This window comes from Arthrobacter sp. 9V, assembly GCF_902506065.1.
Taxonomy (GTDB): domain Bacteria; phylum Actinomycetota; class Actinomycetes; order Actinomycetales; family Micrococcaceae; genus Arthrobacter.
The window spans coordinates 848,058-963,400 of sequence record NZ_LR732912.1 but is presented as its reverse complement, the minus strand read 5'-3'; the positions used below and the strand labels follow the sequence as shown (position 1 = coordinate 963,400).

The 115,343-nt window shown below is 60.2% G+C and carries 104 protein-coding genes and 2 pseudogenes (1 of these 106 only partly in view); 52 read left to right on the top strand and 54 right to left on the bottom strand.

Annotated features, from left to right (window positions below):
- The 8 genes from BACI9J_RS04525 to BACI9J_RS04490 form a co-directional block, all read left to right on the top strand.
- Nucleotides 1-320 carry the 3' portion of a GDP-L-fucose synthase family protein gene (locus tag BACI9J_RS04525; RefSeq protein WP_159733360.1) on the top strand. The gene continues 655 nt to the left of window position 1, outside the view, so 320 of the gene's 975 nt are visible here — the last part of the coding sequence; its start codon lies off the left edge, out of view; its stop codon occupies nt 318-320.
- A gap of 47 nt (nt 321-367) precedes the next feature.
- Nucleotides 368-1,804 (top strand): sugar transferase, encoded by a 1,437-nt coding sequence (locus tag BACI9J_RS04520; protein ID WP_159733359.1) that lies wholly within the window; start codon nt 368-370, stop codon nt 1,802-1,804.
- Between the two features lie 39 nt (nt 1,805-1,843).
- Nucleotides 1,844-3,157 carry a UDP-glucose dehydrogenase family protein gene (locus BACI9J_RS04515; protein WP_159733358.1) on the top strand — a complete coding sequence of 438 codons (1,314 nt, stop codon included), beginning with the start codon at nt 1,844-1,846 and terminating at the stop codon, nt 3,155-3,157.
- Between the two features lie 3 nt (nt 3,158-3,160).
- On the top strand, nt 3,161-5,026 hold the full coding sequence (locus tag BACI9J_RS04510; protein WP_159733357.1) for a DUF4012 domain-containing protein: 1,866 nt from the start codon (nt 3,161-3,163) through the stop codon (nt 5,024-5,026).
- 173 nt (nt 5,027-5,199) lie between these two features.
- Nucleotides 5,200-5,817, top strand: a complete 618-nt coding sequence (locus BACI9J_RS04505) for an LPXTG cell wall anchor domain-containing protein (RefSeq protein WP_159733356.1) — start codon at nt 5,200-5,202, stop codon at nt 5,815-5,817.
- 361 nt (nt 5,818-6,178) lie between these two features.
- Entirely contained in the window at nt 6,179-6,532 is a 354-nt protein-coding gene (locus tag BACI9J_RS04500; protein ID WP_236558430.1) for a VanZ family protein, read from the top strand.
- Nucleotides 6,533-7,365: 833 nt separating this feature from the next.
- Nucleotides 7,366-8,796 carry a hypothetical protein gene (locus tag BACI9J_RS04495; protein ID WP_159733354.1) on the top strand — a complete coding sequence of 477 codons (1,431 nt, stop codon included), beginning with the start codon at nt 7,366-7,368 and terminating at the stop codon, nt 8,794-8,796.
- A gap of 268 nt (nt 8,797-9,064) precedes the next feature.
- Entirely contained in the window at nt 9,065-9,910 is an 846-nt protein-coding gene (locus BACI9J_RS04490) for an SGNH/GDSL hydrolase family protein (RefSeq protein WP_159733353.1), read from the top strand.
- A gap of 949 nt (nt 9,911-10,859) precedes the next feature.
- On the opposite strand, the gene BACI9J_RS24270 is transcribed toward BACI9J_RS04490, so the two are convergent.
- The 5 genes from BACI9J_RS24270 to BACI9J_RS04470 form a co-directional block, all read right to left on the bottom strand.
- Nucleotides 10,860-11,042: an alpha/beta fold hydrolase gene (locus BACI9J_RS24270; RefSeq protein WP_236558428.1), complete on the bottom strand. Its 183-nt coding sequence runs from the start codon at nt 11,040-11,042 to the stop codon at nt 10,860-10,862.
- 12 nt (nt 11,043-11,054) lie between these two features.
- Entirely contained in the window at nt 11,055-11,681 is a 627-nt protein-coding gene (locus BACI9J_RS04485; protein ID WP_236558426.1) for an alpha/beta fold hydrolase, read from the bottom strand.
- A 44-nt stretch (nt 11,682-11,725) separates the two neighbouring features.
- Nucleotides 11,726-12,649, bottom strand: a complete 924-nt coding sequence (locus BACI9J_RS04480) for an alpha/beta hydrolase (protein WP_236558418.1) — start codon at nt 12,647-12,649, stop codon at nt 11,726-11,728.
- A 159-nt stretch (nt 12,650-12,808) separates the two neighbouring features.
- Nucleotides 12,809-15,022, bottom strand: coding sequence for a putative Ig domain-containing protein (locus BACI9J_RS04475; protein WP_442858632.1), 2,214 nt, complete (start codon nt 15,020-15,022; stop codon nt 12,809-12,811).
- 263 nt (nt 15,023-15,285) lie between these two features.
- Nucleotides 15,286-15,942: a TetR/AcrR family transcriptional regulator gene (locus BACI9J_RS04470; protein WP_159733350.1), complete on the bottom strand. Its 657-nt coding sequence runs from the start codon at nt 15,940-15,942 to the stop codon at nt 15,286-15,288.
- A 66-nt stretch (nt 15,943-16,008) separates the two neighbouring features.
- Between BACI9J_RS04470 and BACI9J_RS04465 the strand changes: the two genes are divergently transcribed.
- Nucleotides 16,009-16,509 carry a cupin domain-containing protein gene (locus tag BACI9J_RS04465; protein WP_159733349.1) on the top strand — a complete coding sequence of 167 codons (501 nt, stop codon included), beginning with the start codon at nt 16,009-16,011 and terminating at the stop codon, nt 16,507-16,509.
- 57 nt (nt 16,510-16,566) lie between these two features.
- On the opposite strand, the gene BACI9J_RS04460 is transcribed toward BACI9J_RS04465, so the two are convergent.
- Both BACI9J_RS04460 and BACI9J_RS04455 read right to left on the bottom strand, forming a co-directional pair.
- Nucleotides 16,567-18,186 (bottom strand): ABC transporter permease, encoded by a 1,620-nt coding sequence (locus BACI9J_RS04460; RefSeq protein ID WP_159733348.1) that lies wholly within the window; start codon nt 18,184-18,186, stop codon nt 16,567-16,569.
- Entirely contained in the window at nt 18,186-19,103 is a 918-nt protein-coding gene (locus BACI9J_RS04455; protein WP_159733347.1) for an ABC transporter ATP-binding protein, read from the bottom strand. The genes BACI9J_RS04460 and BACI9J_RS04455 overlap by 1 nt, the downstream gene beginning before the upstream one ends.
- Before the next feature lie 227 nt (nt 19,104-19,330).
- Between BACI9J_RS04455 and BACI9J_RS04450 the strand changes: the two genes are divergently transcribed.
- Nucleotides 19,331-19,693 (top strand): YciI family protein, encoded by a 363-nt coding sequence (locus tag BACI9J_RS04450; RefSeq protein ID WP_159733346.1) that lies wholly within the window; start codon nt 19,331-19,333, stop codon nt 19,691-19,693.
- A 271-nt stretch (nt 19,694-19,964) separates the two neighbouring features.
- On the opposite strand, the gene BACI9J_RS04445 is transcribed toward BACI9J_RS04450, so the two are convergent.
- Both BACI9J_RS04445 and BACI9J_RS04440 read right to left on the bottom strand, forming a co-directional pair.
- On the bottom strand, nt 19,965-21,389 hold the full coding sequence (locus tag BACI9J_RS04445; protein ID WP_159733345.1) for a TrkH family potassium uptake protein: 1,425 nt from the start codon (nt 21,387-21,389) through the stop codon (nt 19,965-19,967).
- A 169-nt stretch (nt 21,390-21,558) separates the two neighbouring features.
- Complete coding sequence (locus tag BACI9J_RS04440) at nt 21,559-22,017, bottom strand: SRPBCC domain-containing protein (RefSeq protein WP_159733344.1); 459 nt, start codon at nt 22,015-22,017, stop codon at nt 21,559-21,561.
- Between the two features lie 206 nt (nt 22,018-22,223).
- Between BACI9J_RS04440 and BACI9J_RS04435 the strand changes: the two genes are divergently transcribed.
- On the top strand, nt 22,224-23,282 hold the full coding sequence (locus BACI9J_RS04435; RefSeq protein WP_236558416.1) for a glycoside hydrolase family 26 protein: 1,059 nt from the start codon (nt 22,224-22,226) through the stop codon (nt 23,280-23,282).
- 30 nt (nt 23,283-23,312) lie between these two features.
- Here the strand turns inward: BACI9J_RS04435 and BACI9J_RS04430 are convergent, their stop codons facing one another.
- From BACI9J_RS04430 to BACI9J_RS04390, 9 genes and pseudogenes are all read right to left on the bottom strand, one after another.
- Nucleotides 23,313-24,479 (bottom strand): ABC transporter ATP-binding protein, encoded by a 1,167-nt coding sequence (locus BACI9J_RS04430; RefSeq protein WP_236558414.1) that lies wholly within the window; start codon nt 24,477-24,479, stop codon nt 23,313-23,315.
- Nucleotides 24,476-26,074: an ABC transporter permease gene (locus BACI9J_RS04425; RefSeq protein ID WP_201296506.1), complete on the bottom strand. Its 1,599-nt coding sequence runs from the start codon at nt 26,072-26,074 to the stop codon at nt 24,476-24,478. The genes BACI9J_RS04430 and BACI9J_RS04425 overlap by 4 nt, the downstream gene beginning before the upstream one ends.
- A 4-nt stretch (nt 26,075-26,078) precedes the next feature.
- Complete coding sequence (locus BACI9J_RS04420; protein WP_159733343.1) at nt 26,079-27,128, bottom strand: iron ABC transporter substrate-binding protein; 1,050 nt, start codon at nt 27,126-27,128, stop codon at nt 26,079-26,081.
- 120 nt (nt 27,129-27,248) lie between these two features.
- Nucleotides 27,249-28,085, bottom strand: a complete 837-nt coding sequence (locus BACI9J_RS04415) for a cation diffusion facilitator family transporter (protein WP_159733342.1) — start codon at nt 28,083-28,085, stop codon at nt 27,249-27,251.
- A pseudogene (locus BACI9J_RS04410) lies at nt 28,082-28,180 on the bottom strand (transcriptional regulator); the annotation flags it as partial. The gene BACI9J_RS04415 and the pseudogene BACI9J_RS04410, both read right to left, overlap by 4 nt.
- 34 nt (nt 28,181-28,214) lie before the next feature.
- Nucleotides 28,215-28,712 (bottom strand): hypothetical protein, encoded by a 498-nt coding sequence (locus tag BACI9J_RS04405; RefSeq protein WP_159733341.1) that lies wholly within the window; start codon nt 28,710-28,712, stop codon nt 28,215-28,217.
- A gap of 100 nt (nt 28,713-28,812) precedes the next feature.
- A complete protein-coding gene (locus BACI9J_RS04400) occupies nt 28,813-29,226 on the bottom strand; it encodes an ester cyclase (RefSeq protein WP_159733340.1) in 414 nt (137 codons plus the stop codon).
- A gap of 29 nt (nt 29,227-29,255) precedes the next feature.
- Nucleotides 29,256-29,606: a MarR family transcriptional regulator gene (locus BACI9J_RS04395; protein WP_201296505.1), complete on the bottom strand. Its 351-nt coding sequence runs from the start codon at nt 29,604-29,606 to the stop codon at nt 29,256-29,258.
- A gap of 177 nt (nt 29,607-29,783) precedes the next feature.
- On the bottom strand, nt 29,784-30,116 hold the full coding sequence (locus tag BACI9J_RS04390) for a hypothetical protein (RefSeq protein ID WP_159733338.1): 333 nt from the start codon (nt 30,114-30,116) through the stop codon (nt 29,784-29,786).
- 300 nt (nt 30,117-30,416) lie between these two features.
- On the opposite strand from BACI9J_RS04390, the gene BACI9J_RS04385 reads away from it, so the two are divergent.
- Complete coding sequence (locus tag BACI9J_RS04385) at nt 30,417-31,289, top strand: VanW family protein (protein WP_159733337.1); 873 nt, start codon at nt 30,417-30,419, stop codon at nt 31,287-31,289.
- A gap of 472 nt (nt 31,290-31,761) precedes the next feature.
- On the opposite strand, the gene BACI9J_RS04380 is transcribed toward BACI9J_RS04385, so the two are convergent.
- Together BACI9J_RS04380 and BACI9J_RS04375 are read right to left on the bottom strand one after the other, a co-directional pair.
- A complete protein-coding gene (locus BACI9J_RS04380) occupies nt 31,762-32,187 on the bottom strand; it encodes a hypothetical protein (protein ID WP_159733336.1) in 426 nt (141 codons plus the stop codon).
- 516 nt (nt 32,188-32,703) lie between these two features.
- Entirely contained in the window at nt 32,704-33,309 is a 606-nt protein-coding gene (locus BACI9J_RS04375) for a hypothetical protein (RefSeq protein ID WP_159733335.1), read from the bottom strand.
- 551 nt (nt 33,310-33,860) lie between these two features.
- Here BACI9J_RS04375 and BACI9J_RS04370 point away from each other — a divergent pair.
- On the top strand, nt 33,861-34,850 hold the full coding sequence (locus tag BACI9J_RS04370; RefSeq protein WP_201296504.1) for a hypothetical protein: 990 nt from the start codon (nt 33,861-33,863) through the stop codon (nt 34,848-34,850).
- 96 nt (nt 34,851-34,946) lie between these two features.
- Nucleotides 34,947-35,162 carry a hypothetical protein gene (locus BACI9J_RS04365; protein WP_159733334.1) on the top strand — a complete coding sequence of 72 codons (216 nt, stop codon included), beginning with the start codon at nt 34,947-34,949 and terminating at the stop codon, nt 35,160-35,162.
- Here BACI9J_RS04365 and BACI9J_RS04360 read toward each other — a convergent pair.
- A complete protein-coding gene (locus tag BACI9J_RS04360) occupies nt 35,159-36,388 on the bottom strand; it encodes a beta-ketoacyl-[acyl-carrier-protein] synthase family protein (protein ID WP_159733333.1) in 1,230 nt (409 codons plus the stop codon). The genes BACI9J_RS04365 and BACI9J_RS04360 overlap by 4 nt on opposite strands.
- 71 nt (nt 36,389-36,459) lie before the next feature.
- Between BACI9J_RS04360 and BACI9J_RS04355 the strand changes: the two genes are divergently transcribed.
- Nucleotides 36,460-37,077, top strand: coding sequence for a TetR/AcrR family transcriptional regulator C-terminal domain-containing protein (locus BACI9J_RS04355; protein ID WP_159733332.1), 618 nt, complete (start codon nt 36,460-36,462; stop codon nt 37,075-37,077).
- A gap of 24 nt (nt 37,078-37,101) precedes the next feature.
- Here BACI9J_RS04355 and BACI9J_RS04350 read toward each other — a convergent pair whose 3' ends face one another.
- From BACI9J_RS04350 to BACI9J_RS04340, 3 genes are all read right to left on the bottom strand, one after another.
- On the bottom strand, nt 37,102-37,812 hold the full coding sequence (locus tag BACI9J_RS04350) for a GAF and ANTAR domain-containing protein (RefSeq protein WP_236558412.1): 711 nt from the start codon (nt 37,810-37,812) through the stop codon (nt 37,102-37,104).
- A 186-nt stretch (nt 37,813-37,998) separates the two neighbouring features.
- Nucleotides 37,999-38,385 (bottom strand): DUF7793 family protein, encoded by a 387-nt coding sequence (locus BACI9J_RS04345; protein ID WP_159733330.1) that lies wholly within the window; start codon nt 38,383-38,385, stop codon nt 37,999-38,001.
- A gap of 95 nt (nt 38,386-38,480) precedes the next feature.
- Complete coding sequence (locus BACI9J_RS04340; RefSeq protein ID WP_159733329.1) at nt 38,481-39,368, bottom strand: hypothetical protein; 888 nt, start codon at nt 39,366-39,368, stop codon at nt 38,481-38,483.
- A gap of 224 nt (nt 39,369-39,592) precedes the next feature.
- Between BACI9J_RS04340 and BACI9J_RS04335 the strand changes: the two genes are divergently transcribed.
- The 5 genes from BACI9J_RS04335 to BACI9J_RS04315 all read left to right on the top strand — a co-directional run bounded on the left by BACI9J_RS04335 (nt 39,593) and on the right by BACI9J_RS04315 (nt 43,511).
- Nucleotides 39,593-40,093 (top strand): hypothetical protein, encoded by a 501-nt coding sequence (locus tag BACI9J_RS04335; protein ID WP_159733328.1) that lies wholly within the window; start codon nt 39,593-39,595, stop codon nt 40,091-40,093.
- Between the two features lie 78 nt (nt 40,094-40,171).
- Nucleotides 40,172-40,882, top strand: a complete 711-nt coding sequence (locus tag BACI9J_RS04330; protein WP_268891915.1) for an alpha/beta hydrolase — start codon at nt 40,172-40,174, stop codon at nt 40,880-40,882.
- A gap of 39 nt (nt 40,883-40,921) precedes the next feature.
- On the top strand, nt 40,922-42,295 hold the full coding sequence (locus BACI9J_RS04325) for an APC family permease (protein WP_159733326.1): 1,374 nt from the start codon (nt 40,922-40,924) through the stop codon (nt 42,293-42,295).
- Complete coding sequence (locus tag BACI9J_RS04320) at nt 42,292-42,873, top strand: DUF1349 domain-containing protein (protein WP_159733325.1); 582 nt, start codon at nt 42,292-42,294, stop codon at nt 42,871-42,873. The genes BACI9J_RS04325 and BACI9J_RS04320 overlap by 4 nt, the downstream gene beginning before the upstream one ends.
- A 230-nt stretch (nt 42,874-43,103) precedes the next feature.
- On the top strand, nt 43,104-43,511 hold the full coding sequence (locus BACI9J_RS04315) for a hypothetical protein (protein WP_236558403.1): 408 nt from the start codon (nt 43,104-43,106) through the stop codon (nt 43,509-43,511).
- Nucleotides 43,512-43,523: 12 nt separating this feature from the next.
- Here BACI9J_RS04315 and BACI9J_RS04310 read toward each other — a convergent pair whose 3' ends face one another.
- On the bottom strand, nt 43,524-44,429 hold the full coding sequence (locus tag BACI9J_RS04310; RefSeq protein WP_159733323.1) for a hypothetical protein: 906 nt from the start codon (nt 44,427-44,429) through the stop codon (nt 43,524-43,526).
- Between the two features lie 192 nt (nt 44,430-44,621).
- Between BACI9J_RS04310 and BACI9J_RS04305 the strand changes: the two genes are divergently transcribed.
- The 4 genes from BACI9J_RS04305 (at nt 44,622) to BACI9J_RS04290 (ending at nt 47,121) form a co-directional block, all read left to right on the top strand.
- Complete coding sequence (locus tag BACI9J_RS04305; protein WP_159733322.1) at nt 44,622-45,839, top strand: FG-GAP repeat domain-containing protein; 1,218 nt, start codon at nt 44,622-44,624, stop codon at nt 45,837-45,839.
- 88 nt (nt 45,840-45,927) lie between these two features.
- Nucleotides 45,928-46,227 carry a DUF4193 domain-containing protein gene (locus BACI9J_RS04300; RefSeq protein ID WP_159733321.1) on the top strand — a complete coding sequence of 100 codons (300 nt, stop codon included), beginning with the start codon at nt 45,928-45,930 and terminating at the stop codon, nt 46,225-46,227.
- Between the two features lie 147 nt (nt 46,228-46,374).
- Nucleotides 46,375-46,782, top strand: a complete 408-nt coding sequence (locus tag BACI9J_RS04295) for a MarR family winged helix-turn-helix transcriptional regulator (protein WP_236558401.1) — start codon at nt 46,375-46,377, stop codon at nt 46,780-46,782.
- Between the two features lie 159 nt (nt 46,783-46,941).
- Nucleotides 46,942-47,121, top strand: a complete 180-nt coding sequence (locus tag BACI9J_RS04290) for a hypothetical protein (RefSeq protein WP_159733319.1) — start codon at nt 46,942-46,944, stop codon at nt 47,119-47,121.
- A gap of 61 nt (nt 47,122-47,182) precedes the next feature.
- Here BACI9J_RS04290 and BACI9J_RS04285 read toward each other — a convergent pair whose 3' ends face one another.
- Nucleotides 47,183-48,646: a protein adenylyltransferase SelO gene (locus BACI9J_RS04285; RefSeq protein WP_159733318.1), complete on the bottom strand. Its 1,464-nt coding sequence runs from the start codon at nt 48,644-48,646 to the stop codon at nt 47,183-47,185.
- Nucleotides 48,647-49,077: 431 nt separating this feature from the next.
- On the opposite strand from BACI9J_RS04285, the gene istA reads away from it, so the two are divergent.
- From istA to BACI9J_RS04260, 5 genes and pseudogenes are all read left to right on the top strand, one after another.
- On the top strand, nt 49,078-50,754 hold the full coding sequence (istA, locus tag BACI9J_RS04280) for an IS21 family transposase (RefSeq protein WP_159733317.1): 1,677 nt from the start codon (nt 49,078-49,080) through the stop codon (nt 50,752-50,754).
- A pseudogene (istB, locus tag BACI9J_RS04275) lies at nt 50,751-51,542 on the top strand (IS21-like element helper ATPase IstB); the annotation flags it as partial. The gene istA and the pseudogene istB, both read left to right, overlap by 4 nt.
- Nucleotides 51,543-51,716: 174 nt before the next feature.
- Nucleotides 51,717-52,124, top strand: coding sequence for a large conductance mechanosensitive channel protein MscL (gene mscL / locus BACI9J_RS04270; protein ID WP_090584173.1), 408 nt, complete (start codon nt 51,717-51,719; stop codon nt 52,122-52,124).
- A gap of 195 nt (nt 52,125-52,319) precedes the next feature.
- The gene (locus tag BACI9J_RS04265; RefSeq protein WP_043480981.1) at nt 52,320-52,541 is read left to right on the top strand and encodes a hypothetical protein; all 222 of its coding nucleotides are present in this window, start codon (nt 52,320-52,322) and stop codon (nt 52,539-52,541) included.
- A 337-nt stretch (nt 52,542-52,878) separates the two neighbouring features.
- Entirely contained in the window at nt 52,879-53,859 is a 981-nt protein-coding gene (locus tag BACI9J_RS04260; RefSeq protein WP_236558399.1) for a hypothetical protein, read from the top strand.
- Nucleotides 53,860-53,870: 11 nt separating this feature from the next.
- Here BACI9J_RS04260 and BACI9J_RS04255 read toward each other — a convergent pair whose 3' ends face one another.
- A complete protein-coding gene (locus BACI9J_RS04255) occupies nt 53,871-54,158 on the bottom strand; it encodes a hypothetical protein (protein ID WP_236558397.1) in 288 nt (95 codons plus the stop codon).
- Complete coding sequence (locus BACI9J_RS04250; protein WP_201296503.1) at nt 54,145-54,876, bottom strand: GAF and ANTAR domain-containing protein; 732 nt, start codon at nt 54,874-54,876, stop codon at nt 54,145-54,147. The genes BACI9J_RS04255 and BACI9J_RS04250 overlap by 14 nt, the downstream gene beginning before the upstream one ends.
- Nucleotides 54,877-55,169: 293 nt before the next feature.
- Here BACI9J_RS04250 and BACI9J_RS04245 point away from each other — a divergent pair, with 293 nt between their 5' ends.
- Nucleotides 55,170-56,696: a GmrSD restriction endonuclease domain-containing protein gene (locus tag BACI9J_RS04245; RefSeq protein WP_159733316.1), complete on the top strand. Its 1,527-nt coding sequence runs from the start codon at nt 55,170-55,172 to the stop codon at nt 56,694-56,696.
- Between the two features lie 149 nt (nt 56,697-56,845).
- On the opposite strand, the gene BACI9J_RS04240 is transcribed toward BACI9J_RS04245, so the two are convergent.
- Nucleotides 56,846-57,853, bottom strand: a complete 1,008-nt coding sequence (locus BACI9J_RS04240; RefSeq protein ID WP_236558395.1) for an S-layer homology domain-containing protein — start codon at nt 57,851-57,853, stop codon at nt 56,846-56,848.
- A 462-nt stretch (nt 57,854-58,315) separates the two neighbouring features.
- Between BACI9J_RS04240 and BACI9J_RS04235 the strand changes: the two genes are divergently transcribed.
- A complete protein-coding gene (locus BACI9J_RS04235) occupies nt 58,316-59,701 on the top strand; it encodes an outer membrane protein assembly factor BamB family protein (RefSeq protein WP_236558393.1) in 1,386 nt (461 codons plus the stop codon).
- Between the two features lie 365 nt (nt 59,702-60,066).
- On the top strand, nt 60,067-62,535 hold the full coding sequence (locus BACI9J_RS04230) for a choice-of-anchor L domain-containing protein (protein ID WP_236558392.1): 2,469 nt from the start codon (nt 60,067-60,069) through the stop codon (nt 62,533-62,535).
- 76 nt (nt 62,536-62,611) lie between these two features.
- On the opposite strand, the gene BACI9J_RS04225 is transcribed toward BACI9J_RS04230, so the two are convergent.
- Nucleotides 62,612-64,981 carry a glycosyltransferase family 2 protein gene (locus BACI9J_RS04225; RefSeq protein ID WP_236558391.1) on the bottom strand — a complete coding sequence of 790 codons (2,370 nt, stop codon included), beginning with the start codon at nt 64,979-64,981 and terminating at the stop codon, nt 62,612-62,614.
- A 216-nt stretch (nt 64,982-65,197) separates the two neighbouring features.
- Between BACI9J_RS04225 and BACI9J_RS04220 the strand changes: the two genes are divergently transcribed.
- The 3 genes from BACI9J_RS04220 to BACI9J_RS04210 all read left to right on the top strand — a co-directional run bounded on the left by BACI9J_RS04220 (nt 65,198) and on the right by BACI9J_RS04210 (nt 68,873).
- On the top strand, nt 65,198-66,763 hold the full coding sequence (locus BACI9J_RS04220) for a chitinase (RefSeq protein WP_159733312.1): 1,566 nt from the start codon (nt 65,198-65,200) through the stop codon (nt 66,761-66,763).
- A 12-nt stretch (nt 66,764-66,775) separates the two neighbouring features.
- Complete coding sequence (locus BACI9J_RS04215; protein ID WP_159733311.1) at nt 66,776-67,225, top strand: hypothetical protein; 450 nt, start codon at nt 66,776-66,778, stop codon at nt 67,223-67,225.
- A gap of 97 nt (nt 67,226-67,322) precedes the next feature.
- On the top strand, nt 67,323-68,873 hold the full coding sequence (locus tag BACI9J_RS04210; protein ID WP_159733310.1) for an outer membrane protein assembly factor BamB family protein: 1,551 nt from the start codon (nt 67,323-67,325) through the stop codon (nt 68,871-68,873).
- 107 nt (nt 68,874-68,980) lie between these two features.
- Here the strand turns inward: BACI9J_RS04210 and BACI9J_RS04205 are convergent, their stop codons facing one another.
- Genes BACI9J_RS04205 through paaA form a run of 6 tightly spaced genes read right to left on the bottom strand, consistent with a single transcriptional unit; the run spans nt 68,981 to nt 73,913 of the window.
- The gene (locus BACI9J_RS04205; protein WP_159733309.1) at nt 68,981-69,760 is read right to left on the bottom strand and encodes an enoyl-CoA hydratase/isomerase family protein; all 780 of its coding nucleotides are present in this window, start codon (nt 69,758-69,760) and stop codon (nt 68,981-68,983) included.
- Between the two features lie 11 nt (nt 69,761-69,771).
- A complete protein-coding gene (gene paaE, locus BACI9J_RS04200) occupies nt 69,772-70,977 on the bottom strand; it encodes a 1,2-phenylacetyl-CoA epoxidase subunit PaaE (protein ID WP_159733308.1) in 1,206 nt (401 codons plus the stop codon).
- Nucleotides 70,978-70,985: 8 nt separating this feature from the next.
- The gene (gene paaD, locus BACI9J_RS04195; protein WP_201296502.1) at nt 70,986-71,555 is read right to left on the bottom strand and encodes a 1,2-phenylacetyl-CoA epoxidase subunit PaaD; all 570 of its coding nucleotides are present in this window, start codon (nt 71,553-71,555) and stop codon (nt 70,986-70,988) included.
- Nucleotides 71,556-71,560: 5 nt separating this feature from the next.
- Nucleotides 71,561-72,478, bottom strand: coding sequence for a 1,2-phenylacetyl-CoA epoxidase subunit PaaC (gene paaC, locus BACI9J_RS04190; protein ID WP_159733306.1), 918 nt, complete (start codon nt 72,476-72,478; stop codon nt 71,561-71,563).
- A gap of 11 nt (nt 72,479-72,489) precedes the next feature.
- Nucleotides 72,490-72,918 (bottom strand): 1,2-phenylacetyl-CoA epoxidase subunit PaaB, encoded by a 429-nt coding sequence (paaB, locus tag BACI9J_RS04185; RefSeq protein WP_159733305.1) that lies wholly within the window; start codon nt 72,916-72,918, stop codon nt 72,490-72,492.
- Nucleotides 72,918-73,913 (bottom strand): 1,2-phenylacetyl-CoA epoxidase subunit PaaA, encoded by a 996-nt coding sequence (gene paaA / locus BACI9J_RS04180; RefSeq protein ID WP_159733304.1) that lies wholly within the window; start codon nt 73,911-73,913, stop codon nt 72,918-72,920. Before paaA ends, paaB begins: the two co-directional genes overlap by 1 nt.
- Nucleotides 73,914-74,113: 200 nt before the next feature.
- On the opposite strand from paaA, the gene BACI9J_RS04175 reads away from it, so the two are divergent.
- Nucleotides 74,114-74,719 carry an arsenate reductase/protein-tyrosine-phosphatase family protein gene (locus BACI9J_RS04175; RefSeq protein ID WP_159733303.1) on the top strand — a complete coding sequence of 202 codons (606 nt, stop codon included), beginning with the start codon at nt 74,114-74,116 and terminating at the stop codon, nt 74,717-74,719.
- A gap of 3 nt (nt 74,720-74,722) precedes the next feature.
- Here BACI9J_RS04175 and BACI9J_RS04170 read toward each other — a convergent pair whose 3' ends face one another.
- Nucleotides 74,723-75,736, bottom strand: a complete 1,014-nt coding sequence (locus tag BACI9J_RS04170; protein ID WP_159733302.1) for a LysM peptidoglycan-binding domain-containing protein — start codon at nt 75,734-75,736, stop codon at nt 74,723-74,725.
- Nucleotides 75,737-76,149: 413 nt separating this feature from the next.
- Here BACI9J_RS04170 and BACI9J_RS04165 point away from each other — a divergent pair, with 413 nt between their 5' ends.
- Nucleotides 76,150-77,214, top strand: a complete 1,065-nt coding sequence (locus BACI9J_RS04165) for an LCP family protein (protein ID WP_159733301.1) — start codon at nt 76,150-76,152, stop codon at nt 77,212-77,214.
- 3 nt (nt 77,215-77,217) lie between these two features.
- On the opposite strand, the gene lepB is transcribed toward BACI9J_RS04165, so the two are convergent.
- Both lepB and BACI9J_RS04155 read right to left on the bottom strand, forming a co-directional pair.
- The gene (gene lepB, locus BACI9J_RS04160) at nt 77,218-77,937 is read right to left on the bottom strand and encodes a signal peptidase I (protein WP_159733300.1); all 720 of its coding nucleotides are present in this window, start codon (nt 77,935-77,937) and stop codon (nt 77,218-77,220) included.
- Nucleotides 77,930-78,367, bottom strand: coding sequence for a VanZ family protein (locus BACI9J_RS04155; protein ID WP_159733299.1), 438 nt, complete (start codon nt 78,365-78,367; stop codon nt 77,930-77,932). Before BACI9J_RS04155 ends, lepB begins: the two co-directional genes overlap by 8 nt.
- A gap of 290 nt (nt 78,368-78,657) precedes the next feature.
- On the opposite strand from BACI9J_RS04155, the gene BACI9J_RS04150 reads away from it, so the two are divergent.
- The 3 genes from BACI9J_RS04150 (at nt 78,658) to BACI9J_RS04140 (ending at nt 85,366) form a co-directional block, all read left to right on the top strand.
- Nucleotides 78,658-82,173 carry a hybrid sensor histidine kinase/response regulator gene (locus BACI9J_RS04150; protein ID WP_159733298.1) on the top strand — a complete coding sequence of 1,172 codons (3,516 nt, stop codon included), beginning with the start codon at nt 78,658-78,660 and terminating at the stop codon, nt 82,171-82,173.
- A complete protein-coding gene (locus tag BACI9J_RS04145; RefSeq protein WP_159733297.1) occupies nt 82,170-83,072 on the top strand; it encodes a GGDEF domain-containing response regulator in 903 nt (300 codons plus the stop codon). The genes BACI9J_RS04150 and BACI9J_RS04145 overlap by 4 nt, the downstream gene beginning before the upstream one ends.
- A 74-nt stretch (nt 83,073-83,146) precedes the next feature.
- Nucleotides 83,147-85,366, top strand: a complete 2,220-nt coding sequence (locus BACI9J_RS04140) for a S9 family peptidase (protein ID WP_159733296.1) — start codon at nt 83,147-83,149, stop codon at nt 85,364-85,366.
- Between the two features lie 68 nt (nt 85,367-85,434).
- On the opposite strand, the gene BACI9J_RS04135 is transcribed toward BACI9J_RS04140, so the two are convergent.
- The gene (locus BACI9J_RS04135) at nt 85,435-86,247 is read right to left on the bottom strand and encodes a class I SAM-dependent methyltransferase (RefSeq protein WP_159733295.1); all 813 of its coding nucleotides are present in this window, start codon (nt 86,245-86,247) and stop codon (nt 85,435-85,437) included.
- 19 nt (nt 86,248-86,266) lie between these two features.
- Nucleotides 86,267-86,650 (bottom strand): DUF7793 family protein, encoded by a 384-nt coding sequence (locus BACI9J_RS04130; RefSeq protein ID WP_159733294.1) that lies wholly within the window; start codon nt 86,648-86,650, stop codon nt 86,267-86,269.
- 219 nt (nt 86,651-86,869) lie between these two features.
- On the opposite strand from BACI9J_RS04130, the gene BACI9J_RS04125 reads away from it, so the two are divergent.
- Nucleotides 86,870-88,513, top strand: coding sequence for an ATP-binding protein (locus tag BACI9J_RS04125; RefSeq protein WP_159733293.1), 1,644 nt, complete (start codon nt 86,870-86,872; stop codon nt 88,511-88,513).
- A 148-nt stretch (nt 88,514-88,661) separates the two neighbouring features.
- Here the strand turns inward: BACI9J_RS04125 and BACI9J_RS04120 are convergent, their stop codons facing one another.
- On the bottom strand, nt 88,662-88,832 hold the full coding sequence (locus BACI9J_RS04120) for a hypothetical protein (protein ID WP_017199100.1): 171 nt from the start codon (nt 88,830-88,832) through the stop codon (nt 88,662-88,664).
- A gap of 107 nt (nt 88,833-88,939) precedes the next feature.
- On the opposite strand from BACI9J_RS04120, the gene BACI9J_RS04115 reads away from it, so the two are divergent.
- Nucleotides 88,940-89,992 carry a hypothetical protein gene (locus BACI9J_RS04115; RefSeq protein ID WP_159733292.1) on the top strand — a complete coding sequence of 351 codons (1,053 nt, stop codon included), beginning with the start codon at nt 88,940-88,942 and terminating at the stop codon, nt 89,990-89,992.
- A gap of 2 nt (nt 89,993-89,994) precedes the next feature.
- Complete coding sequence (locus BACI9J_RS04110; protein ID WP_159733291.1) at nt 89,995-91,548, top strand: putative bifunctional diguanylate cyclase/phosphodiesterase; 1,554 nt, start codon at nt 89,995-89,997, stop codon at nt 91,546-91,548.
- On the opposite strand, the gene BACI9J_RS04105 is transcribed toward BACI9J_RS04110, so the two are convergent.
- Nucleotides 91,541-92,119, bottom strand: a complete 579-nt coding sequence (locus tag BACI9J_RS04105) for a GNAT family N-acetyltransferase (RefSeq protein WP_159733290.1) — start codon at nt 92,117-92,119, stop codon at nt 91,541-91,543. The two genes, BACI9J_RS04110 and BACI9J_RS04105, sit on opposite strands and share 8 nt — an antisense overlap.
- Before the next feature lie 108 nt (nt 92,120-92,227).
- Here BACI9J_RS04105 and BACI9J_RS04100 point away from each other — a divergent pair, with 108 nt between their 5' ends.
- From BACI9J_RS04100 to BACI9J_RS04090, 3 genes are read left to right on the top strand one after another with little or no spacing between them, the layout of a single operon-like run.
- Entirely contained in the window at nt 92,228-92,710 is a 483-nt protein-coding gene (locus tag BACI9J_RS04100) for a hotdog fold thioesterase (protein WP_159733289.1), read from the top strand.
- A 7-nt stretch (nt 92,711-92,717) separates the two neighbouring features.
- Nucleotides 92,718-94,067 carry a phenylacetate--CoA ligase PaaK gene (gene paaK, locus BACI9J_RS04095; RefSeq protein WP_159733288.1) on the top strand — a complete coding sequence of 450 codons (1,350 nt, stop codon included), beginning with the start codon at nt 92,718-92,720 and terminating at the stop codon, nt 94,065-94,067.
- A 30-nt stretch (nt 94,068-94,097) separates the two neighbouring features.
- Nucleotides 94,098-94,700, top strand: coding sequence for a TetR/AcrR family transcriptional regulator (locus BACI9J_RS04090; RefSeq protein ID WP_014922600.1), 603 nt, complete (start codon nt 94,098-94,100; stop codon nt 94,698-94,700).
- 144 nt (nt 94,701-94,844) lie between these two features.
- Here the strand turns inward: BACI9J_RS04090 and paaZ are convergent, their stop codons facing one another.
- The 5 genes from paaZ to BACI9J_RS04065 all read right to left on the bottom strand — a co-directional run bounded on the left by paaZ (nt 94,845) and on the right by BACI9J_RS04065 (nt 103,306).
- Nucleotides 94,845-96,944 (bottom strand): phenylacetic acid degradation bifunctional protein PaaZ, encoded by a 2,100-nt coding sequence (paaZ, locus tag BACI9J_RS04085; protein WP_159733287.1) that lies wholly within the window; start codon nt 96,942-96,944, stop codon nt 94,845-94,847.
- A 216-nt stretch (nt 96,945-97,160) separates the two neighbouring features.
- The gene (locus tag BACI9J_RS04080; protein ID WP_159733286.1) at nt 97,161-99,074 is read right to left on the bottom strand and encodes a carboxypeptidase regulatory-like domain-containing protein; all 1,914 of its coding nucleotides are present in this window, start codon (nt 99,072-99,074) and stop codon (nt 97,161-97,163) included.
- Nucleotides 99,075-99,241: 167 nt separating this feature from the next.
- On the bottom strand, nt 99,242-101,428 hold the full coding sequence (locus BACI9J_RS04075) for an S-layer homology domain-containing protein (RefSeq protein ID WP_236558827.1): 2,187 nt from the start codon (nt 101,426-101,428) through the stop codon (nt 99,242-99,244).
- Between the two features lie 133 nt (nt 101,429-101,561).
- A complete protein-coding gene (locus tag BACI9J_RS04070) occupies nt 101,562-102,545 on the bottom strand; it encodes a glycosyltransferase family 2 protein (RefSeq protein WP_159733284.1) in 984 nt (327 codons plus the stop codon).
- 26 nt (nt 102,546-102,571) lie between these two features.
- Nucleotides 102,572-103,306 (bottom strand): tyrosine-protein phosphatase, encoded by a 735-nt coding sequence (locus BACI9J_RS04065; protein WP_159733283.1) that lies wholly within the window; start codon nt 103,304-103,306, stop codon nt 102,572-102,574.
- A 255-nt stretch (nt 103,307-103,561) separates the two neighbouring features.
- On the opposite strand from BACI9J_RS04065, the gene BACI9J_RS04060 reads away from it, so the two are divergent.
- The 6 genes from BACI9J_RS04060 to BACI9J_RS04035 all read left to right on the top strand — a co-directional run bounded on the left by BACI9J_RS04060 (nt 103,562) and on the right by BACI9J_RS04035 (nt 109,719).
- Complete coding sequence (locus BACI9J_RS04060; RefSeq protein WP_159733282.1) at nt 103,562-104,584, top strand: LacI family DNA-binding transcriptional regulator; 1,023 nt, start codon at nt 103,562-103,564, stop codon at nt 104,582-104,584.
- A 100-nt stretch (nt 104,585-104,684) separates the two neighbouring features.
- Nucleotides 104,685-105,920 (top strand): sugar ABC transporter substrate-binding protein, encoded by a 1,236-nt coding sequence (locus BACI9J_RS04055; protein ID WP_159733281.1) that lies wholly within the window; start codon nt 104,685-104,687, stop codon nt 105,918-105,920.
- Between the two features lie 11 nt (nt 105,921-105,931).
- A complete protein-coding gene (locus BACI9J_RS04050; protein ID WP_159733280.1) occupies nt 105,932-106,921 on the top strand; it encodes a carbohydrate ABC transporter permease in 990 nt (329 codons plus the stop codon).
- A gap of 7 nt (nt 106,922-106,928) precedes the next feature.
- Complete coding sequence (locus tag BACI9J_RS04045) at nt 106,929-107,786, top strand: carbohydrate ABC transporter permease (protein ID WP_159733279.1); 858 nt, start codon at nt 106,929-106,931, stop codon at nt 107,784-107,786.
- A 29-nt stretch (nt 107,787-107,815) separates the two neighbouring features.
- On the top strand, nt 107,816-108,589 hold the full coding sequence (locus tag BACI9J_RS04040; protein ID WP_159733278.1) for a ThuA domain-containing protein: 774 nt from the start codon (nt 107,816-107,818) through the stop codon (nt 108,587-108,589).
- Entirely contained in the window at nt 108,586-109,719 is a 1,134-nt protein-coding gene (locus tag BACI9J_RS04035; protein ID WP_159733277.1) for a Gfo/Idh/MocA family protein, read from the top strand. The genes BACI9J_RS04040 and BACI9J_RS04035 overlap by 4 nt, the downstream gene beginning before the upstream one ends.
- Nucleotides 109,720-109,845: 126 nt before the next feature.
- Here the strand turns inward: BACI9J_RS04035 and BACI9J_RS04030 are convergent, their stop codons facing one another.
- The 6 genes from BACI9J_RS04030 to BACI9J_RS04005 all read right to left on the bottom strand — a co-directional run bounded on the left by BACI9J_RS04030 (nt 109,846) and on the right by BACI9J_RS04005 (nt 115,306).
- Nucleotides 109,846-110,748, bottom strand: coding sequence for an SGNH/GDSL hydrolase family protein (locus BACI9J_RS04030; RefSeq protein ID WP_159733276.1), 903 nt, complete (start codon nt 110,746-110,748; stop codon nt 109,846-109,848).
- A gap of 227 nt (nt 110,749-110,975) precedes the next feature.
- Nucleotides 110,976-111,572 (bottom strand): GNAT family N-acetyltransferase, encoded by a 597-nt coding sequence (locus BACI9J_RS04025; RefSeq protein ID WP_159733275.1) that lies wholly within the window; start codon nt 111,570-111,572, stop codon nt 110,976-110,978.
- A gap of 26 nt (nt 111,573-111,598) precedes the next feature.
- The gene (locus tag BACI9J_RS04020) at nt 111,599-112,462 is read right to left on the bottom strand and encodes a 3-hydroxyacyl-CoA dehydrogenase family protein (RefSeq protein WP_159733274.1); all 864 of its coding nucleotides are present in this window, start codon (nt 112,460-112,462) and stop codon (nt 111,599-111,601) included.
- The gene (locus BACI9J_RS04015; RefSeq protein WP_159733273.1) at nt 112,459-113,280 is read right to left on the bottom strand and encodes an enoyl-CoA hydratase/isomerase family protein; all 822 of its coding nucleotides are present in this window, start codon (nt 113,278-113,280) and stop codon (nt 112,459-112,461) included. The genes BACI9J_RS04020 and BACI9J_RS04015 overlap by 4 nt, the downstream gene beginning before the upstream one ends.
- Entirely contained in the window at nt 113,281-114,507 is a 1,227-nt protein-coding gene (locus BACI9J_RS04010) for a thiolase family protein (protein WP_159733272.1), read from the bottom strand.
- Between the two features lie 142 nt (nt 114,508-114,649).
- A complete protein-coding gene (locus BACI9J_RS04005; protein ID WP_159733271.1) occupies nt 114,650-115,306 on the bottom strand; it encodes a pentapeptide repeat-containing protein in 657 nt (218 codons plus the stop codon).
- Nucleotides 115,307-115,343 lie beyond the last annotated feature (37 nt).

Genomic DNA, 115,343 nt, shown 5'->3' with positions numbered 1-115,343 from the left:
CTCGCCGAGAGTTCCTTCACGTAGATGACATGGCTTCTGCCTGCCTTCACTTGTTGGAAAACTACGATGGTCCGGAGCAAGTCAACGTTGGAACTGGTTCTGACGTGACCATTAAGGAGCTTGCCGGAATCGTCGCTGATGCGGTGGGATACGACGGCGACATTGAGTGGGACGCATCAAAACCCGATGGCACACCTCGGAAACTCCTTGACGTATCAAGTCTTGCCCAAGCGGGATGGAAAGCATCCATTGGCCTCGAAGAAGGGATCCGTTCTACTGTCGCTTGGTACCGTTCAAAGCACGGACAAGTCCGTAGCTAGTTGTCGCTGGGTTCATCGTTCTTGATACCGAAAGTGGGGGGACTCTTTTGAGTCGCGACAAGGCATGGCAAATACAGGCGTCCAGGAGACTCCGGGTTGCAGACGCTTTCGTCATAATATGGGCAGTCGTTGGCGCGTATGTGATTCGTTTTGGCGTTGAACCCGACTTCGTTATCTCCGGCCAGGAACCCAACTATGTGTGGGTCTCCATTGCCCTTGCCGTCGTATGGTGGTTCATGCTGGGCGCCTGGAACAGCCGACAAAGTCGAATTCTCGGCGCAGGACCAGACGAATACAAGCGTGTCGCAGCGGCCTCACTCTGGCTTTTCGGCCTGGTGGCAATCATTTCCTACTCTTTGAGAATCGAGACCGCTCGAGGGTACGTGGGTATCGCATTGCCAGTCGGATTGGCTGGGCTGCTTCTCGCCCGGTGGCTGCTCCGCCAACACCTCAGCGTGGCAAGACAAAAAGGCGACAGCATGTCTCGGCTTCTACTGCTAGGCGGCCCTAGTGCTGTGGCACACCTCGCGTCGTCGCTGCACGGAGCAAAACACTCCGGATATCTACCCGTCGCGGCTTACACCCCAGGTGTCGTTGGAACTCCTAGCATCGAACCCGAATCCGGGTTACCGATTCTTGGCCATCAGGCAGATACAACATCCGTCCTCGCTGCTATAGAAAAATGTGATGCAGATGCGGTCGCAGTCTCCGCGGGCGTCCAGCTCCACCCCCAAACCATCCGCCACCTGGGGTGGGAACTTGCAGCTCGAAACGTTGGCCTGATCATGGCACCGGCTCTTACGGACATCGCAGGGCCGCGCATTCATACGCAGCAGGTTGCTGGGCTCCCGCTAATCCACGTGACTACGCCTACCCTCGAGGGCGGGCAGCGAGTTGCCAAACGTCTTTTTGACATAGTGGTTTCTGGGCTACTTATCATTTTGGCCGCGTTGCCAATGCTTGTCATAGCAGTACTTGTGAAGCTCGGCAGCAAAGGACCTGTCTTATTCAGACAGGATCGCGTAGGCATGGAAGGAAAACACTTCCAAATGCTTAAATTCCGTTCCATGGTTGTGGACGCTGAAGCACGCCTGGCTGAGCTGCAGCAGCGCAATGAAGGCAACGGGCTGCTCTTCAAAATCAAGGACGACCCCCGGATAACACGCATCGGAGGTGTGCTTCGCAAGTACAGCTTGGATGAGCTCCCTCAGCTGTTTAACATTCTGGCTGGCTCAATGAGTCTGGTTGGCCCCAGGCCGCCCCTGCCCCGGGAAGTCGAGGCATACGAACACGACGTCCGACGCCGTCTCCTGGTCAAGCCCGGGTTGACAGGACTTTGGCAGGTAAGTGGCCGCTCGAACCTTTCCTGGCAAGATTCGGTTCGGTTGGATCTCTATTACGTCGAAAATTGGTCGCTAGCTGGCGACCTCGTCATCATTCTCCGCACAGTCCGTGCTGTATTCCACAGCACTGGCGCTTACTAGCAAATAACCGCGCAGAGAACTGCGGAAGGAACCAATCGAATGCGTATTTCAGTTATTGGCTGTGGCTATCTTGGCGCTGTCCACGCCGCCTGTATGGCCAAACTGGGTCATGAAGTCGTCGGAATCGACGTAGATGCCCGCAAGATCTCTGATCTTTCAGCTGCGAAAGCACCATTCTATGAGCCTGGTCTCGAAGCATTGCTTGAGGATGTACAAGAGACCGGACGCCTTACATTCACCACCGACATGTCGGCTGCAGCAGGCAGTGATGTCCACTTCATTTGCGTCGGAACGCCCCAAAAAAAGGGCGAAAACGGCGCCGACATGACCTATGTGGACGCTGCAACTGTTGGACTCCTTCCTCATTTGGCTGCCGGAAACCTCGTGGTCGGAAAGTCAACTGTGCCTGTTGGGACAGCAGCTCGGCTCGCTTCCTTGATCTCAGAACACCAACCAGATGCCCACCTAGTCTGGAACCCCGAATTCTTGCGTGAAGGTCATGCCGTCGACGACACACTCCACCCCGATCGGTTCGTATACGGAGTGAGCGACGGTTCAGAAGAACACGTGGCTGTAGCGGTTTTGGACGAGGTATATGCATCTCCCCTTGCAAGCGGTACACCGCGTCTCGTGACGGACCTGCCCACGGCCGAATTGGTCAAGACAGCAGCAAATTCGTTCCTTGCAACCAAGATCTCATTCATCAATGCGATGGCTGAGCTATGTGAGGCAGCTGGAGCGGACGTTACTCGGCTTGCGGACGCTATCGGCATGGATGACCGAATCGGGCGGAAGTTCCTTCACGCCGGGATCGGATTCGGAGGTGGCTGTCTCCCCAAAGATATTCGAGCATTCATGGCTAGAGCCGGGGAACTGGGTGCCGATCAGGCTCTGACCTTCCTCCGCGAAGTCGACGCTATCAACATGCGACGCCGGACACGGGTGGTGGAGCTTACCCGCGAGCTTTGCGGCGACGGTCTCTTAGGTAAACGAATTACGGTTTTGGGGGCAGCATTCAAGCCCGAAAGCGATGACGTCCGCGACTCTCCCGCTCTCAGCATTGCAGCCCAATTGCAATTGCAAGGGGCTGTGGTTACTGTCACCGACCCTAAGGCGTTGGGGAACGCTGCACGTCGCTTTCCTGAACTGCAGTATGTGCAAGACGTCGAAACGGCTCTCCAGAATGCTGACATCGTATTGCTCCTGACGGAATGGCAGGAGTACCGGGAGCTCGATCCGCATGTTTTGGCCAGGACCGTTGCAGCACCGAGGATTCTAGATGGCCGCAACGTATTGGATCCTGCCAAATGGCGAGCAGCGGGTTGGCTCTACCGTGGGCTGGGACGGCCGTAACCAGTGAGTGAGAACCAACAGTCCAAAAGCTCGGACGAAAAGGCCATATCTCCTAGACCAAAGCGTTCCCGGAGAAAACTGCGTCGCCGAGCCATAGTGCTTGGTATCTGGACCGCCACCCTAGCTATCGTCGTTTTGGGTGTCGCCTCTTGGGTTGGCTTGAAAGCCGCAGACGTAAAGTCCGAGTTACAAGCTGCGACCGCGCTACTGCCCAGTCTCAAGAAGGAGCTAGCAGGAAACGATGCGGTAGCCGCAACTGCAACCGTTGAATCGTTGGTGGAGCACACGCAAGCCGCTCGTGACGCTGCGAACGACCCAGTCTGGAAGGCAACGGCTCTCTTGCCTTGGGTAGGACCCAATCTTCAAGCCGCTGCCGAGGTAGCAATTTCCGCCGATGATGTGGCGCGCCTGGGAGCAGCACCCCTTGTGAGGGCATTTCAGTCACTGGACTGGAAATCTTTAGCTCCGTCAGCGGAGGGAATGGACCTCGCCCCGCTTCAGACGGCGGGACCGAAAGTTCAATCGGCAGCTCACGCGGTGAGGGAATCCTCACGACGGCTGAACAACATCGAGACAGAAAATCTTCTTCCCCAGGTCTCCGAACCATTAATCGACGCTAGAGATCAGCTTTCAGCGCTCCAAAAAGACCTCGACTCGGCAGCGGACGCGGCGAGGATTGCACCGGTTCTGCTTGGGGCAGAGTCTCCAAAGCGCTACCTACTCCTTGTGCAGAACAACGCCGAGTCCCGGGCAACCGGAGGGATCCCAGGGGCTCTTGCCGTCCTTCATGTAGACAAGGGCCATCTAAAGCTCGAGTCGCAGACGAGCGCTACTGCGCTCGGATCGTTCGTACCGCCAGTGCAAATAGATGCCGAACAGCAGGCCATCTATACTCCCCGGGTTGGCCGATTCATGCAGGATGTGAATCTCACGCCTGACTTCCCCACGACGGCTAAGACAGCGCGAACAATGTGGGAGAAGAATTCAGGCGAACAGTTGGACGGAGTCTTGTCGCTCGATCCTGTCGCGCTGAGCTTCATTCTTGAGGCAACTGGCCCCGTCGAGATCACTGACCCGATCGTGCAGCAGATCGGATCCAGCTTGCCTTCTCAACTGAACAGCAAGAACGTCGTGCAAACCCTTTTGTCGGATGCGTACGCAAAGATCGAGGAACCCAAACTCCAAGACGTTTACTTCGCTGCCGCAGCAAAAGAGATTTTCGGTGCCCTATCGTCGGGAAAGACAGATCCAAAGCAACTCATGGATGCCCTGTCCAAGGGTGTTGAGGAACATCGGATTCTGCTGTGGTCGAATTCAACAGCAGAACAGGAGACCTTGGGACGTTACCCGCTGGGTGGAATGATCTCAGGTCCTGCCATCTCGCCAGCCCAATTCGGTATCTACTTCAATGACGGCACCGGGGCCAAAATGGATTACTGGATGAAGCGAACTGTGCAGGTCGTTAAAGACTGCACACGCGATGGCTACCGCGAGGTGGCCGTGAAGGTGACGAGCACAAATACTGCCCCGACCGATGCAGCGACCTCGCTCCCCACCTACGTAACGGGCGACGGCGCATTCGGTGTTCCTGCCGGCGCGGTGCAAACGAATGTCGTGGCCTACGGCCCCGTACAAGCAAATATTGACACAGTTGTCAGAGACGGTGTCAAAATCCCCTTTGCCGCACAGCAGCATAGTCAGCGAGGCGTGGGCTCAACCACAATCAGGCTCGGGCCGGGTGAAAGCACAACTTTGGAGTTCAACTTTGGACACATCGTTCAGCACTCAGAGCCTGAAATAGCAGTCACACCCACAACTCAGCGTGTCAAGGATGTGGTTCTGACTGCGCGGGCTTCCGCATGTGAATAGCGAAAGACACTCGCGTTAATCCTTTGTAACGGCAATGGATTTTCTTTGCTGCTCGCAACCATAAATGGTAAGTTCTATCTGGGCAGCACATGAGATTTCTCTTACGGTCTCGTAGGGTCTCGGAAATCTCCAAACACCACGTCGTACCACTTAAGGTCTCAGGGGGGACACACATGAGGAAATCTCTTGCAGCACTCACGCTCGCAGGTTCCATTGCACTTCTCGGCGCAGTACCGGCCGTAGCCAACAACGCCAACTACCCGGCACCTAACACCAGCGTTGCCGTTTCCGATGCCTCCGTGGCACCGGGTGAAGCATTTGTCTTTAGCGGCACGGGCTTCACACCGGGTGAAGGCATCACCATCACGGTAACTCCGACGGGTACTCCGGCAGCCAGCGGCAGCGTTTCCGCTGGTAGCCTTTCCGTTGCCGCACGCATTCCGTTGGCACCGTCCACACTGAGTGCTGTTGCTGACGGGAACGGTGCTTTCTCCGCACCAATCGTTATCAACGAGCCTGGCGCTTACGCCATCACGGCGACAGGTAACTCCTCCGGGGTAACCGTCGGCCCAGTAACGGTGGTTGTTGGTGGCGCTGCCCTCTCAAACACGGGCGCTACCACCGGAACAGGGACTAACCTGGCAAACACTGGTGGCGTACCGCTTGCAAACACTGGCGCTGACTCCAGCCTCATTCTGTGGTCCCTCGTGGGCGCAGGTGCGTTGGCAGCTGGTACGGCTTCGGTCGTAGTGGCTCGCCGTCGCGCAAAGGGCACCGAGGCTTCAGCATAATTTCTGCCTAAACCACTTGAGGGTGGATTGCCAACAGCACCCTGTTGGCAATCCACCCTCTTGTTTTGGAGCGTTTCCTCAAAGACAAGACCTGTGGTATTCATGAGGACTATGGGGAGACATTGGAGAAGACGTGGGTGGCGTGCTGATCTACAACTTCCTCGCCTCCAAATACCACCCTTGCCGCAGGATTTCCTTCAATACCTCTCGCTATGCTTGCTGGCTGCTGCTGCGATAGGTGTTAGTACCTTCGCTCTCCTACGAACTTCCTAAGGCAGGCTTGAAAAAACCACTCCCCTGGCGCATACTTTTGGCCTCTTACCTACTTGGGCTAGCAATCATTGGCTTTTGGCCGACTCCCGTGGACAAGCCTATTTACGGAGGACTTGCTGCAGCACTGCGCTACCTACATGGAGTTGGCGTTCCGAGGTGGTTTGATTACCACTTCGTTGAGGCCGCGGCCAACGTGGCCATGTTCATTCCATTCGGATTCCTTGCACGGATGGCTTGGCCAGCAAATGCATGGTGGCACGTAGTAGGTTGGGGATTGTTGGCATCCACGTGCCTGGAGCTGGGACAGTCATTGTTTCTCACGGCCCGCTTTTCGAGTCTCTTGGATGTTGTCACAAACACCTTCGGCGCTGTCGTGGGCGTAGCAGGCGCCAGCTTGGTTCTTCGAAGGGCACACCAGGAAGCTGCTGAAGTGGCGCCCTGATTTGAGTCCCCTCTTATTCTGGTTGTAATTGACAAAGACCATTCAGGCCTGGTTGAAGGGTCGCTCGACTTCTCCACGCAATCGTCACCGGCCCTAGCATCGTGACACGGGTTGGCTTCAAGGTCATCGTGGTTGCAGGGTTGCTCCATCGCGTAGGGAGATAGAGCGGTCTCTCATTGCACTGTGATGTGGCGCCAGCACAGCGTGAGGCGCCTTCGGTCTCAGCGACAATTACTCAGCGGACGTCAAAGCAAAGAAATTATCCTTCCCAGTATTGCCAGGTACTCAACCAGCTGCCTAAGCAACAGACATGTGCTGACCGCACCAAAGCCCTTGCCCAAGCTTGGTGCGGGCAGCTTCCACCCATGTGGGATCAACGAAGCAGTGCTGGCAGCTTTAGCCCACGTCAAATAACAGCTCAAGCAGATTAGCGGAGTAGTGCCTACTGCACTCTCGGATGGGGGAACATGCCGAATTACCTAATTAATGAAGGACTCGAAAGCGAAGAGGTTATCATCGCCGCGAGGGCAGCCGAGGGGAATATTCAGTGGTGGTTCTACGACGACTGCAATCGTACACAGGAGACGCGCGGTTGCAGCGTCACGTTCAAACGATCCGGGAAGTCACCAGGATTAAGACACTTGTCGAGCAAATTCAATAGGCAGCAGGCTCTATTGCCAGCGCGGTCGTGCGAGTGAGCGACACCAGACGTCACAAGGCCGGGCATTCATGCTTGTGACGAGTCCGGGTCGAGTGCCGACGATAGACTGATCATTGCACACTCTTTAAACGCTGGGGGAACCTTGAGCGGTAACTACCTTTTTTGGCCTACCATGACGCTGACTATCGGATTTCTAGCATGGCTGGGTGGCACGAAGCTCCGCCGGGGTGCGTTGCTTAGCCCGTACTCTCTTATGCTGCTGATCCTAGTTTCGATTTTCGGCGTTCGTCCGCTTCTTATGCCTGACGAGCCGAAGTCCTTCGGCTTCTATGGGATTGATATAAGCCTCGGATTTGGGGACGCCGCATTCCTCGGCTTCGTTGGCACGATAAGTTTCATTGTCGGAGCCCTGTCCTGGGGACTACTTGTAGCGCGGAAACAGGAACCACTAACCATGACTGACCTGACACCAGTCCAATCATGGGCTCCACGACGGTCGGTATTCATCGCGTGGTCTCTCAGCATAGGTTGGCTTCTCCTCATGATTGTGATTGGCGGTGGAGTCGGCTTCCTAGCCCAACTTTTTGGGGGCCGGTCAGAGGCAGTCATCTCCAAACTTGAGAACGTACCGGCTTTTGTTGGAGCGCTGCCGGCCATTGGTTGTCTCGTTATTGCAACGGTCCGATTCCGCTATGAACGTCTACAGCCCTACAGCAGATCGCAGAACATCGGGTACTGGCTCGTTGCTATCGGATCGATCGTCCCGCCCTCGGCGTTGGGGACGCGACGCTACTTGATCCCCTGTGTCATCATCGCCCTCATGGGGACGCTATCAAACCACTGGCAGAAGCGAATAAAACCGTCCTGGATAGTCGTCGGCGTTGTTGCGTTTGTTGCGCTCGCTATCCTGCCGTTTGTTCGCAGTGCTGGTTCCAGGACAGCCCGCGGTGAGGCTGACCTCGTCGGGGCAATGGGCGCCTACTTCCAAGATGTCGGGCTTCGGGGAACGCTTAACAACTTCTTCCTGTCATACGACACTGAAATGTTCAATTATGTTGCGTACATGACTCAGACGATGGGCAAAACGATCCCATTCGGCATGGGTCGGGGCACAATCGGCGAGCTCATCACTATGCCGCTTCCGGCTGCTATTACACCCTTTCAGCGCTGGGCCGACTACCTTCTTACGCAGTCTTTCGGAGCCAACTGCGGCTACCAAAGTGCCTGCCCCGTACCGAGCATAGTGGGAATCTTATTCTCCGACTTAGCCTTGCCCGGGCTTGTCGTTGGAATGGTAATTCTTGGAATCATGGCCGCTCGTTTTGAACGTCATCTAATGGCCTCTGATGGAACGATGACAGGGGTCCTATTGCTGACGGCTGGCTTCGCCGTTGCGTTCGCCAGGGGAAACTCCCTGGCGCAGGTGTGGATTGCAGTGCAATGCTTCATCGTCTGGTGGGTCGTGCAACGATTATTCCTGCACTCATCCAAAGAGAAGGCCAACGAGTCACAACGCCACCGACCAGCCTCGGGTCTGATGGAGGAAAGAAACTCATTAAAGCTGCCCGTCGACGCGGCTGGGCGTAAAACCCAGCTTCAGTGAGCGCCTACGGATCCTCCCTGGCTACAAAATCGCTCCTTGTTGCTGAATTCCAGGCTCCGAGGGGCACCAGAATGACGTGGCTGGGGTCAGGACCCAGGGCACGGTGGATCATAGTCCCTTAAGATCTGGACGGAGTCGGAGGCACCACGCTCTGATGTAACTGGACCCCGGATGTCATGATTGCCGCGCACGGTCCTGCCATGTGCTCTACGCTCGCGCGGGGCCGTACAATTAGCTCAAAATCGTAACTTCATCATGGGGGATTCTTGTGGTTTCTAGCTCTCGCGAACGCAAACGTGGCAGCGCCAAGGCAAAAATTGTGTTGGCTCTATTTACGCTTGCCATCGTGGGCGGCGGTTCCCTGCTCGCCGTCAAGTTTGCTGATAACGAGGCCAATCTTGAGAACAACCGCTCTGAAGCCGCAGCTTTCACGCCGGCTCCTATAGCAGCGCCAGCAGATGCCATTCCCCCTCACCTAAGCGGTGTTAGCGATGCACTCAAGAATCCGAACAATCATTACGTTATCGGAGTCCTCGGTGACTCAACAGGAAATGGTCCCGACGAGTGGGTCGGAAAGATTTCTCAGGGGCTGGCAACTGAGGCAAACCGGCGAGTGGAGTTTTTCAATTACAACCCACAGGTTAGTCGCTACGCAGAAAAGCGCATCTATGGCCCGGACACTGTGCCCGTTGAGATCTACAACGTGGGCATTCCTGGCGCCACTGCAGAAGCTATTACGACTCGATTCGAGGGGCTTTTTCCTAAGGATCCGTCTCTGATCATTGTGTCAATTGGACACAACCAGCTTCCGGCCAACGTATCGCCCGATATGGAACGCTTCACGAGAGCTATCGAGGGTAAATGGCCTGACGCCCAAGTACTACTGGTTGGGCAGAACCCTGCTACGGGCGTGCGCTACGAGCGTCAACGAATGACTGTGAGCACTATGATGACTTGGTCCCGCACTTGGGGTTATCCAAGCGTCAGCGTCTTTGAGGCAATCTACAGGACGCCAGATTTCGAGTCCCTCTATGTAGATCTTCTCCACGTTAATGACGCAGGATCTGCCATCTGGGCTGGCGTTGTCCAGCGGTATCTGCTGGACAACGCTTAGCGCTTGGGCACGCAACGGTATCAGTGGCGGCCGCCGTCCGGACCACAAAAAACACGCACCCTTTACCGTTGCTACCCACAATTAGTATTTTTCAGGCTGACGATTGGCTTTCTGACAATCGTAGCCGTGCTGGTCTAGAGCCCTGTCGGAGTTATGCGCGGACCCCAGTTGCACGGGGTCGTGCCCGGCGTAACGGCCCTCAAGACCATACTCGGAGGATTCCACCGATGCTGGTGGAATGCCGCACCGGACCGTCGGATCGAACGAATAGGCTCAGGAGGGGTTTGCCTGAAAGTACACCTCCCGGCCACTGGAACAGCGTCGGGCCACTAAGCCCGCCCGCCTCCTTTTCTATGGAACCCATCCGCGATCTGCCCTGCTACGAGTGAGGGCGGGATTACTCGCTCGGGAGGGGGACTCAAAGGTGCCGACAGTTAGGCTCTCGGCCCAGCAGTGCAACTCGAGCCAGTCTGGAACCTTTGGTTCTACGCCACCACAAAGGCAGCAGCCACAGATCGTTCGGGAAACCTGCGCCCAGTGAACCTTCTAAGTTGATCACGCTGTGCCCAACTCGGTCTCCCAAGGACGCGAGCACCATTGTCAGCTGAGATGAAACCCAAAGCTATAGGAAACACAAGGTACCGCCTCTGCCTCCGGAAAGCAGCACGACTAAAACCGGCGAATGTACGACGTTACCAATGACAACCCGACCGCCTCCCACCATCCAGCCGCCCCTGGGTTCCGTCGGTCTGCTGAGAAGGGGTCAACCCAGTTCTGCCGACGTGTCAGGTGGTGTTGTCGGTTTTTGGAAGGATGTCATGGTCGTAGAGAACAACACCGATCCCTTCGTCACTCCAGGGATGAGTGAGATCCCGTAAATTTCGACGATAAATGGCGGCCCTGTGGTAGCTGCAACTTAGCGCATCGCACAGCCAAACGTTCCCCAAAGTTACGGTTGTTTAGACAGCTCTTCGAGAAAACTCGTCAGATCCTCTGCAACTCGCTCCGGACACTCCCAGAGCACCAGGTGCCCGCTCCCTTCGTAGATCTTCAATCGTGCGCCCTTGATGCGGCTCGCCAGGCGTTCTTGATGCTGTCGCGGCACCAGGTGATCGTGGGCACCCCAGAGCATGAGGGTTGGGACTTAAATGTCACCGGTTTCCGTCGGAGGAACGGCCTCGTAGAAACCCCGCAGTGAAGCCTTCCAAATTGAGGCCGGCATCGAGAGACCGTCCTGTACTCGGTCCTCAATGTAGGAGGTCGGCACGGCGTGCAGCATTCGGTACCAGGCCAAGGACTCGCGCATCCAGCTTTCCGAGATCGGATCCGTGAGCTGCTCGACTTCCGATGCAAACGCTGGCTTTCCGTGGAGAGTCAGCGGTGCGCCGACCAACGTCAGAGATGCAACAAGATCCGGATGAGTGACGGCGAGTTGCTGTGCAACGTATCCCCCGCTGGACGAGCCCACGACATGGGCGCGTTTGATGCCCAATGCATCCAGTAGGGCAACGACGTCCTCGGCGACTTCGGAAAGTGCGTAGCCGCTTTCCGGTTTGTCCGCCTCACCATGACCTCGGAGATCAGGCGCCACAATCACCGACGTCGGAAGCAAGGCAATGACGCGATCAAAACTCCGCCAGGATTCACCCCACGCGTGCAATAGCAACAGTGGCGCGTCGCCGTCGTCGGCTGTTTGCTCAAGGTTCCCTTGCACGAAACAGGGCACGCTGATCCCGGTGTTTAAAGAGACGGTCCTGACCTCGGACTCCATGGCCCCAGCGTACGCTCGCCCCGCCGCTGGCAGGAAGGTATGAGCTACCCCCGCCCCGCCTCCCACTTCCTCAACCCGTCGGCGATTTCCCCCGCGTGCGTGTGGTGGAGGTAATGCTCGCCGGGAAGGGGCACCACGGTGCCGTTGCTGACGTTCGCGGCCTGGCGGTGGTGCAGCTCGAGCCATTCCGGGTTTTGCTTGTTCTCCGCCACCACGAACAGCAGCAGCGGCAGCTCCTTCGGGAAGCCCGTGCCCAGCGCATTCTCGAAGTTGCTCTTGATGTGGCCCATCTCGTTCAGGTACGTGGGTGAGAGGGAGTTCCGGTTGCTGAGCATCTGCATCTGCTCACGGGCATGGTCAGTGTAACCAGAGAGGTCGCTGGCGGCGGAAAGAGCAGAAATGAACCGGAGCAGGCCGAGGTTCTTCATTGTGGACATCAGTCCCGTGGGGAACTCGGTGTCCATGCCGGGCTGTCCGGGGACGGACGTATCGATGCCCACGAATGCCGTGACTTCCCCCGGGTAGCGGTTGGCGTATTCGATCCCGTAGAGGCCGGCGATGGAGTGACCCATCAGCGTGTAGCGGTCAACGTCCAGAGCCTCGAGTGCGCCGTGAACCTCTTGCACGATGTTCTCGGTGGTCCGTTCCCTGTCCGTGCCATCGCTGAGGCCGTAGCCGAACGGCTCCACCACAATCACCCGATGGTCCGTGGCTAGGTCCTTGACCAGCGGCCCGAAGTCCAAGACGGGCGACGACGTACCAAACCCTGGAAGAAGCACCACGTTCTCCGGCCCTGCCCCGGTGACCAGGACGTTCATCTCGCCACCGTCCACCGCAACCCTCTGCCCGTAGGACTCGATCCGGCTGCTCTCCCCCTCACTCGCCACCACATTCACCACAGTGGTGGTGGCCAAGCCAACCGCCAACACGGCAGCAACCGCAGCGACCCCAACGAGCAACTTCCTCACAGACCTCTTCAACCGCGCCTCTCCCAGAGCACACCGTGCGCCCCCGGTATCCAGCCTCGCCCGTAACGGCGCCGTGCGCGTCACCCCCAGGTGTTCACTTGAGTACTCCTTTGGCGGTACACGCAGATCGTCCTCGGGATGAATCAATCCGCCTCTGGCTTACCAACCAACCTGAACCGGGCCAAGTACTTCAGTATTGTCTCGGCTCCCGAGCTGGCTGAAACGGTTCTGTCCCCAAGCCCATACGGGACCATCAACAGTGCGCGCGAATGCGGAACCGCCGTTGAAGTCGATGCTCTGTACTGGAGGCAAACCAGCGATTGCCTTAGGCAGGATTGTCGGGTCGGATGAATCATATGGCGTGGTTGTACCGTCGCCCAGCTGACCGGACGAGTTGCCGCCCCACGCCCAGACTGCCCCGGCCGCAGTGATCGCAAAAGTGGTTGCCCCGTAAGGGGAATATGCGAGTTCACGAACACCTGAGAGCCCTGCCGTTAGAACCGGGACCGACGAATCGCCTGCGACGCCGTTGCCCAATTGGCCATCCCCATTCGAACCCCATGACCACACAGTGCCATCGGATTTAAGTGCGTGGCCTGCACCGCCGCCCCCAAGCCATGACGTACTCGCAGCAATGGTCTTAACGTTGGTCAGGCCTTGGACTTGCACGGGTGTAGGCGTGTAGTCCTGGGTCCCATTCCCAAGTTCTCCGCGATACCCATAGCCCCATGCCCAAACGGTGCCATCGTCCTGCAAAGCAAACACGATGTTGTCGTCGATCATAGCCAGCGAGTTGACCCCCGCTAGCTTCGTCACCTGAACCGCGTTGGGCGAGTAGGACATGTTCATCCCCATGTTATCCACCAGGACTGTCCCGACACCGGCGCTGTGGTTGTCGCCCCAAGCCCAAACGCTTCCGTCAGTTTTCAAGGCGTAGACCGTTCCGCGGGGAACCGAAATGCTTTGGACTCCTGAAAGGCCTTTTACCTGCACAGGCGTTGTGCTCGGTGCTGTTGTGCCGTTACCCAGCTGACCGTAACCATTTGCACCCCACGCCCACACAGTGCCATCGGTTTTCGTGGCGTACACGGTGCTGCCCACTCCGGATGGAGGAAGGGCCGTGGTGATGCTCTTTACCCCGCTGAGGTTGGGAACCCGCACTGGGGTTATCGCATCTTCGGTGGTGCCGTCAGCGAACAACCCCTCTTTGTTGCTGCCCCAAGCCCAGACTGAGCCATCGTTCTTCACAGCGAAGACGGTGGTTGAGGTGCCGCCCCTGTTCACCGTGACACTCTGAACATCGGTCAGACCAGGAATCTGGAATGGAGCCGAGACGACTGCGGTGTTTGTAGCCAGAGTGGACAAGCCCAGTCTCTGTTCGTAGTTCAAACCCCAAGCCCAGACGCGCCCGTCCTTCCCAACAGCAAAGACAGAGCTGCTTCCTGTAGTCACGGACTTTATGTTCGCAAGAGGCGAGGGAGAAACCCCGAAGAGGGTGTCAACCGTCTTTTTGACTCCTTTGGCATCCGTTACCGTGACTTTCAAAGTCGAGGTTCCTGCCGCAGACGGTGTCCCGCTGAGCTGCCCGATGGACGTGTTGAGAGTGAGGCCTGCCGGGACCGCCCCCGAGATGGAGAACGTGTATGGATACGTCCCTCCCGAAGCCGATAGGGAGCCATAGTATGGCTCCCCCACGCCAGCCCAGGGCCACCTTGAACCAAGCTCCAAAGGAGTTGTTTGTGGCGGGTTCTTCATCTCGTCGTACCGGTACATGAAGGCCGCCATGGCATCCCTGGCCACAGGCGATAGTGCCCTATAGGTCTTGGAGCCATCGGCTTCCGTCCAACCTGTGGTGATGCCGGTGGACGCCAACCAGGTGATCTCCTTGTAGAACTGCGCTGTGGGAGGAACATCGGCGAACGGAGACACCGTGGGAGCTGTGAAAACAGGAGATCCCGCCAGCCTGTGCATGAAAGCTGCCATCGCATCCCGGTTCACCGGCTGCAGAGGGCGGTAGGTCTTGGAGCCATCTGCCTCAACCCATCCCGTCGAGATTCCCTGGGCTGCCAGCCAGGTGATCTCCTTGTAGAACTGCGCTGTGGGAGGAACATCGGCAAACGGGGAAATCCCTGGAGCCGTGAAAGCCGGGGACCCCGCCAACCGGTACATGAAAGCTGCCATCGCATCCCGATTAACGGACAGGAGCGGCTGGTACAGACGTGTGCCGTCTGCCTGGGCCCACCCTGTAGAAATACCTTTCGAGCCCATCCACTGAATTTCTTTGAAGAACTGAGCCGTTGTTGGAACGTCAGTGAACTGCTGCGCCGAACCACTCGCTGCAGCGGGTGCTACATCCTCCTGTTCAAAGAACACGGAAGCAGGCGCTGTTGCCGAGGCTGGCCCCTGCATCAACCCCGTCACAAAACAGGTTGCGACAACGGTTGCCGCCAAACGACGCGATTTCTTAGATCCCATGCCCGAGCCTCTGTCTTCCGGAGGGAGCTACAGATGCACCCCCAAATGCAAACGATGGGGAAAACCTAGCATGGGGCTGTCCGTCTGATTCTGTGAGGGCCGGAACTTACGAAACATTTCCCGCAAGTTCAAGTTTTGAACCATATCCGGCTCACCGGTGATCAGCCTTCCCGCCGGGGTTCTCCATTGGAAGAGTGTTCGTAGTTTGCGGGGCCATGAGTCCGGGCATGGGCCAGCAGGGCGCTGGCCGACCATCGCATCGAGGCAGCGGCTTCTGCGCGGCTTAGACCGCCAATATCGGTCAGCCACACCAGCGACTCGATGCCAATGGCACCTCGGATGGATAAGACCAGCCGGTGGATCTCGCTATCGGTCAGGGTCCCTTGCAGCGGCGACAGGGCTTCGGTGATCCAGGCAATGGCTCTTCCCTGGCGGAGGGGAAGACCGTTGTCTCCGTTACCGGAGCCCTCCAGCGAAAGCCTCAACATAGTGCGCTGTTGGGATTCGGTCTCGACGATGATTCTGATGAACTCGGAGACCACGGCGTCGAGCCGTTCGGCCACATCTTCCGGTGCCGGCGTGGGCAAGAGTGATGTCCGGCCGGTTTCGGGGTGGGCGGCAGCCAGTAGTTCCCGCTGCCCTGGAAAATACCGATAAGCAGTACTCCGCGCAATCCCGGCGGCCTGCGCGGCGTCGTCCACCGTAGGCGAAATTCCTGATGAGACGAGGGTTCGGGCAGCATCAACGAGGGCATCCATTGTTCGCCGCTTCTGACCCGTCCGTCCAACCTCCACATAGCCCCTTGACATGTCTTTCATGGTACACGAGTCTTGTTATGGGACATGCGTCTCATAAGTCTTCCACTACGCATCGAGGCGAACATTATGGAGACGAACAGGACCACATCAGCTATCGTCAGGCTGCCAGGCGAAGGCGCACGACGCTGGTTCTTCGGTGGAGGAATACACACGTGGAAGGCCACCGAGGATGAGACCGGTGGCGCTTTCCTTCTCTTTGAAGATGAGATGGCCCTGAACAAGGTCACTCCTCTTCACAGCCATCCTGAATCTGACGAAACCATGTACGTCCTGGCGGGAGAAATCCTGATGCACATGGACGGAACGGAGCACCGGGTACCGGCAGGCGGGGTGGCGATTGCACTACGAGGAGTTCCTCACGCGTTCAAAGTCCTTCAGGATGGAACCCGCGTCCTGTGTCTTCATACTCCGGGGAGCGCTCAGGCCTTTTACGACGGCGCCAGTGAGCCGCTCGGGCCCGACGGCGAGGGAGGCGATGTCGATTTCGACCGGATCCGCGACTCGGGCAAGGTCAACGGCGGTATCCAGATCATGGGACCTCCGCCGTTTACCGATTACGAGAGCTGAAACGACGGAAGGGCAGGGTGGCCAAGCCTCCTGACACCGGCGATCGCCCCGAGTGCCTCATGCAGTGAGGTCCCGGTGCCTGAGCAGGTAGCAGGCGAGCGCTGCTCCGGCCAGTGCAACACCGGTCATGGTGAACGAAGCTACGGGGTTGAACGCTTCAACAGGCATCGCGGATGAGTGGCGGAACGGACTCAGGTCCTGCAGCCAGACCGGCAGTCGCATGAGCTCCCCGAACTGTCCCAGAACCAGCCCCACGGCCAGGAACCCCCACCCGACGGCGATACTCACCCGCGGAACGGTTGCGAACGCCACCGCAGTCACCGCCACGAACACGACGGCGGCCGGTACGTGCGCCAGCGCGGCGCCAACCAGCAGGCCAGGAGGGCCGCTTTCAACACCCGAGAGGGCCAGCCCAACGGTTGCTGCGGAGCCGGCCACCACAGCGACGATCACTGCAGAAGCTGTGGCGAGGACAAGGTTCGCGGCGAGCCAGCGCGACGGGGAATGTGGTGTGGCAAGGAGCAGTTCGGCCCGGCCCTCGGCTTCTTCTGCGCGTAACCTCAGCACAACCTGGATGCCTGCTGCCGCCGCAATCACCCCACCCAGGCCCAGCAGCGCGGTGGTGAAGACATCGATGAGTTCTCCGCTGCCTCCAGGCACCAACCGGAGAATCAGCTCACGGAGCGACTGGTTGCCCCCGATCACTTTGGTGACCACGGGTCCCAGGCCCCCGGCAATACTGCCGAGCAAGGATGCGAAGACGCACCAACCCAGCAGGATGAACCGCTGTTGGCGCAGCGCCAACCCCAGGAGGGATAAGCCCCCGACGGCGGCCCTGTCCCGTCCCGCACGATCGGCCAGCAGGCTTTCGCCCAAGTACCTCCTGCTCCTCAGCGCTACCACGGCTACTCCCAGAACCACACTGAAGACGGTGAGGACCAGCAACGGTATGGGGTCGGCCACGGAGAACGGCCGTGACTGTTGGCCCCAGCCGATGGGCGAGAGCCACGAAAACCAGCCACTGCTCACCTGGGTTAAATCAGCGGACGGAGTACCAAAAGCGTCCCCGATGCCCCGCGTAAAGTACGCGGCACCCACCAATGCGGCGGCCGCACCGTTGGCTGCCCGGCCCGACGGCATGATCTGCGCGGCCACTGCACTGATGGCTACAAAGAACACACCAACAGCTCCCACTGCGGCGCCGGCTGTGAAAGCCCCGGCCACGGGCAGGCCCGCAGCAAGGAAACCCACTGCCATGCATAAGGCCAGCATTAGATTCGCTATGGTGCCCAGGACAAGAGTGGCCGTCAGCGGTGCGGTCCGGCGAACCGGTGTGGAACCAATCAGTTCCGCCCGGCCGAGTTCTTCATCCGTCCGAGTGTGCCGGACCACCAGAAACGTGCTCATCAACCCGGCAAGGACAGCAATGAACGAATAGCCCTGAAAGAAGACCACCGCCCCAATTCCAGTCCCGTCAGGGAGACCACGAATGAAGAGGAACGCCGGACTCGCCGCGGCCACTGTGATAATCGCCGCGCGGGAGGCTTGGTCTCCGAACTCCGTGGCCACCGCGTTGGCAATGATGAAGCCCAAAAAGGCGATCCCCAGAATCCAGACCGGCAACAGCACCCGTTCCCTTCGCGCCTGAGCCAGGAGCAGGGCCACCACGCCGGACATCAGCGCGCCCTGCTATTCACGGTGGTGTCATGGCTGTAGTGGCTCAGGAACAGGGACTCCAGTGACGGCGGGGAAACCGTCAAACCCGTGATACCGGCCGCAGCGGCTGCCTCCAACACCGGCGCAAGATCGGCAGGGTCCACATCGAACTCAACAACATCTCCCGCTGAGACCACATCGTGCACGCCCGGCACCCCAGCCAGCAACGCGCCGTCGGACGCTTGAATCCTGAAATGGGTGAGCTTCAGGTGGCGCAACTCTGCAAGTGTCCCTGATTCCACGGCGCGTCCGGCGCGGATAATGGTCACCCTTTCGCACAGCTGTTCAACCTCGCTGAGGATGTGGCTGGAAAGCAGCACCGTGGCACCGTTGGCGGCCACGCGCTGAACATGACGGCGGAACACCGACTCCATGACAGGATCCAAGCCCGCGCTGGGTTCATCCAGCAGATATAGGCGGGCCGGGCGCGCGAAGGCTGCGATCAGTGCCACTTTCTGGCGGTTTCCCTTGGAATACGTCCTCGCCTTACGCCGCGGATCCAACTCGAATTCCTCGATCAATGCACGTCGCAGAGCTTCGTCCACACCACCGCGCAATCCTGTCAGAAGATCGATGATCTCCCCTCCGGAGAGGTTCGGCCACAGGCTGACATCGCCGGGAACGTAAGCGACGTCCCGGTGCGCGCGGACCGGGTCCTTCCAGGGATCCAAACCGAAAACCCGTGCCGTTCCGGACGTTGGGCGCATCAGTCCCAAAAGAATGCGCAAGGTGGTGGATTTGCCGGCCCCGTTGGGCCCCAGGAAACCGTGGACTTCGCCCGGACGGACAGACAGGTTCAGCCCGTCCAGCGCACGTGTCCTGCCGAAGGTTTTGCCCAGCTGCACTGCTTTGATGACAGGTTCTGGTGATGAAGGCATAGCGGATCCTGTCCCTCGGTCCAACAACCAAGGCGGACGCCAAGGCCGTTCCGCGGGCAAAACAGCCAGCGGGCCGACCAGGCTTCCCGGCTCTCCGAATCACAGCCTACGTCCGCGCAGGACGCCCGGGAAGAGGCATTGCAGATCAAGCCCTTTTCAGAAAGAGTGTCGAAGCAAGGCCATCACATTGGTATCACCTCCAAAGCGCGTCAACCAGAGAGGAACACATGCCTGAATATGCAGTGCTTATCTACGCTAATGACTCCTTGCATGCGCCCAGCGCCACGAAAGAGGAGCTCAAGGAATGCGACGAGCACTTTGACTCCCTCGTGGCCACAGAACGCATGCGAATCGCTTACGCCCTGACTCCCCGGGAGCATGCGCGCACTATTCGCATAGCCGGCACCGCAGTGGGCCCTTACGCCGCCGACGGTGACGTGGTGGCTGGCTTCTACATTCTCCACGCGACAGACATAGATGAGGCGCTGGAAATGGCCAGCAAGGACCCTTCCATCCTCACCGGCGGTGGGGTGGAAATCCGACCTGTGCACAGTGGCGGCGTCATCTTCGGACGCGGGACCACAGACTAGGACGGCACCTCAGAGTGGGGATCATTGAGGGGCCGCATGTTAGGGCGGCGGGGCCGGACAACTGTATTTGGGTACCTTGCCCGGCCCCGGCCCCGCGGTTCGTGCAACCGCCAACTATTGGGGGTTTATTGGTGGTCGTTCCTGAGCCGCTGTGACTAGTAAAGTCCCTTGGGTACTCTCTGAGCACGAGTAGCGGGTACTCGTCTTTCAGGCCCAACCGAGAGCCTACTACTTGCTGCTGGAAGCTATTTTCCTTGAATTTTTGCGGGGCTCAGCCGATGATGGGGCGTTCTTCGGGCAGTTGGAACAGCCGTGGCCGGGATGCCAATGCGATGGCCGAGGCAACCGTGATGGTCCCAATTCGCCCTGTGAACATCAGGGCCATCAACACCCACTCAGCGGTGGGAGGAAGGTTGTACGTAATCCCTGTACTCAGGCCTACTGTTCCGAACGCGGAGATGGTTTCGAACAGCACTTTCTCCAAGCTGTAGTCCGTGGACATGAGGAGTAGCAGTGTCCCAAGGATGACTGCTCCCACGCCCAGCAGGGCAACTGTGAGTGCTTGGCGTTGCGTGGAGGAACTGATGGAGCGGTGTGCGATGGTTACTTGCTCGCGGCCACGGATTTCGTTCCAAATAGCAAAACCCAGAACCAGGAAGGTGGTGATTTTGATACCGCCTGCCGTTCCTGCACTGCCGCCGCCAATGAACATCAAAATGTTGGTGATCATCAGGGTTTCCGGTGTGGCGGCGCCGTAGTCGATGCTGTTGAATCCTGCCGTCCTGGGAAACACTCCCCCGCCAAGTGAACCCAGGATCTTCCCGCCCAAGCTCAGGTGCCCGAGTGTCTCCGGACGGTTCCATTCGAACGCCGCGAAGAGAACAATGCCTGCAACGAACAGCAGCAGATAGCCATAAACGGTCAGGCGAAGATGAATGGTCCAGTTCTTGAACCTAAAGGGGTTTCTGACCAATTGGATGATCACGGGGAAACCAAGGCCTCCGGCAATGATGGCCGCGCAAATGGGAACGATGATCCAAGGGTCTTCCGCGAAACTGATCAGGTTATCGCTGTAAAGGGCAAAGCCTGCATTGTTGAAAGCGGAGACGGCGTGGAAAATGCCATGCCACAGAGCTGTGCCGAGGTCAGGGTCGTAGGCAATCCAGAAGCGTGCCGTCAGGAGCAGCGCCGTGATGGACTCAAACACCGCCATGATCTTCACAACCCGGAACAGAACGGACTTCACGTCCCCGAAGTTTAAAGTGTGGGTTTCCGACTGTGCCACGAGCTGGCCCCGCAAGCCGATGGTCTTGCGCACAAACAAAGCCAGCAGACTTGCCAGGGACATGATCCCGAAACCACCCACCTGGATGAGCGCCAGGATCACCACCTGCCCGAACGGGGTCCAGAAAGTGGCAGTATCCACCGTGATCAGGCCGGTGACGCAGACTGAGGAGACCGCGGTAAAGAACGCAGTGGTGACCATGTCATCGTCTTGGCCTACCCGGGAGACGGGCAGCATCAAAATCCCTGCACCAACAATGATGACGGCCAAGAACGCCAGCGGCACCGAACGGACCGGATGCAGCAAGGACGCTTTCAGGCGTTCTCCCTCGCGGCCAAGAGCCTCCAGCATGGGATTACCGCGAACGATGGAACGCTCGCCAATGGGCAGTCTTTCAGGAGCGCGCGTCATGAGGCACGCTCGCGAGGATGTTTGAACACTGGATCCCTTTCCGGGCAGACCTTCAGCATCACAACCCGTGCCGAAAATAGCACCGATCATGAACCAAGTGGCCGGAAACGGAGATTTCTTGACGAATCCTTAACGCCGGGGCGAAACGCCTACGCTGCCGCCGCCGTCGTTATTGTCCGGCCTTTTCGGCAGCGGCCTTCAGATCCGCTGCAAACTGGGTAAAGCTTGCGTCGAAGGACGGGATTTTTGATGCGAAGAGCGGGAAGACGGGACCGCCGATTTTCTCCACCATCTCAAAGATGGACCGGCCATCATTGGTCTCCGTAATGGTGTACGTCCGGGTTCCCAGGGCGTCACCCCAAGCGAGCTTAGTGGGCGCCTGAAACTCTTTGACCTTGAGTTTGAAAGTGCGGTTGGAATCCAAGGTGGAAACCAGCTCGATCTTGGAGCTTGGAGCGATCTCCCCGTTCACCGAAACGACCGTGGAGTTCCAGGTGGGGTAGCCTTTGGCATCGGTGAGGAGCCGCCAGATAGTGGACGGAGGCGCATCGATAGTGGTGGCAACCCGCGTCTCCCGGCTGAATGTCTTACTCATGGTGGTAGCAGTACCTTGGGGTGTTTCAGACATTTCCGTCTCCTTTAGCGCGCGAAAAGCGCTGTTGCTTTTGATGCTACAGCGGCGCTGCTAAATTGAAAGCCATGAATTGGGGGATCAAGAAATTGTGCGCTGTGATCACTAGCGGCGCATTGCTAGCCGGCTTTGGCGTCGGTTGTGCCGGCCCGCAGCCGGGCTCATCAGTTGCTCCCAGCCCGGTTTGCGAGCCCACACGTCCCTTGGCACCCAAGGACGGAATTCTTGCAGGCGTGAATCTGGACTGGGAGCACGAGACGCTGGAGCAATACGCGTCCAACCTCGGTAAGCGGCCTGCAGTAACCGTCACCTTCACCGACTTTCCCATGTCAGATACCGACACAAAGAACGTTGACGCAGCGTTCGAACAGATCCGTGCCAATGGTGGATCGATGCTCCTCACCCTGGAGCCCAAACAGGGGTTGGCGGCAGTGACGTCGGAGAAAGCAGACGAACTGGCATCTACCTTGGCCCGTTTCAACAACGCAGGCGTTTCGGTGATCGTCAGGTTCGCCCACGAGATGAACGGCTCTTGGTACGCCTGGGGCCAGCAACCGGCAGAGTACGTTGCTGCTTATCAGCGCGTGGCTGGAGCGGTCCACTCCAAGGCCACCGGCAGCGCAATGATGTGGGCACCGAACTACGGCGGCGGTTATCCGTTCAGCGGCGGCCAGTATGAGGCCGTAGCCGGAACCCCCGACTTCGCAACCCTGGACACGGACAAAGACGGGGCAATTACGGGAGCCGACGATCCATACGCACCCTACTACCCCGGCGATGAAGCAGTGGACTGGGTTGGCATGTCCCTCTACCACTGGGGCAACACCTACCCGTGGGGCGCAAACGTCATCCCCGAGCCAGGGAAGTTCATTCAACAGCTCACGGGAACCTACAACGGCGCCGGCGGAAACGACCTAGCCGTCCCTGACTTCTACACGGACTACGGCGTGGCCCGGAACAAACCGGTCGCCATCCCCGAAACTGCAGCTCTTACAGTCGCGTCGGGCGAGGGCGCCGACATGTTGGCGATTAAGGGAGCATGGTGGGGGCAACTGTTCGATCCCGCCATCCCCAAGAACTACCCCGCCCTGAAAATGATCAACTGGTTCGAGTGGGACAAGAACGAGGTTGAGGTCAAAGCCACCGTGGACTGGACAGCAACCAAGGACCCGCAGGTCCGGGAGGCTTACACCGCAGCCCTCCCTGACTGGTTCACCTTCGCCGAGGCCCCCGCCCAGTGCTCACCTGCAGAGACGGATTAGGACCGAACGGCGGCGCCGGAGCCACCTTGCCTAGTCACTTACCGGGAACGCCACGCCCTCACCCACCACCCGAAGGCAGAGCTCTGTCCCGGGTTTGGTGATGGATGCGTTCCAGTGCCTGATGGTGATGACTTCTCCGCCGCCAGGGTAACGGTGGGCGTTGCCGGAACTGCCCCCATCAGGTGCAGAGTACGCACCCAGCTTGATGCGCACGGTGGTTTCGGGTCCGAAGTAGTCGGTGTCCACCACCACCCCACGGATGGGGCCGTCCGGGGCGATCCGGATTTGCTCCGGCCGCAGCATGAGCTGGACCTTGCCTTGCGTAGGCGGGCGCCTCACGGGAATGCCGCCCAGCGAGCAGGTGGCCAGGGAGCCCTCCATCCACGCATCCAGAATGACGGCCTCCCCCAGGAACTCAGCAGTGGCACGGTCCGCGGGACGAGTGTAAACGACGAACGGGTTGCCAATCTGGGCCAGTTGCCCGTCCCGCATGATGGCCACCTGGTCCGCGAAGGACAATGCCTCGGCTTGGTCGTGCGTAACCAGGATGGTGGTCACGCCTGCGTCGTTGAGAACCTTGGCTACGGCCCTTCGCGTCGCAACCCGAAGGCCGGCGTCGAGGGCTGAGAACGGCTCATCCAGCAGCATCAATTCGGGCTCGCGGGCCAGCGCCCTGGCCAAAGCAACCCTCTGCTGCTGACCGCCGGACAACTGGTGTGGCCTTCGCTTTGCCATGGACGCATCCAGCGAGACCATGGCAAGCAACTCCTCAACGCGTGCCCGCACGCCGCGACGACCGCCGTCGAGCGTTCCAACGTCCAAGCCGAAAGAGATGTTCTGGCCCACCGTAAGGTGGGGGAAAAGGGCGCCATCTTGGGCCACGTAGCCAACGTGCCGCTTATGCGCGGGGACCCAGACCCCGTTCCCCGCAACGCGGGTCCCGTTGAGGCTGATGGCGCCGCTTGATGGATCCTCGAACCCGGCGATGAGCCTGAGCAACGTGGTCTTGCCCGAGCCCGAAGGGCCCACAATGGCTGTAGTGCCGCCCTTCGAGACGGAGAGATCCACACCCCTCAACACCGTCTGCGAACCAAAATTTTTGGTGACGCCGGCTATGTCCAGGTGAGTGTCCGTTGTTGGTGCAACAGAGGGTGCCACGCGAGGCGCCGAGGTTCCCGGGGAGGAATGAGTAGTCACTGTCCGGCCACTTTCTTGGACTGTTGGAAAAGGAGGTAGGTCATGGGGGCCGAGAGCAGGATCATCAGCAGCGCGTAGGGTGCCGCGCCTGTGTAGTCGATTTCGCTGCTCTTGCTCCAAAACTCTGTTGCCAGCGTCCGGGTGCCATTAGGTGAGAGCAGGAGCGTGGCCGTGAGTTCGTTGACGATAGCGAGGAAAACCAGGGCCGCTCCCCCGGCCGCCGCGGGCGCGGTGAGCCGCAACGTAACTCTGAAGAAGGAGACCAGCGGAGCTTTACCGAGGGACTGGGCAGCCTCATCCAGCTCCTTGGGCGCCTGGGCCAGGCCGGAACGGAGGTTGACCAGTGCGCGAGGCACGAAAAGAAGTACGTACGCAGCGATCAGGACGCCCGCGGTTTGGTAGACCCCTGGAATGGCGCGGATGCTCACTGTAACGAAGGCAAGGCCCACCACAATCCCGGGCATGGAACTGGTGACGTAATTGGAGAGCTCAAGCAGTTTACTGAACCAGCTGGGATGCCGGACGGCCAAGTAGGCCATGGGAAAGGCCACCACGGTAGTGACTGCAGCGCCCACTGCCCCGTACATGAGGGTTTGCAGGAGCGCCGGCACAAATTCGTCGGCTGCCCAGACTTCCGGGCCTCCTGCCAGGGTCCAGCGAAGAACAAACCAAACCGGCAGTCCGAATGCCAGGAGCGTCAGAGCCAACACCCCCAGCTGAGCCGGCACCTGGTAGCGGCCGAGCGGAATCCGGGTGGCTTTCGCCTGGGCCCCGGAACCTATGCGGGCGTAGCGGGCAGTGCCGCGGCTCTTCACCTCGGCGAGCAACAGGATCAAGCACAGGAACACCAGAACGCTGGCCAGCATATTGCCTGCCGTGCCGTTGAACGTTGATTGGAACTGAACCATGATGGCGGTGGTGAAGGTATCAAAGCGGATCATGGCGAACGCACCGTACTCCGCCAACAGGTGCAGGGCCACCAGCAAAGCGCCGCCGGACATTGCGATGCGAAGCTGCGGCAGCACTACGCGGAAAAACACAGCCCACGGGCCAAGACCCATCGAGGCAGCGGATTGCTCGATCGCCGGGTCCAGCCTGCCCAGAGTTGCAGCGGCCGGAATGTAGACCAGCGGGAAGTAGGACAACGTGGCGATCAGCACCCCGGACCAGATTCCCTCCAAAGAAGGAACCGCGGACACCCACGAGTAGCTGTTCACGAACGCGGGGATTGCCAAGGGCGCTGCCAGCGCGACGGCCCACCAGCGGTGCCCCCGGAGGCTGGTTCGCTCCACCAGCCAGGCGCCACCGACGCCCAGAATGAGGCACAGAGGAACCGTCAGAACCATCAACAAGATGGTATTCACCAGCAGCTCACCCACGCGGGGCCGGACAATAAGTTCGACGGCGGTGTCCCAGCCTGTCGCTGCTGTCATAAAGACGACATAGCCCAAAGGCACCAACGAAAACAGTGCAATCAGCACTGCCAGCAAGGACACAGTGGAAACGCCGAAAGGCGGGCGGGGACGTTTGCCCCCACCCGCCGTCGTCGTGCTTTCCGGACTCTGCGAGCCGGGAGCCGAAAGGCGAACAGTCACGGTATTACAGCAGTCCTGCCTTGGTCATCAGCTCGGTGACCTTGGTGGAATTCAGCTTGGCCGGATCAACCGTAGGTGCCTGCAGTTCCTTGATGGGAACAAGCTTTTGGTTGGCCTCAACCTGGGATGCGATTGCGTACTCAAACGAGGTCCCCGTCTTGAGGATCTCCTGGCCTTGCTTGCCCGTGATGAACTTCAGGAAGGCCTGGGCGTCGGCTGCCTTCTTGGAAGACTTCAGAACTCCGCCACCGGAGATGGAGAGAAATGCTCCAGGATCCTGGTTCTTGAAGTAGTACGGGGTGACGTTCTTGGAGTTCTCGCCGGTCTTGGCCTGATCGCCATAGTAGTAGTAGTGGTAGATCAGCGCAGCGTCTACTTCGCCGGCGTTGACGGCCTTCATGGCAGTGCTGTTGCCCTTGTAGGCCTTGAAGTTTTCCTTCATGCCCTTGAGCCAAGCCTCAGTGGCTTCCTCGCCCTTGAGTTCGAGCAAAGCGGCAACGATTGCCTGGTAGTCGGCGCCCGTGGGCGAAGCCGCCCATTTGCCCTTCCACTCAGGATTGGCAAGATCAAGCATGGACTTGGGGAGCTTGTCTTCGCTGATCTTGTTCTTGTCATAAACCAAAACCGTGGAGCGGGCAGCAATGCCGGTCCACTTGCCCGTGGAGGGACGGAACTCAGCCGGGACCTGATCAATGGTGGCCTTGTCCACGTCAGCGAAGAGGCCGGCGTTTTCAACCTGCGCCATTGCAGGTGAATTCTCCGTAAGGAAAACGTCAGCCGGGGAAGCTGCGCCCTCTTGGACGATCTGGTTGGACATTTCGGTGTCCGAGCCCTGGCGAAGGGTGACCTTGATGCCGGTCTCCTTGGTGAAGGCGTCGATCCATTCCTTGGTCAGGCTCTCATGCTGGGCGTTGTACACCGTGATGCCATCGCCTGAAGCAGCGGATTCGGACGCGGCAGGGGCGGTGCCTGCGTTGGAGCCACAGGCCGCGAGGCCCAGGGTTGCGGTGGCGGCGAGTGCGATTCCGGCCAGCGCGTTCTTGCGGAACTTCATGGGGGCTACTTTCTTGGGGAAGATGCGAAAGGTTGGGGACTTTCTCCTCCTAAAACTTTAGGTTAGCCATGCCTAAGCTCCAACCCGGCATGGCTGCACAGACCCCGCTCAAGAACTTTGTTACGAAGAAGCAGCGTCAGTTTCCCGCCGTTGAGGAAGAAAAAGTGGTGGCTGGACAGTGCCTGCGTCGCTTCCGCAGCCGGCACAGCAACCAGTGTCACCAGTGGTGGATTTCCCTGCCGTGCTGACAGACGGGCTCTGCTGCGGGTGGAGTTCCTGGGCAGGTGTGCAGCAGTCGTCACCATCATGCGTGAGGTTGGCCACTTTGCCGGGCACGGCGCAGCAGACATCGCCCTTCCATGCTTCGATGCCTTCGCGGACAGCAATAGCAGCGATCACCAGGGCAGCCCCGGAATCGGCCCACCACCATCCCAGGGTGCTGTTCAGCACCAGGCCAAGGAGAAGGACGGCGGAAAGATACGTGCAGAGCAATGTTTGCTTCGAATCGGCGACAGCGGTTTTTGAGCCGAGCTCCCGTCCGGCACGACGCTGAGCCCACGACAGGAGCGGCATGATGGCCAAGCTCAGGGCGGCAATCACAATACCCGCGGTGGAATGCCGGGGCTCTCCCCCGCCGGTAAGGGAGCGAATAGCGTCGACGGCGACGAACGCTGCGAGGGCGAAAAAGGATATGGCGATGATTCGAAGGGTCAGGTGCTCACGACGTTCCGGGTCCTTCGCCGAGAACTGCCAGGACAGGGCAAGGGCGGAGGTCACCTCGATGACCGAATCCAGCCCAAAGCCGATCAAGGCAGAGGAATCTGCGACGCCACCGGCCCACAAGGCAACCACAGCTTCGATGACGTTGTAAGTGATGGTCGCAGCTGCGAACAGCCGGATACGTCGCGTGAGAACAAGACGGCGATCCGACGTTACGGAGGTGACGGTGGTGCTCATGCCAGGCACGTCCCGTCCGGCGCGCAGCAGTCCGGATCCACGGCCAGGACCACACCGATCAGGTCCTTGATGGCATGACCAAGCCGGGCGTCAGCTCCCATGAATTCACGCATTCTGTACCTTTCCTGTTCACCACTTGGCGTCAGGGAAGTTCTCCGGGGTGATCTCCGGCCCTGCTTCCGGGTGATCGAAGAAATACTGCCTGGCTTCATCGTCACCCACGGAAGTCCGAGGTTTCGGTAGGCCTTTGAGCCTGCGCGCCTTCCGTGCTTTCCACTCATTCCTGGCCGCTTTGAACCCTATATAAGGAGCTGCAGCGAATAGCGCGGTACAGACCAAGCCGAAAATCATTACGATCCAGTTCAAGCTGACTACGGCCGCGATGAGCACGACGAGGCTGAGCACCGCGGCCGGAATCATGATGATTGCAAGGATGAACTGCACCGTCCCTGAACGTACCGTGTAGTTGCCACCGCTGGGCAAGGAACCTCCCAGGCCCCATTCACCCCGGGTGTAGGCGTACATGCGATTGTCGCCGCCCCATGCGTAGTAGTAGGGGCGTTCCGACGGAAGGACAAACTCCGGTTTGCCGCTGGTAGTTCTTCCCCGGCCATGGTTCAACGTCATAGAGTAATTTCACCTTAAAACGGCATTCGCTGGATCATCCCTGAGCCTAACGGGAATGGCCTGCAGGTTTAGCGTTGCGTAAAGACCAAAGGCAGCTGGGTTAGACGCCAGCCGGGCGGATTTGCATCATCAGCCCAAACAGGTCCGGGAGACCATGCTCCTCAGTGATTTGGCCATCCGTGAATCGGTAGATGTTCATTGCCTGCGCTTCAATCGGCTTGCCGGTTGCAGCCACGCCGAGGAAGTCCCCCTGATGTGTGCCACGCAGGATGAAGCGTGCGGCTACCGTGTTTCCCTCAATGACGGTTTCCTCCAGTGACCACTGGACGTCCGGGAAAGCCTGTCGCATGATGCCAATGATTTGCAGGTAACCGCTAGGGCCTTGCACGGGCTCTGGCAGGAAAGGGACATGGAACGTGGCGGACGGTGAGATGATCTCCTCACCGATGTTCTGGTCGCCCGAGTTGATGAATTCAACAAAACGGTCCATGCGTGCACGGAGTTCTTCAGTCATTTTGCTTGTTTCCTTCACGTCTTGGTAGGTCAGTTTGAACGCTGGGCTACCGCCAACCGGCTGGCCTGCCGCAGCTTGCCCAGCAGTTCCATCAGTTCTTCAGCGTTCTGCTGATTCAGTACAGGTTTCAGCCGCAGTTCCAGCTCCGCGTCAACGGTCTTCCTGGCACGTTCCAGCAGCACACGCCCTTCCTCCGTCAACTCGATGAGCGAGGATCGACGATCGTCCGGGTTGTTTCTCCGGCGGCAGTATCCGGCCTTTTCTATCCGGTCGATGAGCTTGCTGGTGCCTCCGACGGAAATGGCAAGAGCCTTAGCCACGTCCAATACCCGGCACGTACCTAGGCGGCCCACCACTGCCATTGGTTCGAATCTGCTCATGGGGAGGCCGTGTTCTCTGCGCAAAGTGCTATCGAGCCCATCCCACAGCTCAGTTTCCAGCCGGGTTAATTCACTGAGAAGGGGGTACAGCAAGCGGGTTTCGATGCCCTTGTTCATATCGAGGAACTCTAGCACTTAGTTTCCATGGAACCTACTTCCAGGGAAGGTAGTGGGAGGCTACGGCCAGAAGTTCTGCGTGCTGGTTGCGGCCGCACTGAAGTTGCTGGCGTCAATCGCGATGGAACACTCCTCGATGCCGAGCCCTTTCCACTGCGCCAGCAGCCGCAGTTCACCGTCGGAAGGTAGGGGCCACAGCCACAGGTTTCCTGCGGCTGAGACTTCGTCGTCGCTGCCGCTTCCTCCGCCTCCGCGGAACGTCAGGGCCGGCGCTTCAGGCTGCTGATCGTGATTCATGGGAGCGCCCCACCCATGAATACCCGTCCTGGCACTGGTTCCATCCGGCAGCTCCACGCCGAACAGCAACTGCAGATCCGCGCTGGTTGGTCCCATCCCGGGACCGTGCTGGAAAACCGATGCGTGAAGGATGTTCCACTCTTGATCGCTCTCCTCACCCCGGCGGATGATCCACGCCAATTGGAACGAGCAACCAGTGGCGTATATATCTGCGCTCTTGACTGCCAGGACGCGCGTGGGACTGCGATATAAGAACTGCCCAATGTGCAACACCGTTGGCAACTCATCCTGCGGAGGGCCTCTTGTTTTCAGCTTTTCATCCAGCGTCTGGAATGATTGGAGGGATGCCGACATTCCGGCTGGGTTGCCCCGGAGGGGCATTTTTTATGGGGAACGATGGCACGAAAACTGTTCTGTGAGATCTCACCGCTGACGTACCGACTTGCTGTTCAACGAATGATTCTGACGCGGAAGCTGCGGGACCTGTTTTCTCCTATGACGTTCGCCAAGCGTCGGACAGGCGAACACCTGCCGGCAGTGGTCTACCGCCACAACTCCCTGATCCGCCGCAAGCTCGGGAACGTGGACTTACACCTGCAAGAGAATAAAGCGGTGAGTCTGGGAATCGCGGCCCCGTTGGTGGACTCTGTGGTTATTCGCCCGGGTGAGACTTTTTCGTTCTGGAAGCTCGTAGGGAGTTGCACTGAAGCGAAAGGCTACCGAGAAGGTTTGGTCATCAACCATGGCCGGGCCGATTCAGGCATTGGCGGCGGGCTGTGTCAGTTCACCAACCTCCTGCATTGGATGGTCTTGCACAGCGAGCTCACAGTAGTCGAGCACCACCACCATGGAGATCTGGACCTTTTTCCGGACTTTAACCGTCAAATTCCGTTTGGCTCAGGCACCTCAATCATCTATAACTACCTTGACTACAGAGTGCGCAACGACACTGACCAGTCCTTCCAATTCCTGGTCAGCACCAATGACGAATACCTGTGCGGTGAACTTCGTGCCGAACGCGTTCCCGAGGTCAAGTTCCACATCCGGGAAGAGGATGCCTACTTTTACGAATCCAAGGGACAGGTCTACCGCCATAACAGGGTCATGAGGCTAACCAGGGACAAGCGAACAGGCTTGGTCACATCCAAGGAACAGATCATCGAGAACAACGCCCTGGTGGTCTACGACCGAGCCCTGATCAATGCGCCGGTGCTGACTAGTCCCCCCGTAGCGACGGAAGAAGCCGGTGCAGCCACGGTGAACGCATAAATGAAGGCGTGCCGCGTTAGGACTTATCGCGTCGCGGAACCGGCTGGGGCGGGACGGCAGAGTCCGCCGCCGGTAGACAGAATCTCAACCCGTCGCCCCAGAAGCCTTCATTAGTGCAGTACAGGGGCACCTGTTCGCCGCCGACGTGAAGCGTGGGATTCCGCATGCGTTTGGATGATGAGTAGCTCAACTCCACCGCCCCGTCAGGTGATTTGCAGCTGTAGGCGCCGTTCCAAGGACTCACGTCTTCGCAGCTGTTGAGTTTCTTCGATTCACCATCCCGGTCCACGTACTCCCAGGTCCTGTCCCTCTTCTCGCCCACCTGAATAACGGAGTTTGGAACAGACCGGGCGTAATCGCGGGTAAATGGCCTTTCATCGCAACTAGCTGCCGTAAGCGTTAGCAAGGCAAGCAAGGCAAAGCCGATTATTCTTCCACGACGCATTGCGGTGTCCCCCATGGCACGTATGAACTAATGATCAGAGGGTATGTCTACCCTGCCGGTGGAACTCGGCTTAGGTGAGCCCCGTAGCTTTCGGAGCTGAGTAGCCCGGTACTCCTGAACGGACAGCGTGACTGCATATAGCGTGAATGCACCGCCGAAAGCAGTCAGGAACAGCGCACCCCACATGGGACTTTGTCCTTGCACCAGCGGCGCAAAGAAAAGCACTACGGAAAAAGCAGTAAGTATCCCGGCAACCACGGCGAGAATCCCCATACCCCACCACGTGCTGACCTGCGCCTGACCGCGGCCAGGCGCAAAGCCGATTTCGTCCGCGGGGTAGCTATGAAGTTCGCCGTTGCGAGTATTGAGCAGGACCCGCTTCTCCCCTGCTGCTACCGCGGCCTTGTGCTCGGCGTACACGGCGTCATTGCGCCGCTCACTCTCTGAATACATGGTCCGTTTCCTTACGAGTCAGTTGGCCCGGGTTCACCATGTGCTGGTGTTGGACGCAATCGTCCCTATCAGCAGCACCATAGGCAGCGCCGCCAGAATTGGTCCGGCGATCAGGATCCAACTTGTGCCCGGGTAACGCCGAAAGCCCCTGCCGTGCAGCTTACTGGCCCACAAAACAGCATAGACAATGCTGGCGAGCACGTACGGGATTGTCAGTAACAGTGCTCCCAGGCCTAGCCACACCATCGCTTGGAGAGCGCTTCGTCCGCCTGAGGTGTACATATCCGCTGATCCGGACGTTGACGTACCTACAAGTAGCAGCAGCAGGAGCACCAGAAGTCCGGCACCGAATAGCAGGACGGTCCGGAAGGTCCTTGCCCAGGCGGGCAACGGCTGTACCTGGACTTGTCCGGGCTGAGGCGGGAAATAGTGAGGAGGGTACGGATTCTGAGGTTCCACGGGGTTCTCTTCTTAGTGAGCAGCTTGGCGGGTTTCCTGGGACTGGCGGATGAAATGCTAGACGGGGTGAATGTGCACAATAATCACTTGCACTTCCTTTGAACCGTCATAGCGGAGATCGTAGGAAACCCTGAGGCCGGTTGACGTGCCCGGAGCCAATGAAAAGTCGCCTTCGTCCTCCTGCCGGCTGGACATGGATTCGATCCAGCCCTCCGCTGACTCGCCGGGAATTCCGTAGCGATCCACACCGTCGCGGATCAGGGCCGTAAAGTCCTCGAACGATTCAGCCTTGAGGAAGTACGTGACCTCCCGGAAGTCCGGCCCTTTGTTCATTCCGTTGAGCCGAAGACGGTCCGTCTTAGCGCTGATCAGAGCTGTGGGGGTTTCAATATTCAGCTCCATCAAGCCCTCCTTTATGAGGACGTCCGGTGCTTGGCTGGTTCCATCTTCCAAGCCGACGCTTTCCTTGCTCAGCTTCCCTGACGACATGTCAAAGCGCGCTGATTTTGTTTTCTTAATGTGCTCAATCCCCGCAGGATCCAAGCGCGAATAAGTGCCTGCGGATGATGTTGAGGGCGCTGTTGGCGTGGTGGCCGGAGAAGCTGCAGCGCAGCCAGCCAGCATCAGCGACGCGAGCAGGAAAATGGCAGTCAAGGCCTTCATACAAATCCCCCAAAGAGTATGTGCGGTCGAGTTAGTAAATCACTTGGCGGAGCAGCCAGTGAACTAGGCTCGGGAGAGTTAGAGGACGCCACCAGTACCGTCGCTAGGGGACGCATTTCGGTACGTTCCGCCGCTCCTATAGACCCTTCCTCGCTGGGATTGGAATGTCCCCCTGTGCGCGGGCTGCCGGGTTTTCATTGGCGGACGAAAAATACGCCAGACCACCAGAACGGCACATGCCAGTGGAACCGCAAAGACTACAGCCGCGATAATCATCGTTTCCATCAACGATCCGTCTCCCCCTTGCCCGACACTCGTCAGCCGTTACCAGTGTTAATGCACGTTGTCAGTAAATCACCCGCGAGAACAGCAAGTGAACTTTCCCTGAGGGCAGTTGTACCCATTGCGCCTGCCGCACTCCCTATAAATCCGCAGGGAATGGTCCTGGCGAAAGATTTTTCTCCAAGGCTGTAATCAAAGGACCCCTGCCGGAAACAACATGTATGAGCACAAGAACTTGCTCAATCACTCCGTGGGGGAAGGAACCCAAAATGAAGTACCGTCGATCCGGATATGCCAAGTACGCCACTCTCGCTACGCTGACCCTGGCACTCACGCTCGCCGTCTGCGCACCGTCCACCCCGATTGCCAGTAATTCATTTACCACTGCAGCAGAAGAAACCAGCGCCCTGGTGGAGCTACCTGCAGCCCAGCTGGAAGAAACAGTGGCTGTTCCGGTATCTGAGGCTCCGGTTGCGGTGATACCCGTGACGGACGTGAACGTTCCGGCGCCCGCAGTACCGGCTAGGCCCGCCGTCGTAGCGGAACCCATTGTTCAGGCACCGCCGGTTGTTCAGGCACCGCCGGTTGTTCAGGCACCGCCGGTTGTTTCCGCACCGCCAGCCGATCCGGCACCGCAGGCAACCATTCCGCCGTCGACCGTTCCTCCCGCTGTATCCGAGATAACGCCGGTGACACCGGCGGTGCCCACTACCCCGCACGTCTCGCCCACCCACCCGCAGATTGGAATGTTCACCTTCCCCGACGGGCACATCTCTTTCCTGTTGCCGGCGGGATGGACCGCGCAAACTGAGGAAATACCCATGGACTTCTTCGGTGATGGCCGCCGAACGGTCATAGCCCATATCCATGACGAATCGGGCAGCAAGGTGGCGGAAATCGCAAGCGGTGTTTTCGGCGGCGTCGTGGGCGGGCCCGTGAACCGCACCATCCTCGATTCCCAGCCACTGACCAATTTCAATAGCCAGCACGGTCCCTCCCACTTCGCCTTCTTCAGGGACGAATACCCCTTTGATACCGAATACACCCGGTACTTCATGGGCGTGGTGGTGGATAACCTCATGACCGAGGGCCCGGACAGCACCTCGGCCAGCAGCTTCATGATCATGGGCAACGGTGCTGCCCAAGCCACTGCGACTATCGAAGTTTCCATGACCCCCGAAAGCGCCGCGGCCTGGATGGAAACCGAGCAGTACAGCAAGCTCAAGGCCCTCCTGACGAGCCTTCAGTACGCGGAGTAGCTGCCAAGATACCCGCACGCCCCTGATGGCGGCGTGCGGGTATCACGGCTGCTCCCAGTTACGCGCTTGACTCCCCAAACCCACATCTTGCGAGAAATGACCATGGAACTATTCGATGCACACACCGTAGTAATGTCCGCCGTCCTGCTGGTTCATATTCTGGGGGTGGTGATCCTTGCCATCTCAGCAGTTGCCTCGTTCGCAGTGGTACTGGCCGTGCGCGGAGTCAGAAGCACTTGGGCAATGACCCGGAACGCCGGTAGCCGCCGCCCTGTGATCTCCCCTTTATCCAAACGAGCCCGATCCTATTAGCTCTTACTGAAGACCAGGCACACGTTTTGGCCCCCGAATCCAAATGAGTTGGAGACGGCCGCGTTCTGCGTGCCGTGGCGCGGTGATACGACGACGTCCAGCCCTATCTGCGGGTCAGCGTTGCCTTGATGGTGATTGCGGGTGGGCGGGATGACGTCATGCATAACGCTTTTTACGGTCAGAATGGCTTCAACTGCTCCCGCGGCTCCAAAGAGATGACCGAGAGATGCCTTGGGTGCAGTCACAGAAGCGGAATCACCGAAGACTGTCCTGATGGCCTTTGCTTCTGCAAGATCTCCGACCGGGGTGCCGGTGGCATGCGCATTGACATGTCCAATGTCTGCTGCGCTCAAGTCTGCATCTTTGAGGGCCTTGCGGATGGCGGCAATTTGACCCGCTCCGTCATCTGCGGGCGCAGTCATGTGGAATGCGTCGGAGGAAATTCCAACTCCACGGAGGACGGCGTGGACCACAGCACCCCGGGCCCGGGCATGTTCAGCGCTTTCAAGGACCACAATGCCCGCCCCTTCCCCCAGGACAAAACCGTCGCGGTCCGCCGCGAACGGACGCGAAGCCGAGCCGGCGTCGTCCGTACGCGTTGATATGGCCTGCGTTTGAAGAAAGGCCGCGACGGTTATGGGGGTGATAGCCGCCTCGGTTCCTCCGGCTATCACCACGTCAGCTTCCCCGGAGCGAATCAGCCGGGCAGCCTGGACCAAGGCTTCGGCGCCGGAGGAACATGCCGAGACGGGGGTGTAAGAACCTGCCATGGCCCCGTAGTGAATACTCAAGGCCGCTGCGGGTCCATTGGGCATCAGCATTGGCACGGTTCGCGGTGAGACGCGACGCTGGCCACGGCTTTCAAGAACGTCATCCTCCCAGAGAAGGGTGCCTATGCCTCCCACCCCTGTCCCCACAACCACAGCAAGCCTGGTGCCATCAACTTGGGGACTGCCAGCATCTGCCCAAGCTTCCGCGGCCGCAACCATGGCAGCTTGCTGAACCCGATCCAACCGCTTTGCTGCCACCGGCGTCAACGAACCGGCCGGGTCTTCTGCCATCGGCGCAGCGATCGAAACCGAGAGACCGGAATCCTGCAGGAAATCCACGCTCACATCGCGGATGCCGGAACCTCCCGCGAGAAGGGAGTCCCACGTTGTCCTGACGTTCCCGCCCAAGGGAGTAGAAGCTCCCAACCCCGTCACTGCAATATCGTTTGCACGCATATCAACACTCCACTCGTTATCTTGTATGTCATACAAGATAAGCGCTTAGTTGTATCAAGTACAATTTTTGAGTGGAAGAAGTACGCAAGAGAAGACGCCGTTCGGACGGACCATCGCAGGCTCGCGGGCATTCAACACGGCAACGCATCTTGGACAGCGCCGTGAAGCTCTATCTCTCCAAACCAACCGGGGAAGTCAGCGTTGCCGCCATCGCAGCCGACGCAGGGGCTTTCCCCAACCAAGTGACCTACTACTTCGGCTCGAAGGACTCGCTCTTCATCCACGCCGCTTTCCTGGCCCTGCTGCACGACGCCGAACGCGTCGAAACGGTGGGACTATCAGTGGAAAGCCCGGCATCGTTCCGCGGTGCCATGGCCAGGACCGTGCTGATACTGCCCTCCCTGCCGCTGGTGGTCCGCGCCTTGGCGGCGGGAACCTCCCGACCCGACCTCTCCGCCGTCGTCGATCAGCATTTAAATCTGCTTTTCCGCCAGTCAGAGCGATACTTGACTCGCCTGCTGAAGCAACGAAAGTGGGAGCTCGAACGCCCCTTGCCCGTTGAGACGAGGACGTTCTGGAGCGCAGCGTTTGGTGCCACGCTCCTTTCGCAAGCAGGCGTCACAGGAAACGGAAATGATCTGGATCTTGCAGGAACGCTCACCGTAAGAACGGCTAAAAACAGACCCTGAGTACTGGAGACTGCGGCAGCGGACTCAAGTCCGGCATACGCCGTCGACCACTGCCTTGGCCAGCTCAAACAGCTTTTGGTTCCTGTCACTGGAAGCCTTGCGAAGGATGTTAAACGCCTCCTCCTGAGTGCAACGGTTCTGCGAGATGATCACTCCGCAGGCGGTGTTGATGACGGACCTGCTCTTCAAAGCCGCGTCGAGGTCTTCCGCGAGCTCATTCAGCGCAGTGATGCGGGTTGCCAAGCGCAGAGCCTTGCTGGCCATTTCCGCGAAGGTGGCCGCCTGCATGACTGAGGCATGTGTAAAAGTGCCAGCGGCGGGCGAGAAGAAGTTCAGAACAGCCGAGGCCTCTTCTTCCAATGCCATGGGCACCGCCAGGGCGCTCCGGACACCTGCCGCGCGCAACGCACTGCTATACAAGGGCCAGCGGGGAGCCGATTCGGCATCGCGCAGGAGGACCGGACGCGCCTCCGCCAACGCGTCGATGCAGGGGCCCTCGCTCAAGCTCTGTTCAATCCTGTCCAGCACTACAGCAGTTGCAGTACTGCCACCGATTGTTCCGGTTCGCTTTCGCCGCCCTAACGTCACGGCGCACTCAATACGTTGACCGGTGGCGCGTGACATCATAGTCGCCGCCACCCCCGCGAGGCCGTCAAGGAATGCCTTGATGTCCTCCGCCTCAACAATCAAATCGCTGAGTAGTTCTACATCAGCGGCCCAATCCTCAATGCTCACCAGATCCACTCGAATCAACCACCCGACTCATCAGGCATCGCATTCGCGAGCTCCCATTGTGACCGGACGAATCAGCCCAGAGCAGCGTCCGCCGCTAATTTAGCAAGGAAAACCTCGTTGTGTAAGGGATTCGGGGAACACAAGGTACAAGCCCGTTGAGTCAAGCTGAAGCATGCAAGCTTCTGCTCATGCAACAGGGCGCCGGGCTTCCAGAAGCCAAGCCATTGCCTCATCACGTGAGGCGAAAAATCGGGTGGGACACGGGAGCGTGCGGCGCGCCATGGCAAAGTTTGCAATGACGCGATTGACCGGATTTGATCCGAGCAGGGCAATTCGGGAAGCAGCACACTTGGTACTGAAAGCCGACTTGGCCTGACGGGTCACCGCCCGGGTGTGCGTTATGTCGATCAACATCGGATACTCGACGCCATCGGCAACCTCGTTGATTTTTGAGATGGCCGCGTGAACGTCATCAGCAGCTAAAACGGTCTCCGGATTCCAAACAAGGAGTAGTACACCCTCTGCACTGATGTCCACCGTGCCCTTGCCGCCGTCAACAGTAATCGGCTTCATCCCGCTCCCCCCAGCATCTGTGGAGCTAAGACTAGCTGCGTAGAGGTGCGAAGTGAACTCTTTCGCCAGGTAAGCGTAAACGTACTTGTTTTCGACTACGGGGTCTGGCTGGGCGAAGCCGAGGAAGTCTCACCGCCCTCAGTGGCTGTGGCTGTGGGCGTAGCTGTAGGCGTAGCCTCGGTCGTGGACGAGGAAGGTGATTCCGAGGTCGACGAGGGAGCCGGAGCAGAGGTGCTGCTCGAGGAGCGGCTCGGCATCGGGCTTTCAGTCGTACCGCCTTCGGCCTTCTCAAGGACCTTGTTGATCAAATCCTCGAGCTCCTTCTGATCCGGATCACCAAGAGTTGCGCCGCTCTTGGTAGCCACAACCAGCAGCCTGCCTTCGGCTGCGGATACCTGCATCAGCTTCTGCTGATTTTCGCCGGAACGGGTGCTGATGGTTCCGAACGTTTCCTTGGCATTGGTGTCGGCTTGAAGTTTCTCGCTGTTGACCTCATAGGTGCCGGCAAGGGTTTTCACCGTGAACTTCTTACAGCTATCCATCTTGGCGCTGATGTCTTGGAGCACCTTGTCAGCATCCGGCCCCTCACTCCCGGACTGCGCAGACAGTGACCGAGGCTCCTCGCTCTCAGACAGCGCGACGGCAATGCTCCCTTTCTCAACTTTGTCTATCAACCCCGCAGTGGCAATGTCCTTGCAGTCGCCGGGATCTACGGTGGCAGTACTCAACAGCAAGTTGGCGATGTTGCTGCCCTGGTCCACCTGATCCTTTGAGTAGAGCTTCAGTTCATTGCCGTCACCGTCCTTCATGCCGGAGATGAGGTCCCGCAGCTCATCCTCGCTGTAGACCTTGGCCTGGGCAGACTCCGAGGCCGACGCCGACGCGGTAGGGGAAGCGCTCGTCCCACCGCCCCCGCCGCCTGTGCACCCAGCTAAAGCCAGCGCCCCAATGGCCAGCACTCCGAACGCTGGAACTCTACGCATCAGACAAACCTCCCAAATAGCAAGGGTACTTAGTAACTTCAAGATTATCCGGATCTCCCCTGCAAAGGAACCATCCACGGATGACCTTCATGGAGAAGCGGACATGTGGAGTCCACCGAAGTTCCTACCCAGGGATGAGTGTGGTTCATTCCGCTGGTTGATGTGGTCCTGTTCGGGCCAAACCTAGGCTGAAGACTTCCGCAGCTCAGTCGAAGGAGTCCCCTGTGCCCTGGCTCGATATCACCGCAGCAGCCCTACTGCTGCTCACTCTCGTGGTGGGAGTGGTGACCCGCCGGGGCAAAGCTCTGATGGTCACTATTCTCGGCATGGCAACTGCCGCGACTCTTGTTGCCGCCCTCAGCTTCGAAGGCGCACGTCTGCAGGTGATCGCGCTGGTCACACTCGCCGCGGTGACTGCCGCCGTCGTGATTTGGCTCCGATCAGCGCGCCGTCCTCGCCTTGCCGTGGCAACCAGCGCCATCCTCGCGTTCAGCCTCGTGGGGACAGCCGGCGCCGCCTGGATATTGCCGCCGTTCTCCATTCCCGCAGGAAGTGGCCATCATGCCGTTGGAATAGACACGAAAGTGTGGACCGATGACAAGCGTGACGCGCATGGTGACAGCCTGCCGGGCGAGCGCCGCTCACTGCCGGCAACCATCTGGTACCCCGCCGAAGGAAGCGGGGAACGTGCGGAATACCTGCCCGGGCGGGAGCGGGCCACCTAACTGTCCAACGCCCTCGCCAACCTCTACGGCATTCCGGCTTTCACGCTGGATGGACTCTCCCGCGCCCGGAGCAACGCGTTGTGGCAAGGTAAAGCAGCTGACGGTTCTTTTCCGGTGGTGGTTGCTTCACCTGGACTCAACAGCTCCCGATGGTTCTTCACTGCATGGGCAGAGGAACTGGCCAGCAATGGCGTGATAGTGATTGCCCTTGATCACCCATACGACTCGCCTGTTACCGAGCTTGCCGACGGTACGTGGGTCCACGGCAAGCTCGAAACCACGGGAGATGACGCGGGTGATCAAGCACTGGCAGACCATTGGGCGGGAATTCGCGCCGCCGACATGCGCGCCGTCATCGATCAGCTGCATTCAGGGCTAGCGGGACTACCCGCCCTACGGTCCGCTGACCTTAGCCAAATCATCACGGCAGGTCACTCCCTGGGAGGTGCAGCCGCCTTGGAAGCGGCGCGCCTGGATGACCGGGTGGAGGGAGCCGTTGACATCGACGGCATGCCCAGAACCCCGAAGGACGCCACCCCGCTCACTAAACCGGTCATGGCGATAGTGGCCGGCGATGCGGACCCGCTCCCCGAGTACGACGCCGCACTGGACGCATTGCTGGCTAAAAGGAATGGCACCCGCGTCATTTTGGACGGGGTGACGCATTTTGGCATGATCGATCTAGGCCTCATTGTGGGCCCCGTTCCCGGGATCACCGGCACCCGAGGCCCCACCGGACCAACCTCGGCAGCCCAAGCCACCCTTCAACTTATCCATGCAATCGACTAATTTAGTAAGGTTACTTAGCTTCCTGTACTATCTGTTCCCATGAGCAGCCCGGTTAACACCCAGACGTCAAAACTCAAGCAGTCCATTACCGGCCCGCTTCTTTTTCTCTTTATCCTCGGCGATGTTCTGGGGGCGGGCATCTACGCCTTAGTAGGGAAGGTTGCAGGCGAGGTGGGCGGGGCTGTCTGGATTCCGTTGGCCTTGGCCCTTTTCCTGGCCATGCTCACCGCCGCTTCTTACGCAGAACTAGTGACAAAATACCCGAAAGCCGGCGGGGCTGCCGTCTTTGCTGAGCGGGCTTTCAAAGTGCCCCTGGTCTCGTTCCTGGTGGGTTTCTGCATGTTGGCAGCCGGGGTGACCAGCGCTGCCGGCTTGAGCCTCGCCTTCGCCGGTGACTACCTCAAGCCATTCCTGGATGTACCCGCCATTCCCGCTGCCTTGGTCTTCCTGTTGTTGATCGCTCTTCTGAATGCACGCGGGGTCAAGGAATCCGTCAGGGCCAATGTGGTCATGACAGTCATTGAGGTGTCCGGGCTGGTGTTGGTGATCGTCCTGGTGGGCCTGATGTTCGGCCGCGGAGACGGCGCGGCTTCCCGCGTTCTGGAGTTCAATCCGGCGGTCTCCCCTGGAGCAGGGATCCTCGCAGCTTCCTTGCTGGCCTACTACTCGTTCGTGGGTTTTGAAACCTCCGCCAACGTTGCCGAAGAGGTCCGTGACGTCCACCGCGTCTACCCCAAAGCGCTTTTTGGGGCCCTGCTGACCGCCGGAGCCATCTACATTCTGATCGGACTGGCCTCATCCATAGCACTGGCACCAAATGACTTGAGCAGTTCCTCGGGACCCTTGTTGCAGGTTGTCCAAGCCACTGGTTTTGGAGTTCCGGACTGGCTCTTCGGACTGATCGCCCTGATAGCTGTTGCCAACGGCGCCCTGCTCACCATGATCATGGCCAGCCGCCTGGCCTTTGGAATGGCCGAGCAATCGCTGCTACCGGCAGCGTTGGGGCGTGTCCTCCCCCAGCGACGCACACCATGGGTTGCCATCCTGGTGACCACTCTGGCCGCAATGGCACTGACCGCTACCGGCGATCTCGGTTCGCTTGCCGAAACGGTGGTCCTGCTCCTGCTGTTCGTCTTCATCAGCACCAACGTGGCCGTTCTGGTGCTGCGCAAGGACAAAGTGGAACACCAGCACTTCCGCGTCCCGGTGGTCATTCCATACCTGGCCCTGGCGTCCTGCGTACTCCTGCTCTTCCAGCAAGGCCCCGAAATCTGGTTGCGTGCAGCCGTCCTCCTGGCAATCGGGCTCATCCTCTACTTCGTTACGCGCTGGACCCAAGCACGCAAGAGGACCGGCCTGGCCGCGGACGAAGAACGGCGAGGGGCGGAGAATGTAGAGTCCTTTGAACTATGACTACTAACATCCCCTGGAACCGCGGCGAGTGGACCAACCAGCCAGCCGCCGTCGTCGAGCAGGAAGGTGACCTTCTGGTCACAGCGGCGGAAAACAGCGACGCGTGGCGCATCACGTCCTACGGTTTCATTCACGACACCGAACACGCGTTGCTTGCCCCCTTCCCCCAGGACAGCGCCATGGAGGTTGAGTTCACCGCCGCGTTCTCCCAACAGTTTGACCAAGCGGGCATCTTCGTCCGCATCAGCGGCGAGCATTGGATCAAGGCGGGCGTGGAATTCGCCGACGGCGCCGCTCAAGTGGGCGCGGTGGTCACCGACCGCTTCTCGGACTGGTCCTTGGCGCCTGTTCCGGAATGGAACGGCGGCAGGGTCCGCATGCGGATCAGCCGCTCCGGGGACGCCCTCACCATCCGGGCCGCCTCAGGCAGCAACGAATTCCAGCTGGTGCGGGTTGTACCGTTGGCCCCTGATGCGGTGGCCAACGCCGGGCCTTTCACGTGCGCACCAACACGCCCGGGGCTGAGGGTCCCCTTCCACTCCTGGCGCGCCACGGCACCGGACGGCCAGCTCCACTGAGGCCGCCGGGACCGGTGAGCTTGCGGGTCTCACTGTTCATGAGATTATGGAGTTTCCGGCAGCCTGGCATCACCAGTGCTGCGACTCAGTTGGCTCCGTAACAAGCCTATGGGGGGCACATCACGGTGGAAGATACTGCAAGTCTGTGGCGCACTGACCCTGCGACGTTCCGTGACGTGGTGATCAACCGCCAAGCATTGGAAGCTGCACTGCAAGGCGATTGTCCACCCGTGGAAAGAGTCAGATACCTGGCGCTGCTTGGCCGGGACGCCCAAGCCCTGAACGAGGGCTTAAAGCTGCTGCCAAACTCTCCTGACCGCCGTGAGTTGCTGCTGGTCCTTGCCCAGATCCATCAACGTCAGTACCGCTGGCACGACGCCGCCGTGCTCCACGAGAAAGCCTTGCGAACAGTCCGGACACCGGAAGAGGAGGCATACGTCCGCCACCACATTGGCCGACGGCTCTTCGACGAAGCCCGTTTCCGTGCTGCCGCCGATGAGTTTCAGTGGGCAGCAGACCTCTACCGTGTAGCTGACCAGCCCGAACTCGCTGAGGAAAACCGCCAGGCCATGCGCCATGCCTTGCACGTTCACAGTGCCGATCAGGGCGCGGGACGTTCCGCGTACGAGCTCTCCTAGACTTCCGCGGACCTATTGCTGACTTTGTAACACCTCAAGCAGCTCATCGGGGAGGTACAGATTCACGTCTTCGCCGTCAATTCCGGAAATGGGTTCCACGGTTTTGCCGTTCCACCAGTAGAGCAGCGGGATCAACGGTGAAGGGTGCTGAGCGTAAACGTTTGCAGCGAACATGAGCATCGCCCTGAAGTCATCAATGGTGGTGGCTTCGCTGACCAGATGAAGGCAGAGCGTATTCGTAGCCGGAATGGCGACCAAAGCGCCCAGCGGTCCGGGCGTGTAGCCGAGCAACTCGATAAATTGGTCCATGCAGGCAATCCACGACGATTGGTACACGGATTCTGTTTCGAAAACCAGAAACGAGCCTTCTTCCAGCGTGAAATCCTCGGGTTGGCCCGGACCAGCAGCTATCAGGTTACTGAAGGCCTTCTCCCACAGTAGATCTGCACCACCTACGGCTTCGGTTTGCTCAGCCGTGACGTAGGAAACGGACTCCGGGGAATCCAACGCAATCAGGAGCGGCAACCTAGCAGTGGGTCGAACGTACGAGTAGATCTCAGGGCCATGCTCCCTTTCCATCCAATCCATGGTTTCCGGGGCGATGAACTTTGGATATACACCTTCAAGCAGTTCCTCAGCACTGACCTCCGACGGACGCGCATTGGTCAATCCAGCCGCAAAGTGCTGCCCAACCATGGCGGGCCATTCCTTTTCCGGAAGGAGGACGGCTTTACGAGCCACCGCGAACAGCCCGTACTTCTGGCCATCCTCACCAGCCAAGTGATCTCCGGCATCAATGACCGTAACTCCTTGCCCGCGCAGTGCCAACACCCCAAGTTCACGTAATTTATTTGCCTGCTTCTCCGTGAATTCCGGAAGGTGCGGGTCATTGCTGGATTTCCGGGAGAAAAGGCCCACGGGCGGTCTCGTTTCTTTAGAGCGAATTTGCGCGGCCGCCATTGACGGACTTTCAAAACACTAGGGGAATTGGCGGTAGTCCCACAATCCCTGAGTCCGGATTTTTCGATGAACCAGGTCCTGAGCTAGCAGACCATGAATGCTAAGCTCAGCTCACATCGGGGCCCTGAAATGGGCGGAGCTGGGGGAATCTTGGGAACCTTTCGTGCGTCTACCGTGAAATCGGCAGTTCTTGCCGCAGTGTTGGTGGGATCCGCCGTTGCTGGGGTGGCACCAGCCACAGCTACAGCGCCGGCAGAGCCCTCACCGCCATATGTGTTTGTACCGCCCATTTCAGGATTGCCATTCGTAGGATCTGAACTGACCCTGGGCCTAACGCAGTTCCAGAAGTGCAAGACCGAGGAAGCCCCCAATGGCTTCGTTCTCGAATGGCTCAGCAACGGCGTTCCCCTGCCGGCCGAGCGGCAAGGAGAATTCCTGAAGCTCACCCCGGAGGACCGTGGTGACCGCATCTCAATGAACGTCCACACAACCTGTGCAACACCACAGGTCTTCCACAGCAGGGAGACGCGTCCAGTCGCCGCGTCCAACCGGGCCATGGGTTGGACGGACCGCGGCAACTTTGAGCTACTGGGGCGAACCGCCGGCGGGGACCTGGTCCTTTACCCTCGGACTTACGAGCCGAACTGGATTTACTGGGGTCCGGGCATGGAGCTTCTCCAGTTCCCCAGCTCCTGGGATGAACCCCGGGTGGTGGGAACAGGCTGGAACATCTTCAACATAGTCTTCTCCCCCGGCGACTTCGACGGAGACGGACACAACGATGTCCTGGGGCGTGACAGCAGCGGCAACCTCCACCTTTATCCTGGCGACGGAGACGGGGGCTGGCTCCCCCCAACCCAAGTTGGTTCCGGCTGGAACATCTTCGACTCGATCGTGGGACCAGGAGACTTCGACGGTGACGGCATCAACGACGTCCTCGCCCGCGACCGTCAAGGCAAGCTGCATCTCTACCCCGGCGACGGCGAAGGCGGCTGGCTTGCGCCCTCCCAAGTGGGTGCGGGCTGGCAGATCTTCGACAAAATCATCGCAGCCGGAGATACCACCGGTGATGGGACAGCGGACATCTTCGCCCGCGACCGCAACGGCATCCTCTACCAGTACCCCACCGATGGACAGGGCGGCTGGAACACACCATTGAAGGTGGGCCACGGCTGGGATGAAATGACCGAGATCAGCAGCGCCGGCGCCTACAGCAAGGGATACAACGTTTCCAGAAGTGAGCTCATTGCCTATAACCGGGCCGGCGGACTCTTCCTCTACTCCAACATTGGTGTTCAGGGCGACTACTCGCTTTTCAACCAAGGTCAGATCGGCACAGGCTGGAACATCTTCAGCAGCCTGATCTAAGAAGCCCTCGGGAATATGAAGCGAAGTCCCGCAGTTACAAAGTGCGCAAATAGCAACACACCGCACTTTTACAAGGGGGTTCACCACTTTGGCCACCGATTACGACACACCCCGGGCTTTGTCTGAGGAAGAGCAGGCACTTCCCCTCGCGGAGCTGGCACCCACCAAGAGCGCTGCACGGACAGACACTATCGATCTGGATGAGACCGACCTCGCGGATGCCTTCGAACTTCCCGGCGCTGACCTCTCCGGGGAAGAACTCCAGGTTGAAATTGTCCCCATCCAGAACGACGAGTTCACCTGCATGTCCTGCTTCCTGGTCCACCACCGCAGCCAACTTGCACGGGAAAGCAACGGGCAGAAGTACTGCACCGAGTGCGAAGGGTAGCGCGAGCCTCTAAGGCGAGTACCGCCGTCGCGCCCTTCCTGCCGGACCGCATACCGGACACCGGTCCCCTTGGCTCCCCATGCCTGATGTAGCCTAGTAAGCAAGCTGACTATTTTCGGAAAGCGTGGGGGTGCCTGAATGCCTGATATGGACAGATGGCCAACCAGCCGGTTGCTGTCAACTGCGGCGCGGCTCGTGGAGCTTGCCTGGAACGATAAATTGCGCCCGCTTGGGTTGACCTATCCGGCGGTACTGACTCTTGACGCCGTTGCAGCGGCAGGACCGATCACGCCAGGGGATCTTGCCCGCAGCGTGAGAGTGCAGGCCCAAACCATGGGCCCGCTGCTGACCCGGCTGGAAGCGCGCGGGTACATCCTCCGTCAGCCCAATCGCTTCGACCGCCGCAGCCAACTGATCTCAATCACCGAATTGGGCTTGTCGCTGCTGGAGCAATCACACCGCCAGGAAAACAATGTGCTGTCAGTGATCAATCTGGACTCCGAGGGTCTTCGCGAAGAGCTCCTGGCAATAGTGCGCCACGCCAACTTCAACTAAGCACTGAGTAATCCCGCGTAGACGAAAGACTGCCCGGCAAGGCAGTATGGAGATACCCGCTGATGAAGTCCGGCGTATAAGGGGGGGAGGCTCTCTCCCCCACCAACACCCGGGCTCGAAACACCAATGGTGATGCCCGGACGAACAAAAAAGGGCATCATGAGTGATCTTCAAATAGGCGACAGCCTCCCAGTGGACCTTCTAAGTTTCAAGGCAGCAGAATGTCTCGTTTCAACTGCTGCGTCCGGCACGGAAGACGTGTGCGTTCTGGATGCAGGACACACAGGCAATCATTTGGCTGCAGGTGCAGACATGGTGGTTCGGGCAGTCTGGAGCTAGAGCACAAGAGCATTGATTCAGGGGCAAGTGAGGCAGTTCGGCTCGCTTGCCCCTGGCAGCCCTAGGTACCGCAGAAAGTCCGGTACGGGCCGAAGCTCTCCGGCGCAGGTTCGGCGTACTTCCCCAAACCCGGACGCTCGTTGAACGGGTCCGAGACCGCTACCAGCAACTGTTCGGTGGGGCCGGTGTCCCCTTCAGTTGCGGCAGCGAGAGCTTCCTCCACCAAATGATTGCGCGGAATGTAGATCGGGTTGACCCGGTCCATGGCATCGGCGTTCGGGCTGGTTTCCCGCCACCGTTCCAGCCATGCATCGAACGCTGCCAGGTCCAGGATCTGGCGGCGTGCAGGCTCTACGTCCCCGCGGGCCGCTTTGCTGAGGCTCCTGAAGAACGAGGTGTAGTCCGCGCGCGTCTCCTGCACCAACTGGAGGAGCTCATCCACCAACGGTGAGGCAACGGCGTCGTCAATTCCCTCAGGCAGCCCAAGTTTGGCCTTCATGCCGTCAAACCACGTGGCGCTGTATTCCTTGCGGAATCCATTGAGCGCCTCAACGGCCAAGGCCACCGCCTGCTCCTCGTCCTCATGGATCAGCGCCGCGATTGATTCGGCAAAGCGGGCCAGGTTCCACTCCGCAATCACCGGCTGGTTACGGTAGGCGTAGCGTCCCATCTCATCAATGGAGCTGTACACCGCCACGGGATCGAAACCCTCCATGAAAGCGCACGGACCGTAATCGATGGTCTCGCCGGAGACCGTCATGTTGTCCGTGTTCATCACGCCATGCACGAACCCAACCAGCATCCACTGAGCCAGAAGTTTCGCCTGGACTGAAATGACGCTCTTGAGGAGGGCGAGGTAAGGGTTGCTTTCAGCGGCCGACGACGGGTGGTGGCGTTGGATCGCATGATCAGCCAAGCGACGGAGCAGATCCATGTCATTGCTGGCCCTGGCATATTGGAAACTGCCCACCCGAAGGTGACTGCTGGCCACCCGGGTCAGAACAGCCCCCGGCAGGAGAGTCTCCCGCTGAACCTGCCGCCCTGTAGCCACAACCGCAAGGGACCTGGTGGTGGGAATGTTCAGCGCATGCATGGACTCGCTCACGATGTACTCGCGCATCATGGGACCAACCGCGGCCAAGCCATCGCCGTTCCGCGCAAACGGCGTCCGTCCCGAACCCTTGAGGTGGAAATCGCGGAGACTGCCGTCCGAGCCTTCAACCTCACCCATCAAAAGGGCGCGCCCATCCCCCAAACGCGGAGAATAAAAACCAAACTGATGACCCGAATACCCTTGGGCTACGGGAGTCGCCTCCTCCGGAACGGCATTGCCGATCAACAGCCGTACGCCCTCCGGGCTTCGAAGAAAATCAGGATCAAAACCCAGCTCGACGGCGAGTGGCTGGTTGAGCACCAGCAACTGCGGATCCGGGGCTTCCTCCGCACGCCAAGGAATTGCTAGCTCCGGGAGCTCCCGGGCGAAGCGGCCCTCAAATGTGACAGTGGAATGCGCGACTTCACTCATCTATCAAGGATATAGATGGTGTTCCCGGCGAGAAAAGGTGTGCCGGTCCCAGCTAGCATGTGAACCACTGCCGTTTGGCGGGAGATCCATTGGGGGCGGTTTCCGCCAAAAAGTTAGGCAATACGTGATTTCATTTGCGCAAGTACGCCGTTTTTCAGCAAGAAAGGGTTGGGCCGTCGGGCTTGCGGTCACGGCCTTGCTTGCGTTCCTGGTTGGGCTGGCCCTCTTTTTCATTGGGGCCAACCACCTGGCATGGACAGGTCCTACGCGTTTCATACTGACGGGTGGCTGTGACAGGTTTATATGGCCCCGGCAGGACGGTTATTTCTGGCCCCCCTTCATGACTCGCCGGGCACCTGTGGCGGTTATTTGTGGCCCCACCTTCAACGTTGGATTCATCACTGGATGGATGCGGCGGAAGGCTGGTCTGGATGGAGTCGAGAGTGGAGTTGTTCGCGCGGATTCGAAGGGACGCCCGGGTTGAGGGCCTGTCGGTTCGTGCGTTGGCGGTCCGGTACGGGGTTCACAGGCGAACGGTAAGGCAGGCACTGGATTCGGCTGCCCCTCCGGAGCGTAAACAGAGGCAAGGCGTGTCCTGGAGGCTGGAGCCTTTTAAGGGCGCGATCGATGCGATGCTGATCGAGGACACGACGGCGCCGCGGAAGCAGCGCCATACTGCACGCAGGATTTTGGCCCGGCTCATAGAAGAGCACGGAGCGCAGGAGCTGTCGTATTCGACGGTCCGTGATTACGTAAGGGTCCGTCGGGCCCAGATTGATGTGGAGGCCGGCCGCCGGGTTGAGGTGTTCGTTCCTCAGGAACACGCTCCGGGTGCTGAGGCTGAGGTGGACTTCGGCGAGGTCTATGTCGTGCTGAACGGGGTGAAGACGAAGTGTCACCTGTTCATTTTCCGGTTATCGTATTCGGGCAGGGCCATCCATCGGATCTACCCGACCCAGGCCCAGGAGGCCTTCCTTGAAGGGCACATCGAGGCCTTCAAGGTTCTGGGCGGCATCCCGACTAAACACATCCGCTATGACAACCTCACCAGTGCTGTCACCGCTGTGGTGTTCGGTCAGGGCCGGCAGCGCCGGGAGAACGACAGATGGGTGTTGTTCCGTTCCCACTACGGCTTCGACCCCTTCTATTGCCAGCCCGGCATCGCCGGGGCCCACGAAAAGGGCGGCGTTGAAGGTGAGGTGGGCTGGTTCCGCCGCAACCGGCTTTCACCGATGCCGGTTGCTGACTCCCTGGACGAGCTCAACGACCGGATCCGCAAATGGGAAGCCCAGGACGAGGACAGGAGGATCAATGACAGGATCCGCACCATAGGCCAGGACTTCGAGATCGAACGGCCGTTCCTGGCCAGGTTGCCGGCAGAGGAATTTGATCCGGGTCTGGCGCTGAACCCGAGGGTCGACAGGTCCTCGATGGTCACCGTCCGGATGGTGAAGTATTCCGTCCCGGCCCGGTTCATCGGCCGGAGAGTCCGGGTCTCATTGCGGGCGTCCGAGGTCGTGGTGTTCGATGGCCGCACCGTGGTCGCCAGGCATCAGCGGCTCGCCGCCCGGTCCGGACAGTCGGTCCAGCTGGACCACTATCTCGAGGTCCTCAAAACCAAGCCCGGCGCCCTTCCAGGCTCCACCGCTTTGGCCCGGGCGAGAGAGTCCGGGACGTTCAGCAGCGCGCACGAGGCATTCTGGGCCGCCTCCCGCCGGGTCAACGGCGACGCCGACGGGACCCGTGAACTCATCGACGTCCTGCTCCTCCACCGGTCCATGGACGCCTGCGACATCCACGCAGGCATCACCGCGGCCCTCGTAGTGGGCGCGGTCAGCGCCGACGTCGTCGCGGTCGAAGCCCGCAGACACGCCACGACATCCTGCCGGGGTGGGGCCAGTTCGGACCGTCATCCCGGTGTTCATGCTGAAGAGAAGGTGCAACGGGTTGTCAGTCTCACCCAGCGCCGCCTCATGGACCCCGTCGCCGTCATCGCCGGGCTGCCACCTGATAGCCGGCCCCTGCCGTCGGTCCGCGCCTATGACGAGCTGCTGGCCAAACGTTCGGAACACCCCGCAGGAACCGCGTCAAAGGAGAACATCTCATGAGCCCCACCGCACCGGCGACCACCATCACCCCGGCCTTGCGCCGGCGGCGAGGCCTGACCGAACAGGCAGCGGTTGCCGCCGTGAACCAGGCCTGCCGCCGGCTGCGCCTGCCCACCATCCGGGCAGTCCTCGATGAAGCCCTCGCCGTCGCGGGGAAGGAACAACTCTCCTACCAAGGCTTCCTGGCCGAATTGCTGCTGGCCGAGTGCGACGACAGGGACCGGCGCTCCTCGATCCGGCGCGTGAAAGCCGCGAACTTTCCCCGGGACAAGTGGCTCGGGGACTTTGACTTCGACGCGAACCCGAACATCAACCCCGCCACCATCCACACCCTGGCCACCGGGGAATGGATCCGCAAAGGACAACCCCTCTGCCTGATTGGGGACTCCGGGACCGGCAAATCCCACCTGCTCATCGGACTCGGCACCGCCGCCGCAGAGAAGGGCTACCGAGTCAAATACACCCTCGCCACCCGGCTCGTAAACGAACTTGTCGAAGCCGCCGACGAGAAGGTCCTGGCCAAGACCATCGCCCGGTACGGCCGGGTGGACCTGCTCTGCATCGACGAGCTTGGTTACATGGAACTGGACCGGCGGGGCGCCGAACTACTGTTCCAGGTCCTCACCGAACGCGAGGAAATGAATTCCATCGCGATCGCCTCGAACGAGTCATTCTCCGGCTGGACCAAAACCTTCACCGACCCGCGCCTCTGTGCAGCCATCGTGGACCGCCTCACCTTCAAGGGCACCATCATCGAAACCGGCACCGACTCCTATCGCCTGGCCCATGGCATCGCGCGTAAAAGTTCGGAACAGGCGAACAACCCCGCTGCAGGAACCCGAGGTCCCCGCAGAGGTGAATCCGACCTCATGCCACGGGCGCCGGCAGGCACTGGATAACTCACCACGAAACTTTCCCCAAAAGTATCCGATACGGCGTCCGCGTGGGGTAGTTTGATCCCTATGTTGACCGGATTCAAGAATTTCATCATGAAGGGCAACGTCGTAGACCTTGCCGTCGCCGTCGTGATTGGTGCCGCCTTTGGTGCCGTAGTCACGGCCCTAGTCCAGAGCGTTCTCATGCCGTTCATCGCGGCCTTGGTCGGATCTCCGAACTTCGATAGCTTCGCCGTCGTGACCCTCAACGGAAACGACATTAAATTCGGTGTCCTGCTCACAGCAATTGTTAACTTCGTGCTCGTGGCGGCAGCCATTTACTTCGTCATCGTCGTGCCCATGAACCACATGATCGAGCGCCGCAACCGGCGCCTCGGCATCAACCCGGACGTCAAGGAAGAAGCGGCCGAAGACCCCCAGATTGCCCTGCTCACGGAAATCCGGGATTCCCTACGGCAAGACCGCAGGGCCTAATCAAGTCGGCGGACCCAAACCCACCAAAATCCGCTTTCAGGGCTAAACCGCCGCCCAATCGCTTCGGCACGCTTACGTTCCGCAGAGCGATGCTCCGATAGCGTGTCTCCCAGCGGCGCAGGGATAAATCCCGGCGTTCGTGCAGCCGCAGGCTGGCTGTGCTTGTTTTCCGTCATCGATGAAAGGACATGAAAAGTGGCTGTTTCGATTGAATTGGGCAAGGCATTGGACAAGGCCTACGAGAACTCGACTCTGGACGAGGTCCTGTCGGCCCCGCCCTCGACTCTTGCCGGCCTGACCGAAAAGCACGACGAACTGCTTGCCGGTATGGGAATCAAAACCATCCGCGATCTGGGAAGCAATAAATACTTCGCTACGGCAGGTGTACTGGTCGCACTCTCCGGCAAGGTCGGGTAGTGGGTCTGGACTGTTAGCGCGTCTCACTGAAAAGGTCCGGCCCGGCGCACGCCAGGTCGGACCTTTTCCATTCCAGAATGGATTTCTCCCACTCAAGAGATCTGACATGCTAGCAACGACGGCGCCCCGACTCCATACCCCCGACCGGCATCTGCCGTTCCCCCGGGCGATACAGGAACCCTTAGCCAACCGGTGCGAAAACCGTCCCGCGAGCCCGAGAGCCACAACAACGTCCCGTGAACCTGGGGCCACTTTCAATCGCCCCTCTGGGGCCAAAAATACTTGACACAATCAGACGGGATTCGTCGGCCCACTCACGGCGAGCCTCTCCGCCGTCGTGCTGTTGCGCTTGGCCGGGCGCCTGCCTGCCGGCAGCGCTCTCTTTGTGGCAGTAGCTGCGCTGCCCGCGTGGGCGCTAACGGTGGCCGCCGCAGCGAGTTGGGCCGTCCGCTTTGACGAAGCGGATTTGAATCAGGGCTACAGCTGGTTCGGATCCTCCGTGCTGCTGTTCATGATTCCGGGCTGGATCGTCGGGACCGCGGGCTTGGCTGTTGCCCTCTACTCATTGCTGGCGAGCATGCGTTCGCTTCCCATCCGTGTCCTGCAGGCCGTTCTCCTGGCTGCACCGATGGCCCTTATTCTCGGGGCACTCACGCTCATGCCGCCCATGGTGGGGACGCTGGGAGCCGTGGTGCTGCTGGTTGTGGCCCTGCGGCAAGGAATGCCCGCCGCCTCGCGGGAAGTGGTCCCTTCGCGAGTGATTTCTCGCAGAGTGGTCGCACCGAACCGCCGCGTTGTGGGCAGAGCAGCGCTGATATTGCTCCTGGTGGGGCTGGCGTGCGTGGTCTTTGCCGTCACCGGAAGCACTTGGGCACCCCTTGCCACCGATTCCACCAACGCCATGAACCTCGGCCTTGGCTATGGGGCATTGGCCAGTATTCCGTTGCTGGTTCTCGCAGGAAAGGTGCTTGCCCCTCGGCTAGGACCCACAACGCCGTGGACTGTCCTTCTTGGATGTGCAGCCATGGGAGTGCAGGGCGTCGCCCAGCTCCTGGGCGCCGGCCACCCCTTGCAATGGAACGGCATCCTGATTGCCGCAACCCTCATGGGCTTTTCCATTGCATTGCCTTGGGGTCGGTTGGTGACCGGCGGCCGCTTTACACGCATTGCGGTGGTGGCCTTGATGGGCCTTGCAGCTTCGGTGGTGGGACTCCCTCTGGTGATGATGTCCGCATTCCTTGCGCCGCTTGGGTCGGCGGCGTTGCTCGCCTGGGCTTTTTGGGCCGGTCACGCGCAGCAGCCGCGGCTCACCTCCTGAATCCCCCTATTTCAGCCGCATTGCTCGTTATAGGGTGCGCGCGGACGAGCGGGCAATTCGTCAATAAGTTCATTTGCCGCGTGCGCCAGCAAGTCTCTCTGCAGTGCAGGGAGAGAGTGCAGTGATTCGAGGTACGCATCCACCTCGTATTCGCCTACCATCCCACCGATGGAAAAGTAGCGCAGCCATAGGTCCTCTTCCGGGATTCCCGCGCTGACCAGGGCTTTGCGAAGACCTTTGAGCTGAAGTTGTTCCTGAAGTGATAGCCCCTCACAGTTATTCCGCTCAGGTTCCTTCAAAGGCCCCGTCCTTCCTCCCGCCACTCAGGATTCCGGCGCTGACAACAGCCAGTGACTGCTTGGACTCCTGTGACAGGTTCAGAAGTTCTTTCACGGCTTCTTCCTCGGTCATGCCGCGCTGCCCCATGAGATAGCCCTGGGCGCGGCTGATTGCGTCACGGCTGGTCAGTGCTTCTACCAGCCCTTCACTGAAACGTTTTGGGGTCTCCGTGCTTTGAATGTTGTCCAAGAGAATGGCAGCGGAGGCAGCAAGTTTCTCCAGGGAACCCGCCGTCTTTTGGTCGTAGGCATCCGTGGCAGCGGCGTAAAGCTTCATGGCACCGAAGCATCTGGGTCCCCGGATCAGAGGGGCACTGATGACGGAGGCGATCTTCAGGTCGCGAGCGGACTCGGCCCACGCAGGCCATCGGTCATCCAGCCCGGCGTTGCTGACGATGACGGTCTGCTCGGTTGCCCAGGCACTCAAGCACGGGCCCTCCCCCAAACGGTACTGGGACTGATCGCCCTCGATCACCAACGGATCCGTTGCCCCTGCACTGGTTCTATTGCCCTGCTCATCAATGAGGGACACTCCGGCTCCTGCGCTGCCGGGAAAGGCATCACGAATCCCTTCGGCCAGTAACTGCACGGCCCTGTCTACCTTTTCCTCTGTCAGGAGCAAGCCCTTGATCCGGGCAAGAGTAAGAGTGAGTTCGTCGAGGGGAAGCTGCTGGGACATGATGGAGACAATGACCTTCCGCGGGATCACACCCGCCGATGACTCCAGGCCGCTTTCTGAACCTGATTCATCCTCAGAATAGGCATATCGGGATCCACTTCGTCAACGGACGCGTCACTAAAGGATGGTGCATGTCTTCAGCTCTGCCGGCAGCAAAAAGCCGGCGGCAGCAACGCCGTCGTACTTTCGCCACGCCGCCACCGTAACAAGGTTCCTTATCTGTCAGCCCTCCCCGGTAGCATCCCAATAAATGCGCTGCTCAGAGCGCACATAATCGAATATGGGGAACCCAGATGCCCAAGGCACTTTCGTGGTTGGCGATACTTTCGCTGACCGCGTCGGCGGCTGTCTTTATGCCGCAAACAGCGATGGCCGCAGAAACGGCCACCGTTTCAACTCTTTTCTCTTCCTTATCTGTCACCACTGAAACAAACACCGGCTACAACCGCGATTTCTTTCAGCACTGGATAGATGCTGACAGCAACGGCTGCGACACACGCTCCGAGGTGCTCCAAAAGGAGTCATTAACGCCGGTGACGTTCGGTTCGGGCTGCACCGTTGCTACCGGGCAGTGGAACTCCTGGTACGACGGCGGCACGTGGACAAACGCGTCCGACGTCGACATCGACCATTTAGTCCCACTCGCCGAAGCCTGGGGTTCCGGCGCGAGCGCCTGGACCCCGGAGCAACGGCGCGACTACGCCAACGACCTCACCTTGGACGTGGCACTGGAAGCTGTAACAGACAATGTGAACCAGTCCAAGAGCGACCGCGATCCGGCAGAATGGATGCCCCCGCTGGCCGGAACCGCCTGCGAATACATCACGGACTGGGTGCTGGTGAAATACCGCTGGCAGTTGACCGTTGACGCGGCAGAATCCGCGGCAATTTCATCCACGCTGCAAAGTGGATGTGGAACCACTATGGTCCCTGTGCCAACCATCGCGGTTGAATCCACGCCCGTTGACCCGGGCCCCATCACTTTCAGTGATGTCAACGGGTCAACACAATTCAATGTGGAAATTTCGTGGCTCGCTTCCCAGGGCATTTCCACCGGATGGGTGGAAGCCGACGGCAGCAGGACCTATCGGCCGCTGAACGCCGTAAACCGCGACGCCATGGCGGCCTTCCTGTACCGCCTGGCCGGCAAACCCGCCTTCACTCCACCGGCGACGTCGCCCTTCACCGACATCACGCCGTCGAGCAAGTTCTACAAAGAAATCACGTGGCTGGCAGCAACCGGCATCTCCACAGGATGGGCGGAGCCTGACGGTTCCAAAACCTACCGTCCGCTCAGCCCGGTCAACCGCGACGCCATGGCTGCCTTCCTTTACCGGTTCAAAGGCAATCCTGCCTTCACCGCACCAAGCACTTCGCCATTCGTAGATGTTCAGGTTGGAAGCCAGTACTACAAACAGATCACTTGGCTTGCATCACGGGGCATCTCAACCGGTTGGGATATCGGTAACGGCTGCCGAGCCTTCAACCCGGTCCAGCCTGTTGCCCGTGACGCCATGGCTGCCTTCATGTACCGATACGTCAACGGCGGGACCGGCGGAGTAACGGGCAGTACCTGCTCGCCTCCCCCTCCCCCGGTGACGCCGCCGCCGGTTACGCCGCAGCCGCCGGTCACGCCTCCGCCGCCCGTGACGCCGCAGCCGCCGGCAAATCCGGGTGACAGCGTAAACTGCACAAGTTTTAGTACGTGGCAGGCTGCCCAGGCATGGTTCGACAAGTACTACCCGTGGTACGGCGACGTCGCGAAGTTGGATTCAGACAAGGACCGCATAGCCTGCGAGTCCTTGCCCGGCCACCCGTAACGGACCTATGACAGCGGGCCCGGTTCATTTTGAACCGGGCCCGCTTTTTCGTTTATGTGGTCAAGCCCTTACCCCGCCGCTGCACATCAGGGCCAGGACGACGGGGCAATGCCGCACACCACCAGCTTTAGTCTGAGTAACGTTGCGACTTAGCGGGCCTTTTCAGCAATCCGATAAAGAAACGCCCCCATTGCGTCGCGCGTGATCAAAGTCAGCGGACGATAAGTACGTTGCCCGGTGTTGTCCGCCCATCCCGTGGAAATGCCCCGTGCGGACAGCCATGCCATCTCCTTATAGAACTGCTGTTGAGGAGTTACATCTTGGAAAGGGGACACGGGCGGCGGAGTGTAGGCGGGATAGCCTGATGCCCGGTAAAGGAAGGCAGCCATCGCATCACGGGCAATGGGGAGTCCCGGCCGGAAGCTGCTGCTGCCGTCCTGATTCTCCCATCCGGTTGAAATGCCGGACATGGCCAGCCAAGCAATCTCCTTATAGAACGGGTGGTTGGTTGGAACATCCACATAGGCAGTGGTTTGAGGTGGCGTCCACGGAGGTGAGCCAGCCATCCGGTAGATAAAAGCAGCCATCGCCTCCCGACTGACCGACGTCAGTGGTCGATACGTGGAAGACCCGTCGTTCTCCCTCCAGCCGGATGAGATGCTCTTCGCCGAAAGCCAAGTCATTTCTTTGTAAAACTGCTGGCTGGTCTTGATGTCCTGAAATGGGGAAACAGCAGGAGCAATGAATGCATTGGCGGCGTCGAGATAAGCGAAATACTCATCCACTGTGCCGAATACGGTCGATGGAGCAGAGCCGGTGAACTCGTAACCCACCACCTGCATTCTGAGGCTACCGTGCATACCGGGGGCCACCCCTACTGCCAGAGCGTACGAGGACTCCGGCGACGCCCTCTTCATGGAGTCACCGTTATATTCGTTCCAAGCCTGAACTGCCTCGGATTCCTTGCCGTCCATACAGGCATACGACAAGTATCCAGCCCAGCGAAGACCTGGTAAATCGTCCGTTGCGGAAGCGGGCTGAATTCCCCGACGCTGCCAATCATTTGCCCATTCCTGCGACTGGTTCGTCCCTTCAAGGGTCAGCACAGCCGGGCTCAGACCATTTGCCTTCCTGTACTTATTGATGCCATCAAACATTGCCCTAATGGACGGGCGGTTCGAGTAAAGCAAGTTTAGGTCTGCAACGGCGTTAGCAGTGGAAGCAGCGCTCGCTTGCGTTGGCGCGTGGAGCATGCCAAGCAAGAACCCGAAACTGAGAACGACGACGGCGGCCAAGGTCCGCTTTTTTGCCCTGCGACCGTCGTGGATAGCTATGTGCATGAAACCCCCATTTTTCCAACGCGCGGTAATCAATCCGCAACAGACTCAATATATCTAAACGAAGCATACTTATAGGTATTCTTGCTTTTAGTGGCAGCTAGCTGGCCATCTTTTCTTAAAACGCGTCTTGGGGGAAAAATGCACTCGCCGACATCTACTGCGCACGGGCTTGCGCGCCAAAAATCTGCTGTACTCGCAACCGTAGCCATTGGGGTTTCACTAACGCTGGGGGCCTGCACTGCTCCGCCTTCCGCAGGAACTCCTTCTCCATCCACTAACGTGTTGGACCGAAGCACCACCAGCGCCGATGCAGTCTGGGAAGTAGCCCTCAGCCCGATCGCCCAACCTGAGGTGGCCGACGGCGTCGCGCTGGTCTACGCAAAGACGGCCAGCGGCGTGACCGCCCACGCCATCTCCGTCACTGACGGGAAGGAAATCTGGAACCAAACCGTTCATCCCGGCTTAGGAGCCCCGGGGGTTAGTCTGACTCCCGCCATAACCAAGACGTCCGCAGGCGCCAGCGTGGCAGTATTTTTGCAGGAAACCGCTGCCCCAACCAATGACAGCGGCACCTCGTGGTGGACCGCTCCCGTGGCGGTCGATCTGAAGAGCGGCAAGGAGCTTTACCGGGGGGATCCGCAGTTGGTGGAATCCCGCCCAGCCGCCTGCGACGATGAGCTGGACATGTGCTTCACTTCGTTGGATGCCCAAACCCGATTGACGACACAACACAGGGTTGACCTCAGTGCCGGCACTGATTCCACAGGTCCAGAGGTGAATCCCCTGACCGGCAACTTCAGACTGGTGGGCAACGGACTTTATTCGGTGGTAGAAGACGGCCGGGAACAACTCGCAAGAGTATCCGCTGGCAGCAAACTCTGGGAAGCTGACGTGCAGTCGCTTTTCGGACCAGGAGCAACCACCAACCTCGGTTGGACCTTCGAATATTCCAAGAAACTGGACCTTTACATTGGCTCGGTCGGTATCAACCCCACCACGGAAACTGACTACGCCAGGCTCATGGAACAAACCTTCACCGTAGACCTGACAAAACATAAGACCGTAGGTTTCCGCGCCTCCACTGGGGAGAAACTGTGGACAGCGGAAGGTTCCGAGAAATGGTGTTCCAGTGGTGTGGGAAAGACCGAAACCAAGCTAATGGAAGGCAACGCCTTCCCCGTTCGCTGCGAATACAACCAAGGAACCATGGTTGTTCCAGGCGACGGCTACCAAAATGCTGAGGGGAAGGTAGTGGGTTACGACCCAGCTACCGGTGAGGCAAAGTGGCAGACTAAACCCACACCCATCAAGGCAGCAGCAGATCTATTGATCCCTTCACCCAGCCGGGGAGACATGGTGCTGACCGGCGGCCCTGACGGCCTGGTCATAGTAGACACCCGGAGCGGAGCGAGCCGGGAAGCTACGAGCGAAGACGTGTTCCTCTGCTCGAAAGCGGCCAAGTACCCTCTGCCAGCTGACGCTCCCTTCCCCGTTCAACCCGAAGGAAACCTGGGAACTGGCGGGTCAACACTGTTTCCCTGCGATAGGAATGCAAAGGCCACCCCGGCGCCAGCGACAGGCACACTCCGTGACATCCCAGCGACGAACAACGGCGTTGCCGTCCTCGCCCAGGAGAACTCACTCTCCGGGTTTAAGCTTCCGTGACGTAAGCCAGGTAGCCGAAGCGGACTTGGGACGTTGCCGGAACTATGACACCCGCCGGAAGTTCATATAAACCTCCCTTATGGACTTAATTACTAAAAGACCTTTAGGATCACGGCAACAGCAGATTTACACACTTGTGAAGAGATGCTGATCAACACCCACCGCAATAGCTCAGTATTGCAAATAAGGCAACACTGGATTGATTTCCGTTCGCACCCCAGTCCGGCACCAATGAGGCAATTGGTGGCAGGACACGATGTTTTATGAGAGAGCGCCCCTTGAACACGTCACCTGATACACCTATGCCCAGCCCTAAAGCGGGGCACCCCCGAAGGACCCATTTTTCCCTAACCAGCCGAACCGTCATGGCCGGCATCTTTTGTGCCTCACTGGTATTTACGGGCCAGACAGCAGCAACAGCTGCTGGTGAAACCGAAAAAGCCGTGACCTTCACCGATGTGCCCGCAGGCATGATGTTTGCCAAAGAAATGTCGTGGTTGGCAAACGAAGGAATCTCTACCGGCTGGTCGGATGGAACATACCGCCCCCTGACCGCCATCAACCGGGACGCAATGGCCGCGTTCCTTTACCGGCTTGCAGGCAGCCCGGAATTCACCGCCCCCAATACCTCTCCGTTCCAGGACGTCAGCCCCGGCCAGCAACACTATAAGGAAATGGCTTGGCTGTACCAACAGCAAATCTCCACTGGATGGGATGTCGGAAACGGCAAGCGGGAGTACCGCCCCACATCCGCGATCAACCGGGACGCAATGGCGGCTTTCCTTTATCGCTTTGAAAATGAGCCTGACTTCCAGGCACCAGCAACGCCTCCGTTCTCTGACATCAGCAACACCACGCAGTTCTACACCGAGATTTCCTGGCTCCAGGCAAAGGGAATTGCCACAGGTTGGGATAACGGAGACGGAACGGCTTCCTACCGCCCCCTTTCGCCCATCAATCGCGATGCCATGGCGGCGTACCTCTACCGGCTGTCTTTGCCGCCAGCAGCAGATGGCGTCGTCACTTCGCCGGACACCCTCATCATTGACAGCGCCACCCTGGCGCGGGAGTACGTTCAGGGCGATACGACCATCACCTTCAACTCCGTAGGAGCGGGCGCCCCGGATATCGATCCAGGCAACGTACTTGTATCCGGATTCTCAGAGTTCACCCCTGACGGGATGTTGGTTCGGGTCCAGCAGGTCACTAATGCTCCCGACGGCAAACAAACAGCTGTTGTTCAACAGGCCACGCTGCCGGACGCTATCTACGACACCAGCGGCTTGGTGACGCCAACCACCACCATCGTCAAGCAAGAGTTCATTCCCGCCGACGGCGTCGAAGTGATCGACAACGCCCAGGCGTCCGCGGCCCCTTTCAACGTCAAAAACGGGCGGATTCCAGCCGATGAACTGGCCACAACCAGTGATGTTTCTTTGCCCATCTTTGAAAAAACCTTCAAGTTCTCTGACACCCTGAGCAAATCCGTGACAGGTACAGCGTGGAAGACAGTGGATGTGGAGGGCACCGGAACTCTGGCACTCAGCAGCGAATTCGGTGTTAATTCTGACGTCAACGCAGAAGTGGACATCCACTGGGCTTCGCTGAAGCAGGCTAAGTTCACGCTGGACACGGGACTGTCGGCTAAAACGACAGCCAGGGCAACAGGTACTTTGACCGGAACGGCCGAGAAGAACCTTGGCACCGTTAATACGTGGGCTCACATCCAAGTGGGACCTGTACCTGTGGAGGTCCAGTTCATTTCCTCCATTGATCTGAAGGCCAAGAGCGAGTGGACGGCAGATACATACGTCACAGCGTCGGCGTCTGCGACCACTACGGTTGGCATGTCCTATAAGGACGGGAATTTCCAGCCGGTGGCTGAGTATGGTGGCAACGCCGAAGCAACATTCCAAGGCCCGCAGTTGACCAGTGAGTCCTCAGTAACCATTGGCCCCACGCTGACGGCCAAGTTGTATGGAATCGCCGGCCTCACGGGTGGTTTCGACGCTTATGCAAAGTACGCCACCGGTCCTGAAACTTGTGCCCACGAAGTTGGATTGGCTGGGCGCATAGGAGTCATTGCCGGCGTCGAGGTCTTTGGCGTAAAGCTGACAGACGAGTGGAAGAAGGAGCTCACCAAAAACCTTGTTCTCTGGCAAGGCGACCTCTGCAAGCCCGTGACACCGCCCGTTGAACAGGTCACGGAAGAAGTCTTCGGTGACGGTATCACTGTAAGTGAAAAGGGCGGCGCCGGGGACTCATCCCAGTGGGGCCGGGCCACCGACTATGGACCCGGTGGTGCTGCGTGGATCTTGTCAACAGGAAATATGCAGAACTCAGTAGGAACACCCGGAGAGCTGGCCTCCAGCAATCTGGGAACTCCCGGAAACTCCACGTTGTCCAATTTCATTGGAGGCCTGCCCACGTTTGATGCGGCCTCGTACTGGGCAAAAGTGGTTCCGTCCGGCGACACCCTCCACATTCGGTATTTCTTTGCCAGCGAAGAGTACCCCGAGTATGTGGGCAGCCCCTACAACGACGTCATGGGCGTCTTTGTCAACGGAACAAACTGCGCCTTGGTACCAGGGACGCAAAGCCCAATCAGTGTAAACAATGTCAACGATCACACGAACGAAACCTACTATATTGACAACACCGCCGGTGCCAGCGGATTCAACACCGCTATGGACGGCATGACCACCGCCCTTACGTGTTCCGTCCCTGTGCAGCCAGGCGTCCCCGTCACCGTGGAAATTGCAGTTGCTGACACCAGCGACGGCATCCTCGACAGTGCCGTGGCACTCCTCGATGGGGGCATCTGGTCCGACTAGAAATTAGACCAGGACTACAGGGCCTTCCGCCATCAAGCGGAAGGCCCTGTTTTTTGGACGGACCTCGTTGGATTGATCAACGAAGTGAAATACGACGACGGCGGTCGGTGCCGCCGCGGAGGTCCCGGTTGAGCCTCCGGTCACCGTGGTAAAGGATGGATTCCCAATCCACCTCTTCGGGGGTTTTGGGAACAACCAACGACTCCGGCTTGGCCTTGGGTTTTGGTGCGACGTAGAGCCAGTTGACCGCTCCAAGGACAACGTCCACCACTGAATTCCACAAGCCGATGTACGCCTGGATGCACCACATGGCCAACACAGCATTCAGTGAAGCGAAGGCCACGTTACCCCAGTTGCCCTGCTGGGCGTCCCGCCAGACAGTCAGCGCGGAGAACGCAACAATGGCGTAGGGAATCAGGACATAGATGGCCGGTGCGGCCGTCCGGTCCTTGACCTTGGGGGTTCGGACAAAGGGAATCTTGTCCCCGGTAAGACCCTGCTGAAGTGACTTCAAAACGCCGGCCAGATTGACCGGCAACAGGATGAGGTTGAAGCCATAAATGCGGAAAATATCGCTGAAGCGGTGGCCGCAATCGCGAAGATCCGAGCCCATGCACAGAAAGTACGGCAGGGCAGCTATGAAGACCGCAGGGCTAAGGAGCCTGCTGTCATACGGGTAGGCAAGCAGGAATAGAAGCCCGAAGCTGGCCCAGGTAATGGACGCCATGTAGTTCACGCGCAGGAGAACCTCACGGATGAGTATTCGCTGCCGTTGTAGTCGCCGCTGAGAGAGTTGGTTCCATAGTTTGGGAAGAATCAACAGACCACCGTTGGCCCAGCGCCGCCGCTGCACCACCAGCGAACCAAAATCAGGTGGTGTGGCGCTATAACTCAGACGCTCCGGATAATTCACCAAGGTCCACCCGTACGTGCCCAGGTCAATACTGGATTCAGTGTCCTCAATGACGGTGCGGTCCTGGATATATGTGCGAATTTCGAACCCGCCAACCGTCTCCACTTCAACAATGTCCTCAATGGCACATTTGCGGATGATCGCGTTGGCTCCCACCCAGAACGTGGCTCCATAAAATGTCATGCCCTGGTGAAGAATGTGCTGAATGTCAGTTGTGGCCCCGGCAATCCTTTCAATGCGCGTAGGGGCGCCTAGGAAGGAGGAATAGGGTGTTTGCGTCACGGCAACACGCTCGTTGCCTGCGGATTCCAGGAAGTACACCAAGCGCAAACAGTAGTCCCGCAGCAGCAGCGAATCAGCGTCCAAGGTCAGCAAATAGGTGCTGTCCGGAACCACAAAATCGTCGTCACTGGGGACCGAAGATGGACGAAGCACAACGCTCCCGGCGGTCTCCTCCCGCCGCCACCGCTTGCCCATCAGCGAAATGTAGGCGTTAAGGTTCATGGCCTTGTTGGCCTCGTGGGACAAGCTGGCGTAGCGCTTACGCTCAAATGTCTCAGTGCGGACGTTAAAGATCCATGTGAGCCTCAAATAGAGCTGTTCCATCCGCTCCGGGCCGGGGGCAGCATTTTGAGCCTGGGCAGCTTCCAACGCCAACAAAACCAAGCGAAGTTCACGCGCCAAACCCATAATGACCAGGTCCACGAAGAATTCGTCCACATGGTCTTCCACGGTTTCGGCCTCAGCCATCGCCTCCAACCACTCAACTGCTGCTACATACTCGGCGATCAGCAGTCCGAGCTCATCAGTTGTGTCCGCTTTGTCCGCGCCCGGGTTCTCCTTTTGTAGGGGATATCCGTGCCTCTCACGGAAAGTTTCCAGAGCCTTGTTGGCGCGCGCTGCCGGAGCGGACAGGGCATCTGCGATCTGTCCCGCCAGCGCCCTGGTCTGTTCAAGGCGATGAATCTTCTCCGGCTCGGTGGGGTTTGGCGGATCGTCCAGCAGCAGCACCACCCGCAAATCGGGAAATTCCTGAAGAGCCGCCGACCATAGCGTTCCCCTGACCACTTGCGGTTCTTCGGCGTAAGACGGCACCAGTACCGTCACCGCCTCTTTGTAATTGGCGAAGTGGGCATCAAGTTCGCCGCGCGGCACCCTGCGGTGTTCCTTGAACCGGTAGAGAGCCCCTTGCCGCGCCATAAGGTACATCAGGGCAGAGAACGTCAGGAACGTGACAACAATGAGGTAGGAAATCGACTCGAACCCGAATCGGAATCCGGAGTTCGGATTGTCAACAAACTGCCGAATGATGGTGGAGACCACGTAATAAAGCCAGGCTCCCACAGTGACAAGTATTGCCAGCCGGCCAAGAACGATCTTTCGGGAGGAAGGCGTTGGGTGAACAATGGCCAACGGCTCGGACCGCCGCTCCGATCCCCACTGCCGCTTTCGCCCTGCATTTTCCGGACGGTCCGCAGGAAGCTCTTTTGGATCCCGCTCGACATCGGATAAATTAACCAACTGGTCCGTCATTATTCCCCATCAGACTGTGATCCGCGCCTTCCGGCCCGATAGCCGGTTGAGCGTCCGCCTCCGTAGCAAAAGCGTCGCCGATTGCCCTTATAGTAATCGATAACAGGAGCTTAGGTTTGCCGCGTGGTCTGCGGAAATTGTTGAAACAATTCTTGGCCTGATCCAACGGCCACGCTCCTGCTTGCTGGAAATGCAGGTCTCAATGTTGGGGGATTAATGTCCAAACACTTTCCTGGGCGAAAGCTGTCCTGGATTCGGCTCTCCGTGCTGCTGGCCGTCATAGCGGTAGTTGTAGGGGCCGGCGTCGTTTCCTGGCGTAACTACACCGATACCCGTGCCGCGGCAGCATCACCGTCGCATTTCATGGGGTACGTGGATGTGACGGCAACACCCCGATACGCTTTCGAACAGCCCTCTGGAGACAACACTAAATCCGTGGTGTTGTCCTTTATTGTGGCCGACGCCAAGGACGGGTGCACCCCCTCGTGGGGATCCTTCTACAGCCTGGACTCAGCTGCCTCGGACCTTGACCTGGACCGGCGCATCGCCCGCCTCAGGCAGACCGGTGGCGACGTGGCGGTCTCCTTCGGCGGGCTGTCCAATCAGGAACTCGCCACCGCATGCACCGACGATGATCGGCTCAAGCAGGCCTACTCTTCTGTGATCGACCGTTACGACCTCAACACCATTGACCTGGATATCGAGGGCACTGCGCTAGCGGATACGGCCTCTCTTGCGCGGCAGAGCAAAGCCATCACTGCAGTGCAGAAAGCACGGCAGTCCGAGGGCAAGAGCCTGTCCGTCTGGCTGACGTTACCCGTGGCTCCGGCGGGGCTGACCCCGGACGGAAGGGCCGCCGTCGGGCAGATGCTTTCAGCCGGAGTGGAACTGGCCGGTGTGAACATCATGACCATGGACTTCGGCGAAAGCCGTGTGGCCGGGCAGTCCATGCTGCAGGCCTCCATGGCGGCAGCCGAGGCAACCCACGCCCAACTGGGCGATGCTTATTCGGCAGCGCAACAAAATCTTGGTGCACAGACCCTGTGGCGCAAGATCGGCCTGACCCCCATGATCGGTCAAAACGACATTGTGGCTGATGTGTTCACCATGTCCGACGCTCAAGGTTTGCACGACTTCGCACAAAGCAAGGGCGTGGGCCGGATGTCCATGTGGTCCTTGAACCGGGATGCTGAATGCGGGCCCAACTACCCCACGCTGACCGTGGTGTCAGATGCCTGCAGTGGTGTGCCGCAGGGCGCTTCGCGTTTCTCCGACGTCCTGGGCGAGGACATTGACTCCACCGCCACGGCCTCCCCCAGCCCGGCGCTGCCAACAGGCACAACCACTGCCACAGCGGTAGTGGACGACCCCGCCACCAGCCCCTACCCGATCTGGTCACCGGTGGCCACGTACGCGCAGTCGGACCGGATCGTGTGGCAAGGCAACGTCTACGAAGCCAAGTGGTGGACCAAAGACGACGTTCCCAACGACCCCGTCCCGGACCGTGCCGCTGCCCCCTGGAAACTGATCGGGCCCGTCCTTCCCGGCGACCGGCCCAAGCCTGAAGTCACTGTCCCCGCAGGAACCTACCCGGCGTGGTCAGCTACAACTGTCTACCGCAAGGGAGACCGCGTGATGCTGGACCAGCACGTTTTTGAGGCTAAATGGTGGGTCCAAACGCAGAGTCCGGAAGCCGCGCTGCAGGGCTCTACTGAGTCGGCGTGGATGAGACTGAGCAACGAGGAACTGACTAAAGTGCTTGCCGGTCAAACGGGAAAGTAGGAGTGATACAGCATGCGGAAGTCCCTGACTGCGGCTGCATCTCTTGCAGCAGCCACCCTGATTCTGAGCGGATGCGCACAAACACACGACGACGCCAAAGCCAGTGATCTCGGGACTACGTTCGCCTACTCACTGGCAGGTCACGACGGTAAGTTTTGTGACCACTTGGACAGTTCCAGCGAACAGAGCGTGGATGAATGCAAGAAGAGCGAAGCGGAAATGGCCGCCAAGCAGGAAGCTGACCCGCAGCCAATAATGTGGGTTCCCAAGATCTACCAACTGATCCCGGGGAAAGAAAAAGTGCTCGGGATAGTGGTGGAATTCAACCGGGCAGGAAACCAGGAGTTTGTTGTCCTTGAAGCCATACGGCGCGGAGGCGAGTACAAGATCCTGCGCTGGGCCTATCCGGATGTGGCCGACTACAAGACAGACGGTGCCATAACAAACACCTTTGGCTGGTGAACAGCTGTATTCTCTATCTGAGCCACGTCTTGATGGCCTTTTCTGGTTTGGAACTACGCCCTGCAGGTGCTGAACCGTGGACGTTCCTGGGGGAACAATGATTCAGTCCCGATCCTCGCGATTCCCTGCCCGCATCACTTCAGTGAAGGGTGGAGTCGCGGCCCTTGCCGCCGCACTGCTGCTGTCCGCGTGCACCATGATTCCCCTTCCGGGAAAACCCGCTGCCACCACGTCGCCTTCAAGCCCGGCTCCAGTTTCTCGAAATACAGGAACCGCGACGGCGGCTTGGGAAGTACCGCTAGAACCCATCGGTCAACCAGTAGTTGCCGACGGCGTTGCCTTGGTTTACGCGACCACGCCCACCGGCGTAAATGCCCATGCCTTCTCTGTTGCTGATGGCAAACAGCTCTGGACACAGCCCGTTCATCCTGGACTGGAGGCGCCTGCTGTTTCTTTGGAACCTGTTGTGACCAGAACCGCTGGCGGAAGGAGCGCCGCCATCTTCCTCCAAACCACGGCCCCTCCACCCAATAACAGCGGCCTCGAGTGGTGGACTGCCCCTGTCGCCCTGGACCTGGGCACCGGCAAGGAGCTTTACCGCGGCAGGGCAGAACTGATCAGCACCCGCCCCTTTGCCTGCGAGGGACTCCAAGACATGTGCTTCATCTCCTTTGATCAAGCTTCGCGAACAGTGGAACACTGGGTGGACCTGGAATCCGGGGATGACATATCCGGTCCTGAAATCAACCCGCTCACCGGCACTTTCCGGCCGGTGGGCAAAGGGCTGTACTCGGTGGTGGCAGGCGGAAGCGAAACCCTGGCCCATTTTTCCCATGGTGAGGTTACATGGGAGAAAGACATCGAAACCCTCTTTGGCAAGGGCGCCAGTACCGACTTGGGGTGGCATTTCATCTACTCCGAAAAGCTGGATCTTTATGTCGGTTCCGTTGGCGTCAACACCACCGGTTTCGCACCCGATAAATACGCGGAACAAACCTTCTCACTGAACCTGCGCGAGACTACAAGAACGGTTGGCTTCCGGGCTTCCAGCGGCAGGGTTCTGTGGACTTCCGAGGGATCGCAACTCGAATGCGCCAAGACCATGGGCACAGCTGCTTCCAAGCTGGAGGGCGGGGAAGCACTACCTGTAAGGTGCGAGTACGTAGATGGCTTCGTGGAATTTCCAGCAGAAACCTACAGGGGCGCCCACTCAAAGGTGGTGGGCTACGACCCCCTCACCGGAGCTTCAGTCTGGGAATCCAAACCGGTGGAACTACACAGCTGGGGCGTCAGTGGCCTCATACCCACAGCGAGCCATGGTGACTTTGTCATCACGGGCCACTACGCTGACTCATCTCTGCTGGACACCCGCACCGGAACACCCCGGGGAGCAAGCTTCGAAGACGGCTTTGTGTGTTGGGAAGAAACCTTTTACACGGTGCCTCCCAACGGGCCACGCAAAGATCAACCCGGCGGCAACATCGCTGCCGGCTCGCACATAGCCTTTCCGTGCCTGAAGAGCGGCAGCCCGGCTCCTGCGCTGACCTACGGCGCTCTGACCGATGTGAGCACAACGGAGAACGACCTTGCCGTCATCTCTTTCAAGGGAAAAGTGGCCGGGTACAAACTCCTCAAGGGCTTCGTCTAAGTCAGTGCCTCACAAATCCTGCCCTTGTCCGTCCCACTCAGCGCACTACTGCGAGGGGGACGAACAAGGGCGGGATCCGGCGCCGGGATCCGGCGCGGAAGGGGGAGCTACCCCTTGAAAACGGGCGCCCGCTTCTCCTGGAAGGCACGGAAACCCTCGGCATAGTCATCGGTCTTGCACAGCCGCGCCTGCTCAGAGTTTTCCTCGGCCATGGACGCCCATAAGCCCAGGCGCTGGTCGCGAATGTGGGCCACGAGTTCCTTCGACGCGTTGAAAGCACCGGTGGCGCCAGTAGCAACGCGCCCCACGATCTCCCGCGTCACAGGAAGCAGGGAATCCGTGGGCATCGCCCGGCTGAACATTCCCTGCTCCACAGCTTCAGCCCCGGAAATGAGGTCAGCGGTGTAGATCAAGTCCAGCGTGCGGTGCATTCCGAGGCGTTCCGTGAAGTACCAGTGCCCGCCCGAGTCCAACGTGGCCCCAAGCTTCGCAAACGGGGACCCGAACTTGGCGTTGTCCGCCACGTACACAACATCCGTGGCCAGCAACAGTCCCAGCCCCACACCCAGGCAAGCGCCGTGCGCGGCGGCAAACGTGGGTGCCGGGAACGCAGCCATCTTCCTCAGCAACGGCTCCACGAGTCCACCGAGGTACGCCTGGGCATCATCGGTTTCCGGTGTCACCCCTGAAATGTCGCGGCCGGCGCAGAAGGCCCGGCCTTCTCCGCGAAGCAGCAGCGCCCGCACCTCACTGCGTGAGGCGGCGGCAGCAGCGTCGTCGTACGCTTTGTCCAGTTGGGCAAGCGCGTCCTCGTTGAGCGAGTTCAGCTTGTCCGGGTAGTTGAGGACGATTTCGGCAATGCCGTTGGCAATGGAGAGCTCGATCATTGGGGGCTCCTTTAGACGTCGAAGTCGACGGTAACTTCTTCGCTGGTGGGGTGGGACTGGCAGGTGAGGACGTAGCCCTTATCAAGCTCGTCCTGCTCAAGGGCGTAGTTCTCATCCATGGTCACCGTACCGGTGATCAGCTTGGCGCGGCAGGTGCCGCAGACGCCACCGGCGCACGCGAACGGAACGTCCGGTCGGACCCGCAGCGCTGCGTTGAGGATGGATTCGCGGGCGTGGGTTGGACTGGCGACATCACCGGTCAGCCCGTCCAGGGTGAAGGTGATCTTGTACGTGTCCTGCGACTCGTCCTCCACAACCGGGCGGCCTGCATTGCCCTCGGGACGATCCGGACGGCCCGTAGTGAACAGCTCGAAGCGCACATGCTCGGGCTCCACGCCGCGGGCAGCGAGGGTGTCGCGGCACAACTGGACCAGCTCAAACGGCCCGCACAGGAACCACTCGTCCACGTCCTCGGCACGGATGGCACTGCTGAGCAAAGCCTGGAGTTTCTCGGAATCAATACGCCCGGTCATCAGCGGCGCGATTCGCTGCTCCCGTGACAACACATGGTGCAACGCCAGGCGGGACGGGTACTTGTCCTTCAGATCCGCCAGCTCTTCAAGGAACATGACGTCCATGGCGGCTTTATTGGCGTAAACAAGATCAAACGTGGTTTCCGGATTGGCCGCCAGCAGCGTCCGCGCAATTGCTATAACCGGCGTGATACCCGAGCCGGCGGCAATCGCGACGAAGTTGCCCGGCTCCCCCGCCAGCTCCTCCGGGTGGTTCATGGAGTTCATGACGTTGTGCTGCACGGCGGCGCCATCCTTGCCGTGCCGCGAGATGAAAGCACCCTGCGGGCTCATGACATCCAGGACGTCCCCGGCCTTGAGTTCGGCATTTGCCCATGTGGAGAACAGGCCGCCAAGGTCCTTTTTGATAGCCACGCGGATCTCGCTGCTGCCGTCCTCGAAGCTGCGCGGCTCTGCACAAATCGAGTAACTGCGGCGGACCTCGTGCGGCTCGCCCTGCTCATCCGGCAACGTGGTTCGCAGTGCCACATACTGGCCGGGCAGGTAGTCGTACTGCCCGGCCAGTTCGGCCGGAACACCAAACGTGACCTCAATGGCATCGTCCGTTAGGCGCCGGACTTCCGAGACGGTCAGGTTGTGGAAAGACGCACGACGGCGGCTGGCCGTCTGGGTTTCGGTGGTCATGGAATTCCTTAGAGGACTTTGAAGTAGTCGAACGGTTCCTTGCAGTCCTGGCAGACGAACAACGCCTTGCAGGACGTGGAACCAAAACGGGTGAGTTCCTTGGTGTTCAACGACGAACACTGCGGGCATTTCACAGCCAGGCTCAGGCGAACAGGACCGGAGTGCCCACCCGCGGCAGCCATGCCACTGGGCGGGGCAATCCCGTACTCCTCCAACTTGGCTTTGCCGGACTCGGTCATCCAGTCAGTGGTCCACGCCGGGGACAGCACCAGGTTGATGTGCACACTCGCGTAGCCCTCCTTTTCGAAGGCCGTCCGAAGATCGTCACCAATGGCATCCATCGCCGGGCAGCCCGAGTACGTGGGCGTGATGGTGACCTCGACGGCGGTACTTGCAGGGCCGCCGTCGTTCCGGCCATCCGCGGTGGCCGCCTCAGGCGACTCAGCAACCCGCACGCCGCGCAGGATGCCCAGGTCCTCAATGGTGAGGACAGGGATTTCCGGATCGCAGACCGTGGACGCGATGTCCCAGGCCCGCTGCTCAGCGGTGTGTTGCTGCGTTGGTGAAAGGGCAGTCATGCTGGTCACCAGCTCGCGCCGGGGTGCTCGCGGGCCAGAACCTGCATTTCAGCCAGGATGTAGCCCAGGAACTCGGAATGTTTGCCGCGCCGTCCGCCGCCCAATGCCTGCGGGACACCAGGGATTTCCAGCTCGGCCTCAGCCATGATGCTGCCGGTGAGCCGATCGAATTCAGCACGGAGGCTGGAAGGCTGAACAGTGACGCCGGCCTCGGCCAAACGGGTGGTAAGTTCGTCGTCCTCAAAGAGTTCGTCCACATACGGCCACACGAGCTTGAAGCCCTGGATGATGCGTGCGCGGGACTCGTCCGTGCCCCCGGCAAGCCGAAGCACCCACTGCGCGCTGTGGTCGCGGTGGTAATCCACTTCTTTCACGGCCTTGGCGGAGATGGCTGCGATGGTGGCGTCGGTGGACTCCATGAGCTTGGTGTAGAGCTCGTACTGGTAGAAACTCACAATGAACTGCCGGGCAATGGTGACTGCAAAGTCCCCGTTAGGCTGCTCAAAGAGGTGAGCGGAACGGAACTCGTGCTCCCGGCGGAAGTAAGCGAGCTCATCCTCGGACTTGCCCCAGGCTGCGCCGGCGTAGGTCAGGTACGAGCGCGCATGGCCCAGCTGGTCCAAGGCGATATTGCCCAGGGCAATGTCTTCCTCGAGTTCAGGTGCACGGGAAATCCAGTGGCCAAGGCGCTGAGCGAGGATCAGGCCGTCGTCGCCGATGCGCAGGGCGAACTCTGCCGCATCTTCGGTGGGCTTGACCTGCCCACGGCTGATTTCGAGGGCGATGTCCTCCGGACGCAGAGCGTTGCCCGGCGTAATGCGGGTAGCGCTGGCCGAACCATCGCCGGAAGCGCCCGCTCCGTGGACGCCTACGGAGATATCGCCGTGGCCTTCGATTGCGAAGTCAGTGTCTTTAGTACTCACATCTTTAGTAGTCACAGGTGCTTCACGCCTTCGCTCTTGGTGTAATACGTTGCGTGGCGGTAATCCTTGCCCTGCGGGGACTCGAAGAAGGAACCCTTGGAGTCGGGATCGCTGGAGGAGATCGCCTCGGCCGGGACAACCCAGATGGAGACCCCTTCATTGCGGCGCGTATACAAATCGCGGGCGTTCCGGAGGGCCATGGCCGCATCCGGTGCGTGCAAGGAACCGGCGTGGACGTGGGACAGACCGCGGCTGGAGCGGACAAAGACCTCCCACAGGGACCAAGGAGACTCTTCATGAGCGCCACTCGGGGTGACGGCCGGGGCTGAGGCGGGTGTCGTCGTCGTGCTTTCAGCGTTGGTGGCCGCAACCTTGGGGGCCTCGCGGTTGATTTCGCTGGCGGCGCTGGCCGGTGCTTCCGGGTTACCGTGAGGAGCCATTATGCTGCGTTCACTTTCTGTGCTTGCTTGCGGGCGTAGGCTACAGCGGCTTCGCGAACCCAGGCACCGTTTTCGTGTGCCTCGCGGCGGCGCTCGACGCGCTGCGAGTTGCAGGGGCCGCGGCCTGCCAGGACTTCCTTGAACTCGTTCCAGTCCAAGGGTCCGTGCTCCCACTTCTTGGTTTCTTCGTTGAAACGGATGTCCTTGTCAGGCAGGGTCAGGCCCAGGACCCGGACCTGCTCCACCATCATGCCCACGAACCGGCTGCGCAGCTCGTCGTTGCTGAAGCGCTTGATGTTCCAGGCCATGGACTGCTTGGAGTTGGGGGAATCATCATCCGGGGGGCCGAACATCATCAGCGACGGCGCGTACCAGCGGTTCACAGCGTCCTGGGCCATCTGCTTCTGCGCAGGCGTGCCGTTGGCGAGTTCAAGCAGGATCTCGAAACCCTGGCGCTGGTGGAACGACTCTTCCTTGCAGATGCGCACCATTGCGCGACCATAAGGACCGTACGAGGCACGGCACAGGGGCACCTGGTTGCAGATGGCGGCGCCATCAACCAACCATCCGATGGCTCCCATGTCTGCCCAGGAGATGGTGGGGTAGTTGAAGATGGACGAGTACCGGGCCTTGCCGGCGATCAGGTCTTCCATCATCTGGTCCCGGGACTGGCCCAGGGTCTCAGCGGCGGAGTACAGGTACAGGCCGTGACCGGCCTCGTCCTGGACCTTGGCCATAAGAATTGACTTGCGCTTCAGGCTCGGAGCCCTGGTGATCCAGTTGGCTTCCGGCTGCATGCCAATGATTTCCGAGTGTGCGTGCTGCGAGATCTGGCGCAGCAAAGTCTTGCGGTAAGCCGCAGGCATCCAGTCACGAGGTTCAATGCGTGAGTCCTCCGAAATGATGCGATCAAAGTACGCCTGTCCGGCTGCCTCCCGCTCCTGCTCTTCCGGGGACAGCTCAGCGGGCACTGACTGCAGATTCTGCGATGCCATGGTTGCTCCTAATAAATTACCGACCGTTCGTTCAGAATATGCGGAGCGGGTGATTTCAGTCAAGCGTTCGCCCGTTGGGGCCGCAGATGGTTGGACCTGTTTACGTGGCTCCGCGTTGTTGACAAGATCCTCGCTTCCGGGCGTGTTAACTTGGGGTGGGACCTCGGTTGTCCCCCATCACCGCCAGAAAAGAGCCTTACGTGGAATCGCCCCAGCCCTTCAGGATTCTCACCGTCTGCACAGGGAACATCTGCCGCTCCCCCGTGGCCGAACGGTTGCTGCAGACCGGGCTGAACCAAGTAAGCCCCGGATCCTTTGAGGTTCGCAGCGCAGGAACACGGGCCATGGTGGGTGATCCCATCCAGCCGCTCTCGGCACAAATCATCAGCACGTTCCGAGGCAGCCCGGACGATTTCGCAGCCAGGCAACTGACCCCAAAGATACTCAAGGAAACCGACCTGGTGCTTGCCATGACGTCCAAGCACCGCGGCGAAGTCCTCCAACTGGATGCGTCCCTGTTGAAGCGCACCTTCACCGTCCGGGAATTCGCCCGGATGCTAGGTGTTCTCGAGAGCCGCGGCGATAGCCCCGCCACCGGTGACATCACCGAGTTCTGGCGCGCACTCCCCACCCGCGCAGCCTCCGTCCGCCACCTCGCATTGCCCTCCGACCCTGCAGACAACGATGTGGTAGACCCCTACCGACGATCGGAAGAGGTCTACCACCAGATGGAGGATGAGCTGGCCCCGGCCATCCTAGGCATCCTCCGTTTTGCGCGCCTCACGGCGCCGGCCCAGGTTTCCTAGTTCTTAGTTGAGCGCAATCACCAGCATCTGGCTGGTGCCGGGGATGCAAGTCTGCAGGACCACTGCGGGGAATCCGCCGAAGACTGCTGCAACGTCATTGGTGCTCCCCGGGTTGGGTACCTGGCCCCTGCCCGTAGCCGTGAAGGTTCCGTAGCCCGGGATTGAAACCGTCTCACCCACGCTGATCCCGGAGAACCGTGCCCAGCCTCCGCAGAAATCATGCTCGGTGATAAACGTGGCGTAGGCGTTGGTTGGCGTGTAATGAATAGGCCCGATGCAGGCATCCACCATGGATTGCCCACCGGCTCCTGCCACGTAGATGGTCCTGACGGCCGGAGCAGGCGCGGGAGCCGGAGCAGGAGCGGGTGCCGCAATAACGGGAGCAACCGCGGCTTGGGCTTGCGGAGCCGGCGCTGGTGGAGCTGCCGGTGCCGGCGCTGGAGCTGCCACCGCAATGGGCGGTCCTGTGAGCTTCAAAACCTGCCCCGGAACAATCACCGAGTACGCGCTAAGGCCATTGGCAGCCAACATGGCCGAGACATCCACGCCGAAGCGCGAAGCTATGGAACCAACGGTGTCCCCGGAGGCCACCGTGTAGAGGTTGGGGTCACCAGCCGGCGCTGCAGGGGCAACCTCCACAACTGCTGGAGCCGGCGCTGCAGCCTCCGGTGCTGGGGCTGCAGGTGCAGTATCCGGCGCTGGGGCTGCAGGCACTTCAGCTGACGGCGCCACTGCTGCCGGCGCGGCTGCTTCCGCATCCTGGACCGGCAAGGCCGCCGGCGCTTGGGCACTGTCGCCCTTCGAAAATGGTGCTTGTTCCTGCGAAACAGACTGATCAACGTCACCGGCTGGTTGCGTCGCCCAGTTAACCACCCCGAACAGCAGAGGGATAAGAGCCAATATTGCCAGCACCGCGCCGGCAATCAACAGCTTGAATTTAGTGGACTGTGGCGGCCGAACATTGCTACCGCTCTTGGTTGATAGGGAAGTTTGAAGATCTACGTCATTCATATTCATGGGAAACCCCGACTCCATGGCTCTGGACCGCGCACCACAGGCTTCTTGGCCTGACGGAGAAAGCGCAGCTACGTATTGGGAGGAGCACCACCACAATGTGCGGGGGTGCAGTCCACCGCTGAGCCGGAGGAACGGAAGTGCAATAACCCTACGAATTTCAATAGTAGGAATGGGCTCTTCCCGCCGCACGAGTAGGAACTACTCGACTTTCCAACGGATGGCTTGAACGGTTACTTGGGCATTACGCAGTTTCCGCGAAATGGACTACTTGCTCCCGGCGTCCCGGCCGCTCATGCGGACTGGAAAAGCAGGGCCCCGGGCATGGATCAAACGGATCAGCGAACGGCTCGCCGAGGCTCCGCCACAGTACGTTGGGCCAAGCCCTCGCTGCTGCTGCCGACACCAAGGAATCCATGACCCTCCCCACCCATGCCCAAAAACCGTCCGCGAAATCGGGTTCCCGCCGTCAAAAGAACGGCAAGAAGACCGCCCGGAATGTGCTTCTTGGTTTCGCGGCCGCGGTGATTGTGGTTGGCCTCATTGCCGGCGCTTATGTTTTCAACCTGGCACAAACGTTCAACTCAGGCTCCACCAAAATTGAGAATGCCTTTCCGGAAGAATCCACCCGGCCACAAAAAGCCGAGGGAAACACCGCAATGAACATTCTGGTGATGGGCAGCGATAGTCGCGGCGCGGACGTGGATGTGGAGACCAATGCCTCAACTAACCAGCGTGCGGACACGCTGATGCTGGTGCACCTTCCCGCCGACAGGAAAAAGGCTTACGCAATATCCCTCATGCGGGATTTGTGGATAGACATTCCTGGAAAGGGAGAATCAAAGATCAACGCCGCCCTGGCCTACGGTGGTGTTCCCCTGATGGTTCAGACCGTGGAGTCACTTTTCGACCAGCGCATCGACCACGTGGCCATGATCGACTTTGAAGGGTTCAAGGGTCTCACTGATGCCCTGGGCGGCGTGGAAGTTGACGTCAAGATTCCGTTTGCGCCGAGTTCAGGGCCGATGGCCGGACAGCAATATGAAGCAGGCAAGCAAACCCTTGACGGCGATGAAGCCCTCGCCTTTGTCCGCGAGCGCTATGCGTTCAGCGATGGCGACTACCAGCGCGTTCGAAACCAACAGGCGTACCTCAAATCCATGATCGGCAAGATCATTGCGCGTGAAACCCTCGCCAATCCGGTAACCATCAGCAACATGGTCTCGGCGGTGTCCCCGTTCGTGAGCGTGGACAAGGACTTTGACGCTGCAGCGATCGGTAACCTTTCCCTGTCCATGAAGGACGTCCGGGCGCAGGACACTGTGATGTTTACGCTCCCCACCCTTGGCACGGGAACCTCAGCGGACGGTCAGTCGATCGTCTTGGCTGACACCACTGCCATCACCGACATCGCAGCCGCACTCTCCAAGGATCAAGTGGGCGTGTACGTTACCGCGCACGCCCTCGACAAAGGACAGTAAGCATCAGCCGCTGGTGAGCGTGTGGCCATTTCCCCACTTGTTGAACGGGAAGAGGAAGCCGTCAACACGGCCAATGATGTCTCCCCTGCCGGCTGTCCTGACGCAATTGGCGGGTGCGCCCACGTTCCGGCAGGCAATGACGGAATCCTGGGAGTTGGATCGGTGATCACCTAAGAGCAAGTACTGATCCTCGCCCAGGAGGACGCGGCCGAAGCAACGCGGCGACCTTGCCGGCGTCGAGCAATCTATTGTGCCGCTGATGTAGGCCAGGTCCTGGAAAATATAGGGTTCCGTAACTGCCGCGCCATTGACCAGGACCTGGCCGTTGACGGTGCAGCATTCCACAGTATCTCCGGGCAGGCCCACTACACGTTTGACCAGGTATTCGGTGTTGGCGGGTCCGATTCCGGTCAGCTCGCCAAACCAACCGATTCCTGTGCGAAAAGCCCCTCGTTCGGGCGGCGGACCCCATCCGGCCGGCTTCCTGAAGACCACGACGTCGCCGCGTTGGGGCGCTGAACTCATGTAGGCCATGCGGTTGACCACCACCCGGTCGCCAACGTTGAGTGTTTGCTCCATGGACCCCGATGGCACTGAGTACACCTTCACCAGGAACCCTTGAACCAGGGAGACCACCATCAAGGCGAGCAGGACATGAATCCATGGGGAGCGAAGCAGCCGACGGCGTTTGGCAGCTTTGGCCGTCTCACTTCTTTCACTCACTTTGGGCCGACGTCAGGAGGGATGCAGACTTCTTGGCTATGACCAGGCCCGCCAAGGCTCCCAGGGTGTTGGCCACCACGTCCGAGAGCGCAGTCACCCGGCCAGGAATCAGCAGTTGAACAACTTCGATGGTCCCTGAAGATGCAGCGGCGAGAAGGGCAAGCGGCCACCCATTCCACAGGCTCGGTTTCAGCAGGCGAACCAGCGCCCCGAAGGGGACAAACAAGACGATGTTTGCGATGAATTCCACCGCAATGCCTGCCGCGTCCTGGGGAAGGCCGAGTACGGAAAGCCAGCCGGCAATTACCCCCACAAAGCCTGTCACTGTGCTGGCTTCACGCGCGGGCAGGAAAACAACGAAGGCGAGCGCAACCATGTACGCAATGAACAGCGCCTTGAGCCACCTCGTGGCGTACTGCCGAGCAAGCACCTCTGGCCTTTCTTGGCGCTTCGCGCCGTCTGACGCTCCGGGCGCCGAGCAGTGAACTACATCAACTATAGGAGGGAGGAAGCCCTGGCCCTGGTGGATCAACACATATGGGCTATGGCTGCCCCCGGGCCATTCATCCCGCCCCGATACTGGTGGACGCACTGTGACGTGGCCCCGTCTCTTGTGTGTGATTTGCCCCTCAACTAGTGATTTTCGGCGTATGCTCTCCTCAGCGCAGGCTAGACGCGTTGTTCGCTTTTGGTGGGGCCACTTTTGAAGGCAGGGGTTCAGTGGCAGGAGTGAAGCACGGGGTTCTTCCTTTGCGCTCGGAGCTGCGGCGTGTGTTGCCGCTCTTTCTGGTGCCGGTTGGCGTCTGTTTGGTTTTGCTGGTTTTCGGTCTGATCAGCGGGGCAGGAACCACGACGGCGCAACTCGCAGGCGATTTGGCGATCCTTCTGGCTGCGCTCACCGCGCTGACCACCCACACCCTGGCAGCCCGCAAACGCAGGGAACGCAGTCCGGGCCGCTGGTTCATCGTGGCCGGTTTGGGCATCTGGAGCGCCGGGCAAGTGGTGTGGACCATCAATGGCATCACCCTGGACCACCAGTACCCGTTCCCGTCGTTCGCGGACGTCGGCTTTGTTTGGTACGCGCTGCCCGCCTCCATTGGCCTGGTGCTGCTGCTGAGAGGCCAGGGACGGCGCATCCCGCTGCGCCGGACCATCCTGGACGCCGGAGTGGTGGCCAGTTCCACCTTCTTCATTGCCTGGAGCTCGGTACTGGGTCCCCTGGCGGAGGCCACCGACCAGGACGCCTTTGCCCACACAACGCAGATGGCCTACCCCATCGCAGACGTCTTCATGGTCTCCGTGGTGATCGTCCTGACCATGCGGGCAGCCCGTGGCCGCCGGCTTCCTTGGCTAAGCCTGGGGATGGGCTTCTGGATCCTCGCCATTACGGACCTGGCGTACATGAGCTTCACGCTCCAAGGCACTACCGGCGTCACCGGATCCCCCTTGGCTCTGGGGTGGGTACTGGCCTTCCTGTTGGTGGGCCTGAGCCCCTTGCTTCCGGACGCGGACAGCACGCAGAAGGACGGGCGCGCCTACGCGGCAGTTCTGGAGCTACTCCCCTACCTGCCCGTGTTCAGCGCCGTGTTCTTCTCGCGGGCCCGCCCCATTGGAGAGGACCGCGTCCTGCTGGTCACCGGCCTTACGGTGATCATCTTTGTGATCGTGCGGCAGGTGCTGATCGTCGTCGAAAATGTGACACTGACCCGCGACCTCGAGTCAAAGGTGGCCGAACGTACTGCCGAGCTTGAGGGCCTGGGAGCAATCGTCAATTCCTCGGGCGACGCCATCATCGGCGAAACTCCCGGGGGCGTAATCACCAGTTGGAACCCTGGCGCTGAGCGCATCTTCGGCTACCCTGCTTCGGAAGCCATAGGCAGGAAGGGTGACTTCTTCATTCCGCAGGACCTGCTGACTAATGAACGCCTCGCCTTGGAAAGCACCGCGCAAAGCGGCGATGTGCAGAACTATGAGAGCCGGCGACGACGCAGCGATGGTGAGGTCATTCCTGTGTCCGTGACTCTCTCACCGGTGCGGGGCGAATCAGGCATCCGAGGCGTCGCCACCATCTCCCGGGACATCACCGAGCGCAAAGCTGCGGAGAAGGAACTCCTCACTGCCCGTGAAGCAGCGTTGGAAGCCAGCCGCCTGAAGTCCGAGTTCCTGGCCACCATGAGCCACGAAATCCGGACACCACTGAACGCGGTGATCGGCCTGACCTCGCTCATGATGGACACGCCCCTCAGTGAAGGGCAAAGGCAGTACGCCCAAGGAGTCAAGGGCGCCGGTGAGGTCCTGCTGACGCTGATCAACGACATCCTTGACTTCTCCAAGCTGGAAGCGGGAAAAGTGGATCTGGACATCAACGTCTTCGATCCCCGGGCACTGGTGGAAGAGGTAGCGGGACTGGTGGTGGAAGCGGCGCAGGGCAAAAACCTGGAGCTCATCTCCTACTGCCACCCGGACGTTCCGGCTCGACTGATGGGCGACGCCGGCCGTATCCGCCAGATCCTGCTGAACCTGTCATCCAACGCCGTCAAGTTCACTCCGTCCGGCGAAGTGGAAGTCCAGGTCTCCGTCCTGGCCCAAGACCCGAACAAAGCATCCCTCCGCTTCGAGGTCAGAGATACAGGCATTGGCATCAGCGCCGAGAACCATCAGAGGCTCTTCGAATCCTTTGCTCAAGCAGATGCATCCACCACGCGCCGTTATGGAGGAACCGGACTGGGCCTGGCCATCTCCCGCCGTCTCACGGAAGTCATGGGAGGCAGAATCGGCCTGGACAGTGAGCCCGGGGTGGGCAGCCGGTTCTGGTTTGACCTTGAACTGCCTCTTGGCCCGGCCAGCTATGAGGCCGAAACCCTGCCGGCCACGCTGGCCGGACGCCGGGTGTTGGTGGTGGACGACAATGCCACCAACCGTCTGGTGTTGGAAACGCAATTGGCCAGTTGGGGCATGCTTCCCGTCTCTGTTGCCGATGCCGCCTCCGCCCTGGACGAATACCGGGCTGCAGCTTTTTCCAGCCACCCGTATGACATCGCTGTGGTGGACATGTGCATGCCGGACACCGACGGGCTCCAACTTGCCCGCAACATCAGGAACGATGCCAACGGCTCGGGCGGCCCGGGGATCATCCTGTTGACCTCCACCATGCAGGTGGAAAGGAGCGATCTCACCTCCGCAGGAATCCGCGAATACCTCACCAAACCCGTCCGCAGCTCCGAGTTGTACAACCGGCTTCTACGGGTGCTGTCCACCAAGACCGCCGGGGCAGCCTCCCCGCCTGTGCTGGCCGTTATTGAATCAACGGACCCTGTGCCGCGGCTCGGGAAGCTGCTGGTGGCCGAGGACAACGAGGTTAACCAGCTGGTGGCGCGGGGAATGGCCAACCGGCTCGGCTACGACGTCCACATTGTGGATGATGGAGAGCAGGCTGTGTCCGCCGCCCTGTCCGGCAAGTACGCAGCCGTGCTCATGGACTGCCATATGCCGGTCATGGACGGCTTCGACGCAACCCGGGCCATCCGTGCCCGCAACGGTCACTCCGCAAGAATCCCCATCATTGCCATGACGGCCGGGGCCTTGGACGAGGACCGCGAGCGCTGCTTCGCGGCGGGAATGGACGACTACATCAGCAAACCCGTGGATCTGGGCAAGCTCGCTGAAGTCCTTTCACGCTGGGTACCGCAACAAGAGCAAGAGTCGACGGCGGGTGGCGGGGTGGACGCCATTGCCGCGCAGGACACCTCGCCCGAAGCTTGGCCGGACGCCGCGCCGGACGCTTGGTCGGACGCCGCGGTGAACGCCACCCAACAGCCGGCGGAAGCACCGGCATCGAACGCTGTTGTCCTTGACCTGGCGCGGCTGGAAATCCTGCGCGAACTGGGGCCTTCCGACGGTTTGGGTCTGTTGCCGGAAGCCGTGAAAGCTTTCCGGCAGGATTCCCTGGGAGCCTTGGAGACCTTGCGATCGGCACTGGAAGCCGGACAGGCCGCTGCCGTGGAAGCCGCCGCGCATAAGCTCGCAGGGGCTGCTGCCAATATAGGGGCGGCAGGAGCTGCAGCCCGGTGCAGGGAACTGGAACGGCTCGGACGCGATGTGGGACCGGACCTTACAGCCAACGGGTCGCTGTTGCTGGACCAGTTGCAAGCCGAACTCACACGCGTAGACCAAGCACTCGAACACACACTAACGGGGGCACACTTGCGGGAAGCACCGCTGCGGGGAACATCATGAAAATCCTTATTGCTGACGACGACCAAATCTCCCGCATGATCACCAAAGCCGCCGTGGAGCAGTCCGGCCACGAGTGCATCGTGGCCGTGGACGGCGACTCCGCATGGCAGCTCTATAAGGAGCACCGTCCCGAAGCTGTGGTGACTGACTTGATGATGCCCGGCCTCAACGGGCTGGATCTCTGCCGCGCCATCCGTGCTGCCGAGGAGGACAGCTATACCTACGTAATCCTGGTGACGTCCCACGGTTCGCGCAAGGACGTTCTGGCCGGGATGGAAGCCGGAGCTGACGACTATGTCACCAAACCCCTGGATCCGTTCAGCCTCCACATCCGTCTGCTTGCCGCCCAGCGCATCACCTCGTTGCACGCGGACCTTGCCCGTTACCGTTCGGCGCTGACTGAGCAGGCCCGGACGGACCCCCTCACCAAATTGCACAATCGCCTGAAGCTGGCCGAGGACCTGGGCACACTGGATCACCACTACTGCTTGGCCATGGTGGACGTGGACAATTTCAAAAGCTACAACGACATCTACGGCCATCAGGCAGGCGACGCCGCACTGATTGCCATCGCATCGACCCTGGCCGGCGAGGTCCGGAAGTCCGATGGCGTCTACAGGTTTGGCGGCGAAGAATTTCTGCTGGTCCTGCGCGATCAGCAGGCTGAGGGTGCCCGGCTGGTGATGGAGCGTGTTCGGTCTGCAGTGCAGGACTTGAGGATTGAACATTCCGGCGATCCCGACGGCGTCCTGACCATCAGCGCGGGAATTTCCGCCTTTACCAGTGGTCACCGTGCCGGAACCGAGCAACTATTGCGTGAAGCTGATCTGGCGCTCTACGCAGCAAAGGCCTCCGGCCGGAACCGTGTGTCCTTGGCCGGTGCCATCGGCTCGGAATAGCGTGTTGCGCTCTGTGCGGGCGCTCTGAGCGAAATTGCTGGTTCTGTGTCAGAGCCCGTCTATAGAGTGGCCACATGAGCCACACTTCTTCCGCGCCTGCCGCTGCCAAGGAACCTACTCTCCAGCCTCCGGTCGCCCAGCAGATCCCCACCCGCCGCGAGCACCACGGGGATGTGTTCGTGGACAACTATGAGTGGCTCAGGGACAAGGAGTCCGCCGAGGTTGTTAACCACCTCAAGGCAGAAAATGCCTACCAGGAGGCGGTCACGGCGCACCAGGAACCGCTCCGCGAAGCCATGTTCCAGGAGATCAAGGGCCGCACCCAGGAGACCGATTTGTCCGTGCCCAGCCGCAAGGATGGCTGGTGGTACTACAGCCGGTCGGTGGAGGGCAAGGAGTACAGCATCCAGTGCCGCGTGCTGGCCGAAAACACCGGTGATCCTGTGGCCGACTGGACTCCTCCGGCGGTGGAAGCGGGGGTAGAGCTTCCCGGCGAGCAGGTGCTCCTGGACGGCAATATCGAAGCAGAGGGCCAGCCGTTCTTCAGCGTGGGCGGTGCCGCCGTAACCGTTGACGGCAACCTCTACGCCTATGCAGTGGACAACGCCGGAGACGAGCGCTTCACCTTGCGGATCAAGGATCTGCGCACCGGTGAGCTCCTCCCGGATGTCATTGAGGACATCTTCTACGGGGTGGCTTTTTCCCCGGACGGCACCAGGCTTTTCTACACTGTGGTGGACGATTCATGGCGGCCGTACCAGGTGAAGGCCCACGTTCTGGGCACGCCGGTATCGGAGGACGAAGTCATTTACCAAGAGGACGACGTCGCCATGTGGCTCGGCTTCGACCTCTCCTCGGACCGCCGCCACCTGGTGCTCAGCATCGGATGCTCCGAGTTCAGCGAAACGCGGCTGCTCCGCTTTGACCACTACGACGCCGGACTCAGCACCGTCATTTCCCGCGAGCACCACGTGCTCTACGAGGCCGAGCCGTTCCTGCTGGACGGAAAGGAAACGCTGCTCCTCACCCACAACAAGGACGCCATCAACTCGATGGTGAGCCTGGTGGACCCTGCCGAACTCAGCAAGCCGCTGTCCGAGCAGGACTGGCGTACCGTCGTCGAGCATTCCGGGGACGTTCGCGTTAACGGCGCCGGAGTGACGTCCACGCATCTGGTGCTGTCCGTCCGCAAGGACACCATTGAGCGTGTACAGGTGCTCCCGTTGGCCGGTTTGGGCACAGCGGCTCAAGGGGTGCCCGTGGAGCCGGCATTCGATGAGGAGCTTTACACTGCCGGCGTTTCCGGCTCCGATTACGAAGCCCCGGTAATCCGGATGGGGTATACCTCCTACTTCACGCCATCGCGCGTCTACGACTTCGTCCTGCCTACTTCAGATCAGCCCCGTGGCGAGTTGCTGCTCCGCAAGGAAAGCCCGGTGCTGGGCGGCTACTCGGCAGCCGATTACGTGGCCACCCGGGAATGGGCAACGGCCGACGACGGCACACAGGTCCCGCTGTCAGTGCTGCGTCACGCGTCCTTGCCGCAGGACGGCACAGCAGCCGGATTGGTGTACGGGTACGGCTCCTACGAAATGAGTATGGATCCGGGATTCGGGGTGGCCCGGTTGTCCCTCCTGGACCGCGGAATCGTGATGGTTATTGCCCACATCCGGGGCGGCGGTGAACTGGGACGCACATGGTACGAGGACGGCAAGAAGTTCACCAAGAAGAACACTTTTACGGACTTCATTGCGGCAACGGACTGGCTGGCAGGTTCGGGCTGGGTTGGTCCTTCCCGCATAGCTGCCATGGGCGGCTCCGCCGGCGGCCTGCTGATGGGCGCGGTGGCCAACATGGCCCCGGAAAAGTACGCTGCCGTGGTGGCGCAGGTGCCGTTCGTGGATGCTCTGACCACCATTTTGGATCCCGAGCTTCCGCTGTCCGCCTTGGAATGGGAGGAGTGGGGAAACCCCATTACGGACCCGGAGGCCTACGCCTACATGAAGTCCTACACTCCGTACGAGAATGTGAGGGCCGCGGCCTACCCCAAGATCGCTGCTGTGACATCCTTCAACGACACCCGGGTGCTGTACGTCGAGCCCGCCAAATGGGTTCAGGCGCTGCGGTCCGCGTCCACGGGGCCCGAGCCGATCGTCATGAAGATCGAAATGGACGGCGGCCACGGCGGGGCATCCGGCCGGTACGTGCAGTGGCGCGAGCGGGCATGGGACTACGCGTTCATCGCAGATTCCCTCGGCGCCACCGAACTGCTCCCCGGCGCCGGCCTCAAGTAGATTCCCCCGAACCCATCTAAGTAGCAGATCAGGCCGTTCTCAGCCTTCAGAACGGCCTGATCTGCGACTCACTTGGGTTGGCGGGCCCGGAGCAGGGCGTAGTAGCCCGGGATGAGATCCGGGGACGACGGATTGCTCAGCGGGCGGGTTTCGATGTTCGTTGAACCTTCCTCCACAAGGTTCCAATCCGAGGTCGGGAAGGCCTTTGCCCGTTGCGCGGCCCCGAAACGGCCGGGCATCGGCAGACCCCGTATTGCCCCCTCGAGCGGCGCGGGAATGAACTTTCGCGTCGCTCCGAGATGGCTGACATAGTCCACCGGCGTACCCGGGAAGTTGGTCTCGGCCAGGAAAACGCCACCGCGGGTCCCGACGACGGGCAGCAGGTTCGCGGCCAAGGAAGCCTGCCCGCTACGGTCCAAAACGTGCAAAACACCGCGGATGAACACATTCGCGTTCCCGGTCCAGCCCGCAGCTTCCAGGGCCGTCGCCACGGTCCGGGCAGCGTCAGGTGCCGTCAGGTCGCACACGGCGAAGGACGCCGTCGTGATTCCCGCTGCCTCCTGCCGGGCCCGGTCCACAGCATTGGCGGAGTAATCGAGCCCCAACGCGTGCGGAAAATGTTGGGCCAACAGGCGCGTGAAACTGCCGTTCCCGCACCCCACATCCACTATGGGAAGGGTGGGATCCAACTGCAACAGGCGAGGAAGATAGCCATCCAGTTCATGGGCGCTTCCCGAGTCCCACAAAACATCGCCGGTGGCACCGGTTGAACGGACATTGCCCCAGTACTTGTCCCACGCCGTGAGCGGGTCCTTGGGGGCGGCCGAGGAGAGCCTGATGAGTCGTGGGATCAGCAGGTACTTTTTGAGCGCGGAGAACATCCTCCAAATATATGGGGCGCTATGCCTCCACCAGCCACTCCAACGCTTCTGTTTCAGACGTAAAGAACTTGGTAGGGCATGGCGGCTTCATGATTCCAAGGAAAAAGTTGGCAATGACCCTGTCCACCGGAGACGAACCCCAGAGAGCGATCCGGGAAGCCTGGCAAGGTTTGGCAAAGACTGATCGTGCGCCCCTGGTGACATCGTCTGTGGTGGCCATGTCAACAATCATGGGGTGCCGGTCCGTTCCGCAGAGCTCATTGACCTTGTCCATGGCCCTCTGGGCATCAGGTTCCTTGATTCTGGCGCCCCGCGGCCACGTCAGGCGAAGGATCCCGGGGGCTTCGAGTTCCAACTCGAAAGTCACCTCTTGGTGGTCTTGCGGTGTAGCTGGGTGGTCCACAGTTCTCCTAGTGCATTCAGGACAGCTGCAGGGGAAAACCGGAATGGATCCCCCACAGCCACTCCCTCTAGGCTGTCTAATCAGGGAGCCAAAGTAAAGGTGTGTCCCACGACTCAAAAAGCCCATTTCCCCTTGGGCGGCCACTGGCCGCTATGCCGCTGATAGTGTGTTGCCAAATCCTGAATTACCGAGGACAAATGTTGGAACGGAAGGGGCTCAGTGGGCGAGACCGTTGCCAGAGAACAGCATGCCTCGCGTTCGGCTGTGGTGGCGGACCCGGACCATGACCGTTTGGCAGCCACAACCTCAGCGCTTGATGCCGCGGGCTTCCTGGTTTTCCCTGCCACAGACACAGCTTCCATGGCCTTGCAGCTGCAGGAACAACGTCCCTCAGTGGTAATTGCGGAGAATTCCCTCGCTCATGGGCTGCGGAGTCCCGGAGTTCCTGTTCTGCTGCTCCTTGACGAGCAGGAGTCGGTGGACCTTGAAGAAGTGGAGTCGTGGCGGATAGCGGACTACGTCATCAGTCCGGTACGTCCCGGCGAACTGGTCCACCGGGTTGAAACCCTCATTGGACGTGCACGGGAACGCGCACGCTCCCGTGGAGAAATCGAAGCCCTGCGGGAAAGCCTGCGCAACGTCTCTGCAGCGATCAGGCAGACCAATGATCCGCAACTGATTGCCGAGCACGTGGTTAGAGGATTCGGCGAGGCCTTGGGAGTGGACCACGTGTGGTTTGCTACCTTCCGCGACGAACGGGTCCCCAGTATCCGCGCGCAATGGAACCGTCCGGGCCTTCCGTTGCTGCCCGCCAAGCTTGGCGAAAGCGAAAACGTCATCACGGAGACAGCCAACAGGCTGTGGGCCGACGCAGACGTCCTCGCCGTGACGGACCACCGGGAAGACCCCGACTCAAAGATCGCCCGTGCTCTGCGGGACTGGTCCGGCGAGCTCAACCCTGTATCCACTGTGCTGCTCCCCGTTGGCGAAGGCGGCTCCGCCATGGGAATCATTCTCTTGTCCACCGTGCAGGAACGGCACGACTGGACCCGACCTGAGATCGCCTTGATGCAGCACGTTGCCGGGAACGTTGCCCACGGGCTGATCCAAGGCCACCTCATCAGCGCCCAACAGCGGGTACTGCACCAGTTGAGGCAACTGGATAAGGCCAAGACAGACTTCCTGGCCACCGTGAACCATGAACTACGGACCCCGCTTACTTCCATCACCGCCTACCTGGACATGATCCAGGATGGTTCCGGGGGGCCCGTTCCGGACGGTATCAGGAAGATGCTCGAAGTCATTGCCCGGAACTCGGACCGTCTTCGCAGGCTCATCGAGGACATGCTTACCGTCTCCATGCAGGACGGCAGCAACCTGGACCTCAAACCGGTTGACATAGACAAACTCCTCCAAGTGGTGGTGGCAACGCTCCGGCCACTGGCCGAGTCCCGCCATGTTTCCGTGTCCTTCACGGAGGCCACCGAGGACATTGAAGTCACGGCAGACGAAGCCAAGCTCGAACAGGTGTTCACCAACATCGTGGCCAACGCCATCAAGTTCACGCCCGAGGGCGGCCGCGTTGGCATCACCAGCGCCATGTCAGCATCCCAGGACGGCGGCCCCGCAGCCCTCGTCCGGATTGCCGACAATGGCCTTGGCATCCCGGAGCACGATCTCCCCCACATCCTGACCCGGTTCTACCGCGCATCCAACGCCACGTCAGCGGCGGTGCCCGGCAGCGGATTGGGACTGGCGATCGCCAACGACATCATCAGCCGTCACATGGGGCGGATGGTCTTCGACTCCACTCTGGGGTCCGGAACCACGGTGTCAGTGGAGTTGCCGGTGGGCGGGCCATAGGCTGTGACATCCGTGTCACAGCAGGGCAACAGAGATATGATCTGTGGTCACTAATGCTCGACATGCTACGAAATAAAACTGATGCCCCGGGCAGCAGCCCGGGGCATCAATTTAGCTCATGAGGCCTTGAGAGGCGCTCCCCCAATGTTTAGTTCGGCCACCAACCGATGCTGGTGGTGTTCGTCTTACCTGTGGTGGTGCTGTTAGGCCACCAGCCAATTGCCGTGCTGTCCTGCGTAGGCTCGGCGTTGGCCGGGGCAGCGAATCCGGTTACTGCCAGAACCGCCGCCATGAGCAGGGTTGCCGCAAATTTTTTCATCCGCTATGCCCTTTCGTACTGATGCGAATTTGTTGACTGTGACTTGAATAAAGTCACGGGGCAAACTATACGAGCTTTTCTTCCGTAATGACATGGATAATGGGCATATGCAAAGTCCCCACCTGGCCCCCCACCTTGTTGCCGGACTCAATGCACGCGCCAAATGGAAGGCGCGGGACTTTGACGAGTCCTTCGTGCTGGCTGCAGAAGCTGCCGGGCTGGCCCGCGACGCCGGCGATGAACCCGCCTGGTGGAACATGCGTTACCTGCAGGCGGAATGCCTCCGTGATCAGGGAAAGATTGAGAAATTCCTGGCGTTGGCCTCAGCCCTGAACGACCACAGTCTTACTGCTTCCTCGCCTGAACTGGGGGCCAAGGCGGGAACAATGGTGGCCATTGGACTCCAAGGCCTCGGCCGGCTTGCCGAAGCGGCAACCATGGCAGCCGACGCCGCAAAACTCGCCGCCACGGACCCGGACCTCCTTTACGTGCAAGTCCTGGCCCAGCGCGCCTTGATCGCCGCCTTGGCCGAGAGCCGGCTGCTGGATGACGCATGGCGGGAATGCCTTGTTCTGGAAACTTTGATTACCGATGACGTTGACGAGGACACTGCGGGCAAGGGTTACTGGGTGATCGGCAACGTGGCTTTCCTGGCGGACCGGGTAGCCGACGGGGGCCGGTATCACGATCTGGCCGCAGAAAGGCTTTCACCGTCAAAGGACGTTGATTTGTGGGCGCGCTTCAACCGCGCCTCGGCCGAAATGCGCCTACAGGCGAAACTCGCTGACGCTGCGACGCTTCGCTGCATTGAGCGGGCGGAGCTGGCAACGGACATTGTGGGCGGATCCGAGCGGGATCATTTGGAAATGTCCTTGGTCCGCGCCCATTGGAATTACCTCGCTGGTGATATGCAGGAAGCATTGGCCATCCTCGAACCGCTATGCGGCCGCTCCTCCATTCTGGCAACTCAAACGGGTGCCGAAGCGCATTTCCTCCTGGGGCGGACTTTGCTGGCATCCCAACGAATTGATGAAAGCCTTGTTGCTTTCGAAGAAGCAGCAAAACTCTTTGAGCTGGCGGCCTTGCCGGAGCGCAGCGCGGCCGTCCGCGAACATCTTCGGCAGAGCGTCCGGCGCCGGGGCGGGTCCCACGGGGAGTGAGCATGCCTGACGCAGAACCGTATTCCACGAACGACCCCCGCTTGGGGCTGCTCCTGGAAGGCATTGTCAGGTTGGCCGCAGGCGACCTGAACACGAGGATCCCCGTCTCTGAAGCCCGCGATGAGATTGATGCGGTGATCATGGGCACCAACCTCTTGGCCGAAGATCTGCAGATTGTCTACGAAGAGCTTGAACAGAGAGTCCAAGCCCGTACGCAACAGCTCAATGAGGCGCACTTGGCCATGCGGCACATGGCCATGACTGATCCCCTGACGGGCCTGAGCAACCGCTCCGCTTTCGCCACCGCTCTGAGCGAGGCTCAAGCGAACGGCGGCCAAGGCAACAAGCGGCCGGCCATCCTCCTGCTGGATATGGACGGATTCAAAGCGATCAATGATTCGCTGGGGCACACCATCGGTGACAAAGTCCTGGAAACAGTGGCCACACGTATCAGCAGCGCGGTGCGCGAACAGGACATGGTGGCCCGCATGGGCGGTGACGAGTTCGCAGTCCTGCTTCCGGGGGTGTCACCGGCGGAGGCCAGCGCCATAGGCAGCCGGATCCTCGCCGCCGTGGTGGGAGTGATGGAAATTGAAGGCCAACATCTCCGTTGCGGGGTCAGCATGGGCCTTCGCATGGCCGATCCCGGCCAACGGGCCGAAGAGCTCATGATGGAAGCGGACATTGCCATGTACGAGTCCAAGGCGGATGGACGCGGCAAGCTCAAGATGTTCGAACCTGACATGCTGCTGGCCCGGCAAATGCGGAATCAGATGGTGGGGGAACTCAAAGAGGCGATTACCGGTTCCCAGCTGGTGCTCTACTACCAACCCATCATCAGGCTTGATACCCGCGAAATTGAAGGCGTGGAAGCCTTGGTCCGGTGGAACCACCCCACCCGAGGGATCATCATGCCGGACGAGTTCATCCCCATCGCAGAGGAAACGGGCATGATTTCCGATCTGGGCGGCTGGGTGCTTCGCACCGCCGTCGAGCAGTTGAAACAATGGCGAAGCGACCCGGAGACGGCGGGCCACAACTTCAGCATGCGCATCAATGTTTCCGCGGCGGACCTGCAGCGGTTGGAATTCATTGAAGACGTACGCGAGGCCCTGGCTTCAGCCGGACTGGATCCATCGCTCCTGGTCTTGGAGCTGACAGAAAGCGCCGTCATCCAAGGCAACGACCTTGACCGTTACACGCTCAACAGCCTCCGGCGCCTTGGAGTCGGGTTGGAAATTGACGATTTCGGAACCGGCTACTCCTCCATCAGCTACTTGCGCCAATTGCCCGTGGACACGGTCAAAGTTGACCGGACCCTGCTTTCGGCCCTGGGCAGCGACCCCGCCCAGCCGGCCCTCCTGGCCGCCGTCCTGCAATTGATCCGCGCCTGTGGATTGGCCGCCGTGTGGGAAGGCATTGAAAGCGTGGAGCAAGCCGACTACCTGCTGAGCATCGGTTGCACCAGCGGACAGGGGTACTACTTCAGCCGGCCGCTGCCTGAGCCGCAGCTGACCGAACAGCTGAAACACCACAGGACCTGGCCCGTCACTTAATGGTCCGCGTCCATGGGTGATGACGCTTGCGCCACTCCGAGTCCAACATCGCGTAAATGTTCTCGGTAGCCCACTGGCCCTTGTAGTGCCAGTTATCCACCAAGGTTGCTTCCAGCCGCATGCCCAGGCGCTTGCAGATGCCTGCAGAACCGGCGTTAAGCGCATCCAGCTTGGCGTCAATGCGATGGAAGGCCAGTTTCTCGAAGGCAAGCTTCATCACAGCCTCAGCTGCTTCGGTGGCAAAGCCATGGCCGCGCGCCTCAGGGTGGAGAATCCAGCCAAGCTCAGCTTGGCCCGTCCCCTCCAACCACTTCAGTACTACCTCGCCCATGAGACCGGGGTGGTCCTTGCGCTCAATGGCCAGGCAGATCCAATCGCCTTCCTGGTTGAACTCGAAGTTGGCGTAGCGGCCAAGGACTTCCATGGACCTGGTTCTGCTCAGCTCGTTCCGGAAAAGGAACCGGGCAGTTTCCGGAAGTGACTGGTATCCGTGGAACCGTTCAAGGTCCTCGGCTTCGAAGCGGCGCAGAATGAGTCGGTCGGTGATGATGGGGAGCTCAATTTCGGGCATGCTTCCGAGGCTACTAGCTGTGGGCGAATCGTGGTCCAGTCTTGACACGTGGCGCGATCTGGGATTACCTAATGAACATTCGGTAAATAAAGCTGGAGGCAATGACGCATGGTTGAAACAACCCTCTCCGGTGCTTCGCACCACATCCTGACGAACGACTACGCGTCTGAATGGATGGGCATTGAGGTCCTCAAGCTCGACGACGGCCACGCCACCATCCGCATGCACCTCCGCCAAGAGATGCTCAACGGATTTGGTATGGCCCATGGCGGAATGATCTTCGCCTTCGGTGACACAGCATTCGCGCTGGCCTGCAACCCGGCCAGCCCCACGCCCGAGCAAGCCGCCAACATCACGGTGGCGTCCGGCGTCGACATCAACTTCATTAAGCCCGCGTTCCAAGGCCAAGTGGTCACCGCCGTCGCAAACCGGCGCGCGAGCACCGGGCGAAGCGGCCTCTACGACATCCAGATCTACGCGGCCTCGCCCGACGCAGACTCCAACCCCACCGATCCCGCAGTTTCCGATCCCGCAAGCGGGGAACTCATTGCCGAGTTCCGTGGCCGCAGCCGCACCATCTCCAAGAAGTAGGAACCCCATGTCCCAGAACACCGTGGCCGCACCCGCAGCTTCCTCCTCCAAGGCAACTGACCCCGTGCTGGACCGTGAAGAAACAATCTCCCGTGACGAACTCGAGGCCCTCCAACTCACGCGCCTCCAGCACACGGTGGCCTACGCCTATGATCGAGTGCCGCTGTACAAGCGGAAGTTTGATGAAGCCGGCGTACACCCCTCGGACCTCCGCGAGTTGAGCGACCTCGGCAAGTTCCCCTACACCACCAAGGAAGACCTCCGCCTGGAGTACCCGTTCGGCATGTTCGCCGTCCCCCAGGATCAGGTGGCGCGCATCCACGCCAGTTCCGGCACCACCGGCCGCCCCACTGTGGTGGGGTACACCAAGAACGACCTCGCCAACTGGGCAACCCTTGTGGCGCGATCCTTCCGTGCCTCCGGCGTCCGCCCCGGCATGAAGGTCCACAACGCCTACGGCTACGGCCTGTTCACCGGCGGACTTGGTGCGCACGCGGGCGCTGAAGCACTCGGCTGCACCGTCATCCCCATCTCCGGCGGCCAAACCGAACGCCAGATCCAGCTCATCCAGGACTTCAAGCCTGACGCCATCCTGGCCACACCCACCTACCTGCTCACCATCGCCGACGCCATGCAGCACCAGGGCATCGACCCCCGATCGACGTCGCTCAAATACGCCGTCCTGGGCGCCGAACCGTGGACCGAAGAAATGCGCCACGAACTCGAAACCACCATGAACATCAAGGCCTCGGACATCTACGGGCTCTCCGAAGTCATGGGCCCCGGCGTTGCCGGCGAAGCTGTTGAAACGCAGGACGGCTGCCACATTTGGGAGGATCACTTCCGCCCCGAAATCATCGATCCTTTTGACCACTCGCGTGTTCTCGGAGATGGCGAGCCCGGCGAACTGGTCTTCACTTCCCTGACCAAGGAAGCACTGCCGATCATCCGCTACCGCACCAAGGACCTCACACGCCTGCTCCCGGGCACCGCCCGCCCCGCACACCGGCGCATGGGCCGCATCACCGGCCGCAGCGACGACATGATCATCCTTCGCGGCGTGAACCTGTTCCCGTCCCAGATCGAGGAAATCGCCCTGCGCATCCCCGAGCTGAGCCCGCACTTCCAGCTGGAAATCACCCGCCCCGAGGGCAAGCGCATGGATTCACTGACCGTGAAGATCGAACGCCGTGAGAACGTCCCCACCGAGGCAGGCACGACGGCGGCACACACCTTGCGTGAGCAGATCAAGATCCACGTCGGGTCATCTTGCGTAGTTGACGTAGTGGAGCCCGGTTCCCTGGAGCGGTCCAACGGCAAGCTTCGCCGCATCTACGACATGCGGCCCAAGGGCTGAGCTTGCTTGAGATCGTGAGAAAATGCCAGCATGCCTACTGAGACCACCACCAAGCGCGGACGGCCCGGTTACGACCAGCAGTCCGTGCTCCGCATCGCCGTCGACGTCTTCAACCGCCACGGGTACGACGCAACGTCCATGGGCATCCTGGCCGAGAACCTCGGGATCTCCAAGTCAGCCATCTATCACCACGTGCCGTCCAAGGGCGATCTGCTGAAGCTCGCCCTGGACCACGCTTTGGGTGGCCTTGAAGCCATCCTGGAAGAACCTTCCGCCACGTCCGGGCCCGCCGACGCCCGGCTTGAGTTCGTGCTTCGGCAAACCATTGCCGTGCTGGTGGACAGGCTGCCGTTCGTGACCCTCCTCCTGCGCTTGCGCGGCAACACGGAGATTGAGCGCGACGCGCTGGAACGTCGGCGTGCCTTCGACCACAAGGTGGCGGAGCTCATTGCCGCTGCCCGGGAAGACGGTTCCCTGCGCCAGGACATCGATCCCCGCACCGTCACACGCCTGTTGTTCGGCACCATCAACTCGATTGTGGAGTGGTACAAGCCCGGCGGCTCGCTGTCCCCGGAGAAGCTCGCCGACGACGTTATCACCATGGCCTTCGACGGGCTGCACACGGCCGCCTGACCCTCGCTCACATCCCGCGTGCTCGAGCGGAACGATCGCTCACATCCCCATGGAAAAGACGAAACGCCTTCCCACATGCTGTGGAAAGGCGTTTCGTCGTAGTGAGCGAGGGACAAGCCCAAACCCGAGGGACGTGAAAGAGGGTTACTTCTCCACGAGGGTGAGGACGTCGTAGGTGGCCACGATTTCATCGTTCTGGTTGGTCAGGACGGCGTCCCAGGCCACCTCCCCGTACTCATCGGTCTCACGAGGCGTGATCTTCTTGGCTGTCAGCGTTACCCGAATGGAATCGCCCGCTGCAACAGGGGTGATGAAGCGCAGGTTCTCCAAGCCATAGTTGGCCAGGACGGGGCCCGGTGCGGGCTCCACAAAGAGCCCGGCGGCCCAGCTTAAGAGCAAGTACCCATGAGCCACGATGCCCGGGAAGAACGGGTTGGCTTCGGCAGCTTCCTGGTTGGTGTGCGCGTAGAAGGTATCGCCGGTGGAGTTCGCGAAAGCGGTGATGTCCTCCAGTTTGACCTCACGGAGATCCGAACGCACTGCATCGCCGATTCGCAGCGTGGACAGGTGCTTGCGGAAGGGGTGCTCGCCTTCCGTCTCCACGGTGAAGTTCCGGTCCGCGCCGGTGTGCCACAGGCCCGTAACGGCTGTCAGCATGTTGGGTGAACCCTGGATGGCTGTGCGCTGCATGTGGTGCATCACCGAGCGGATGCCGCCCAGTTCCTCGCCACCACCAGCACGTCCCGGCCCGCCGTGGACCAGGTGCGGCACCGGGGATCCGTGACCTGTTGATGAGCGGGCATCTTCACGGTTGAGCATGTGGATGCGTCCGTGGTGGGCTGCGATACCCAGCACAAGCTCCTGCGCAACAGCGGCATCGTTGGTGCAGACCGAGGCCACCAAGGAGCCGGAGCCGCGGGCGGCCAAGCGAATGGCGTCAGGAAGATCCGAGTATCCGATCACCGAGGAAACTGGCCCGAATGCCTCCAGCGAGTGCACTTCCTCTGTCTCCGCGTCAGCCCAGCTCAAGAGGACCGGGGACATGAACGCGCCGTCTTCCACCACGCCCACGGCGCCGCCAACGGAGGTGACCGACGGCGAATCCAGAGACCCGTACGCAAGCTCGCCACCGGCGTCGAGCATTGATTGAACGGCAGCGCGGACGTCCGCGAGCTGTTCCAGAGACGCCAGGGCGCCCATGGTGACGCCCTCGGCGCGGGGATCCCCAACCACCACGCGCTCATTGATGCGTGCACCGATGGCAGACGCAACGTCGGAGGTGAGCGACTGCGGGACGATGATGCGGCGGATGGCGGTGCACTTCTGGCCGGCCTTGACCGTCATCTCGGTGACCACTGACTTGATGAAAGCGTCGAATTCCGGCGTGCCGGGGACGGCATCGGGTCCGAGAATTGCCGCGTTGAGGGAGTCGGTTTCGGACGTGAAACGGACTCCGCCCTGAACCACGTTTTTGTGGCCTTTCAGCGAGTTGGCAGTGGATGCCGAGCCCGTGAAGGACACGAGGTCGCGGTAATCGAGCTCATCCAGAATTGTCCGGGCGGAACCGGAAATCAGCTGAAGCGAGCCTGCGGGAAGAATGCCTGACTCAACGATTGCCTTCACGGCCGCGGCGGCAACGTAACCCGTGGGCGTCGCCGGCTTCACGATGGTGGGGACACCGGCGAGGAACGCGGGGGCGAACTTCTCCAGCATGCCCCAGACCGGGAAGTTGAACGCGTTGATCTGAACCGCGACACCGGGAATGCGCGTGTAAATGTGCTCGGCCACGAACGATCCGTCCTTGGACAGCGTCTCCATGTGACCATCCACAACAACCTGCGAGTTGGGCAGTTCGCGTCGCCCCTTCGAGCCGAACGTGAAGAGCACGCCAATGCCGCCGTCGATGTCGATCATGTTGTCGATCTTGGTGGCGCCGCTCTGCGAGGAGGATTCGTAGAGCTCTTCGCGGCGGCCGTTGAGGTACATGGCCAGTTCTTTGAGTTTGAGCGCGCGCTGGTGGAACGTCAGCTTCCCAAGTTCCGTTTGGCCGGTGGTGCGGCCGTAATTTACGACGGCGGCAAGGTCCAGTCCGTCGGTGCTGACGTTGGCCAGGACTTCTCCGGTGCTTGCGTCACGGACCGGGACTTTCTTGGCGTCCGGCGCGGGCGTCCACCAGGCATCCTGGATATAGCTGGGCACGGTTGCAACGGCTGTGGTTTCCGGGGCGACTGCGGTAGTGGTCATCGTCGATGGGTCCTTCCAAGGCACGTGAAATCGGCACGGTCCCTGTTGACTGGAGCCAACATTACTGACCGGCCGTTCGGTAATATATACAGGGTACAGGAATGCCCGGTGGAGTACAGCAGGAATTTTTCGTGCCCGGTCCGGACACGGCGAAGGGCCGGCCTCCGTAACGGGAGACCGGCCCTTCGTTTGCCCAGTTTTGGACCAGCTGTTCGGCTAAACGGCGCCGAACTTGGCGTTGTAGCGGAACATGAATGCTGCCATTGCATCGCGGTTCACGGGTTGCAATGGCTTGAAGGACTTGCCGCCCGATTCAGACCAACCGGTGGAGATGCCCTGAGCTGCGAGCCAGGTGATCTCTTTGTAGAACTGAGCGCCGACGGGAACATCAATGAACGGCGAAGGTACCGGTGCCGCGAACTCGGGCTGCTCAGCCAATCGGTACATGAACGCAGCCATGGCATCGCGGTTCACAGGCTGCAGCGGCCGGTAGGTCCTGGACTTGTCAGCCTCTTCCCAACCGGTGGAAATGCCCTTGTCTGCAAGCCAGGTGATCTCCTTGTAGAACTTGGCGTCCGTGGGGAGGTCTGCGAACGGTGACACGGCGGGCGGCGTGAACTCAGGCTCACCCGACAACCTGTACATGAAGGCAGCCATGGCGTCACGGTTCACCGGAGTCAGCGGCTGGTAAGTCCTGGACCCATTGGCTTCCCAACCCGTGGATATACCCTTATTGGCCAACCAGAGGATCTCATTCTGGAACTGAGAGCCAAGCGGAACATCATCAAAACCCCGGGTTCCCTGAGTTGCAGTAGCGTAGCTCAGCGTGCTGAGGTCCGTGTTCTGGCCTACAAAAGAGGAAACGGACCGGGCGTTGGCCTCCGCAAGGACATTGCCGGAGAAGATCGGCGCAGTACCTTCGGGTTCAGCCGACACGAAGTAGAGTCCCGTGGTCAGGCCGGTGACCTTGAAGGTCCCGTCCGCTGCGGTGAAGGAGAAACGAGTAACCAGTGACTCATCCTTGGTGTAAACGTTGACCCGCACGCCGCTCAGCGGTGCTCCAGTGGGCCCCAGAACCTTCCCAGTCAACGTTCCGCCCTGGCGAACGGTTGCGTTGACGGTGTTCAGGGCCTGTCCGGCGGCTACCGTCACCGGCGTTGCGTTACCCGCGCCCCCGGACTCAGGGAGGTCCTTGTACAGCTGAGCCTCGTAATTGGAGATGAATCCCTTGGTCCGGTTGAACTGAACCTTATACGTGCCCGGCAGCAGGTTCTTCAGCGTGTAAGTGGTCTGCGAAGTTTCCATGACCGTGGACGCCACAACGGTGCCGTCCTGCGCAATGGCAGTGATGCTCATGCCCGGACCACTCATGGTGGGGCCTGGGGCGGGTGCGCCTGCGACAGATCCGGAAATGGTTGCCGCCGCGACAGCGGAATCCTGAACGCCGGAAAGCTGCTCCCCGGCTGCAACGGTTATGGACTGAGAAGCGCCGGCAACGGCCACACCGCCGTGCCACATGGTGGCCCACTTATCGCTGAATGACGCGAAGCGAAGCTTGTAGGTTCCGGCCTCCAAACCGCCGATGGTGAAGTTCCCCAAGTTACCGGCATTGATCCACGCCGAACCCACGAATGCATTCTTGGTGTAGTCGGGGCCCGCCTCAAGGCTGACTTGCCCGGTGAAAGCGGGCGTACCTGCTGGCACCGAGATCTTGCCAGAGACCATAGCAGCTGGCTTCAGCGTCTGATTGATGCCCGTGGTGGTGCCGCCCGCCGAAACGTTGACGAGCGTTTTTGAACCATCCTGGGAGGTTGAATAGTAGGCATCAACCACCGGCGACGGCCCGAAGCGGTACGAGAAACGTACCCAGACGTTGCCTACGGGAAGTCCGCTAACCGTAAACGTTCCATCCGAGGCCACGTCAGCCGTTTGGTAGCTTCCAACTTCTGGGCCGGCGAAAACAGTAATTTGTGTCGCGTCCACGCCCGCGGGCACGGTGACTGTCCCGGAAATGCTGCCCGTAGCTGCGGCAAACGCCGGGGATGCGATCCCGGCAGGCAAGGCACCCAAGATGAGTGCTGCTAATAGAGTGAGAGCGAGCCGCAAACGGCCGCGAGAATAACCTCTCATGGGTCCCCCATGTTTCATGCGAACGAAGGGGCCGCAAGTGGCGGCCCCTCGCGATCCTAATGGAGAAAGCTAATTATTCGAAACGCGGTCATTTTTAGTCTGGTCCCTACCCGGAAGGGGTTGGTTCCCATCGAACGGACCCAACCCCTTCCGGGTGATCGGTCAGGCTAGCTGGAGCCGAACTTTGCACTGTAGCGGAACATGAACGCCGCCATCGCGTCCCGATTCACCGCCTGCAAGGGCCGATACGTCTTGGACCCATCAGCCTCGGTCCACCCCGTAGAGATCCCCTGAGCTGCAAGCCACGTGATCTCCTTGTAGAACTCGGCGTCAACAGGAACGTCGGCAAAAGGTGACTCTGCAGGCGCAGTGAACTCGGGCTCACCAGCCAGGCGGTACATAAAAGCCGCCATCGCATCGCGGTTCACAGGCTGCAACGGCCGATAGGTCCTGGTCTTGTCAGCCTCTTGCCAGCCGGTAGAAATCCCCTTGTCGGCAAGCCACGTGATCTCTTTGTAGAACTGAGCCGTCGCCGGCAGGTCTTTGAAAGGGGAAACGTTGGGTGCCGTGAAGTCGGGTTTGCCCGATAACCGGTACATAAACGCAGCCATGGCATCACGGTTGACAGGAGTTAGCGGCTTATAAATCCTCGCCCCGTTGGATTCCCAGCCGGTGGATATCTGTTTGTCAGCCAACCACTGCATTTCATTCTCAAACTGTGCGCCGATCGGGACGTCATCAAAGCCTTGGACGCCCTGCGAAGCGGTGGCGTAGCTCAATGTTCCGACGTCGGTGTTTTGCCCTGAGAACGCGGAAACGGACCGGGCATTGACCTCTGTGAGAACATTGCCGGAGTAGATGGGACCGGGCTCACCTGCAGGTGCAGCCGACACGAAATAGAGCCCCGTGCTGAGCCCGGTCACCTTAAACGCTCCATCAGCTGCCGTTGTCCCGCGACGGACGACCAAGAGCCCATCCTTGCTATAAACCCGAACTGCCGCATCCTTCAAAGGGGTGCCATTGGCACCTAGAAGTTTGCCTGTCAGGGTTCCTCCGACGCGTCTTACTTGGTTAATATTCGAGACGGTTTGGCCCGGAGCAACAGTAATTGCGGCGGCACTTCCCAGGCCGGCACCTTCGGGCACGGCATTGTGATACTGCCCTTCCTGAGCGGTGCGGTAGCTGTCATGGGTATAGCGATTGAATTGGACCTTGTAAGTCCCGGGAAACAGCCCACTGACCGCGTATTCCTCGGGCTCGAGCAATCTGAGTGTGTTGACGTAGTTTGCGAGCGTTCCGTCAAGGTTGACCACGTCCACACTTTGATAGTTGACGTCGCCTGCCGTGAAGCCCCTGATCGTTGCCCCTTTTACGGCTGTATCCGACAGTCCACTGAGATGCTGCGCATTTCCAACAGTTACGGATGGTGATGCAGCCGGTCCGGCAACCCCGCCGTGCCACATGGACGCAAAAGTGGCCTCCTCGGAACGGAATTCAAGTTTGTAGGTCCCCGCTTCAAGCCCTCCGATGGTGTAAGACCCACCTTTGACGGCCGCGTATCCTGCCATCTTCCCAAGGTCACCGATCGGCTTTGCGAAAACGGTGCCGCCGAACGGTGCAGGGCTCGATAAGGTCCCTGAAATCAATGCGGACTTCCTCAAGACCTGATTTATGCCGGTAGTTGTTTGCCCATCAACAACCTTTACCCTTGTCGCCAAGTCTCCGTTGGGGACTCCCGGATAGTGCGTCTCAATAAAAGGTTCGGAGCCAAAAGCTTGCGTAAATGAGACAACATATTCACCCGGGGCCAGCGGACCAAGCTCGAAGTTACCCTCGCCGTCGGAGGGATATGACCAATCGCTGTCTGCTTGATAGTCGTTGTGAACCTTGGCATGTACAAAGACATTTCCGGCATTGGTACCTGCCGGCATGACCACTCTTCCCTTGATTCTGCCACCTGGGGTCATAGTGTGATTGATTCCCGTGACCGCCGCACCCTGTGCCACCGCGATCCTTGTCGCATCATCAAATTTGAAACTACCGTAGTAGGAGTTAATGACCAGATGATCGTAGGCAAAATTCACGAAGCGCAGCCGATATTCGCCTGCTCCGAGTCCTGAGACAGTAAACTGGCCGCTGGCATTCGGCCGGGCGCTCGCAGAGGTCGGGCCGCCTTCGGCATAAATGTAGACCGAAGTAACAATCACCCCCGCGGGCACCGCGACAGTTCCGGAAATGCTCCCCGCGGGCGCGGCTGAAGCCGGGGATGCGAGCCCGACGGGGAATGTACCCAAAATGAGTGCTGCTAAAAGTGTGAGTGCGATCCGAAAACGGCCGCGAGAATAACCCCTCATGGGTCCCCCATATTTATGCGAACGAAAGGGCCGCTTAATCAGCAGCCCTCCCGAGATCATAGGGCCTCAGGCACAGCACAGTCGATAGTCGAGGCTCACATGAAGCACCGGCGGCGTGGGCACCGCCGGCCCGCTAGCCGCGCCTCAGCAGCTTCCGCACCAAAAGCATGGGCTTCTTCAGGAACTCCCCCACGCTGGTCCGGACCACCACAGTCTGGTTCAACGCCTCGAGGCGCTCCAGAATATGGTCAAGTTTGGCCGCGGACTCGTCCAAGCGTCGCTGCTGCGCAACGATGAGGTCCTCCTGCTCCGAAAGCACCCGGGTCAGGTAAAGCATGGTGCCAAGTCCACCTTGGGCGGCTTGGTCGCGGAGATAATCGTCGCGGACCAATGCGTCGTACTGGGCGTGCTCCGCTACCTTCGCGAAGATGCTGTTGCTGTGGTGCCCAGCGGATTCCGGACGCTGCGACCAGAAAGCGAGAGGTTCGCCGTCGAGGAATCCTACGCGCGAATGACTCAGGACGCGGAGGTGGAATTCCCAGTCCCCCACCACCGGAAGGTTCTCGTTGTAGTAGCCCACATGGTCGTGAAGATTGCGTCGGTACAGGAAAGAGATGGGGACCGCGCGGTTGATCTTCAGCATGTCTGCCAGCGTTATCTGCCGCATGTCTGCCCAGAAGATCTCACGGCGGATGGGCTCGATCCTGTCCTCCACGAGCTGTTCGATGACAATTTCCGTCCGCACCATGACACCGCTTTCGGCAGCGTGCGCGGGGTCGTCAAGGTAGGCCACTGTGCGTGCCAGGAACTCAGGGGACCAGAAGTCGTCGTCGTCGTGAATGACCACGAACTCGCCGGAACCTGCCTTGAGGCCGGCATTCGATGCACCTTCCATGCCGGCTGACTCAGCATGGTGAAGAGTGGTGATGCGGGATCGCTCGGCTTCCGACCGCTGGGCGGTGAGGTGGTCGACGTCGGCCGGGTTCCCGCCGTCGTTGACTATCACCAGTTCGAAGTCCTGGAACGTCTGGGCAAAGATGTCGTCCAAAGCCCGTGCCAGGAAAATCGGACGGTTCTTGGTTCGGGTCACAATGGTGACGCGGGCGCCGGAAGTCATACGGGTCCATCCATTTCGGTGTTCAGTCAACTCTGCATATTAGCAGCGCTGACTACTCCAAGCTTTGTCCGGACGGCAGCCAACTCCGGCGCTGCGACGCCGTTCGCTGTGAGGAACCCGGCCGCGTCGAGCGAGGAAAGGAACGCCCGCAGACTGTTCCGCCGCTGGGTGAGCATCGCCTCAAGATCGGCGTCGGACAGGTAGGGATCGTGAGCGTGCGGCGCCCCGTGGGTTCGATGCCGCTCATTAATCCCGCGCGCCGCGAGCTCGTAACCGCGCACGATCTCCTCATCGCCGGCGCCCGCCAATCGCTGCAGCATCACCGCAATCACGCCACTGCGGTCCCTGCCCGCAGAGCAGTGCACCACCACTTTGCCCGGGGACGCCGCTATGGCTTTGAAGACCGCAGCGATCTTGTCAGCGAACAGCTCAAGGTAATCCGCATACTGGGCGGGGTCCTTGAGGTACGGGCCAAAAAGCTCGCTGAAGTCCCTATGGTCCGGATCTTCCGTTGGGCAATGCACGACGGCGATACGCGCCTTCACTTCGTCCGGCACCTGAGGATCGGTGTCGCGTTGCCGCCGCTCGCGCGAGGCGCGGAGATCGATCACGGTGCGGACGCCGTCGTCGTACATCTGCTGCCAGCCGGATTCGGTAACCCATTCGTGGCGGCCCATACGGTAAACGTCACCGGCTATACGCCACGCGTTGACGGCGCCGTCCCAGTGGACGCCTTGGTGAGCTGAAGAAGTCCCGTCCATAAGTGTCAGCTAATCACATTGGTGCCTTTTGGGCGGGACGTGAAAGAGGGTTCGCCTGAAGCACGCGGGACGTGAAAGAGGGTTCGCCTGAAGCACGCGGGAAGTGAGAGAAGGTTCGCCTGAAGCACGCGGGACGTGAAAGAGGGTCTTGCGGAGGGCGAGTGACCCATGTCATACTTTTTCTCGATGCGCATCGACGATACGTATCGACAATCCAGGGAAACTGTTCAGGAGAGAGCACAAGGAGGTCAGTGGATGCCCACCAGCAAAGACGTAGCCCAGGCCGCCGGAGTAGCTCAAAGCACAGTTTCCTACGTACTGAGTGGCAAGCGGCCGATCTCCGAGAAGACCCGCAAAAAGGTTGAAGACGCCATACAGCAGTTGACCTACCAGCCCAACGCCGGAGCCCGGGCGCTGGCCAGCCGCAAGACGCGGGTTATCGGCTTGGTTATCCCTTTCATACCGGAGCTACACATGGCCTCGATCATGGAGTTCGTCTCCGTGATCGCCAACACCGCCCGGCTCTATGATCACGACATCCTCCTGGTCACCGAGGACGAAGGTGCGCCCGGACTGAAGCGCGTGGTGGGCCAGCAGATTTGTGATGGCCTGATCCTCATGCAGGTAGAAGGGGACGATGAACGCCTTCCCGTGGTCCGAAGCCTCAACGTCCCTGTGGTGCTGATTGGAATCCCGCACGACCCCTCCGGTTTGGTCTGCATCGATGCTGATTTCGAGATGGCCGGGGAACAATGCGTCCAAGACCTCGCCGCTGCCGGGCACACTGTGATCTCCGTGATCGGCTGGCAGCCTGAAGTAGTGGAGCGCCACGTGAACTACGTTGAACGCTTCACTTCCGGCACCAGCAAGGCCGCCCGCGATGCCGGTGTGGCGGTGCTCCACCTTCCGGGCGGCACCGATCGCGACGTCATAGCCGCCTCGGTGGACAAGGCTTTAGCTGAAACTACCGGCGTTCCTGCTTTCATCGCACCGGACGGGACCGTCCAGGACGTTCTCCGCCGGGTGCTCACCAGCCGGGGCCTGACACCGGGCGTGGACGTCTCCGTCATTGGCAGCGCCTCCCCCACGCTGGCTGAACTCCAGCCGATTCCGCTCTCCACCATCGACCTCCGCCCGGCAGAAGTTTCCCGCCGGGCGGTCAAGATCATCTGCGACCTCCTCGAAGCCGAGAACCACGGACCACACGAATCCCTGGAACTGGTACCCACGGTCATTACGCACCGTTCAAGCACGCTCCGTCCACCTAACGGCAGCTAAGACCCTCCTGTAGTCACCTGCTCTACCTTCGTTTCCGAACTCATCGATACGCATCGTCGATACGCATCGATAAATCGATCCCCAGAAAAAGGAACAGACAATGAAGTCAGCACAAAAGACATCCCGTCCGCTCGCTCTGGCCGTGGCCGCCCTGGTGGGCCTGCCGTTAGCCCTCTCCGGCTGCGGTTCCTCCACAGCCGCGTCATCCTCCGAGGCTGTCACCGAGCTCTCCGTGATGGACTACTACAACAACGAGCCGGACAAGTCCTTCATTGGCGATGCGCTCACCAAGTGCGGCACCCAGCTGGGCGTGACCGTCAAACGGGAAACTGTTCCTGGAAAATCCCTCATTTCCAAAGTCCTTCAACAGTCCTCCTCCAAGACACTCCCGGACGTTCTCATGTTGGACAACCCTGACCTTCAGCAAATCGCAGCCACGGGCGCCCTGGCTCCCCTGTCCGATTTCAAGGTCAGCACGGAGAACTTCGCTGAAGGCGTGCTCAGCGCCGGCACCTATAAGGACAAGGTCTACGGGTTGGCACCCACAGTGAACACCATCGCGCTGTTCTACAACAAGGACATCTTGGCTGCTGCCGGCGTCACTCCCCCTACTACGTGGGACGAACTCAAGGCGGCTTCCGCGAAGCTCACCGCGGGAGACCAGTACGGACTCGCCTTCAACGCCAACCCCACCTACGAGGGCACCTGGCAGTTCCTTCCCGTTATGTGGTCCAACGGCGGTGATGAGAAGAACATCAACACCAAACAGACCGAGCAGGCACTGCAGCTCTGGACGGATTTAGTGAAGAGCGGTTCAGTATCATCATCCGCCCTCAACTGGACGCAGGCTGACGTCAAGGACCAGTTCCTGGCCGGCAAGGCAGCCATGATGGTCAACGGGCCCTGGCAGATCCCGGCCTTGGACAAGCAACCCACGCTTCAGTACGGCGTTGTGAAGATTCCCGTGCGTGAAGCGGGTCAGACGTCCGTGGCTCCGCTCGGCGGCGAGGTATGGACTGTCCCGCAGACCGGCAACAAGGCCCGGCAGGCAAAGGCAGCGGAGATGGTTGCCTGCATGAACAGCGACGAGAACCAGCTGGCCATGGCCACGGCCCGCAACACCATCCCCTCCAAGACCACGCTCTCGGACAAGTTCGCCAGCGACAACCCCAAGCTCGCCACATTCACCGAGCTGATCAAAACAGCCCGTGCACGTACCGGCCAGCTCGGCGAGGAATGGCCCGCCCAAGCCACCAAAATCTACACCGCAATCCAGACTTCGCTGACGGGCAACGCCTCACCCGCTGACGCGCTCAAGCAAGCCCAGGGTCAGTAGGCACCCCCGTCATGTCATTAGCAACTGATCTACCTCATTCAGAGGGGCGGGCCGCCGGCGGAGTCGTGAAGGCTCACGGCCCCGGTGCAGAAAAGCCCTCACCAAGGCGCCGCCCCCGTCAACGCCGCGAGCGCCTCTTCCAGTGGCTGTTCCTGGTTCCCGCCGTGGTCTACATGACACTGTTCTTCGGCTATCCGGTAGTCAAGAACGTGGTGATGAGTTTCCAGGAATACACCACCTCCACTTTCTTCACCGGAGAAGCCCCATGGGTAGGGTTCACAAACTACGTGACTGTATTGCAGTCGTCGTTGTTCTCGACCTCACTGCTGAACACTGTTTTGTTCACCATCGGCTCCATCATCGGGCAGTTCGTGATCGGGCTTGCGCTTGCCATCTTCTTCCAGCGCAAGTTCCCGCTCAACGGCATCCTGCGGTCCCTGCTCCTGCTTCCGTGGCTGCTCCCCTTGATCGTTTCCAGTGCCGTGTGGCGCTGGATCCTGGATAAGGACAGTGGCGCGCTGAACCGTTTCCTGGGAGACCTCGGCATCATCGATACCGGCATCCCGTGGCTCACCAGCACGTCATTGGCGCTCATTGCCGTGGTGGGCGTGAACATCTGGATCGGCATCCCGTTCAACCTGACAATCCTCTATGGCGGATTGCAGGAAATCCCGGACGAACTGTATGAGGCCGGATCGCTGGACGGCGCCACCGGCTGGAAGGCTTTCCGGCATATCACCTGGCCCATGCTGCGGCCGGTGGTGAGCGTGGTCCTGGTGCTCGGCGTGGTGTACACGCTCAAGGTGCTGGACATCATCTTGGGCCTGACCAACGGCGGGCCGGCCAACTCCACCCAAACCATTGCCACGCAGTCCTACAACCTGTCCTTCCACGAATTCAAGTTCGGTGAAGGTGCGGCACTGGGCAACGTACTGGTGGTCATCTCCCTGGTCTTCGCAGTGCTGTACCTGCGGGCCAGCCGACGTGCAGTGGACGAGTGAGGACACCATGACAACCGCACTGAAAGCACGCCCGCGCCAAGGCATCCGCCCACAGGCGACGGGACGCAAGAACTGGGGCTACACGGCACTGGCCATCTTCTTTCTGGCCATCATGCTGTTCCCGGTCTATTGGATGGTCAACGCCTCCCTGCAACCCAACGGCACCACCTTGGAAACCTCGTGGTTCCCGGTAAAGCCCGACTTCACCGGCTACGCCACTGCCATCAACGAGCAAGCCGGCAACTTGGGGAGCAGCCTTATCATCTCTCTGGGAAGCGTGGCGCTGAGCCTGGCTATCGCAGCCCCTGCGGCCTACGCGCTGGCCTACTTCAAGGTCCGCGGCGCAGGAGTGGTCCTGTTCGCAATCCTCATCAGCCAGATGATCCCGGGGATTGTGGTGGCCAACGCCTTGTACACCGCTTACAACGATCTCGGCCTGCTCAACTCCATCCCGGGCTTGATCCTGGCCGACTCGGCCCACGGCATCCCGTTCGCAATCCTCATCATCAGGGCCTTCATGAACGGCATGCCGGCCTCGGTGATCGAGGCCGCACGGGTGGACGGAGCAGGCCACGTCCGGGCGTTCTGGTCCATTGTGCTTCCGCTGAGCAGGAATTCCCTGATTACCGCGGGGCTTTTCACGTTCCTGTTCGCATGGAGTGACTTCCTCTTCGCCCTGACCCTCACCACTACCGAGGCCGTCCGGCCCGTCACCTTGGGCATCTTCCAGTACATCGGCGCCTACGTGAATGACTGGAGTTCGGTCATGGCGACGGCGGTCCTGGCCTCCATCCCGGCAATCGTCCTGCTGGTCGCGGCCCAAAAATACATCGCCGCCGGGACTACCGGCGGTGCGGTCAAGTAGACCGCTCCCATACCTTCAAAGGAGAAATCATGACTGAGAGCAAGCCCATCCGCGTCACTGTGTGGTCCGAGAACCGCCACGAGAAACGCGATGAACTGGTGGCCCGACTCTACCCGGACGGCATGCACGGCGCCGTCAAGGCGGGCATCGAGGAGAACCTGGGTGCCGGCGTCGAGGTCCGGACCGCAACCCTGGACGAACCTGAACACGGCCTCACTGAAGAAGTCCTGGCCAACACTGACGTCCTGACCTGGTGGGGGCACATGTCCCACGCAGATGTTGATGACCAGATTGTGGAGCGCGTCCACCGCCACGTCCTGGCCGGAATGGGCCTGATTGTGCTGCATTCCGGGCATTGGTCCAAGATTTTCACCAAGCTCATGGGCACCTCATGCACGCTGCGTTGGCGCTCGGAGCAGGACCGCGAACTGGTGTGGACCGTGGATCCCACACACCCCATCGCCAAGGGCATTCCGCACCCCATAGAGATCCCGCAGCAGGAAATGTACGGCGAATTCTTCGATATCCCCACGCCTGAAGAACTGGTATTCATCAGCTCCTTCAGCGGCGGCGAAGTGTTCCGGTCCGGCTGCACCTTCCGCCGCGGTCACGGCAAAATTTTCTTCTTCAGTCCCGGCGACCAGGACTACCCCGTGTATCACCACAAGGACGTCCGGCGAGTCATCGCCAACGCCGTGGAGTGGGCCGTCACCGACCGCCCGGAACGCGCCGTACCCGAACTCCTGCGGTATGAAACCGGCGACTTCTTCAACGGTAAGAGCTACCAGGGGGCCAACGCGTGAGCACATCTTTCGCTACCATTCCCGACGACGGCGCTCCCCTTCGCGTCATTGTTGTCGGCGCCGGGGGCATGGGCCGCGCATGGCTTCGGACGGTGGAGGAATCGCCGTTGGTTGAGCTGGCGGGCATCGTTGATTTGGACCTTAAGGCCGCTGTTGAAGCGGCGGCATCCTTGGGCCGACCCGACCTCGCGGTAGGTGACCGAACCGCCCGGTTGGCGTCCGACGTCGGAGCCCAAGCCGTCATCAACGTCACTGTCCCTGCCGCGCATCATCCAGTCACCACCGAAGCGCTGGCCGCTGGCCTGCCGGTCCTCGGTGAGAAACCAGTAGCTTCAACGGTGGCGCAGGGCCTCTCCTTGGCCGCCGCTGCGGAGCTCCACGGTCAGCTGTTCATGGTCAGCCAGTCACGGCGATACAACCGGCACCTGATCTCGGCCAAGCGTCTCTCTTCATCTCTGGGTTCCGTGGGCATCGTCTCGGCCGAGTTCTTCAAAGCCCCACATTTCGGCGGATTCCGAGACGCCATGGATCATCCGCTCCTGCTGGACATGGCCATCCACCAGTTCGACATGGCCCGCTTCCTCCTCGACGCCGACCCCGTCTCCGTGTTCTGCGAGGAGTACAACCCTTCCTGGAGCTGGTACCGGGGAGATGCAGGCTCCACGGCCATCTTCGAGATGACCGGCGGCGAGCGCTTCGTGTTCACCGGGAGCTGGTGCAGCCCGGGCCAGGAAACCTCATGGAATGCATCGTGGCGGATCAGCGGAGAGCACGGAACTGTCCTGTGGGACGGCGACAACGAGCCAGTCTCTTCCGTTCCTGTGTCCGGGAACGCAGCGGGTCTTGAGGATCCGGGCCAGGAAATTGCCGGATCCTTGCGGGACTTCGTGTCCGCCATCCGTACGGGAAGCACTCCGATGGGCCAGGTTCATCAGAACATCATGAGTCTGGCCATGGTGGAGGCCGCCGTCCTCAGCGCCTCCACCGGCGCACGGGTGTCCGTGGATTCGCTGCTGGAGGACTCGTACCAACAAGCCATCCTGGCCGAACGGGACCCCGCGGTGCTGGAGATCCTGAAGTCATGGACGTCCGTCCGGAGTGCATTGGCCGGTCAAAGCGTGGCGTTGTGACGGGCACTCGATCGTAGCCTTCGCTGAGGGGGCCCTTCGCTGAGGGGCCTTCGCTGAGAGTCGGGGGTGAGTTCTCGGATGTATAGCGTTCGCTTACCGCCAAGAGCTCACCCCTTAACTCGCGCTTTACCGCTTTGCGAGCTGGGTTAGCTTCACCGAGGAAAGCAAGGCCGATGCGTAGGCGCCATGTCCTGAGTCGTTCGGATGGAAATTGGCGTCAGCAAACGGCTGGGTCAAGTCGAGTACGATCCATGGATTATCCGAGTTGACGGCGTGGCCGAGGAAACGTTTGGTCACGTCGATAAAGACGGCGTTGGTCCCGCTGCTTTGGACGGCCGCCGCGATGGTTGCGTTGAGGGCGTCGATTGCTTGATTCACCAGTATTTGGTTCTGGACAGGGACCACGGGGATGCCGTTGATGAGGATGGCTCCCTGGGAAGGATCAAACAGCCGCGGATAGCCCAGGACTGCAATCACAGCATCCGGGGCTGCCAGTTGGATGCCCTGATAAGTGGTTGCCAGAGCAGTTTGGAGGGCTCCGGACTTCAAATTTTCAAGGACCCCGGTAACCGTCGCCGCACAAAGCGCCGTGTCCGGAGTAGAACACGCCTGTAACGCGAGCCCGCTTCCGGCGTCGAGCGCACCAGCTGTAATGCTCACCAAGTCTGTCCCGCTGTTGAGGGCTCCGCCGCTCAATTCGGCAATTTGCTGAGCAACAGGTTTCGACGTTCCGATCGGGCCTAGGAACGCGCCGTGGCAGGCGGCGTTCACCACGAGTGTCACGCGGGGTGATGCGTCAACGATGTCCGCGTAGCCGCCCTCACTCTGCCAGCAAGGAATTGCCGGAAGCGGGGCATAGAGTCCATCCGCGCCGGTGCCGGCCGTGGAAGAATCTCCGAGCGCCACGTAATCCACAGGTGGCGGTGGGGCGGCAGTCGCCGGACTGGCTGTGAATCCTAAGCAAAGTGCCAGGATGGCGAGTCCGCCTGCAAAGGCCGAGTGCCGCCGTCGTCCATGATGAGTTGCCATGATGTTCCCCTTCGTACCGCTTTGTGGGGCTCCGGCAATCCGCATGAAAGGACGCTGCGGCTCGCCCACCATTCGGCCGCGTACCGGGGCAATGTGTTGGCAAGATTACGCCCAGCCGGGTGCCTGCGGAAGACTTCAACAGCGGTAGGGGTTTGACCTCGAGGTAATTAGGGTAGTCGCGGCGTGCGCGGTGACGTCTGCTCCGGTGAGGGCGTTCCCATCTGCCGTTACGCGCCGTACTTGGCCAGCCGGAATTCCAAGCCGTTGCGGACGGCCGGCCATTCGTGTTCGAGGATGGAGAACACGACGGTGTCGCGGAGGGCACCATCCTGGCTGCGGGAGTGGCTTCGAAGCACGCCGTCCTGTTTGGCGCCGAGCCTGGCGATTGCTTCACGGGACTGCTGGTTCATCCAATGGGTGCGGAATTCCACGGCCGGGCAGCCCAGGGTTTCAAAGGCGTGGTGCAGGAGCAGCAGCTTCGAATCCGGATTGGTTCCCGTGCCGTGTGCCGATGCCGCATTCCACGTGGAGCCGATCTCCAACCGGGGCGTGGCGGCGTCGATATTCATGTACGTGGTCATGCCAATGAGTTTGCCGGTGACGTTGGAGCGCGTGGCAAAAGGCAACATGGACCCCGCTGCCTGCAAGCCCTGACGACGATCTATCTCAGCAGCCATTCCCTCCGGTGTGGGGACGGACGTGTACCAAAGCTTCCAAAGATCGCCGTCGCGGGCTGCGTCAACCAAGCCGTCATGATGCTCCTGGCTTAGCGGTTCAAGCGTTACGAAGTGGCCGGTCATGGTGATGGGTTCAATGGAAGTCACCCGGTTAGCCTAACCGGCCCCGGGCGTTAGTCTTTCCAGTCGAAGAAACCCTTGCCCGTCTTACGGCCCAGTTCCCCGCGCGCCACTTTGTCCCGAAGGATCTGCGGCGGAGCGAAACGGTCACCCAGGGTGGAGTGCAGATATTCGGCGATGCCCAGCCGAACGTCCAAGCCCACAATGTCCGTGGTTTTCAGCGGTCCGGTGGGGTGCTTGTATCCCAGGACCATGGCGGCATCGATGTCCTCTGCGGACGCCACACCTTCCTCCACCATGCGCATCGCTTCGAGGGCAATGGCAACGCCAAGCCTTGAGGACGCAAAGCCAGGAGCGTCATTGACGACGACGGCGGTCTTGCCAAGTGCCTCGGTCCAGTTTTTGGCCGCAACAGCGAGTTCGGGAGAGGTTTCCTTGGCCAGCACCACCTCAATGAGGGTGGAAGCGGGCACCGGGTTGAAGAAGTGCAGGCCCACGAAGTTGGCCGGACGCAGGAGTTCGCCGGCCAGGCCGGTCACAGACAGCGAGGATGTGTTGGAGGCGAGGTAGGCATCTGCGGACAGGTGTTCCTCAACGGCTTTCAGCGCTTTGACCTTGAGGTCGTAGTCTTCCGGTACTGCCTCCACCACCAGTCCGCAATGAATGAATGACGCGTAGTCCGTGGAGGTGCTGAAGCGGGACATCGCCTGTTCATGAGTTTCGTTCAGGGTGCCTCGTGCGACGGACTTGGTGACGGCGTCAGCAACGCGATCTTGCGCTCCGGCTGCTGCCTCGTGATCGCGTTCCACAACAATTACATTGGCACCTTTGGTGAGGAACGCATGCGCGATTCCGGCACCCATCCGGCCACCGCCCAGGACTCCTACGACGTGCGGGATTGCGGGGGCTTGGGTCATTTCCGGGTCCTGTCTTGGGGGTCTGTGCTTGTTGTTGCGGGAGCGGCAGTCTCTTGAGAAGCCTTGGCCGATTTCTTGTCCAGGAATGCCTGCATGCGATCAAATTTGGCCTGAGACTCGAAAAGGATCCCTTGCGCGAGGGTGTCGATCAACGGATGGGCTTCAGCCGGGGCGTGGAAAACGGACTTGGTGATCCGCACGGCCAAAGGGTCCTGACGCCCGATCCTGTCCGCCAACTTGTGCGCGGCATCCATGAGTTCGGGGGCCTCGTGGATCTCGGTGATGAGGCTGATGCGCAGGGCTTCCTCAGCTCGGAGCACTGCGCCGGCCAGGAGGATCTCCTTGGCTTTGGGTTCACCCACGAGTTCCTTCAACCGCCAGCTGGCCCCGGCGGCTGCAAGGATCCCCAGCCCGGTCTCCGGGTTGCCGATTCGGACGCTCGGAGTGCCAATGCGGAAGTCGGCAGCGTAGGCGAGTTCAGCTCCCCCGCCCAGGCAATACCCGTCCAAAGCCGCAATAACCGGCATGGGCAACTTGGCGATGCGCACAAAGATGGTGGAGTTGATCCCCTGCAAGGCGTCATCGCGCCGACGTTCGCGCAACTGTCCAATGTCCGCGCCGGAGGCGAAGACGCCGTCAGTGCCTGCAATGATCAGGATTTTCGGGTTTCGCTCCAGCTCAGCGCAGACCCGGTGAAGCTCGTCCACCATGGTCTGATCGATCGCATTACGGACCTCAGGACGGTTCAGCAAGACCGTGAGGCGGTCCTCGCGTTCCTCGACCAGGAGGGTGGTGAAATCCCGGGGATCCAGTGCCATTTACACACCCTCCAGCAACATCGCGGTGCCCTGGCCAACGCCGATGCACATGGTGGCCAACCCGAGCTTTCGTCCGGAACTGGAGGCAAGTTCCCGCTCCATCCGCCCCAGCAGGGTGATGGCGATACGTGAGCCGCTGGAACCCAGCGGGTGCCCCAGACTGATGGCACCGCCGTCGTTGTTGACGATCTCCGGGTTCAACCCGAGGCGCCGCATGGTGGCAAGCGACTGTGTGGCGAAAGCTTCGTTGAGTTCAACGGCGCCCAGCTGATCCACGGAGAGGCCGGTGCGGGCCAGGACCTTTTGGGTGGCCGGAACGGGACCAATTCCCATGATCTCGGGCTCACATCCGGCAGATGCACCGTCGATGATCCGTGCACGCGGCGTCAGGCCGAACTTCTTGATGGCGGCTTCGGAGGCAACGATGATGGCCGAGGCGCCGTCGTTGAGTGAGGAGGAGTTACCGGCAGTGACCACGGATCCGCCCGGGACAACCGGCCGCAGCTTGGCCAGGACGTCCATGGTGGTTCCTTCGCGCGGGCCTTCGTCAGTGTCCACCACGGTCTCCGACTTCCGGGTCTTCACAGTGACCGGAACAATTTCGTCTTTGAATCGGCCACCGGCGATGGCAGCCAAGGCGAGTTCGTGGGAGCGGACGGCAAAGGCATCAGCGTCCTCGCGGGAGATGTTGTCCACACGGCCTACTTCCTCGGCCGTCTCGGGCATGGAGTACGTCATTTTGCCGTCGCGGGAGAGCTCGCCCTTGCTGAAGAGCGGATTGGTGAACCGCCAGCCGATGGAGGTATCGAAAATCTGGCCGGGCTTGGCGAACGCCGTGGTGGGTTTTTCCTGCACCCAGGGGGCACGGCTCATGGACTCAACGCCACCGGCCACCACGATGTCCGCAGCTCCGGACTTGATCATGTGGCTGGCCATGATGATGGCGCTGAGGCCCGATGCGCAGAGGCGGTTCACGGTGATACCGGGGATGTGGAGGGGAAGTCCTGCAAGGAGCGTGGCCATGCGCGCCACGTTCCGGTTTTCCTCGCCCGCGCCGTTGGCATTGCCGAGGATCACTTCATCAATGGAATCCGGATCGACGCCGGCACGCGCCACCGCTTCCCGGACCACCAGTGCTGCGAGATCGTCCGGGCGGACGGAGGACAGCGCTCCACCGTAGCGACCTACAGGCGTACGAGCGCCGCCAACAAGAAAAGCCTCGACCATGAGAACATCCTTCGCGAAGTGAAAGGGACCGGCGCGGAATAATATACCGACCGTTCGTTCTATAAAGATTACACGGCCCGAGGGACCGGTCAACAGCTGACGCCCTGCATTACGAATCAGCGCCGACCGGTCCGGCCCCGGATCAGATCACCCGGATTCCCAAATGTCCGGCCAACAGCGGCGCCATAAGGCTCAGCTGATAGTCATCTATCACCACGCCAGCGAGCCCCGCCAAACCGTTGATTCCGCGGAACTCCGAAGTCCGCAGATCCACATCCTTCAGCTTGGCGCCGGTGACATCCAGCGTTCCGATGGTGCAGTTCTTCAACGCCAACCGCGTTCCCGCGCATCCTCCGAGGTCCAGTTCATTGATGATGCAATCGGAAATCTGAAGGTCCATGAGCTTGGAGCCGCGGAGGTTCACATAATCCAGCTTGCCGCCGTCGATCCGGACCGAGCGCCAGCTCCCTTCATAAAGTTCGGCCGACCCCCACCGCGGGTTGGTGATCTCAACGTCCTGCCAGGAAGTCCGCGCTGCCATGAAGACCGGGGCATACGGCTCGGAAATGATGCACTCACGGAACGTTGCACCCCGCAGTTGGGCCTCGTTGAAGGAGACTGCGTTCAGCTCGCATTCAATGAAATCGGCGCCACTGAGCTCCTCTCCGTCGGCGGAAACACGGGTGAGCCTGACGCCGTCGTACCGTTCGCCGCGTTGGAAGTCCGGGGCGTCGTCGTCGCGTAGTTCATCCAAACGCACCGGCGAAATCTTTGGCGCTGCAACCTTTGCTGCCGCCATCAGAGCGTTTCCGCTTTGTGCACGTCAGTAAGCCCAA

Bases quoted from the DNA above. Each gene is read 5' to 3' on its own strand.
- BACI9J_RS04110 (WP_159733291.1), top strand. From the start codon at position 89,995: ATGCCTGACGCAGAACCGTATTCCACGAACGACCCCCGCTTGGGGCTG.
- BACI9J_RS04345 (WP_159733330.1), bottom strand. From the start codon at position 38,385: ATGAAGCCGATTACTGTTGACGGCGGCAAGGGCACGGTGGACATCAGT.
- BACI9J_RS04065 (WP_159733283.1), bottom strand. From the start codon at position 103,306: ATGGACGGGACTTCTTCAGCTCACCAAGGCGTCCACTGGGACGGCGCC.
- paaE (WP_159733308.1), bottom strand. From the start codon at position 70,977: ATGACCACCGAAACCCAGACGGCCAGCCGCCGTCGTGCGTCTTTCCAC.
- BACI9J_RS04370 (WP_201296504.1), top strand. From the start codon at position 33,861: ATGAAGTACCGTCGATCCGGATATGCCAAGTACGCCACTCTCGCTACG.
- BACI9J_RS04045 (WP_159733279.1), top strand. From the start codon at position 106,929: ATGACAACCGCACTGAAAGCACGCCCGCGCCAAGGCATCCGCCCACAG.
- BACI9J_RS04380 (WP_159733336.1), bottom strand. From the start codon at position 32,187: ATGTATTCAGAGAGTGAGCGGCGCAATGACGCCGTGTACGCCGAGCAC.
- BACI9J_RS04060 (WP_159733282.1), top strand. From the start codon at position 103,562: ATGCCCACCAGCAAAGACGTAGCCCAGGCCGCCGGAGTAGCTCAAAGC.
- BACI9J_RS04010 (WP_159733272.1), bottom strand. From the start codon at position 114,507: ATGGTCGAGGCTTTTCTTGTTGGCGGCGCTCGTACGCCTGTAGGTCGC.
- BACI9J_RS04080 (WP_159733286.1), bottom strand. From the start codon at position 99,074: ATGAGAGGTTATTCTCGCGGCCGTTTGCGGCTCGCTCTCACTCTATTA.
- BACI9J_RS04340 (WP_159733329.1), bottom strand. From the start codon at position 39,368: ATGCGTAGAGTTCCAGCGTTCGGAGTGCTGGCCATTGGGGCGCTGGCT.
- BACI9J_RS04485 (WP_236558426.1), bottom strand. From the start codon at position 11,681: ATGGAGTCCGAGGTCAGGACCGTCTCTTTAAACACCGGGATCAGCGTG.
- mscL (WP_090584173.1), top strand. From the start codon at position 51,717: ATGTTGACCGGATTCAAGAATTTCATCATGAAGGGCAACGTCGTAGAC.
- BACI9J_RS04390 (WP_159733338.1), bottom strand. From the start codon at position 30,116: ATGGGACCAACCAGCGCGGATCTGCAGTTGCTGTTCGGCGTGGAGCTG.
- BACI9J_RS04240 (WP_236558395.1), bottom strand. From the start codon at position 57,853: ATGTTTGATGGCATCAATAAGTACAGGAAGGCAAATGGTCTGAGCCCG.
- BACI9J_RS04115 (WP_159733292.1), top strand. From the start codon at position 88,940: ATGCAAAGTCCCCACCTGGCCCCCCACCTTGTTGCCGGACTCAATGCA.
- BACI9J_RS04225 (WP_236558391.1), bottom strand. From the start codon at position 64,981: ATGACGGACCAGTTGGTTAATTTATCCGATGTCGAGCGGGATCCAAAA.
- BACI9J_RS04120 (WP_017199100.1), bottom strand. From the start codon at position 88,832: ATGAAAAAATTTGCGGCAACCCTGCTCATGGCGGCGGTTCTGGCAGTA.
- BACI9J_RS04290 (WP_159733319.1), top strand. From the start codon at position 46,942: ATGAGTGATCTTCAAATAGGCGACAGCCTCCCAGTGGACCTTCTAAGT.
- BACI9J_RS04020 (WP_159733274.1), bottom strand. From the start codon at position 112,462: ATGACCCAAGCCCCCGCAATCCCGCACGTCGTAGGAGTCCTGGGCGGT.
- BACI9J_RS04395 (WP_201296505.1), bottom strand. From the start codon at position 29,606: ATGAGCAGATTCGAACCAATGGCAGTGGTGGGCCGCCTAGGTACGTGC.
- BACI9J_RS04055 (WP_159733281.1), top strand. From the start codon at position 104,685: ATGAAGTCAGCACAAAAGACATCCCGTCCGCTCGCTCTGGCCGTGGCC.
- BACI9J_RS04100 (WP_159733289.1), top strand. From the start codon at position 92,228: ATGGTTGAAACAACCCTCTCCGGTGCTTCGCACCACATCCTGACGAAC.
- BACI9J_RS04215 (WP_159733311.1), top strand. From the start codon at position 66,776: ATGCGGAAGTCCCTGACTGCGGCTGCATCTCTTGCAGCAGCCACCCTG.
- BACI9J_RS04135 (WP_159733295.1), bottom strand. From the start codon at position 86,247: ATGTTCTCCGCGCTCAAAAAGTACCTGCTGATCCCACGACTCATCAGG.
- BACI9J_RS04445 (WP_159733345.1), bottom strand. From the start codon at position 21,389: ATGACGCGCGCTCCTGAAAGACTGCCCATTGGCGAGCGTTCCATCGTT.
- BACI9J_RS04070 (WP_159733284.1), bottom strand. From the start codon at position 102,545: ATGACTTCCGGCGCCCGCGTCACCATTGTGACCCGAACCAAGAACCGT.
- BACI9J_RS04205 (WP_159733309.1), bottom strand. From the start codon at position 69,760: ATGATCGAGCTCTCCATTGCCAACGGCATTGCCGAAATCGTCCTCAAC.
- BACI9J_RS04420 (WP_159733343.1), bottom strand. From the start codon at position 27,128: ATGAAGTTCCGCAAGAACGCGCTGGCCGGAATCGCACTCGCCGCCACC.
- BACI9J_RS04170 (WP_159733302.1), bottom strand. From the start codon at position 75,736: ATGAATATGAATGACGTAGATCTTCAAACTTCCCTATCAACCAAGAGC.
- paaK (WP_159733288.1), top strand. From the start codon at position 92,718: ATGTCCCAGAACACCGTGGCCGCACCCGCAGCTTCCTCCTCCAAGGCA.
- BACI9J_RS04360 (WP_159733333.1), bottom strand. From the start codon at position 36,388: ATGCGTGCAAACGATATTGCAGTGACGGGGTTGGGAGCTTCTACTCCC.
- BACI9J_RS04210 (WP_159733310.1), top strand. From the start codon at position 67,323: ATGATTCAGTCCCGATCCTCGCGATTCCCTGCCCGCATCACTTCAGTG.
- BACI9J_RS04440 (WP_159733344.1), bottom strand. From the start codon at position 22,017: ATGTCTGAAACACCCCAAGGTACTGCTACCACCATGAGTAAGACATTC.
- BACI9J_RS04245 (WP_159733316.1), top strand. From the start codon at position 55,170: ATGCCCAAGGCACTTTCGTGGTTGGCGATACTTTCGCTGACCGCGTCG.
- BACI9J_RS04415 (WP_159733342.1), bottom strand. From the start codon at position 28,085: ATGAGCACCACCGTCACCTCCGTAACGTCGGATCGCCGTCTTGTTCTC.
- BACI9J_RS04365 (WP_159733334.1), top strand. From the start codon at position 34,947: ATGACCATGGAACTATTCGATGCACACACCGTAGTAATGTCCGCCGTC.
- BACI9J_RS04515 (WP_159733358.1), top strand. From the start codon at position 1,844: ATGCGTATTTCAGTTATTGGCTGTGGCTATCTTGGCGCTGTCCACGCC.
- istA (WP_159733317.1), top strand. From the start codon at position 49,078: ATGGAGTCGAGAGTGGAGTTGTTCGCGCGGATTCGAAGGGACGCCCGG.
- BACI9J_RS04145 (WP_159733297.1), top strand. From the start codon at position 82,170: ATGAAAATCCTTATTGCTGACGACGACCAAATCTCCCGCATGATCACC.
- BACI9J_RS04105 (WP_159733290.1), bottom strand. From the start codon at position 92,119: ATGCCCGAAATTGAGCTCCCCATCATCACCGACCGACTCATTCTGCGC.
- paaA (WP_159733304.1), bottom strand. From the start codon at position 73,913: ATGGCATCGCAGAATCTGCAGTCAGTGCCCGCTGAGCTGTCCCCGGAA.
- BACI9J_RS04400 (WP_159733340.1), bottom strand. From the start codon at position 29,226: ATGACTGAAGAACTCCGTGCACGCATGGACCGTTTTGTTGAATTCATC.
- BACI9J_RS04375 (WP_159733335.1), bottom strand. From the start codon at position 33,309: ATGAAGGCCTTGACTGCCATTTTCCTGCTCGCGTCGCTGATGCTGGCT.
- BACI9J_RS04455 (WP_159733347.1), bottom strand. From the start codon at position 19,103: ATGCCTTCATCACCAGAACCTGTCATCAAAGCAGTGCAGCTGGGCAAA.
- BACI9J_RS04325 (WP_159733326.1), top strand. From the start codon at position 40,922: ATGAGCAGCCCGGTTAACACCCAGACGTCAAAACTCAAGCAGTCCATT.
- BACI9J_RS04470 (WP_159733350.1), bottom strand. From the start codon at position 15,942: ATGAAAGACATGTCAAGGGGCTATGTGGAGGTTGGACGGACGGGTCAG.
- BACI9J_RS04005 (WP_159733271.1), bottom strand. From the start codon at position 115,306: ATGGCGGCAGCAAAGGTTGCAGCGCCAAAGATTTCGCCGGTGCGTTTG.
- BACI9J_RS04140 (WP_159733296.1), top strand. From the start codon at position 83,147: ATGAGCCACACTTCTTCCGCGCCTGCCGCTGCCAAGGAACCTACTCTC.
- BACI9J_RS04450 (WP_159733346.1), top strand. From the start codon at position 19,331: ATGCCTGAATATGCAGTGCTTATCTACGCTAATGACTCCTTGCATGCG.
- paaB (WP_159733305.1), bottom strand. From the start codon at position 72,918: ATGGCTCCTCACGGTAACCCGGAAGCACCGGCCAGCGCCGCCAGCGAA.
- BACI9J_RS04230 (WP_236558392.1), top strand. From the start codon at position 60,067: ATGGCCGGCATCTTTTGTGCCTCACTGGTATTTACGGGCCAGACAGCA.
- BACI9J_RS24270 (WP_236558428.1), bottom strand. From the start codon at position 11,042: ATGCTCTGGGGTGCCCACGATCACCTGGTGCCGCGACAGCATCAAGAA.
- BACI9J_RS04050 (WP_159733280.1), top strand. From the start codon at position 105,932: ATGTCATTAGCAACTGATCTACCTCATTCAGAGGGGCGGGCCGCCGGC.
- BACI9J_RS04250 (WP_201296503.1), bottom strand. From the start codon at position 54,876: ATGTCCCAGCAGCTTCCCCTCGACGAACTCACTCTTACTCTTGCCCGG.
- BACI9J_RS04405 (WP_159733341.1), bottom strand. From the start codon at position 28,712: ATGACGTTGAACCATGGCCGGGGAAGAACTACCAGCGGCAAACCGGAG.
- BACI9J_RS04285 (WP_159733318.1), bottom strand. From the start codon at position 48,646: ATGAGTGAAGTCGCGCATTCCACTGTCACATTTGAGGGCCGCTTCGCC.
- BACI9J_RS04505 (WP_159733356.1), top strand. From the start codon at position 5,200: ATGAGGAAATCTCTTGCAGCACTCACGCTCGCAGGTTCCATTGCACTT.
- paaD (WP_201296502.1), bottom strand. From the start codon at position 71,555: ATGACTGCCCTTTCACCAACGCAGCAACACACCGCTGAGCAGCGGGCC.
- BACI9J_RS04040 (WP_159733278.1), top strand. From the start codon at position 107,816: ATGACTGAGAGCAAGCCCATCCGCGTCACTGTGTGGTCCGAGAACCGC.
- BACI9J_RS04385 (WP_159733337.1), top strand. From the start codon at position 30,417: ATGGCACGAAAACTGTTCTGTGAGATCTCACCGCTGACGTACCGACTT.
- BACI9J_RS04090 (WP_014922600.1), top strand. From the start codon at position 94,098: ATGCCTACTGAGACCACCACCAAGCGCGGACGGCCCGGTTACGACCAG.
- BACI9J_RS04295 (WP_236558401.1), top strand. From the start codon at position 46,375: ATGGACAGATGGCCAACCAGCCGGTTGCTGTCAACTGCGGCGCGGCTC.
- BACI9J_RS04320 (WP_159733325.1), top strand. From the start codon at position 42,292: ATGACTACTAACATCCCCTGGAACCGCGGCGAGTGGACCAACCAGCCA.
- BACI9J_RS04030 (WP_159733276.1), bottom strand. From the start codon at position 110,748: ATGGCAACTCATCATGGACGACGGCGGCACTCGGCCTTTGCAGGCGGA.
- BACI9J_RS04015 (WP_159733273.1), bottom strand. From the start codon at position 113,280: ATGGCACTGGATCCCCGGGATTTCACCACCCTCCTGGTCGAGGAACGC.
- BACI9J_RS04465 (WP_159733349.1), top strand. From the start codon at position 16,009: ATGGAGACGAACAGGACCACATCAGCTATCGTCAGGCTGCCAGGCGAA.
- paaZ (WP_159733287.1), bottom strand. From the start codon at position 96,944: ATGACCACTACCGCAGTCGCCCCGGAAACCACAGCCGTTGCAACCGTG.
- BACI9J_RS04220 (WP_159733312.1), top strand. From the start codon at position 65,198: ATGTCCAAACACTTTCCTGGGCGAAAGCTGTCCTGGATTCGGCTCTCC.
- BACI9J_RS04075 (WP_236558827.1), bottom strand. From the start codon at position 101,428: ATGAGGGGTTATTCTCGCGGCCGTTTTCGGATCGCACTCACACTTTTA.
- BACI9J_RS04460 (WP_159733348.1), bottom strand. From the start codon at position 18,186: ATGTCCGGCGTGGTGGCCCTGCTCCTGGCTCAGGCGCGAAGGGAACGG.
- BACI9J_RS04495 (WP_159733354.1), top strand. From the start codon at position 7,366: ATGACGCTGACTATCGGATTTCTAGCATGGCTGGGTGGCACGAAGCTC.
- BACI9J_RS04165 (WP_159733301.1), top strand. From the start codon at position 76,150: ATGACCCTCCCCACCCATGCCCAAAAACCGTCCGCGAAATCGGGTTCC.